The 114,991-nt window shown below is 60.7% G+C and carries 100 protein-coding genes (2 of these 100 only partly in view); 47 read left to right on the forward strand and 53 right to left on the reverse strand.

Annotated elements, in window-relative coordinates; translation table 11 throughout:
* Together EI293_RS12575 and EI293_RS12580 are read left to right on the forward strand one after the other, a co-directional pair.
* Positions 1-206: the final stretch of an MFS transporter gene (locus EI293_RS12575; protein WP_125438251.1), read on the forward strand. The gene continues 1,417 nt to the left of window position 1, outside the view; the window shows 206 of its 1,623 coding nt (coding positions 1,418-1,623); the start codon falls outside the window, past its left edge; the stop codon is at positions 204-206.
* Positions 207-418: 212 nt separating this feature from the next.
* Positions 419-745: a hypothetical protein gene (locus tag EI293_RS12580; protein ID WP_125438254.1), complete on the forward strand. Its 327-nt coding sequence runs from the start codon at positions 419-421 to the stop codon at positions 743-745.
* A gap of 274 nt (positions 746-1,019) precedes the next feature.
* On the opposite strand, the gene EI293_RS12585 is transcribed toward EI293_RS12580, so the two are convergent.
* The gene (locus tag EI293_RS12585) at positions 1,020-1,586 is read right to left on the reverse strand and encodes a glycosyl-4,4'-diaponeurosporenoate acyltransferase CrtO family protein (RefSeq protein ID WP_125438257.1); all 567 of its coding nucleotides are present in this window, start codon (positions 1,584-1,586) and stop codon (positions 1,020-1,022) included.
* A gap of 555 nt (positions 1,587-2,141) precedes the next feature.
* Here EI293_RS12585 and EI293_RS12590 point away from each other — a divergent pair.
* Positions 2,142-2,582 (forward strand): hypothetical protein, encoded by a 441-nt coding sequence (locus tag EI293_RS12590; RefSeq protein WP_125438260.1) that lies wholly within the window; start codon positions 2,142-2,144, stop codon positions 2,580-2,582.
* 213 nt (positions 2,583-2,795) lie between these two features.
* Here the strand turns inward: EI293_RS12590 and EI293_RS12595 are convergent, their stop codons facing one another.
* From EI293_RS12595 to EI293_RS12615, 5 genes are all read right to left on the reverse strand, one after another.
* Positions 2,796-3,080 carry a hypothetical protein gene (locus EI293_RS12595; protein ID WP_125438263.1) on the reverse strand — a complete coding sequence of 95 codons (285 nt, stop codon included), beginning with the start codon at positions 3,078-3,080 and terminating at the stop codon, positions 2,796-2,798.
* Positions 3,081-3,402: 322 nt separating this feature from the next.
* Positions 3,403-3,747, reverse strand: a complete 345-nt coding sequence (locus EI293_RS12600; RefSeq protein ID WP_125438266.1) for a hypothetical protein — start codon at positions 3,745-3,747, stop codon at positions 3,403-3,405.
* Positions 3,748-3,886: 139 nt separating this feature from the next.
* Positions 3,887-4,642, reverse strand: coding sequence for an abortive infection family protein (locus EI293_RS12605; RefSeq protein ID WP_125438269.1), 756 nt, complete (start codon positions 4,640-4,642; stop codon positions 3,887-3,889).
* A 66-nt stretch (positions 4,643-4,708) separates the two neighbouring features.
* Positions 4,709-7,090 (reverse strand): ribonucleoside-diphosphate reductase subunit alpha, encoded by a 2,382-nt coding sequence (locus EI293_RS12610; RefSeq protein ID WP_125438272.1) that lies wholly within the window; start codon positions 7,088-7,090, stop codon positions 4,709-4,711.
* 587 nt (positions 7,091-7,677) lie between these two features.
* Positions 7,678-8,640 (reverse strand): ribonucleoside-diphosphate reductase small subunit, encoded by a 963-nt coding sequence (locus tag EI293_RS12615; RefSeq protein ID WP_125438275.1) that lies wholly within the window; start codon positions 8,638-8,640, stop codon positions 7,678-7,680.
* Positions 8,641-9,095: 455 nt separating this feature from the next.
* Here EI293_RS12615 and rplU point away from each other — a divergent pair, with 455 nt between their 5' ends.
* Both rplU and rpmA read left to right on the forward strand, forming a co-directional pair.
* Positions 9,096-9,401 (forward strand): 50S ribosomal protein L21, encoded by a 306-nt coding sequence (gene rplU, locus EI293_RS12620; protein ID WP_044000590.1) that lies wholly within the window; start codon positions 9,096-9,098, stop codon positions 9,399-9,401.
* Positions 9,402-9,507: 106 nt separating this feature from the next.
* On the forward strand, positions 9,508-9,813 hold the full coding sequence (gene rpmA, locus EI293_RS12625; RefSeq protein ID WP_044000591.1) for a 50S ribosomal protein L27: 306 nt from the start codon (positions 9,508-9,510) through the stop codon (positions 9,811-9,813).
* Between the two features lie 132 nt (positions 9,814-9,945).
* Here the strand turns inward: rpmA and ribD are convergent, their stop codons facing one another.
* Positions 9,946-10,989, reverse strand: coding sequence for a bifunctional diaminohydroxyphosphoribosylaminopyrimidine deaminase/5-amino-6-(5-phosphoribosylamino)uracil reductase RibD (gene ribD / locus EI293_RS12630; protein WP_125438278.1), 1,044 nt, complete (start codon positions 10,987-10,989; stop codon positions 9,946-9,948).
* Positions 10,990-11,085: 96 nt separating this feature from the next.
* Between ribD and prmC the strand changes: the two genes are divergently transcribed.
* From prmC to rfbA, 7 genes are all read left to right on the forward strand, one after another.
* Entirely contained in the window at positions 11,086-11,970 is an 885-nt protein-coding gene (gene prmC, locus EI293_RS12635) for a peptide chain release factor N(5)-glutamine methyltransferase (protein WP_125438281.1), read from the forward strand.
* Between the two features lie 107 nt (positions 11,971-12,077).
* Positions 12,078-12,674: an acyltransferase gene (locus tag EI293_RS12640; protein ID WP_125438284.1), complete on the forward strand. Its 597-nt coding sequence runs from the start codon at positions 12,078-12,080 to the stop codon at positions 12,672-12,674.
* Between the two features lie 68 nt (positions 12,675-12,742).
* Positions 12,743-14,041, forward strand: a complete 1,299-nt coding sequence (locus EI293_RS12645) for a nucleotide sugar dehydrogenase (RefSeq protein ID WP_125438287.1) — start codon at positions 12,743-12,745, stop codon at positions 14,039-14,041.
* Between the two features lie 142 nt (positions 14,042-14,183).
* Positions 14,184-15,209 (forward strand): UDP-glucose 4-epimerase GalE, encoded by a 1,026-nt coding sequence (galE, locus tag EI293_RS12650; RefSeq protein WP_125438290.1) that lies wholly within the window; start codon positions 14,184-14,186, stop codon positions 15,207-15,209.
* A 90-nt stretch (positions 15,210-15,299) separates the two neighbouring features.
* Positions 15,300-16,352: a dTDP-glucose 4,6-dehydratase gene (rfbB, locus tag EI293_RS12655; RefSeq protein WP_125438294.1), complete on the forward strand. Its 1,053-nt coding sequence runs from the start codon at positions 15,300-15,302 to the stop codon at positions 16,350-16,352.
* 125 nt (positions 16,353-16,477) lie between these two features.
* Positions 16,478-17,485, forward strand: coding sequence for an SDR family oxidoreductase (locus EI293_RS12660; RefSeq protein WP_125438297.1), 1,008 nt, complete (start codon positions 16,478-16,480; stop codon positions 17,483-17,485).
* A gap of 147 nt (positions 17,486-17,632) precedes the next feature.
* Positions 17,633-18,505, forward strand: a complete 873-nt coding sequence (gene rfbA / locus EI293_RS12665) for a glucose-1-phosphate thymidylyltransferase RfbA (protein WP_125438300.1) — start codon at positions 17,633-17,635, stop codon at positions 18,503-18,505.
* A 211-nt stretch (positions 18,506-18,716) separates the two neighbouring features.
* On the opposite strand, the gene chrA is transcribed toward rfbA, so the two are convergent.
* Both chrA and EI293_RS12675 read right to left on the reverse strand, forming a co-directional pair.
* The gene (gene chrA, locus EI293_RS12670) at positions 18,717-19,949 is read right to left on the reverse strand and encodes a chromate efflux transporter (protein WP_125438303.1); all 1,233 of its coding nucleotides are present in this window, start codon (positions 19,947-19,949) and stop codon (positions 18,717-18,719) included.
* Between the two features lie 168 nt (positions 19,950-20,117).
* Positions 20,118-21,095 (reverse strand): isopenicillin N synthase family dioxygenase, encoded by a 978-nt coding sequence (locus tag EI293_RS12675; protein ID WP_125438306.1) that lies wholly within the window; start codon positions 21,093-21,095, stop codon positions 20,118-20,120.
* Between the two features lie 418 nt (positions 21,096-21,513).
* On the opposite strand from EI293_RS12675, the gene EI293_RS12680 reads away from it, so the two are divergent.
* Positions 21,514-23,559, forward strand: coding sequence for an OmpA family protein (locus EI293_RS12680; protein WP_125438308.1), 2,046 nt, complete (start codon positions 21,514-21,516; stop codon positions 23,557-23,559).
* 171 nt (positions 23,560-23,730) lie between these two features.
* Here the strand turns inward: EI293_RS12680 and floA are convergent, their stop codons facing one another.
* Both floA and EI293_RS12690 read right to left on the reverse strand, forming a co-directional pair.
* On the reverse strand, positions 23,731-24,732 hold the full coding sequence (floA, locus tag EI293_RS12685) for a flotillin-like protein FloA (RefSeq protein WP_125438310.1): 1,002 nt from the start codon (positions 24,730-24,732) through the stop codon (positions 23,731-23,733).
* A 119-nt stretch (positions 24,733-24,851) separates the two neighbouring features.
* The gene (locus tag EI293_RS12690) at positions 24,852-25,322 is read right to left on the reverse strand and encodes an NfeD family protein (protein WP_125438313.1); all 471 of its coding nucleotides are present in this window, start codon (positions 25,320-25,322) and stop codon (positions 24,852-24,854) included.
* A gap of 97 nt (positions 25,323-25,419) precedes the next feature.
* On the opposite strand from EI293_RS12690, the gene EI293_RS12695 reads away from it, so the two are divergent.
* From EI293_RS12695 to EI293_RS12705, 3 genes are all read left to right on the forward strand, one after another.
* Positions 25,420-26,001, forward strand: coding sequence for a Crp/Fnr family transcriptional regulator (locus EI293_RS12695; RefSeq protein WP_170170362.1), 582 nt, complete (start codon positions 25,420-25,422; stop codon positions 25,999-26,001).
* An 85-nt stretch (positions 26,002-26,086) separates the two neighbouring features.
* Entirely contained in the window at positions 26,087-26,638 is a 552-nt protein-coding gene (locus tag EI293_RS12700) for a DinB family protein (RefSeq protein ID WP_125438318.1), read from the forward strand.
* Between the two features lie 168 nt (positions 26,639-26,806).
* A complete protein-coding gene (locus tag EI293_RS12705) occupies positions 26,807-27,253 on the forward strand; it encodes a GreA/GreB family elongation factor (RefSeq protein WP_246010628.1) in 447 nt (148 codons plus the stop codon).
* A gap of 199 nt (positions 27,254-27,452) precedes the next feature.
* On the opposite strand, the gene proS is transcribed toward EI293_RS12705, so the two are convergent.
* Complete coding sequence (gene proS / locus EI293_RS12710) at positions 27,453-28,928, reverse strand: proline--tRNA ligase (protein WP_125438321.1); 1,476 nt, start codon at positions 28,926-28,928, stop codon at positions 27,453-27,455.
* A 188-nt stretch (positions 28,929-29,116) separates the two neighbouring features.
* Between proS and EI293_RS22255 the strand changes: the two genes are divergently transcribed.
* Positions 29,117-30,469 (forward strand): hypothetical protein, encoded by a 1,353-nt coding sequence (locus tag EI293_RS22255; RefSeq protein WP_211339584.1) that lies wholly within the window; start codon positions 29,117-29,119, stop codon positions 30,467-30,469.
* Between the two features lie 89 nt (positions 30,470-30,558).
* A complete protein-coding gene (locus EI293_RS12720) occupies positions 30,559-32,043 on the forward strand; it encodes an OmpP1/FadL family transporter (RefSeq protein WP_125438324.1) in 1,485 nt (494 codons plus the stop codon).
* Positions 32,044-32,120: 77 nt separating this feature from the next.
* Here EI293_RS12720 and EI293_RS12725 read toward each other — a convergent pair whose 3' ends face one another.
* Positions 32,121-33,062 (reverse strand): hypothetical protein, encoded by a 942-nt coding sequence (locus tag EI293_RS12725; RefSeq protein WP_125438327.1) that lies wholly within the window; start codon positions 33,060-33,062, stop codon positions 32,121-32,123.
* Between the two features lie 154 nt (positions 33,063-33,216).
* Between EI293_RS12725 and EI293_RS12730 the strand changes: the two genes are divergently transcribed.
* Positions 33,217-35,427, forward strand: coding sequence for a S9 family peptidase (locus tag EI293_RS12730; protein WP_125438330.1), 2,211 nt, complete (start codon positions 33,217-33,219; stop codon positions 35,425-35,427).
* Positions 35,428-35,494: 67 nt separating this feature from the next.
* On the opposite strand, the gene EI293_RS12735 is transcribed toward EI293_RS12730, so the two are convergent.
* Both EI293_RS12735 and EI293_RS12740 read right to left on the reverse strand, forming a co-directional pair.
* Positions 35,495-35,737, reverse strand: coding sequence for a hypothetical protein (locus EI293_RS12735; RefSeq protein ID WP_125438333.1), 243 nt, complete (start codon positions 35,735-35,737; stop codon positions 35,495-35,497).
* 121 nt (positions 35,738-35,858) lie between these two features.
* Positions 35,859-36,779 carry a pirin family protein gene (locus EI293_RS12740; RefSeq protein WP_125438336.1) on the reverse strand — a complete coding sequence of 307 codons (921 nt, stop codon included), beginning with the start codon at positions 36,777-36,779 and terminating at the stop codon, positions 35,859-35,861.
* A 127-nt stretch (positions 36,780-36,906) separates the two neighbouring features.
* Here EI293_RS12740 and EI293_RS12745 point away from each other — a divergent pair, with 127 nt between their 5' ends.
* Complete coding sequence (locus EI293_RS12745) at positions 36,907-38,331, forward strand: energy transducer TonB (protein WP_125438339.1); 1,425 nt, start codon at positions 36,907-36,909, stop codon at positions 38,329-38,331.
* 14 nt (positions 38,332-38,345) lie between these two features.
* On the opposite strand, the gene EI293_RS12750 is transcribed toward EI293_RS12745, so the two are convergent.
* The 7 genes from EI293_RS12750 to EI293_RS12780 all read right to left on the reverse strand — a co-directional run bounded on the left by EI293_RS12750 (position 38,346) and on the right by EI293_RS12780 (position 47,265).
* On the reverse strand, positions 38,346-39,818 hold the full coding sequence (locus EI293_RS12750) for an ArnT family glycosyltransferase (RefSeq protein WP_148103280.1): 1,473 nt from the start codon (positions 39,816-39,818) through the stop codon (positions 38,346-38,348).
* A 107-nt stretch (positions 39,819-39,925) separates the two neighbouring features.
* Positions 39,926-41,368 (reverse strand): aldehyde dehydrogenase, encoded by a 1,443-nt coding sequence (locus EI293_RS12755; RefSeq protein ID WP_125438344.1) that lies wholly within the window; start codon positions 41,366-41,368, stop codon positions 39,926-39,928.
* 76 nt (positions 41,369-41,444) lie between these two features.
* Positions 41,445-42,374 (reverse strand): glycosyltransferase family 2 protein, encoded by a 930-nt coding sequence (locus EI293_RS12760; protein WP_125438347.1) that lies wholly within the window; start codon positions 42,372-42,374, stop codon positions 41,445-41,447.
* Positions 42,375-42,393: 19 nt separating this feature from the next.
* A complete protein-coding gene (locus EI293_RS12765; RefSeq protein WP_125438350.1) occupies positions 42,394-43,137 on the reverse strand; it encodes a class I SAM-dependent methyltransferase in 744 nt (247 codons plus the stop codon).
* On the reverse strand, positions 43,134-44,111 hold the full coding sequence (locus EI293_RS12770; RefSeq protein WP_125438353.1) for a glycosyltransferase family 2 protein: 978 nt from the start codon (positions 44,109-44,111) through the stop codon (positions 43,134-43,136). Before EI293_RS12770 ends, EI293_RS12765 begins: the two co-directional genes overlap by 4 nt.
* 152 nt (positions 44,112-44,263) lie before the next feature.
* Positions 44,264-44,986 (reverse strand): glycosyltransferase, encoded by a 723-nt coding sequence (locus EI293_RS12775; protein ID WP_125438356.1) that lies wholly within the window; start codon positions 44,984-44,986, stop codon positions 44,264-44,266.
* A gap of 32 nt (positions 44,987-45,018) precedes the next feature.
* On the reverse strand, positions 45,019-47,265 hold the full coding sequence (locus EI293_RS12780) for a hypothetical protein (protein WP_125438359.1): 2,247 nt from the start codon (positions 47,263-47,265) through the stop codon (positions 45,019-45,021).
* Between the two features lie 282 nt (positions 47,266-47,547).
* Between EI293_RS12780 and EI293_RS12785 the strand changes: the two genes are divergently transcribed.
* The 4 genes from EI293_RS12785 (at position 47,548) to EI293_RS12800 (ending at position 52,975) form a co-directional block, all read left to right on the forward strand.
* Positions 47,548-48,966, forward strand: a complete 1,419-nt coding sequence (locus EI293_RS12785) for a hypothetical protein (protein ID WP_125438362.1) — start codon at positions 47,548-47,550, stop codon at positions 48,964-48,966.
* A 103-nt stretch (positions 48,967-49,069) separates the two neighbouring features.
* Positions 49,070-49,603: a hypothetical protein gene (locus EI293_RS12790; protein WP_125438365.1), complete on the forward strand. Its 534-nt coding sequence runs from the start codon at positions 49,070-49,072 to the stop codon at positions 49,601-49,603.
* A gap of 43 nt (positions 49,604-49,646) precedes the next feature.
* Positions 49,647-50,978, forward strand: coding sequence for a hypothetical protein (locus tag EI293_RS12795; protein ID WP_125438368.1), 1,332 nt, complete (start codon positions 49,647-49,649; stop codon positions 50,976-50,978).
* 86 nt (positions 50,979-51,064) lie between these two features.
* On the forward strand, positions 51,065-52,975 hold the full coding sequence (locus EI293_RS12800; protein WP_125438371.1) for a hypothetical protein: 1,911 nt from the start codon (positions 51,065-51,067) through the stop codon (positions 52,973-52,975).
* A gap of 33 nt (positions 52,976-53,008) precedes the next feature.
* Here the strand turns inward: EI293_RS12800 and EI293_RS12805 are convergent, their stop codons facing one another.
* Positions 53,009-53,794: an SDR family oxidoreductase gene (locus EI293_RS12805; RefSeq protein WP_125438374.1), complete on the reverse strand. Its 786-nt coding sequence runs from the start codon at positions 53,792-53,794 to the stop codon at positions 53,009-53,011.
* Positions 53,795-53,957: 163 nt separating this feature from the next.
* Here EI293_RS12805 and EI293_RS12810 point away from each other — a divergent pair, with 163 nt between their 5' ends.
* From EI293_RS12810 to EI293_RS12835, 6 genes are all read left to right on the forward strand, one after another.
* On the forward strand, positions 53,958-54,494 hold the full coding sequence (locus tag EI293_RS12810) for a 3-hydroxyanthranilate 3,4-dioxygenase (RefSeq protein ID WP_125438377.1): 537 nt from the start codon (positions 53,958-53,960) through the stop codon (positions 54,492-54,494).
* Positions 54,495-54,520: 26 nt separating this feature from the next.
* Positions 54,521-55,849 (forward strand): hypothetical protein, encoded by a 1,329-nt coding sequence (locus EI293_RS22400; protein WP_125438380.1) that lies wholly within the window; start codon positions 54,521-54,523, stop codon positions 55,847-55,849.
* A 20-nt stretch (positions 55,850-55,869) separates the two neighbouring features.
* Entirely contained in the window at positions 55,870-56,898 is a 1,029-nt protein-coding gene (locus tag EI293_RS12820) for an amidohydrolase family protein (protein ID WP_246010629.1), read from the forward strand.
* 34 nt (positions 56,899-56,932) lie between these two features.
* The gene (gene kynU, locus EI293_RS12825) at positions 56,933-58,213 is read left to right on the forward strand and encodes a kynureninase (protein ID WP_125438386.1); all 1,281 of its coding nucleotides are present in this window, start codon (positions 56,933-56,935) and stop codon (positions 58,211-58,213) included.
* A 114-nt stretch (positions 58,214-58,327) separates the two neighbouring features.
* Positions 58,328-59,008: a hypothetical protein gene (locus tag EI293_RS12830; protein ID WP_125438389.1), complete on the forward strand. Its 681-nt coding sequence runs from the start codon at positions 58,328-58,330 to the stop codon at positions 59,006-59,008.
* Positions 59,009-59,023: 15 nt separating this feature from the next.
* Positions 59,024-59,620 (forward strand): alpha-ketoglutarate-dependent dioxygenase AlkB family protein, encoded by a 597-nt coding sequence (locus EI293_RS12835; protein WP_125438392.1) that lies wholly within the window; start codon positions 59,024-59,026, stop codon positions 59,618-59,620.
* Between the two features lie 72 nt (positions 59,621-59,692).
* Here the strand turns inward: EI293_RS12835 and EI293_RS12840 are convergent, their stop codons facing one another.
* Together EI293_RS12840 and EI293_RS12845 are read right to left on the reverse strand one after the other, a co-directional pair.
* Positions 59,693-62,461 (reverse strand): TonB-dependent receptor, encoded by a 2,769-nt coding sequence (locus tag EI293_RS12840; RefSeq protein ID WP_125438394.1) that lies wholly within the window; start codon positions 62,459-62,461, stop codon positions 59,693-59,695.
* A 264-nt stretch (positions 62,462-62,725) separates the two neighbouring features.
* A complete protein-coding gene (locus EI293_RS12845; RefSeq protein ID WP_125438397.1) occupies positions 62,726-65,350 on the reverse strand; it encodes a TonB-dependent receptor in 2,625 nt (874 codons plus the stop codon).
* A gap of 633 nt (positions 65,351-65,983) precedes the next feature.
* Between EI293_RS12845 and EI293_RS12850 the strand changes: the two genes are divergently transcribed.
* Positions 65,984-67,363 carry an FAD-dependent oxidoreductase gene (locus tag EI293_RS12850; RefSeq protein WP_125438400.1) on the forward strand — a complete coding sequence of 460 codons (1,380 nt, stop codon included), beginning with the start codon at positions 65,984-65,986 and terminating at the stop codon, positions 67,361-67,363.
* 315 nt (positions 67,364-67,678) lie between these two features.
* Positions 67,679-68,419 (forward strand): LytR/AlgR family response regulator transcription factor, encoded by a 741-nt coding sequence (locus EI293_RS12855; RefSeq protein WP_125438403.1) that lies wholly within the window; start codon positions 67,679-67,681, stop codon positions 68,417-68,419.
* Between the two features lie 79 nt (positions 68,420-68,498).
* Here the strand turns inward: EI293_RS12855 and EI293_RS12860 are convergent, their stop codons facing one another.
* From EI293_RS12860 to rpoN, 4 genes are all read right to left on the reverse strand, one after another.
* The gene (locus tag EI293_RS12860) at positions 68,499-72,125 is read right to left on the reverse strand and encodes a PAS domain S-box protein (RefSeq protein ID WP_125438406.1); all 3,627 of its coding nucleotides are present in this window, start codon (positions 72,123-72,125) and stop codon (positions 68,499-68,501) included.
* Between the two features lie 109 nt (positions 72,126-72,234).
* Entirely contained in the window at positions 72,235-72,864 is a 630-nt protein-coding gene (locus EI293_RS12865) for a hypothetical protein (RefSeq protein WP_125438409.1), read from the reverse strand.
* Between the two features lie 66 nt (positions 72,865-72,930).
* Positions 72,931-73,140 carry a hypothetical protein gene (locus EI293_RS12870; protein ID WP_125438412.1) on the reverse strand — a complete coding sequence of 70 codons (210 nt, stop codon included), beginning with the start codon at positions 73,138-73,140 and terminating at the stop codon, positions 72,931-72,933.
* Between the two features lie 174 nt (positions 73,141-73,314).
* On the reverse strand, positions 73,315-74,898 hold the full coding sequence (gene rpoN, locus EI293_RS12875) for an RNA polymerase factor sigma-54 (RefSeq protein WP_125438415.1): 1,584 nt from the start codon (positions 74,896-74,898) through the stop codon (positions 73,315-73,317).
* A 287-nt stretch (positions 74,899-75,185) separates the two neighbouring features.
* On the opposite strand from rpoN, the gene asnS reads away from it, so the two are divergent.
* Positions 75,186-76,589 (forward strand): asparagine--tRNA ligase, encoded by a 1,404-nt coding sequence (gene asnS / locus EI293_RS12880; RefSeq protein WP_125438418.1) that lies wholly within the window; start codon positions 75,186-75,188, stop codon positions 76,587-76,589.
* 99 nt (positions 76,590-76,688) lie between these two features.
* On the opposite strand, the gene EI293_RS12885 is transcribed toward asnS, so the two are convergent.
* The 3 genes from EI293_RS12885 to EI293_RS12895 are packed head-to-tail and all read right to left on the reverse strand — an operon-like array spanning position 76,689 to position 77,781.
* Positions 76,689-77,180 (reverse strand): hypothetical protein, encoded by a 492-nt coding sequence (locus tag EI293_RS12885; RefSeq protein WP_125438421.1) that lies wholly within the window; start codon positions 77,178-77,180, stop codon positions 76,689-76,691.
* Positions 77,181-77,236: 56 nt separating this feature from the next.
* Positions 77,237-77,488, reverse strand: a complete 252-nt coding sequence (locus tag EI293_RS12890; protein WP_125438424.1) for a hypothetical protein — start codon at positions 77,486-77,488, stop codon at positions 77,237-77,239.
* Between the two features lie 53 nt (positions 77,489-77,541).
* Positions 77,542-77,781, reverse strand: coding sequence for a hypothetical protein (locus EI293_RS12895; protein WP_125438427.1), 240 nt, complete (start codon positions 77,779-77,781; stop codon positions 77,542-77,544).
* A 125-nt stretch (positions 77,782-77,906) separates the two neighbouring features.
* Here EI293_RS12895 and EI293_RS12900 point away from each other — a divergent pair, with 125 nt between their 5' ends.
* On the forward strand, positions 77,907-79,526 hold the full coding sequence (locus tag EI293_RS12900; RefSeq protein ID WP_125438430.1) for an FAD-dependent oxidoreductase: 1,620 nt from the start codon (positions 77,907-77,909) through the stop codon (positions 79,524-79,526).
* Between the two features lie 216 nt (positions 79,527-79,742).
* Here EI293_RS12900 and EI293_RS12905 read toward each other — a convergent pair whose 3' ends face one another.
* Together EI293_RS12905 and EI293_RS12910 are read right to left on the reverse strand one after the other, a co-directional pair.
* Positions 79,743-80,228: a hypothetical protein gene (locus tag EI293_RS12905; protein WP_125438433.1), complete on the reverse strand. Its 486-nt coding sequence runs from the start codon at positions 80,226-80,228 to the stop codon at positions 79,743-79,745.
* A gap of 199 nt (positions 80,229-80,427) precedes the next feature.
* Complete coding sequence (locus tag EI293_RS12910) at positions 80,428-81,165, reverse strand: hypothetical protein (protein ID WP_125438435.1); 738 nt, start codon at positions 81,163-81,165, stop codon at positions 80,428-80,430.
* A gap of 275 nt (positions 81,166-81,440) precedes the next feature.
* On the opposite strand from EI293_RS12910, the gene uvrA reads away from it, so the two are divergent.
* Complete coding sequence (uvrA, locus tag EI293_RS12915) at positions 81,441-84,590, forward strand: excinuclease ABC subunit UvrA (RefSeq protein WP_125438438.1); 3,150 nt, start codon at positions 81,441-81,443, stop codon at positions 84,588-84,590.
* A 398-nt stretch (positions 84,591-84,988) separates the two neighbouring features.
* Here the strand turns inward: uvrA and EI293_RS12920 are convergent, their stop codons facing one another.
* Positions 84,989-85,228 carry a hypothetical protein gene (locus tag EI293_RS12920; protein WP_125438441.1) on the reverse strand — a complete coding sequence of 80 codons (240 nt, stop codon included), beginning with the start codon at positions 85,226-85,228 and terminating at the stop codon, positions 84,989-84,991.
* A 43-nt stretch (positions 85,229-85,271) separates the two neighbouring features.
* Positions 85,272-85,850 (reverse strand): DUF4142 domain-containing protein, encoded by a 579-nt coding sequence (locus tag EI293_RS12925; protein ID WP_125438444.1) that lies wholly within the window; start codon positions 85,848-85,850, stop codon positions 85,272-85,274.
* 195 nt (positions 85,851-86,045) lie between these two features.
* On the opposite strand from EI293_RS12925, the gene EI293_RS12930 reads away from it, so the two are divergent.
* Together EI293_RS12930 and EI293_RS12935 are read left to right on the forward strand one after the other, a co-directional pair.
* Positions 86,046-86,903, forward strand: a complete 858-nt coding sequence (locus EI293_RS12930; protein WP_125438447.1) for a hypothetical protein — start codon at positions 86,046-86,048, stop codon at positions 86,901-86,903.
* A 183-nt stretch (positions 86,904-87,086) separates the two neighbouring features.
* On the forward strand, positions 87,087-87,506 hold the full coding sequence (locus tag EI293_RS12935) for a hypothetical protein (protein ID WP_125438450.1): 420 nt from the start codon (positions 87,087-87,089) through the stop codon (positions 87,504-87,506).
* A 107-nt stretch (positions 87,507-87,613) separates the two neighbouring features.
* On the opposite strand, the gene EI293_RS12940 is transcribed toward EI293_RS12935, so the two are convergent.
* The gene (locus tag EI293_RS12940) at positions 87,614-88,315 is read right to left on the reverse strand and encodes a 2-C-methyl-D-erythritol 4-phosphate cytidylyltransferase (RefSeq protein WP_246010631.1); all 702 of its coding nucleotides are present in this window, start codon (positions 88,313-88,315) and stop codon (positions 87,614-87,616) included.
* Between the two features lie 118 nt (positions 88,316-88,433).
* Positions 88,434-89,483 carry a tRNA preQ1(34) S-adenosylmethionine ribosyltransferase-isomerase QueA gene (gene queA, locus EI293_RS12945; RefSeq protein WP_044000639.1) on the reverse strand — a complete coding sequence of 350 codons (1,050 nt, stop codon included), beginning with the start codon at positions 89,481-89,483 and terminating at the stop codon, positions 88,434-88,436.
* 142 nt (positions 89,484-89,625) lie between these two features.
* Here queA and EI293_RS12950 point away from each other — a divergent pair, with 142 nt between their 5' ends.
* The 3 genes from EI293_RS12950 to EI293_RS12960 all read left to right on the forward strand — a co-directional run bounded on the left by EI293_RS12950 (position 89,626) and on the right by EI293_RS12960 (position 93,404).
* On the forward strand, positions 89,626-90,888 hold the full coding sequence (locus EI293_RS12950) for an ABC transporter permease (protein WP_125438455.1): 1,263 nt from the start codon (positions 89,626-89,628) through the stop codon (positions 90,886-90,888).
* A gap of 276 nt (positions 90,889-91,164) precedes the next feature.
* Positions 91,165-92,028: an LOG family protein gene (locus tag EI293_RS12955; RefSeq protein ID WP_125438458.1), complete on the forward strand. Its 864-nt coding sequence runs from the start codon at positions 91,165-91,167 to the stop codon at positions 92,026-92,028.
* A gap of 188 nt (positions 92,029-92,216) precedes the next feature.
* Positions 92,217-93,404, forward strand: coding sequence for a lycopene cyclase family protein (locus EI293_RS12960; protein ID WP_125438461.1), 1,188 nt, complete (start codon positions 92,217-92,219; stop codon positions 93,402-93,404).
* 54 nt (positions 93,405-93,458) lie between these two features.
* Here the strand turns inward: EI293_RS12960 and EI293_RS12965 are convergent, their stop codons facing one another.
* From EI293_RS12965 to EI293_RS12975, 3 genes are all read right to left on the reverse strand, one after another.
* Positions 93,459-94,199 carry an ABC transporter ATP-binding protein gene (locus tag EI293_RS12965; protein ID WP_246010633.1) on the reverse strand — a complete coding sequence of 247 codons (741 nt, stop codon included), beginning with the start codon at positions 94,197-94,199 and terminating at the stop codon, positions 93,459-93,461.
* An 81-nt stretch (positions 94,200-94,280) separates the two neighbouring features.
* Positions 94,281-94,502: a DUF2795 domain-containing protein gene (locus EI293_RS12970; protein WP_019948259.1), complete on the reverse strand. Its 222-nt coding sequence runs from the start codon at positions 94,500-94,502 to the stop codon at positions 94,281-94,283.
* Positions 94,503-94,645: 143 nt separating this feature from the next.
* Positions 94,646-95,959 carry a DUF349 domain-containing protein gene (locus tag EI293_RS12975; protein ID WP_125438464.1) on the reverse strand — a complete coding sequence of 438 codons (1,314 nt, stop codon included), beginning with the start codon at positions 95,957-95,959 and terminating at the stop codon, positions 94,646-94,648.
* A 371-nt stretch (positions 95,960-96,330) separates the two neighbouring features.
* Between EI293_RS12975 and ettA the strand changes: the two genes are divergently transcribed.
* On the forward strand, positions 96,331-97,998 hold the full coding sequence (ettA, locus tag EI293_RS12980; protein WP_125438467.1) for an energy-dependent translational throttle protein EttA: 1,668 nt from the start codon (positions 96,331-96,333) through the stop codon (positions 97,996-97,998).
* Between the two features lie 229 nt (positions 97,999-98,227).
* Here the strand turns inward: ettA and EI293_RS12985 are convergent, their stop codons facing one another.
* Positions 98,228-99,850, reverse strand: coding sequence for a Na+/H+ antiporter (locus tag EI293_RS12985; protein ID WP_125438470.1), 1,623 nt, complete (start codon positions 99,848-99,850; stop codon positions 98,228-98,230).
* 108 nt (positions 99,851-99,958) lie between these two features.
* Positions 99,959-100,630 (reverse strand): hypothetical protein, encoded by a 672-nt coding sequence (locus EI293_RS12990; protein WP_125438473.1) that lies wholly within the window; start codon positions 100,628-100,630, stop codon positions 99,959-99,961.
* Between the two features lie 67 nt (positions 100,631-100,697).
* On the opposite strand from EI293_RS12990, the gene EI293_RS12995 reads away from it, so the two are divergent.
* Entirely contained in the window at positions 100,698-101,645 is a 948-nt protein-coding gene (locus EI293_RS12995; RefSeq protein WP_125438476.1) for an HNH endonuclease, read from the forward strand.
* Between the two features lie 48 nt (positions 101,646-101,693).
* A complete protein-coding gene (locus tag EI293_RS13000; RefSeq protein ID WP_125438479.1) occupies positions 101,694-101,933 on the forward strand; it encodes a hypothetical protein in 240 nt (79 codons plus the stop codon).
* Between the two features lie 106 nt (positions 101,934-102,039).
* Here the strand turns inward: EI293_RS13000 and EI293_RS13005 are convergent, their stop codons facing one another.
* On the reverse strand, positions 102,040-102,888 hold the full coding sequence (locus tag EI293_RS13005) for a hypothetical protein (protein ID WP_125438482.1): 849 nt from the start codon (positions 102,886-102,888) through the stop codon (positions 102,040-102,042).
* A gap of 262 nt (positions 102,889-103,150) precedes the next feature.
* Between EI293_RS13005 and EI293_RS13010 the strand changes: the two genes are divergently transcribed.
* Both EI293_RS13010 and EI293_RS13015 read left to right on the forward strand, forming a co-directional pair.
* On the forward strand, positions 103,151-103,801 hold the full coding sequence (locus tag EI293_RS13010) for a helix-turn-helix domain-containing protein (RefSeq protein ID WP_125438485.1): 651 nt from the start codon (positions 103,151-103,153) through the stop codon (positions 103,799-103,801).
* Positions 103,802-103,979: 178 nt separating this feature from the next.
* A complete protein-coding gene (locus EI293_RS13015) occupies positions 103,980-104,396 on the forward strand; it encodes a hypothetical protein (RefSeq protein WP_125438488.1) in 417 nt (138 codons plus the stop codon).
* 102 nt (positions 104,397-104,498) lie between these two features.
* On the opposite strand, the gene EI293_RS13020 is transcribed toward EI293_RS13015, so the two are convergent.
* Both EI293_RS13020 and EI293_RS13025 read right to left on the reverse strand, forming a co-directional pair.
* Positions 104,499-105,125 (reverse strand): helix-turn-helix transcriptional regulator, encoded by a 627-nt coding sequence (locus EI293_RS13020; protein ID WP_125438491.1) that lies wholly within the window; start codon positions 105,123-105,125, stop codon positions 104,499-104,501.
* Positions 105,126-105,422: 297 nt separating this feature from the next.
* Positions 105,423-106,355: an SMP-30/gluconolactonase/LRE family protein gene (locus EI293_RS13025; protein ID WP_125438494.1), complete on the reverse strand. Its 933-nt coding sequence runs from the start codon at positions 106,353-106,355 to the stop codon at positions 105,423-105,425.
* Positions 106,356-106,497: 142 nt separating this feature from the next.
* Here EI293_RS13025 and treF point away from each other — a divergent pair, with 142 nt between their 5' ends.
* Positions 106,498-108,081: an alpha,alpha-trehalase TreF gene (gene treF, locus EI293_RS13030; protein ID WP_170170363.1), complete on the forward strand. Its 1,584-nt coding sequence runs from the start codon at positions 106,498-106,500 to the stop codon at positions 108,079-108,081.
* A gap of 84 nt (positions 108,082-108,165) precedes the next feature.
* Here treF and EI293_RS13035 read toward each other — a convergent pair whose 3' ends face one another.
* The 5 genes from EI293_RS13035 to EI293_RS13055 form a co-directional block, all read right to left on the reverse strand.
* Positions 108,166-108,360, reverse strand: coding sequence for a hypothetical protein (locus EI293_RS13035; RefSeq protein WP_125438500.1), 195 nt, complete (start codon positions 108,358-108,360; stop codon positions 108,166-108,168).
* Between the two features lie 34 nt (positions 108,361-108,394).
* A complete protein-coding gene (locus EI293_RS13040) occupies positions 108,395-108,601 on the reverse strand; it encodes a hypothetical protein (protein WP_125438503.1) in 207 nt (68 codons plus the stop codon).
* Between the two features lie 142 nt (positions 108,602-108,743).
* Positions 108,744-108,998 (reverse strand): hypothetical protein, encoded by a 255-nt coding sequence (locus EI293_RS13045; protein WP_125438506.1) that lies wholly within the window; start codon positions 108,996-108,998, stop codon positions 108,744-108,746.
* Between the two features lie 283 nt (positions 108,999-109,281).
* Entirely contained in the window at positions 109,282-110,472 is a 1,191-nt protein-coding gene (locus tag EI293_RS13050) for a trypsin-like peptidase domain-containing protein (RefSeq protein ID WP_125438509.1), read from the reverse strand.
* 96 nt (positions 110,473-110,568) lie between these two features.
* Positions 110,569-111,150: an RNA polymerase sigma factor gene (locus tag EI293_RS13055; protein ID WP_125438512.1), complete on the reverse strand. Its 582-nt coding sequence runs from the start codon at positions 111,148-111,150 to the stop codon at positions 110,569-110,571.
* Positions 111,151-111,285: 135 nt separating this feature from the next.
* Between EI293_RS13055 and EI293_RS13060 the strand changes: the two genes are divergently transcribed.
* The gene (locus tag EI293_RS13060) at positions 111,286-111,519 is read left to right on the forward strand and encodes a hypothetical protein (protein ID WP_125438514.1); all 234 of its coding nucleotides are present in this window, start codon (positions 111,286-111,288) and stop codon (positions 111,517-111,519) included.
* Positions 111,520-111,646: 127 nt separating this feature from the next.
* On the opposite strand, the gene EI293_RS13065 is transcribed toward EI293_RS13060, so the two are convergent.
* Positions 111,647-113,419 carry a hypothetical protein gene (locus EI293_RS13065; protein WP_125438517.1) on the reverse strand — a complete coding sequence of 591 codons (1,773 nt, stop codon included), beginning with the start codon at positions 113,417-113,419 and terminating at the stop codon, positions 111,647-111,649.
* Positions 113,420-113,552: 133 nt separating this feature from the next.
* On the reverse strand, positions 113,553-114,991 hold the 3' portion of the coding sequence (locus EI293_RS13070) for a DUF4175 family protein (protein ID WP_125438520.1). It continues 844 nt past the right edge of the window; the window shows 1,439 of its 2,283 coding nt (coding positions 845-2,283); its start codon lies beyond the right edge, outside the window; it ends in the stop codon at positions 113,553-113,555.

A 114,991-nucleotide genomic window follows, 5' to 3' on the forward strand; every position in this document is an offset into this window, starting at 1 on the left:
ACCAGCTCACGGAATACTACTCCGTGGCCTCCTACGAGGACTACGAGCGGCAGCACCACCGCTTCACGCGTGAAGACGCGGCCGTGCAGCAGCAGCTGGCCACTTACCACCAAGGACCGGAACCGCCCCGCTGCTTCCTCACCAACACCCCGCCCAGTAACCGCCTGACGCCACCGCTCCCCGAGCCACTGCTGCTGCCGGGCTGAGCGGAGGAAGCAGGTAGCTGCTTCGTGCAGCACGCTGCCTCCCGAAAAACAACGAAACAACCTCAGCACGCAACAACCGGCCCGCCAACTTGCAGCTGCCGGACCGGGCCGCAAGGAACCTTCCCCCCGGCCCGCCGTAGGCCTTAAAGCACCGCCCGTTCTCCACCGTTTGGTAGTTGTCCGGCCGCTTCCGCCCTCTTTTCTTCTGCCCTATGTTCCGCCCACTTGCCTTCGTTTTGCTGCTGACCAGCTTGGCCGGCTCTGCTGCCCACGCCCAGAACCGCCCGCCCGTGCGGGCCACCCGCCACCATCCCACGGAGCGCATCAGCCCGGTGCCGGGCGTGACGCTGCCCAGCGGCGTGGGCCAAGGCAAGGCCGAGCCGCTACCCGTTACCACCGATGTGCAGCCTAACGGCGTTCTGGTGCAACCCAAACTGCCCACCGGCGAAGTAACCGTCGATTCGATTCAAGTGACACCCGCCGAACCGCGCCGGGCGGCCAACCCGGCCCCGGCCCCGGCCCGCCGCAAGCGGCCGTAAAGGCTGTTCCGCGTTCCATGCCGCTTGTAGCGGCCTGGCAGGGCCGCCCGTAAGGGGTGGCCCTTTGTTTTGGACTGAGTTGCTACAAGCGGCCAGTGCAAGGGCTCAGGCATAACCGGCCACCGGGCCTATCGTATCGGAAAACAAGCCCCTGTATCGTTGCAGGGGCTTTCCTGTGCTGCATGCCCGCCACCATTATTCCGGGCTTGCTGAGGAATCCCGCGGGCTGATGGTGTAACGCCAGAGCCGGACAGAAACGCGAAGTATGGCGTACCTAACCGGTGCTGGCGTCGTTTTTCGATGGATTCAGGCGGAGCCGCAGGTACTGTTGCAGCCAGATGGGATACAGGTTGTAACCCACGTTCAGCAGGGTGAGCAGCGCCGCCCAGCCCCAGCGCCCCTGCGCGGCGGCGTAGCCTCCGGCAAACAGAAAAAACAGCAGGGCCGCCACATGAAACTGCTCCATGTGGTAACTGTGTCCGATGAGGGCCGCCACGGCCCGCCGGCCGCTACGCACGTGCCGGTAGTTGGGATAGTGCCGCCGTACCAACCCGTTTACCAGGCTGCCGTGCTGGGTTACGCGGTTGATGAGCGGCACGCCCAGGTGCCGGTAGGTGGCGGGCTTCCGGCTGAGCTGCCACCGCCGGAACCACGCCCGGGGCACGGCATACGCCAGCAAACTCAGCGCCAGCAGCCCCCACAGCCACGGCCGTGCCATGTGCAGGTAGCAAAACACCGCCAGCGGCCCCAGCGCCAGCCCCGACCATAGCACCGATGGTACAGCGTTGTAGAAGGCCAGTCGCGCCGCAGAAGGTGTAGCTGTCGTTTCAGAAGATGCCATAGCCGCAAAAAAAATAGAGCCTGCACGGGTGGTTATTCGCCGGGCAACGTAGCCGGCCGGGCTAGCTGCTGATACATCCACGGCACCGTCACGGATACGAACACGGACACGGACACCAGACGGTGCCTGCTTCAGCCGACTCAGCAGCACCAGCCGAATGGGCCAGGTACAGGAGGGGGCAGAAATCAGGTTGGTTGCGTACGGCGGCAAGGTAGCAGCCCCTATCCAAACGAAACATGCGGCCCGGGTTTCTGCAGGTAGCGGAGCCGCCAGCTGTTGCTGGTGCGCCAGCGGAGGGGTGCGTTTCTTCCAAAGCAGGGCAGAAAACGGCCTGAGCTTCCCCACCCCGCAAAACCGGACGCTACCGCCCGAATCCGGGCACTATATGGTGCCGCGCGTAACAGTGAATGCGAGATAAATATTTGATAATAAGTGGTTTAATTAATTGGCATGGCGCTTGGCAATTCCACTCCGGAACCGGGGCGGCACTGTCCGAAATCCGACAAAAGCCCGCCCCGGCCAACCTCGGCTTTCACTTCTTTTTTCTTCTTCGCTATGCGCTATTTCCCCGCTACCGCTTCGGCCGCCATTGCCCGCTTGTTCGCCCGTTCCCTGGTCCTGGCCGGGGTAGGTCTGGGGCTGGCTGCCGCCCACCCAGCGCAGGCCCAGCAGACGGCCTCCGTCACCATCAGCAGCCCCGACGCTGAAAGTATCCGGGTGCGCATCGACAATGCCACCGGGCAGCCCGGCCGGGTGCAGGTCGTGAGCCTCGGCAGCGGGCAGGTGCTGTTCAACCAGGCCTATGATGCGCCCGCCTACGGGCACCGCTTCAACTTCCGGCCGCTGCCCACCGGCCGCTACCTGCTGCTGCTGCACGCGGCCGGCACCGAATACCGCTATACCCTGCAGGTGCAGCGCGGCCCGGCGGGCCCGGCCGTATCGGTACGCCACCTGAAGGCGCGGGGGCCGATGCTGCTGCTGGCCGATGCTAAGTAGTAACTGCCCGAACAAGCTACTACAGGCAAAAATGCCCGTGCCACTACCGGCGCGGGCATTTCGTCATAGCAATAAGCGGCCTGCGGAGCGAACCGGACCGCGTAAAGGAAATTGAACGTCATGCTGAGCTTGCCGAAGCATCTCTACCGCTTCGTGGCAATGCCATTTGATTAGCCTCGGTAGAGATGCTTCGGCAAGCTCAGCATGACGTTCTTATTTGGACGTCCTTTCCAGCTGCTGGAGGCGCTGGCTTTGCGGGCTGCGCTGGTCGCCGGCGGCATCGGCGGCGTCGCGGCCCTGGGCGTAGGCGGCGGCCAGGGCCGTAAGCTCGGCTTTGGAGAGCCACAGCAGCGGCGGCAGCGCCGAGGTAGTCCAGGCGTCGGCCGCTTTGGTGGCCAGCGCCGACAGCGCCACATCGGAGGCCGGCAGCTGGCTGGTACGCTGGATGGTGGGGGTTTGGGGAGCCGCGTTCGGGCCCTCGGTAGTGGGGGTAAGCATAGAGAATGGGGGTTAAGGAATACTGGCCATAAGGTATTGATTCCGCGCAAGCTGCACCATACCTGCCCGCGCAAAATCAGCTGTTTTCAGGCCGGTAGGTCGCCTCACTCAGCAAATACAATGGTTTCGGAGCCGCGAGGCCGCCTCACTGCCTGAAACCATTCGGTTCGAAGCCCTGAGGCGACCTCACTGCTCAAAACCAATCGGTTGGAAGCCCTGAGGCCGCCTCACTCACCCAAACCATTCGGTTTCGGGCAGTGAGGCGGCCTCAGGGGATGGAAACATTCGTTTCGGTGCTCCGGGGGCTTCTTAGGGTATGCTGCTAGCCGTTTGAAGAGTATGGATAATGGTCGAAGAAATCGTCCCATACTTCTCCTTCCGGGGAAAACTCAACTTCATACCAGAACAGCGGAAGCACAGGCGCGTCCGTGTCTGGTGGCCAGATGTCAAATTTTATCTGGAAGTAATGGGTACGTCTGCCGTACGACTCCAGCACCACCGATAACTGGCTGAACCTAACGACAAGCGTAGCCAGCGGGAAGCCACGCAAACTCGATTCGGTTATTCCCAACGCTTCATTTGGCTTTGCTATGATTTCCAAAGCCAGCGCATAGGCGCTGGCCTTCAGCTCTTCCAGAAATACAGTCGAAGGCCATTCGGATAGCATAGAACAGGAAAGTAAGTAGGGGGAGGCAGTGTAAGTAAAATCGTTTCCAGAAAGCCCTGTTCTGCCGTCCGAAAAACGCCGCCCAGATTTCTCCAAGCGGCGCGGTGGGGACTATTACATAACGTCCTTGATTTGCCTATCAGTGAGAGTTTCCAGGGCCTTTATCCTTCATTGCCAAATGCGTTTGGATCATGAATGAAGCCATTGTGCCTGCTAGATTAACAGCTAGTTCTGCATGCCTCTTAGCAGGCTTAATTTGCTTGCTGCTTTTACCATGTGAATCGCCGAATTGATTTCTCACCCCGGCCAAGCCGTTCACTACAGAGAAACACCCACCTAGTATTTGCTTGAAAATATCTTCATTGTGCTGGCTTGGAGACAAGTTCAAACACACAGCTGTCTGCTTATATAAAGCAGGAAGATCATGAACATGGTTACATGAGATTTCATGCTCTTCGAGTATGTGTTTACATACAGACTCTATCAAGGTACGAGCTATCGTAATGGCACCTTCAACATCTGAGTGTAAGCGCTCAATAGATTTCTGCCACTCCTGGCTGACATATTCCGACCCAAAAGTCTGGATTTGGTTGGTTAGAAGTTGATTCGCTTGGTTAGATAACTGATTCTCACAGAAGGAAACCAAAGGAGAAAAGCTCTGCCATAAGAATCTCTTTCTACCAGCGTAGGTGCCATCTTCGTGCTTTATGAATTGCCAAAATTGATCTAAAGTTCTGCAATCAGTAACGAATGAAGGAACAAGATTTCTTGCGATAGAGTGATTTACAAACTCTCTTCTCAGTTCGGAATACTCTTCTTCCAACTCAACTCCACCAGTGGCATGACGGACCATCAAATTCTGTAAACGTTCGGCCTTTTCTAAAAGCTGTTTCATTGATCAGAATTTTAAATTCAGTAGAGAAAAAAAGAGGAAGCACAGCGGCTTCCTCTTTTTTTCTTCTTACGACCCGCAGGCCTCGCAGGCATCCGGGTTATCCAGGGAGCAGGCCATGTCGGAGGCGTTCTGGGCCGATACGTTCAGCGGCTCCAGGGTCTCGGCGGCTTGCTTCTGCACCGTGAACTTGATGGCGTCGGCGGCGGCTTTGGTGCGCAGGTAGTACATGCCGGTTTTCAGGCCCTTCTTCCACGAGTGGAAGTGCATGCTGGTGAGCTTGCCGAAGTTCACGTTCAGCACGTGCAGGTTCAGGCTCTGGCTCTGGCAGATGTACGCGCCCCGGTCGGCCGACATGTCAATGATGCGGCGCTGCGAAATCTCCCACACCGTTTTGTACAGGTCCTTGATGTTCTGCGGGATGGTGGGGATGTCCTGCACCGAGCCGTTGGCGGCAATGATGGCGTTCTTCATCTGCTCGTTCCACAGGCCCAGCTTCACCAGGTCTTTCAGCAGGTGCTTGTTCACCACCATGAACTCGCCGCTCAGCACGCGGCGCACATAAATGTTAGAGGTGTAGGGCTCAAACGACTCGTTATTACCCAGAATCTGCGCGGTGGAGGCGGTAGGCATCGGGGCTACCAGCAGCGAGTTGCGTACGCCGTGCTCCATTACCTGGGCGCGCAGCGTGTCCCAATCCCAGCGGCCGGAATCGGGCTGCACGTTCCAGAGGTCGAACTGGAATTTGCCTTCGCTCAGCGGCGAGCCGGGGAAGGTTTCGTAGTGACCGTCGCGCATGGCCAAATCCTTGGAGGCCGTCATGGCCGCGAAGTAGATGGTCTCGAAGATGTCCTTGTTCAGGCCGCTGGCTTCGTCGCTCTCGAACGGCATGCGCAGGGCAATGAACGTATCGGCCAAGCCCTGCACGCCCAGCCCGATGGGGCGGTGGCGGCGGTTGCTGCGCTCGGCCTCAATTACGGGGTAGTAATTGATGTCGATAACCTTGTTCAGGTTCAGCGTGGCGTGGTACGTAACGTCGTAGAGCTTCTTATGGTCGAAGAACAGGTTGCCGGCGTCATCGGGGCGCACGTAGCGGGGGAGGGCCAGCGAGGCGAGGTTGCACACGGCAATTTCGTTCTCGTCGGTGTACTCCATAATCTCGGTGCAGAGGTTGGAGCTCTTGATGGTACCGAGGTTTTTCTGGTTGCTCTTGCTGTTGGCGGCGTCCTTGAACAGCATGTAGGGCGTGCCGGTCTCGGTCTGGCTTTCCAGAATGGCGAACCACAGCTCCTGGGCCTTCATGGTGCGGCGGCCTTTGCCTTCGCGCTCATACTTCTGGTAGAGCTTCTCGAACTCCTCGCCGTAGGTGGTATCCAGGCCCGGGCACTCGTGGGGGCACATCAGCGTCCAGTCGCCGTTGGCTTCCACGCGCTTCATGAACAGGTCGGGCGTCCAGAGGGCGAAGAACAGGTCGCGGGCGCGCATCTCCTCCTTGCCGTGGTTTTTCTTGAGGTCCAGGAAGTCGATAATGTCGGCGTGCCAGGGCTCCAGGTAGATGGCGAAAGCGCCTTTGCGCTTGCCGCCGCCCTGGTCCACGTAGCGGGCCGTGTCGTTGAACACCTTCAGCATGGGCACGAGGCCGTTGGAGGTGCCGTTAGTGCCTTTGATGTAGGAGCCCGTAGCGCGCACATTGTGCACGGCCAACCCAATCCCGCCGGCCGACTGCGAAATCAGGGCGCAGTTCTTCAGCGTGTCGTAAATGCCCTCGATGGAGTCGTCCTTCATCGTGAGCAGGAAGCACGAGCTGAGCTGGGGCTTGGGCGTGCCGGCGTTGAACAGCGTCGGCGTGGCGTGCGTGAACCACCGCTCGCTCATCAGATTGTACGTCTCGATGGCGGCGGCAATGTCCTCTTTGTGGATGCCCACGGCCACGCGCATAATCATGTGCTGAGGCCGCTCCACCACCTTGCCGTCGAGGCGAAGCAGGTAGCTGCGCTCCAGCGTCTTGAAGCCAAAGTAGTCGTAGTTGTAGTCCCGGTCGTAGATGATGGCCGAGTCCAGCGTAGCAGCGTGGGCGTGCACGATTTCCCACACGTCCTGGGCCACGAGGGAGGCGTTTTCGCCGGTTTTGGGGTCCTCGTAGGTGTGCAGCCGCTTCATGGTGCTGCTGAACGACTTGCTCGTCACCTTGTGCAGGTTGCTCACGGCAATGCGCGCGGCCAGGATGGCGTAGTCGGGGTGCTTGGTGGTGAGCGAAGCGGCGGTTTCGGCGGCCAGGTTGTCGAGCTCCACGGTGGTCACGCCGTCGTAGATGCCGTCGATAACCTTCTTGGCTACCTCAATCGGGGAAATGAAGTTCTGGTTGAGACCGTAGCAAAGCTTCTCGATGCGGGCCGTAACCTTATCGAACTTCACGGATTCGCGGCGGCCGTCGCGTTTGAGTACCAACATAAGCGTAGCAGGTGATGTGGGGAGTGTTGGAAGTATGGGAAAGACCGGAGCAGGCCGGCCAAAGCTGTCGGGACAAAACCAGGCGTCAGCAAGCGACAACGCAGGGTCAACGGTTCCGAAGATATCCGTCCCGGGAGTTCAGGACAAACCTTCTGTTCAGAAGTTTTCCACATAAGCCTAAAACACTAGTGCTTAGGCCTTTTTTTGTCATTGTGGCGGTTCTATATAGCTCGCTAAAACGGTTGGAAATTGAGTTGCTGATTTCCAGCAGAAGTGGTATTGTCGGTATTAATCGGGGCCTGCGTATTAGCCGCTAGCCTGCGGCTTGGGCCGCCACCAGCCGATTCCCGCCACAACCAGACGACGCCCGCCGCGAGTACAACTCCTGCCGCCAATGCTACCGCCGTAACGCCGGGGCCGTAGCGGAGGCAGGAGCAGGAGGTGAACAGCGGCCGGCCATTCCACCGGAGCCGGCGGCGACAGGCCAGGCAGGGAGACGCAAAAACGGGTTCCATACGCAGGGGCTAAAAAAGAAAAAGTCGGAGCTTAATGCTCCGACTTTGCTTTTGGTAACCGTTGGCGGGGTGTTAAAAATCTTCGTCCAGGGAGAAGGCGTTTTCGGTCCGCTCGCTCATCACGCCTGCCTTCTGGTACTCAGCCACGCGCTTCTCGAAGAAGTTGGTTTTGCCCTGCAGCGAAATCATTTCCATGAAATCGAAGGGGTTGGAAGCGCCGTAGATCTTGCTGTAACCCAGTGACTCCAGCAGGCGGTCGGCCACAAACTCGATGTACTGGCTCATGGTCTTGGCGTTCATGCCAATCAGGTTCACAGGCAGCGCGTCGGTCACGAATTCCTGCTCAATCTGCACGGCGTCCTGGATGATTTCGTGCACGCGGGCTTCGGGCAGCTTGTTCTGCAGGTGGTCTTTGTAGAGCAGGCAGGCGAAGTCGCAGTGCAGGCCCTCGTCGCGCGAAATCAGCTCGTTGGAGAACGTGAGGCCGGGCATCAGGCCACGCTTCTTCAGCCAGAAAATACTGCAGAACGAGCCCGAGAAGAAGATGCCTTCCACGGCTGCGAAGGCAATGAGGCGCTCCGTGAAGTTCTCGGAGTTGATCCACTTGATGGCCCAGTCGCCCTTCTTCTTCACGCACGGCACCGTTTCCAGAGCGTTGAAGAGGTAGTCTTTCTGCTTGGGGTCTTTGATGTAGGTATCAATCAGCAGCGAATAGGTTTCCGAGTGGATGTTTTCCATCATCACCTGGAAGCCGTAGAAGCAGCGGGCCTCCGCCATCTGAACCTCCTGCATGAAGTTCACAGCCAGGTTCTCGTTCACGATGCCATCGGAAGCCGCGAAGAAGGCCAGCACGTGGCTGATGAAGTGCCGCTCGTTGTCATTCAGGTTTTCCCAGTCTTTCTGGTCCTGCGAGAGGTCGATTTCCTCGGCCGTCCAGAAAGAGGCCTCCGCCTTCTTGTAGAACTGCCACACGTCGTCGTGCTGGATGGGGAAAAGAACAAATCGATTGGGGTTCTCGGTGAGCAGAGGTTCCATTGCGGCAGGTAGTAAAAACGAGAAATAGCAAAAAAGTCGGGGCCTTACGGGGCGGTGTGCAAACCCAGGCCAGGGCCGATTGTTTGGCCCGCCATCAGGCAAGGCCGAAACTCAAAGATAAACCGGCCGGCCGGGAAGGCAGGTTCCTATTTCACATTTTTTGCAAGCTAATTTTTCCGTATGCCGTTAAGCGACTGATGGTTGGTGTAAATCCTGAAAATGGATGAAAAGCAGTAGCAGAAATGCCGTTTCGCAAAAGTTATCCACATTTCGCCTGTGGACAATTGCAGTTATCCACAGAAATTCTATTCGCGTACCTGCCAGCGCGTTCCTGACTTAGGAGTTTTTACAGGCCCTGCGGGTAGGAGCAATGAGGTTTAGTGAGTTAGGGTTTGGATTTGTAAAACGGTACTTGTACTTTTGCCTTCCATTTTTCAGAAACCGCGAAGACGCCGATGTACGCAATTGTCAACATAGCCGGGAAGCAGACTAAGGTCGAAGCCAATAAATTTGTATACGCCCACCGTTTGGCTGGCAACGTCGGCGACACCGTGGAGCTGGGCAAAGCCCTGCTGACCGATGATAACGGAACCCTCACCATTGGCTCGCCCGAGCTGGACGTTACCGTAAGCGGTACCATCCTGGCCCACGTAAAAGGCGACAAGGTGTTGGTATTCAAGAAGAAGCGCCGCAAGGGCTACAAGAAGCTGAACGGCCACCGTCAGCAGTTTACCAAAGTTCTAATCAACAGCATCGGCTAGTTTAGTGCATAGTTGTTGGTGCCTGGTGCTCTAGTTGATTCAGCTGAGCGGTTTCGGTCCAACAATCCCCAAGCACTAACAACCAAGCACTAAGCACTCAAATACCATGGCACACAAGAAAGGCGTAGGTAGCTCCAATAACGGCCGCGAATCAGAATCCAAGCGCTTGGGCGTGAAGATCTTCGGTGGTCAGTCTATCATTTCCGGCAACATCATCGTGCGTCAGCGCGGCACCAAGCACCACCCCGGCCAGAACGTGGGTATCGGCAAGGACCACACGCTGTTCGCTATGATCGACGGCACGGTGCAGTTCCGCAAGGGCCGCAAGGACCGCTCGTTCGTATCGGTGCTGCCGGCTGCCGTTGAGGCTGCTGAAGTGCACACGTCGGCTACGGCTTCGGCCGCCGAGTAGTAGAGCGTAACCGCCGGTTTTGAGCCGGTAATAGTAAGCAGAAGGGACTTTCCGCAAGGATTGTCCCTTTCTGCGTTCTATATAGAATGCCGCCGGATCCGGCAACCGAAAGCAGCGTTATCAGCGGTTAAATCAGTAGTTTCGGTGGTAGATGAAGACCTCATCTTCGCCCAGCGAAAACTGCTCGTGCAGGCCGGCCAGGCCCAGGTGCGGGGCTGGTACGCCTCCTCCCAGCCGCTTGGGTGCCCGAATCACGCGGGCTTCGTCCCACAGGCCATCCTTTAATAGGGAACTGAGCACCGTGGGGCCGCCTTCCACCAGCACCGACTGCACGTTGCGCCGGGCCAGACTTTGCAGAATCTGGGGAAACAGGTCCTCGGCTTCGGAGAGCATCACGAAGTCGACGCCTTCCCTGGCGGCCCGCTCCCGGTACGTGTAGACCACCGTAGGCTGGGAGCCGTCGAACAGATGATGGGTGGGCGGTAAGCTCAGGTTCTTGTCAATGACGAGTCGGAGCGGACTCTGGCCGGGCCACTCGCGTACGTTCAGGTGAGGGTTATCGTGCAACGCAGTACGGGTACCGACCAGAATGGCCTGCTCCTCGGCCCGCCATTGATGCACGGCCACCCGGCTCAATTCCCCACTGATAGGCACCGGCTGAAAATACGGGCCGGCCAGGTAGCCATCGGCCGTTTCGGCCCACTTCAGCACTACGTAGGGCCGCTCTTGCTCCTGGAACGTGAAAAAGCGCCTGTTCAGCCAGCGGCCCTCCGCTTCCAGCAAACCGGTTTCCACCCGGATACCGGCGTCGCGGAGCTTCTGCAGGCCCTGGCCGGCTACCAGCGGGTTGGGGTCGAGGTTGCAGACCACTACTTCGGCTACCTGCTTTTCGATGAGCAAATCGGCGCAGGGTGGGGTTTTGCCGAAGTGGGAGCAGGGCTCCAGCGTCACGTACACCCGGCTGCCGGCCAGTAGCTGCGACTCCGTCGTCGACTGCACGGCGTTTACTTCCGCGTGCGGCCCGCCGTATTGCCGGTGCCAGCCTTCTCCAATAATGCGGCCTTCGTGGGTGATAACGCAGCCTACCAAGGGGTTGGGCCGGGCATAACCGGTGCCGAGCCGGGCCAGATCGAGGGCGCGGTGCATCATCAGGTGGTCGAAATCGGAGAAAGCCATACGCTGGTGGGATAGAAGAGCAGTTCGGAAGCGGTGAAGATACAGCACGGCCGCTAACGCCAAAGCTGCCCGCCGGGCGCGGCGTACCTTTGCGCCATGCCCACGCTCCGCCACCTCACCACCGACCTGACCACTGCCCTACAAGCCCTGCATGACCCCCGCGAGGCCGAGGCCATAGCCGGGCAGGTGCTGGAACATCTCCTGCACCTCACCCCGTTGCAGCGGCGCATGCAGGCGCAGGAAGTCGTGGACGAAACCCAGCTCGCAGAGTTACCTGCCATGCAAGCGCGGCTGCTGCGCCACGAGCCGTTGCAGTACGTGCTGGGCGTGGCGCATTTTGCCGGTCTGGAGCTGGAAGTGACGCCTGCCACCCTCATTCCGCGCCCCGAAACCGAGGAACTGGTGGAACTGGTAGTGCGGGAGCAGGTGGGCCGGGCGGGGCTGCGGGTGCTGGACGTGGGCACCGGCTCGGGGTGCATTCCGCTGGCCCTGGCCGGCCGGCTGCCCGGCTGCCACCTCACGGCCGTGGATGTCTCAGCGGCGGCCTTGGCGGTGGCCCGGCGCAATGCTGTAAGATATACAGTGAGTGTTGATTTTCAGCAGATTGATATTCTGGCGGAGGTGCCCGTACTGGCCGGGGCGCTGGATGTGCTGGTGAGCAACCCGCCCTACGTGCTGGAAAACGAGCGGCCCCTGATGCGCCCCAACGTGCTCCGGTACGAGCCCGCTACCGCCCTGTTCGTGCCCGACCACGACCCGTTGCGGTTCTACCGCCGCATTGCGGAGCTGGGCCGCAACCTGCTGACTATAGGTGGCGCGCTCTACTTTGAAATCAATGAGCAGTTTGCCCCCGATACGGTAGCCATGTTGCAGGTGCTGGGATACACGCAAACAACGGCCCATGCGGATATTTTCGGGAAGGCCCGCATGGTACGCGCCACCTGGCCAGGGGTGGCCCAGGCGCGGATAATAGAAAGATAACATGCCAAACCAGCAGCCTTCGGAGCCGGGCGGGGCAAGGAATTCTTAACAGACTACTAAAACCCTTACCTTTGCGGGCTGAAAATCTGTTCATCAACCCTTCCGGCATGTCCGACGCCCCCGGCTATTATGCGCACCCTACCGCCGTCCTTGACGCGGGCTGCCGCATCGGGGCCGGGTGCCGCATCTGGCACTTCTGCCACGTCAGCGGCGGGGCGGTGCTGGGGGAGCAGTGCAGTCTGGGCCAGAACGTGTTTGTGGCCGACGGCGTGACGCTGGGCCGCAACGTGAAGGTGCAGAACAACGTGAGCCTCTACAGCGGCGTACACTGCGCCGATGACGTATTTCTGGGGCCTTCGGTGGTGTTTACCAACGTGTTGAACCCCCGGGCCGCCGTGCCCCGGCGTGGCGACGGTCACTATCTGCCTACCCAGCTGGCGCAGGGCGTGAGCATCGGAGCCAATAGCACCATTGTGTGCGGCACAACGTTGGGCGAATATGCCTTCGTGGGGGCCGGCTCAGTAGTGACGCATGATGTGCCAGCGTATGCGCTGGTATATGGCAACCCGGCCCGGCAGCACGGCTGGATGAGCACGCATGGCCAGAAGTTGCATTTCAATGCGGAAGGTCGTGCCACCTGTTCCGAAAGTAACGAATCCTATCAGCTAACCGACGACCGGGTTTTCCGTATCAGCCCCGGCTAACGCCGGAGCGCCCGCCCGTCAGCTACTAGCTTTTCACTCAGTCACTCCATCACTCAGTCACCTTTATCGTGTACGAGCAACTTCTCCAGAAACAGGCCAAACTGGCCGTTATCGGCCTCGGTTACGTAGGCCTGCCTATTGCCCTCGAATTCGCCCGTAAAATCCAGGTGATTGGTTTCGACATCAACGCCAAGCGCGTAGAGATGATGCGCAACCACATCGACCCTAGCGGCGAGTTGGAAGCCAAGGACTTCGAAGGCTGCGATATTACGTTCACCGATTCGCTGGATGTGCTGCGCGAAGCCACGTTCTACATCGTGGCCGTGCCTACGCCCATTGATGAGCACGCCCAGCCCGATCTGAAGCCGCTGATTGGCGCTTCCTCGTCGGTAGGCAAGGTGCTGAAGAAGGGCGACTACGTGGTATTCGAGAGCACCGTGTACCCTGGCTGCACTGAAGAAGACTGCATTCCGGTGATGGAAAAGCACTCCGGCCTGAGCTTCGCCAACGGCGACTTCAAAGTGGGCTACTCGCCCGAGCGCATCAACCCCGGCGATAAGGAGCACACCCTGGCCAGCATCGTGAAGGTGGTAGCGGGCTGTGACGACGAGTCGTTAGAGGAAATTGCCAAGACCTACGAACTGGTGGTAACGGCCGGCGTGCACCGCGCCAGCAGCATCAAGGTAGCCGAGGCCGCCAAGATCATCGAAAACACTCAGCGCGACGTGAACATTGCGCTGATGAACGAGCTGTCGATGATTTTCGACCGCATGAACATCAACACCTACGAGGTGCTGGAAGCCGCTGGCACCAAGTGGAACTTCCTGAAGTTCTCGCCCGGTCTGGTAGGCGGCCACTGCATCGGCGTGGACCCGTACTACCTGACCTACAAGGCTAAGGAGCTGGGCTACGACGCCAAGGTGATTCTGAGCGGCCGGACCACCAACGACAACATGGGCGCCTACATCGCACGGAAGACTGTGCAGATGATGATCAAGAAAGGCAAGGACGTGGCCAAGAGCCGCGTGCTGGTGATGGGCGCGACCTTCAAGGAAAACGTGGAGGACATCCGCAACTCCAAGGTAGCCGACGTGATTCAGGAGTTGAAGAACTTCTCGGTGAACGTGGACATCGTAGACCCGCACGCTGACAGCGAAGAGTTGCATCATGAGTACGGCTTCCGCCTGACGCCCGCCGCTGACGTCCGCACCGACTACGACGCAGTTATCGTGGCCGTCAGCCACCAGCCCTACACCCAGCACGACGAAGCTTACTTCCAGTCCATCACCAGCGACAACGCGGTGCTGGTGGATCTGAAAGGCCTGTTCCGCGGCAAGGTGCAGGACATGCAGTACTGGAGCCTGTAAGGGTTTGAGTGAAATAAGAACGTCATGCTGAGCGAAGGCGCAGCCGCAGTCGAAGCATCTCTACAGAGGGTAATTAATTACTACCACAACGAAGCGGTAGAGATGCTTCGGCTTCGCTCAGCATGACACACAACGAACTGCTATGGAACGCACGAAAATACTGGTAACGGGAGGCGCGGGCTACATTGGCTCGCACGCGGTGGTGGAGCTGTATGAAGCCGGTTTTCAGCCGGTTATCATTGACAACTTCAGCAACTCGCGGGAGTCGGCCTTACGCGGCATAGAAGAAATTCTGGGCGTGAAAGTGCCGCTGCACCGCATCGACTGCAACGACGCCGAGGCGTTGCGGGCCGTATTTGCCGAGGAAGGCAGCCTGCATGGGGTGATTCACTTCGCGGCCTCTAAAGCCGTGGGCGAGTCGATGCAGAAGCCACTGGAGTACTACCAGAATAACGTGGGCTCGTTGCTGACTTTGCTGCAGGTGATGCGAGAGTTTGGCGTGGAGGCCCTGGTGTTTTCGTCGTCGTGTACCGTGTACGGCGTGCCCGACGCGCTGCCCGTGACTGAGCAGACGCCCACCAAAAAGGCCAACTCGCCCTACGGTGCTACCAAGCAGATGTGCGAAGACATCCTGCGCGACGTGGCCAACGCGCCCGATAACACGCTGCGTACCATCCTGCTGCGCTACTTCAATCCGATTGGGGCCCACGCCTCGGCCAAAATCGGGGAGCTGCCGCTGGGCGTGCCCCAGAACCTGATTCCGTACGTGACCCAGACGGCCGCCGGCATGCGCGAGCAACTGACCATCAACGGCAACACTTACGACACGCCCGACGGCACCAACATCCGCGACTACGTGCACGTGGTGGATTTGGCCAAGGCGCACGTGGTAGCCGTGCAGCGCTTACTCGACCAGAAAGGCGAGACGGTGGAAACCTTCAACGTGGGCACCGGCCGCGGCAACTCGGTGCTGGAAGTAGTGCAGGCCTTTGAGCGCGCCACTGGCCAGCAGCTGAACTACAAAATCGGCCCGGCCCGCCCCGGCGACGTGCCGGCCATCTACGCCGACGTCACCAAATCGGTGGAAACCCTGGGCTTCCGGACTTCGGCTTCCCTGGAAGAAGCCCTGGCCAGTTCCTGGAAGTGGCAGCTGGCCCTGAAAGGCTAAATGGCTGAATTGTTAAATGGTTGGCCTTTCTGCTACAGTCGTTGAACGGCCAGCCATTTGACCATTAAACAATCCAACAATTCAATAAAGATGAAAATCATCATCACCGGCGGGGCCGGCTTCATTGGGTCGCACGTGGTGCGCCTGTTCGTGACCAAGTATCCGGAGTATCAGATTCTGAACCTGGATGCCCTGACCTACGCCGGCAACCTCGAAAACCTGCGCGACATTGAAAACGCGCCCAACTACCGCCTGGTGAAAGGTGACATCACCGACCAGGCTTTCGTGGACCAGTTGTTTGCCACCGAGGAGCCCGACGCCGTGATTCACTTGGCCGCCGAAAGCCACGTGGACCGCAGCATCACCGACCCGCTGGCCTTCGTGAAGACCAACGTGCTGGGCACGGTGCACCTGCTGAACGCCGCCAAAAACCTGTGGAAGCCGCTCAACTACGACGGCAAGGTGTTCTACCACGTGAGCACCGACGAGGTGTACGGCTCTTTGGACTTCGGCCCCGACATGTTCACGGAAGAAACCAGCTACGACCCCCGCTCGCCCTACTCGGCTAGCAAGGCGTCGTCGGACCACTTTGTGCGGGCCTGGCACCACACCTACCACATGCCGGTGAAGCTGAGCAACTGCTCCAACAACTACGGCCCCAACCACTTCCCCGAGAAGCTGATTCCGCTGGCCATCCACCGCATTCAGCACGGCGAGGCCATTCCGGTGTACGGCAAGGGCGAAAACGTGCGCGATTGGCTGTTCGTGAAGGACCACGCCACCGCCATTGATGCCGTGTTCCATAAGGGCATCGTGGGCGAAACCTACAACATCGGCGGCGTAAACGAGTGGGCCAACCTGGAGTTGATTCACCTGCTCTGCGACACGCTGGATGAGAAAACCGGCAAAGAGAAAGGCACCTCGCGCAAGCTCATCAAGTTTGTGACGGACCGCGCCGGCCACGACCTGCGCTATGCCATCGACTCAAGCAAAATCATGAACGAGCTGGGCTGGAAACCCTCCGTTACCTTCGAGCAGGGTCTGAGCCAGACCGTAGATTGGTACCTGGAAAACGAGCAGTGGCTGAACAATGTCACCAGCGGCGCTTACCAGGATTACTACCAGAAGCAGTACAACCGCTAGGCCCAGAAGGAACGTCATGCTGAGCTTGCCGAAGCATCTCTACTGCTGACGTTTGAGCCGTATTCAAGCGAAGCGGTAGAGATGCTTCGACAAGCTCAGCATGACGTGCTGATTATCCCCAAGAAATGTACAACACTCCTTTTCACGACCAGCCGCTCGATAACCTGAGCTTCCTCGTTACCGGCGGGGCCGGCTTCATCGGCTCGAATCTGGTGGAATATCTGCTCAAGTACGGCGCCAAAGAGGTGCGCGTGCTGGACAACTTCTCCAACGGCTTCCGCAAAAATGTGGCGCTGTTCGAAAGCAATCCGGCTTTGCGCGTCATTGAGGGCGACATCCGCGACCGGCATACCTGCATCGACGCTTGCCAGGGCGTGGACGTGGTGCTGCACCAGGCGGCCCTGGGCTCCGTGCCGCGCTCCATCAACGACCCCATCACGAGCAACGACGTGAACGTGGGCGGCTTCGTGAACATGCTGGTGGGGGCCAAGGAAGCGGGCGTGAAGCGCTTCGTGTACGCGGCCTCCAGCTCCACTTATGGCGACCATAAAGCGCTGCCGAAAGTGGAGGACCGCATCGGGAAGCCCCTCTCGCCCTACGCCGTGACCAAGTACGCCAACGAGCTCTACGCCGACGTGTTCGGCAAGACCTACGGCATGGAAATCATCGGCCTGCGGTACTTCAACATCTTCGGCCCGCGCCAGGACCCCAACGGGGCCTACGCGGCCGTGATTCCGCTGTTCATTGATGCCGTGCTCGAAGGCCGTCCGCCCAAAATGAACGGCGACGGCGGCCAGACCCGCGACTTCACCTTCGTGGAAAACTGCGTGCAGGCCAACATCAAGGCGGCATTGGTGCAGAATCCCGAGGCCGTGAACCAGGTGTACAACGTGGCCGTAGCCGACCGCACCTCGCTCAACGACCTGTTCAACATTCTCAAGGAAGAAGCCGGCTCCGACATCACGCCCGAGTACGGCCCCGACCGCGCCGGCGACATCCGCGACTCCTTGGCCGACATCAGCAAGGCCAACAACCTGCTCGGCTACCAGCCCCAGATCCGCATTCAGGAAGGTTTGCAGAAAACGCTGAGCTGGTTCAAGGAAAACCAGGAGTTTATTGCTGAGCGGAATTAGTCCTTATGTCATGCTGAACTTGCCGAAGCATCTCTACTGCTGACGTTTGAGCCGTATTCAAGCGAAGCGGTAGAGATGCTTCGGCAAGCTCAGCATGACGTTCTTTTATCCAAATTCCTAAGTCTCCAAGCCCTCAAGACCATACATATGAAAGGCATCATTCTCGCCGGCGGCTCCGGCACCCGGTTGCATCCCCTTACCCTGGCCGTATCCAAGCAGATGATGCCGGTGTACGACAAGCCGATGGTGTACTACCCACTGTCCATCCTGATGATGGCCGGCATCCGGGAAATCCTCATCATCACCACGCCCCACGACCAGGCTCAGTTCAAGAAGCTGCTCGGCGACGGCGCCAGCCTGGGCTGCCGCTTCGAGTACATCGTGCAGGAAGTGCCCAACGGTCTGGCGCAGGCTTTCGTGCTGGGCGCTGACTTCATCGGCGACGATAAGGTGGCCCTGGTGCTCGGCGACAATATATTCCACGGCGAAGGCATGGAAGAGCTGCTCAAGAGCAACAGCAACCCCGACGGTGGCGTGGTGTATGCCTACCACGTGCATGACCCGGAGCGTTATGGCGTGGTAGAGTTCGATGCCAACAATAAGGCCCTCAGCATTGAGGAGAAGCCGGCCCAGCCCAAGAGCAACTACGCCGTGCCCGGCCTGTACTTCTACGACAACGACGTGGTGCAGATTGCCAAGGACCTGAAGCCCAGCCCCCGTGGCGAGTACGAAATCACGGACGTGAACCAGGAGTACCTGCGCCGCGGGAAGCTGAAAGTAGGCATCCTGGGCCGCGGCACCGCGTGGCTCGATACGGGTACCTTCGAAAGCCTGATGCAGGCCGGCGAATTTGTGCGCGTGCTGGAGCAGCGCCAGGGCCTGAAGGTGGGCTCGATTGAGGAAGTGGCTTACCGCCAAGGCTTCATCGACGCCGACCAGCTGCGCAAAATTGCCGAGCCCCTGCGCAAAAGTGGCTACGGCGACTACCTCATGCGCCTGCCCGAGCAGTTGCTGATGTAACCCTGCGTGTCATTGCGAGCATGTGCCGCATCAAGCCAGTGTCGAAGCACCCGAAGGACAGCGTAGCTAATCCTTCCTGCTCGCAGCACAAAGCCTTGAATTGCAGAAAGCCCCTGACGTCCGTGCTGGCGTCAGGGGCTTTTGCGTAGGTCAGAAATCAGAACCCTGTAAAGGACAGATTGCTTCACTTTGCTCGTAATAGCAGCCAAGTCTAAAATACCAGCCCTGCTACCAACGCCGCGCCCACGATAAGGTAGGATGGCACCTTTTCCCAGAGCAGCAGCAGGAAGGTGGCGGCAATCAACACCAGATTGATGGGCCGGTCGGGCAGCGGATGGTAGAGCAGAAACGTGGCCGCGCACACTAGTCCAGCCGATACGGCATTGATGCCCTCTAATGAGGCCTTTATCACTCGGTACCGCTTCAGCTGATCCCAGAACCGGATCAGGAAGAAAATAAGCAGCGTGCCTGGCATAAAAATACCAACCGCGCCCACCAAAGCCCCCAGCAGCTGCCCGTCGAGGCCGCTGCCCTCCCGGCGCATAGCCAGCGCCCCGATGTAGGAGGCAAACGAGAAGTTCGGACCCGGCAGGGCCTGCACCATCCCCAGGCCCGAAAGGAATTCCTCGGGCGAGAGGTAATGCTTAAACTCCACGAACTCAGTATAGAACAGCGGGGCCAACACCTGCCCGCCCCCGAACACGAGGCTCCCGTTGCGGTAGAAATTCTCGAACAGGCGCACTGGCAGCCACTGCGTGTACTGCCCCAGCACGGCGGCCCCGATAAAGATGCCCAGCCACAGCAGAAAGTTCGGCCACTCGATGCGCAGCGGCAGCTTGGTTTCCTGGGGCATTTTGCGGTAGCGGAACGTGGTGATGAGGCCACCCGCCAGCAGTAGAATGGGCATGAGCCAGGGCACCTGAAACCGGTAGACCAGCATGGCGGCCACCACCATCAGGGCCACAGAGGTTTTGGTATGGATGACCTTCTCGGCAATCTTATAGGCAGAATACGCCACGAAGCCTACCGCCACCGGCTGCACGTACTGCACCAGTCGGGCTACCTGCTCCTTATCCAAGTAGCTGATGGTGAGGCCGGCGCAGGTCATGATGCACACGGCCGGCATCATCCAGACCAGCAGGGTGAGGTAGGCCAAGTTGGGCCCGCCCAGCCGGAAGCCGATGGCCGTAATGGTCTGAGTGGAAGTGGGGCCGGGTAGAATTTGGCATAGCGCCGTCAGTTCCAGTAGCTCGGCGGCCGTGAGGTAGCGGCGCTTATCTACCAGCAGCCGCAGCATCATGGCCAAGTGCGCCTGCGGGCCCCCAAAGGCGCTCAGGCCCAGGGCCGCCACATCCTTCAGGAAAATGAGGTTGCGGCCCCGCTTCACCTGTTTGGCGGGGCGGGGCGGGGGAGCCAGCTGAATATCGTCTTGCGGCGAAACCACGGGTGCAACTAGAGAAAAGGCAGGAGAGAGTGCCGGACAAGATAACGAGTTGCTCGCTTATCAACTCGGGTTATGCCGTGGTCGGTGGCTTTCCTGCAGCAAAAAGCGCACAAAAAAGCGTCCGTCTTCCCGGGAAGACGGACGCTTTTTAAAAGCACTGAAGTCAGGCTACTTCTTCTTGAGACCTAGTTCAATCAGGCGCTCATTCAGGAATTCACCGGCCGTAATGTCGGCTTCCTTCTTGGGGTTTTCGGGGGTTACGCAGCTGTCCAGGGCGGCCAGGCTCATTTCGGAGCGCGGGTGCATGAAAAACGGCACCGAGAAGCGCGAAGAGTTCATCTTCTCGCGGGCGGGGTTCACCACGCGGTGAATGGTGCTCTTGAGCACGCCGTTGGTCAGGCGCTGGAGCATGTCGCCCACGTTCACCACAATCTGGTCGGGCAGAGCCGTAATCGGAATCCACTGGTCGTCGCGGCGCTTCACCTGCAGGCCGTCGGCCGAGGCGCCCATCAGCAGCGTGATGAGGTTGATGTCGCCGTGCTCGGCGGCCCGAACGGCGTCGGCTGGTACCGCATCCGGGTCTTCGATGGGGAAGTAGTGGATGGGGCGCAAAATGCTATTGCCGTTGCGCACCTTGTCATCGAAGTAGGTTTCCGGCAGTTTCAGGTACAGGGCAATGGCGCGCAATACGTCCTTGCCGGCTGCTTCCAGCGTGCGGTAGGTCGTGAAGGTGCTTTTATGGAAGCCTTCCACTTCGCTGGGCCAGATGTTGTCGGGATACTCCTTGCCGATGGGGTCAGTGGCGTCTTCTACTTCCTGGCCTACGTGGTAGAACTCCTTCAGGTCGCCGGTGTTGCGGCCCTTGGCGTGTTCCTTCCCTTTGCTTACATAGCCGCGCTGACCGGCTAATTCGGGCTTCTCGTACTGCTGCTTCACGTCGTCGGGCAGCGAGAAGAACGACTTCACATCAGCGTACAGGGCCTGAGTCTGCTCATCGGTGAGGCCGTGATTTTTGAGGGCCACGAAACCGATATTCTGGTAGGCTTCGCCGAGTTGTTGAACAAAGCGGGCTTTGCGCTCCGGGTCGCCGGAACGGAAATCAGCCAAATCGAGGGACGGAATTTCGTCCAGCAGCTTTTCTTCCATGATGAAAAAATGAGGTACTTAAGGGGGGACTCTGGGTACTCCGCAAGGTACGACAAAAGGCCGTATTGCCGGATATCCTGCCCGTATACGCAGCTGGCCCGGAAAGTGCGGAGTGCAACTTTCTCCGGTCAAGCTGCGTCTGTGACCCTTGCACCTGAAATAGGATTGTTTCCCGTCGATAGGATTCCCTTACTGGGCGAATTGCTCCCAGTAATTGGTCGGCCGGGCACTGTCATATAGTGTACCTTGTTTCTTTTTACGCCACAAAATTCCGTAGTACGGGCCTGCCGGGCGTGCCTGGGGGCTGTCTTTCGGGGAACAGCGAAACTTACAACCACGTTAGGACGTCTTCAGAGTTCTGACCGTGTGGTTTAGCTTCTACTGTTCTCCCAAAGGCGTCCGACTTGACTTTGATTGTATGAATGTTACAAAAATACTGTTGTCGCTGGGGTTGATTGTGGGGGGGAGCAGGCTGGCGCAGGCGCAGCATGCCGTGTGGGCGAGTAAAGTGGTGGCGGTATCCTCACAGAAGGCCGAGGGCAAGGAGCCGTTCTCGCCCGAAAAGGTACTGGGCGAGCCCAACGCTACTCCGCTGGGCCAGGCTAATAACGAAGCCTGGATTCCGAAGAAGGAAGGCAACAACGAGTTTATTGAAATCCGGTTTGGCAAGTCGGTAGTGGCACGGCAGGTTACCGTCGTGGAAAATTTCAACCCGGGTTCCGTCATCAAAATAGAACTGGTAGATACTCGGGGCACCAAGCACGAAGTATACACCAATGACAGCCCCGGCCCTATTCCGGAGCAGTTTCGGACGCTGCAGATTACGTTTTCGCCGGGCACTTACCGCACCATTGGGGTAGTCGTCACGATGAACACCAAGGCTGTCAACGGGGTCAACCAGATTGACGCCATCGGGGTGGCCGACGTAGCTGAGGCCATGGTAAAGAAGGAATTCAAGAACGAGCAGAGCGGGGTGAGCTTCGATTCCGCCATGGTGAACCTGGGGCCCAACGTCAACTCCAAGTACGTGGATACGCACCCGGTTATTTCGCCCGATGGCCGTACGCTGTTCTTTGCCCGCCAGGAAAGTCCCCAGAACGTGGGGGGTGCCAAGGACGCGCAGGACGTCTGGCTCAGCTCGTTGGGCAACGCGGAAAAGAAAGTCTGGAACCAAGCCAAGAATATCGGTAGCCCCATCAATACGCCCCGCGACCCGAATGGGGTAGCTTCCGTGTCGGCCAATGGCCAGCAGCTGCTGGTGATTGGGGTGTACGAGCCGGATGGCTCCATCGTACCGAAGGGCCCGAGCCTCACGCGCCGCACGGCTACCGGCTGGACCAAGCCGGAGAAGGTGGAAATTGAGGATTACTACAACGACGACGCCGAAAACGTTGACTTCTTCCTGGCTACCTCGGGGAAGGTGATGCTGATGGCCGTAGACCGCAAAGACGGGCAGGGGGAGCAGGATCTGTACGTGAGCTTCATGAAGGCCGACGGCAAAACCTGGAGCAAGCCCCGCAACCTAGGCACCACCATTAACACCAAAAAACCCGAGTTTGCCCCCTTCCTGGCCTCCGATGGCAAGACGCTGTACTTCGCCTCCGAAGGGCACGGCGGTTACGGCAAAAGCGACCTGTTTTACAGCAAGCGGCTCGATGACAGCTGGGTGAACTGGAGCAAGCCGCGCAACCTGGGACCCAGCGTCAACTCACCCGACTTTGATGCCTACTACACTGTTTCGGCGGCGGGGGAGGATGCCTACCTGGTTTCGGACCGTAATGGCACGGGTGGCTCGAAAGATATTTTCCGTATCAGCCTGAAGCCCACGTTCCGGCCCGAAATTGTGACGCTGGTACGCGGCAAAGTGCTGGATGCCTCCAGCAAGAAGCCCGTGGCCGCCACTATCCGCTACGAAAACCTGCTGACCGGTGAAGAAATAGGCGTGGCCGAAACCAGCCCGATTGATGGCTCCTATACCATCGTGCTGCCTTCCGGCGCGCATTACGGCTACCGCGCTGAGGCCAAGGACTACCTGGCTGAATCGGACAACCTGGACGTGACGGACCGCCAGAAGTACTCGGAAATCAACCAGGATTTGTATCTGGTGCCGTTTGCGGTGGGCCAGAGTATCAAGCTCAACAACATCTTCTTCGCCCAGAGTAAGTACTACCTGCGCGAAAACTCCTACCCGGAGCTGCTGCGCTTAGTGCGCATCCTGAAGGATTATCCGCAGGTGGAAATCAAGCTGGAAGGCCACACCGATAACCAGGGCGACCCGGCCCTGAACGTGAAGCTGAGCCTGGACCGGGTGAATGAGGTGAAAAAGTATCTGGTGCAGAAGGGTATTGCCGGTACCCGCATTACCACGGAGGGGTACGGCGGCAGCAAGCCCATTGCCAGCAACGAACAGGAAGAAACCCGCAAGCTTAACCGCCGCGTAGAGTTCCGCATCACGAAGAAGTAGCGCCCTGTCATTACGAGGACGAAGCAATCCTTCCTTTTTCGAGCACAAAGTCCTGAAAACCAGAAAAGCCCCTGACGTCCGTACTGGCGTCAGGGGCTTTTGAATAGGTCTGAGTTTTGCGCTCAGGAAAGGAAGGATTGCTTCGTCTTTCGTCCTCGCAATGACGGCGGGTTAACTCATCCGGCCTTCGTCGCGGCCGGGCTTGACGCTGCTGTTCTGGCCGCCAGGGTTGGCGATGGAGTCGCGCATGTCGGTGTCGGCCTGCACGTTGCGCATTTTGTAGTAGTCCATCACGCCGAGGTTGCCGGAGCGGAAAGCATCGGCAATGGCTTTGGGAATTTCGGCTTCGGCCTGTACTACTTGGGCTTTGGCTTCCTGAGTTTTGGCGCGGTTTTCCTGCTCCACGGCCACGGCCATGGCGCGGCGCTCCTCGGCTTTGGCTTCGGCCACCTTGAGGTCGGCAGTGGCCTGGTCGATTTGCAGCTTGGCCCCGATGTTTTCTCCAATGTCGATATCGGCAATATCAATGGAGAGGATTTCGAAGGCAGTACCGGCGTCGAGGCCCTTGCTGAGGACCAGCTTGGAAATCTTATCGGGGTTTTCGAGGACTTCCTTATGCGAGCGGGACGAACCGATGCTGGTCACGATACCCTCGCCCACGCGGGCCAGAATGGTTTCCTCGCCGGCTCCGCCCACCAGCTGCGTGATGTTGGCGCGCACCGTAATGCGGGCCTTGGCAATGAGCTGAATGCCATCCTGCGCCACGGCGGCCACATTGGGCGTGTTAATCACCTTGGGGTTTACGCTGGTCGTCACGGCTTCGAACACGTCGCGTCCGGCCAGGTCGATGGCGGTGGCCTGCTTGAACGTGAGCGGAATGTTGGCCTTATCGGCCGAAATCAGGGCTTTGATGACGCTGGGAATGTTGCCGCCCGCCAGGTAATGGGTTTCCAGGTCGTTGGCGGTCAGCTCCAGCCCGGCCTTGGTGCTGGTGATGAGCGAGTTCACAATCAGGGAAGGCGGCACCTTGCGCACCCGCATGAACGCCAGCTGGAACAGGCTCACCTTCACCCCCGAAAACAGCGCCGTAATCCAGAGGCTGATGGGGAAGAAGTAGAGAAAGACCAGCAACACAATGCCGCCCACAATGAGCGGAAACAAGGGGAAATCCATAAGTGAATGGGTGAAAGGTTGGACTGATGGAGTGCTGAAGGGTTAGAATGCTGGACTGTTGAATTTGGGAGCGTTGGATGGGAAGAAGTTACAACTGCCTTCTGCAGCCATCCATCCATTCACCCAGGTATCTGTTCCACTACAATGCGGTTCTGCTCGATGCTGAGCACGCGTACCTCGGCCCCGGCCGAGACGAATTCGCCGCGGGTCGTGACTTCGCGCCGGTCGTCCTGGAATAGCACGGTGCCGGCCGGGCGCAGGGCCGAGAGGGCGCGGCCGGTGGTGCCGGGCGGTACGTCGGGGTGGCGCACATCGTGCACGCGGGCGTGGTTGACCTGCGTGAGGGCTACGCGGTTGAGGTTTTTGGGCCGCAGCCCCAGATACACCAGCAGCCCGGTGACTGCCAGGGAACTTACCAGCAGCACGTGCCCGGTGGAGCTGCCCAGGTCGCGGTAGCCAAACCAGATGCCGGCCGCCAGCAGCCCAAAGCCCACCAAGCCCACTACCGTGGTGCCAGGAATGAAGATGACTTCGGCCGCCAGAAAGGCCAGCCCGAAGAACAGTAGCAAGGCAATCGTAAGCCAGTCCATAGGAGTAAGAAAGGTTGGTGGCGGAAAAGATACGCAAACCCGGCACCTTGCCAGTGTTTTTTACCTTGCTACCGGTATTCGTTTCTCCTTTCAGTCCGTGGCCGATTTCATTTCACCAGCCTACGCGCAGCTGACCGCATTCGTCAGTAGCATTCCGGGGTTGTTACCGGCTGAAGCGTCGGCATTTACAGCTTGCTGGAAACCCGTGCCTGCTTTGCGGCGCACTGATTTCCTGATGCAGGCGGGACAAGTAGAGTACACCTTATATTTCGTGCACAAAGGGTTGCTGCGGGTGTATTATCCTACCGAAAGCGAGGAGATATGCGTGGGCTTTGCCTATGACCAGACGCTGATCTGCTCATTCCCCTCATTCATCAATCAGCAGCCATCCGCGTACGCCATTCAGGCCTTGCGCCGTACCGAGTTGCTTGGAATTCACCGTACAGATTTCATGCGTTTCGTGGATGAAAACGCAGCCTTTACCAGGTTCTGGCGTACCGAGCTGGAGCGGAATCTGCTGGGTCGTATTGAGCGGGAAATTGATTTGCTACTGCCCGATCCGGCGCAACGGTATCAGCGTCTGAGGACTCGAAGCCCGCATATTCTGCAGTATGTGCCGCGGAAGTACATAGCCTCTTACCTGCGCATGACGCCCGAAACGTTGAGCCGGCTTCGCTAAGCAACCGGAATTCTTGCGTTGAATCAAGGTAGCGTGATGCCCGGGACCGGAATTTTGCGGGCATGTATCTCTCCGTTTAGTTGCTATGACCCCGACCGTCTTTCTTCGTCAGCTGCAAGTGCAAACCCAGGAGGTGTTGCGCCTCGTGAAGCAGGAGTATCTGCCTTGTTCTCCGGCGGCGTTAAACCAGCAGCCTGCCCCCGGTAGCTGGAGCGCCTTGGAGTGTTTGGAGCATTTGAACCGCTACAGCCGCTACTACCTGCCTGAGCTGGCAGCCGCCGTCCGGCACCCGGCCCGACTACCGCACGTGGCCGTAGGCTTTAGTTGGCTAGGGCGGAAGTCGTGCGAACTGGTAAACCCGGATAATCAGCGCCGACACACCACGTTAGCCCGGATGAACCCAGCCAGCAGCCAGCTGTGTAAAGACACCGTGCTGTCGGAGTTTATCGGGCAAACCGAGCAGTTGCTTCGGTTGCTGGATGCGGCCTATGCTACTGACCTGAACCGAAAAACCGTATCGGTGGAGTTTTTTAGGCTATTGAGGCTGCGCACGGGAGAGGCTTTACTGTTCCTGGTGGCACATGTTCGGCGCCATGTGGCTCAGGGGCAGCGCGCCTTGGCTGGTGCTGGAAAATGATTTCACCGAGTAGCAAATAAAACTGGTAGTTCCTGCACCAATGCATCAACTGGCTGCAGTCCGGCTGCTGCACTAATCGGTGTGGGTAGTGAAGCTAAAACGACGTACTGGCTGCAACGCGGCTTAACTGATAACCCGGCACAGCTGGGGCTCGTTAGCTGGTACTTTATGAGCCGTGCATTTACCAAGGAAGACGATTCCCTCGAAGCCCCCATCATCCCACCCCGGGCCGCGCTGCTACCGGGTACGCCCAACTACGTCACGCCTGTAGGCCTAGAGCAGCTCCGGCAGGAACTCACCGAGCTGGAAGCGTCCCGTTCTGCTGCCGAAGCCAACCGTGAAAACGAAGCTGACCGTACCCGCCTGCTCACGCTGCTCAGCGGCCAGTTGGGGCAGTTGCAGGCCCGCCTCAACACGGCCCGGCTGGTTGATCCGCGCAGCCAACCTGCGCGGGAGGTGCGCTTGGGTGCCACGGTAGCGCTGCAGCCCGTTGGCGGCAAAGGCCCGACGCGGCAGTTCACTATCGTGGGGGTAGATGAAGCCTCGGTTGCCGATGGTAAAGTAGCCTTTGTAGCGCCTATTGCCCGCGTCGTGCAAGGTGCCAAGCTGGGCTAGCGCCTCACGCTGTACCTGGGCCCCAAACCCGAGGAAGTGGATGTTGTCAGCATCACCTACGAGCCCAGCTCCAGCGTAGCCCCCAACTAAAAAACGGGAGCCGCCCACTGGCAGCTCCCGTTTTTACTTATTTCGGATTTCGGCCTGAATGCAGGCAAAGAAATCTGTGCAATCCGGAAAATCCGGCTGAATTCTTCAGTTAGTAGGCCCGGGCGAAGTGGGCGCGGCGCGTGCTGGGCCGGCCGGTGACGATGCAGATGCCCTCCTCCTCCTGTTCGGCCAGGGCTAGGCAGCGGATGGTGGCTTTGGTTTCGTCCTTGATGCGCTCCTCCGTTTCGGAGGTGCCATCGTAGTGGGCCACCACGAAGCCGCCTTTGCCGTCGAGGACCTGCTTGAACTCCTCGTAGGTTTCTACGCGGGTGGTGCGCTCCTCGCGGAAGTGCAGGGCCCGCTGATAGATGTTCTTCTGGATGTCCTGCAGCAGTTGGTCTATGCTGTTCACGATGTCGGCCAGCGGCAAAGTGAGCTTCTCCTTGGTGTCGCGGCGGGCTACTTCCAGAGTGCCGGCGTCCAGGTCGCGCATGCCCACGGCAATGCGCACGGGCACACCCTTCAGTTCCCACTCAGCAAACTTGAAGCCGGGCCGCTCGGTGTCCCGGTCGTCAATCTTCACCGAAATACCCCGCTCAATCAGGCCCATCTGCATCGGCCGGATGCGTTCCAGCAGCTCGTCGAGCTGGCCGGTTTTGTAAATCGGGATGATGACCACCTGGATAGGGGCCAGTTTGGGCGGCAATACCAGGCCCTCATCGTCGGAGTGCGCCATTACGAGGGCACCCATCAGGCGGGTGCTCACGCCCCAGCTGGTGCCCCACACGTACTCCAGGCCACCGGCCTTATTGGCAAACTGCACATCGAAGGCCTTGGCGAAGTTCTGGCCCAAAAAGTGGGAGGTACCGGCCTGCAACGCCTTGCCGTCCTGCATCAAACCCTCAATACAATAGGTTTCCACGGCCCCGGCAAACCGCTCGTTTTCGGTTTTTACGCCTTTCACCACGGGCAGCGCCAGCCATTCTTCAGCAAACTGGGCGTATACGTCCAGCATCTGGCGGGTTTCGGCCAGGGCTTCTTCGGCGGTGGCGTGGGCCGTGTGGCCTTCCTGCCACAGGAACTCGGCGGTGCGCAGAAACAGGCGGGTGCGCATTTCCCAGCGCACCACGTTGGCCCACTGGTTGATGAGCAGTGGCAGGTCGCGGTAGCTCTGAATCCAGCCTTTGTAGGTGCTCCAGATGATGGCTTCCGAAGTGGGGCGCACAATCAGCTCCTCTTCCAGCTTGGCGTTGGGGTCCACGCGCAACTTGCCGGGCTTGTCGGGGTCGTTCTGGAGGCGGTAGTGGGTAACCACGGCGCATTCCTTGGCGAAACCCTCAGCGTTTTTTTCCTCGGCCTCGAACAGGCTTTTGGGGACAAATAGCGGGAAGTAGGCGTTCTGGTGGCCCGTGCGCTTGAACATATCATCCAGGGTGCGCTGCATTTTCTCCCAGATGGCGTAGCCGTAGGGCTTAATCACCATGCAGCCCCGCACCGAGGAGTTTTCGGCCAGGCCGGCGCGCTTCACCAACTCATTGTACCACAATGAATAATCTTCGGTGCGTTTGGGCAAACTTTTGCTCATGTCTTGGAGTAGTGTAGAAGAAGTGAAAAAGTTCCTGTTTCTGGTACAAGATTTGACGTAGAAAAAAGGCACCGTTTCGGTGCCAAATTACGTTATTAAATCCGGAGGAACTGAGGCCCAACGGCCTGCGCCGCTCCGGTTCACCTTCGTTCTCCGTCTTCCTGATCCAACTTTACGCGTAAGCAGCCATGAAAAAGATCCTTCCCCCCTTATTGCCCGCTCTGGCCCTGCTTACGCTGGGAGGCTGTGCAACAACATCCACCTTATCCACCACCGAAAACGACGGGATGTATTACTCGTCGGCGGCGGACCGCGTGACGGCTCCCGCCCCGGTAGCTGCCACGCAGTACCAGGAAGATGCCCCGGCCGCCAGCTCCGGCGACGTGGCCAACCCCGACTACGTAGCCGGGGCCACCGCCACCGAGGAGGCAGAATATTACGATGATGACTATTACTATGCCTCCCGTTTGCGGCGCTTCCACAGCCCGTACCGGGGTATTGGCATGGGCTACTACGATTTCGCCTATACTGACCCCTTCTGGTACGGTGGGTCGGCGTTCGGCTACTCGCCTTACTCGGCCTGGGGTGGTTATGGCGGTTACGGTGCTTACGACCCGTTCTTCAGCCCCTGGGGCTATGGTGGCGTGAACATCAGCATCGGGTTTGGCCGGCCCTGGGGCTGGGGACGGCCCTGGGGCGGCTATGGCTACGGCTACAACCCCTACGACCGGTTCGGCTGGGGTGGCTACGGCGGCTATCCGGGCTATTATGGTGGTGGCTATGGCCTCGGCTATTATGGTGGTGGTGGCGGCTACTACGGCGGCAACAGCGGCTGGGGCACGGTATACGACCGGCCCGGCCGCACAACTACCTACGGCCCACGCCGGGGCCGCACCAACGATAGTCCGGGAGTGGCTGCCCCAAACGGCACGGGGGGCGTGACCAATGGTCGTCGGCGCATCCAGGAAGGAGGCTTTGCTGACCCGAACACGGGTGGCGTAGGCACCAACGGTGCCGTAGCGCAGCCTAACATGGGCAGCCGCCGCCGCGGACAGGAAACATCCACGGCTGCCGGAGCCGCGGAAGTGGCCCCTTCCGTTTCGCTGGACCGCTCCCGCCTGAGCCGGAACCCAGCTGACCCTACCGGCACGACGTCTCCGGAAGGTGGCCGACGCTGGCGGGTGCTCGACAACACCACCAACGGTGGCGTTGCTTCGCCCAACGGGCAGCCTGCCGGTACCGTGGCCGAACCCATCCGGCGCCGCCGGACTGATTACACCGGGGGGACTCCTGCCACTGGCGGCGACCAGCAGACTTCCCAGCCGCGGGTGGCGGAGCAGCCACGTCGGCAACGGGTATATACGCCCGCTCCTGCTGCTGAACCTACCCGCACCTACGAGCAGCCGACGCGTACCTATGAGCGGCCTACCCGTTCATATGAGCCCTCGCGTTCCTATTCCGAGCCTTCCCGCAGCAATTCCAACTCCGGCGGTGGCAACTCTGGTGGCGGCAACTCGGGCGGCGGCCGGCGGCGTGACTAGCGTTTCGCTTTCTGTCAGGTACCCTGCCTTTTGCTATCAGTTCTATTCCCGGCCACCGAATGAGGGGCCGGGACCCTTCCCTTCCTTCCATGAAAACGCTGAAATATGGCTTTGCCGTGGCCCTGCTGGGCTCGGCCAGCCACGCCTTTGCCCAATACAACGCAGATGCCCTGCGCAATTCCCAACTGCAACCAGTCGGCACGGCCCGCACCCTCGGTATTGGGGGGGCCACGGCGGCAGTGGGCGGCGACTATGGCTCGGTGGCGGTGAACCCGGCCGGTTTGGGTATGTTCCAACGCTCGGAGTTTACCTTCTCGCCGGGGCTGTCGTCGATTAATTCCGATGGCCGGGCCTTCAACACCACTTCCAGTGACTCGCGCAGCAACCTCAACGTAGCCAGCATGGGCCTCGTGTTTGCCAATCGCCGCACCGACGACGATACCAACCCCTGGCGCTCCAGTGCCTTGGCGTTTGGCCTCACCCGCACGGCCAGCTTCAACCAGAACTTCCGCTACAACGGTACGCCGTCGCAAAACCAGGATATTTTCCGGCGATTCAATGATGATCAGAAGGCGGCCCTGGATGATCTGGCCTACAACACGTACCTCACCGATACGGATGCTCAGGGCACGTATATTCCCATTGATTTCGACCGGACCGGGCCGCTGAACCAAGGCGAAACCGTGCGGCAGACGGGGGCCAACACCCAGTTCGACCTCGCCTACGGGGCCAACTATCAGGATAAGGTGTATATCGGGGCCGGTATCGGGCTGATTTCGAGTCGGTACACCTCTGAAAACGTGCTGACAGCCACCGATCCGCAGGCTCCTACCTCGGTCCGGGATGATGGGAAGTCTTTCGCCTCCCTGACGCTGCGCGACAATCTGCGGACCACGGGCGGCGGGGTGAATGCCCGGCTAGGCGTGATTTACAAGCCCGTGGAGGCGGTGCGCCTCGGCGCTTCCGTACAGACGCCCACTTACTTCCGGTTCACGGAAACCTACGATACGTCGCTGGATGCCCGCTTCGATAAAGCCGTGACGGTGGACGGGCAGACCTATATGTCAGCCAGCTCGGCACTGGACCCGAATGTGTTCGACTACGCCGTGACCACGCCGTTCCGGGCAACGGGCGGGGTGGCCGTGGTGCTTGGTAAGTTCGGTTTCCTGAGCGGCGACGCCGAGTACGTGAACTATGCGCAGGCCCGCGTGAGCCGCTACAACAACAATGCGGATTTCGGCTCCGATAATGACGCCATCAACAACCTCTACGGCAGCACCGTGAACCTGCGGGCCGGAGCCGAGGCCCGGCTGGATATGTTCCGCATTCGGGCGGGGTACGCCCACTACGGCGACCCATACAAAGTGCAGGATGTGGACCGGAGCCGCTCTTATTACAGCGGTGGCTTGGGCCTTCGGCAGAACAACTTCTTCCTGGACGGCGCGGGCGTGTACAGCACCGGCACCCGCCTGTACAGCCCGTATTCCATTAGCCCGACAGTTGGCGAAACTCCAACCGTTACGGTGGATAGCAACCAGTTTACCGTGACGCTCACGGCGGGCTTTATGTTCTAGCTAACTCCGTCACTTAACGCAGAATGGCCGGCCCTGATAGTATCGGGGCCGGCCATTTTGCTTTGAGAAATGGTATGCTACTTAGCCACGCGCACCTGCAGCACCAGCGTACGGATGCCAGTGGTGATGATGTCACTGACCAGGATGAGGCCATCCTTGTTCTCAGGGGTCCTGAAAGCCAGAATCTGGCCTTTGGTCAGGGGGCCGGTGCGGGTAGCCGTGGTAAACGCTGTGCTCTGGTTGAACAGGGTGGTGAACTGGGCCGCAGTAGTCGCGTTGGTGAAGTCGTTGGCGGTTAAGGTGGTGCTCCGAATCTGGGTGGCGCGGCCGGCCCAGGGCAACTTGAGGGCCGCATCGGTGGTGGTGGCCAGGCCGGGCGCGGCGGTAGTCGTGCCGGGCACGTAGACCAGATCTGTCATCCGCTGGTTTTCGGGAATGCGTCGCAGCGAAAAGCTGGGCAGCGTAAGGCCTTCCCGCAAAGCCAGAAATGTGCGCCGGCTGATGCCCGCCGCGCCGGTAAGCGGGGCCTGCAACGGAACCGTGTAGGAATGAAAGGCCGCCGCCGAGTCGGTGCGGCCCAGGCGCAGAAAAAAGCTGCGCACACCCCGGTTGCCTTTTGTATCCGTGAATTCGTACTGCCACGTTTCCTTTCCGGCCGTAGTGCGGGCCGGCTGTACGCTCTGAAAAGCAAACTGACCGGTTTCGGCCAGCAGCGTATCCAGGTACACCAGTTCGAAGGCCAGCGAATCGTCCTCCTTGTAAAGGGCGGGGTAGATGATAGGGCGGGCCCGGGGCGTATACCGGACCCGGATAACCAGGTGGTTTAGCGGAGCCTCGTCGTTTTCCGCTTCGGCATATACTTTCACCGCAATAGTGTCGCCGGCCGTGGTCAGGCGGCGGTCGGAGGGGTTGAAGCGGGAGCTGCCCACGAACTCCACGCGCGGCCCCGACTGCAACGACGGTTCGCAGGCGGTCAGGAAAAGGGAAAACAGCAGGAGGGAAGCAGGACGAAAACGCATAGCAGGGTAAAGATACGGATGGATTAAGACGGGCAACAGCCCCATGCCCGGACTGGCTGCCCGGACTGGCATACGGCCGGCCTTGGTGCAACCTTGCGGGGGGCATTCCCTACCTTAACGCCGGATTCCCGCCGACATTTCATTTTCTCCCCGCATGCGTTTACGTTCTTTGGGCTTGGCCCTGTTTCTGACCACCGCCAGCCCCGCCCTGTTGCCCGGTTCTGCCCCGGCTGCCTTCGCCCAGCAAAAGCAGAATATCACCCTCGAAGACATCTGGCAGAAAGGCACGTTCTCGGCCCGCTCGGTGCCCGGCTTTAACTGGATGAAGGATGGCCGCTTCTACTCCTCCTTGAGCAAGGGTGACTTGGTGCAGAACGACGTGACCACCGGCCAGCCCGTGCAAACCCTGGTGGCGGCCCAGGACCTGACGCTGCCCGGCCAGACGCAGCCGCTTCAGGTAGATGGCTACAGCTTCAACGCCGACGAAACCAACATCCTGTTCAGCACCGATACCGAGGCCATTTACCGCCGCAGCAGCAAGTCATTCTTCTTCGTGTACGACCGGGCCAGCAAGAAGCTCACGCCCCTGAGTGCCGGCGGCAAGCAGCTTTACGCCACCTTCTCGCCCGACGGCAAGCGCGTGGCCTTCGTGCGCGACAACAACCTGTACGTAACCGACCTGGCCACCATGCGGGAAACCGCCGTGACAACGGACGGGGCCATCAATAAGATCATCAACGGCGGCACCGACTGGGTGTACGAGGAGGAGTTCTCCTTCGCCCAGGGCTTCCAATGGTCGCCTGACTCGCGCTACGTGGCCTACTACACCTTCGATGAAAGCCAGGTGCCCGAGTATAACATGCAGGAGTGGGGTCCGCTCTACCCCAAAGACTACCGCTACAAATACCCCAAGGCCGGCGAGAAAAACTCCGTCGTCAGCATCTCAGCCTACGACGTGGCCGCCGGCAAAACGGCCAAAATGGACGTGGGCACTGAAACCGACCAGTACCTCCCGCGCATCCTCTGGACCCAGACGGCCGACCTGCTCAGCATCCAGCGTCTGAACCGCCTCCAGAACAAGCTGGAAATCCTGCACGCCAACGCCAAAACCGGCCAAAGCCGCGTGGTGCTCACCGACACTGATAAAGCCTACGTAGACATCACCGATGATGTGCGCTACCTGGCCGGCGGCAAGGAGTTTCTGTTCAGCAGCGAGAAGGACGGCTACCGCCATCTCTACCTGTATGATATGAAGGGCAAACAGGTACGTCAGGTGACGAAGGGCAACTGGGAAATCACCGAAATCAACGGCTTCGATGAGAAGAAAGGTCTGGTGTACTTCACCAGCACCGAAGGCTCGGCCCTTGAGCGCCACCTCTACCGCATCGACCTGAAGGGCAAGGGCAAAACCCGCCTGAGCGAAGCCGGCCGCGGCACCGACGCCGTAAACCTCAGCCCCGACACCCGCTATTACCTCAACTACCACTCCGAAGCCGGCGTGCCGGCCGTGGTCAGCCTGCGCAGCGGGCAGGATGGCAAGCTGGTGAAAGTGCTGGAAGACAACGCCAAACTGCGCGAGAAGCTCGGGCAGTATAACCTGGCCACGCCCGAGTTCTTCACCTTCAAAACCAGTGAAGGCGTGGAGCTGAACGGCCAGATGCTGAAGCCCGTGGGCTTCGATGCCACCAAAAAACACCCCGTGCTGATGCATGTGTACGGCGGCCCCGGCTCCCAGACCAACGCCGACTCCTGGGGCGGCACTAACTACCTCTGGCACCAGATGCTGGCGGAAAACGGCTACCTCGTGGTGATTGTGGACGGGCGCGGCACCGGGGCCCGGGGCGCGGCCTTCAAGAAGGTCACCTACGCCAACCTGGGCAAGCTGGAAACCATCGACCAGGGCGAAGGCGCCAAGTACCTGGCCACGCTGCCTTACGTGGATAAAAGCCGCATCGGCATCTGGGGCTGGAGCTTCGGCGGCTACATGACCACCCTGGCCCTCACCAAAAACGCCGACCTGTTCAAGATGGGCATTGCCGTGGCCCCCGTCACTAACTGGCGCTACTACGACACCGTGTACACCGAGCGGTTCCTGAAAACGCCCCAGGAAAACCCCCAGGGCTACGACGACAACTCCCCCGTGCAGCATGCCGATAAGCTCAAGGGCAAACTTCTGCTGGTCCACGGCACCGGCGACGACAACGTGCATTTCCAGAACTCCGTCTCCTTCGTGGATGCCATGATTAAGGCCAATAAGGACTACCAGACGCTGTATTACCCCAACCGTAACCATGGCATCTACGGCGGCAACACCCGCCTGCACCTCTACCGCCAGATGACGGATTTCGTGCTCAAGAATCTGTAACCTGAGGCGAAGTACACACCATAAAAAAAGCCCCTCTGATGAGGGGCTTTTTTGTTTCTGCGGCGAACTATTGCAGTAGTTCCGCGTGGCCGGCAAACTCGGGAGCCGGCTGGGGGCTGATGGAGGTGATTTGCAGGCCGAGCAACTGCGGGCTGCGGAATTGCTCGTAGAGGTCGGCAAACAACTCACTTAGCTCGGCCGTGGTGCTGCGTACCTGCTGCTTATGCTGCGAAGTGCCAACCACCTGCCCACATTCCAGCTGCGCCAGCGTGAGGCGGCAGCACACCATATACTCCAGCGTGTTTTTCATAGCGGCAAAGCAGAAATGAGGGAGCGAGAACAGGGTGTAAAGCTAAATAAATTGGCTTATATATCTAATTATTTTAGTATTATATTTCTTTGTTGAGCAGTCTTGGATGATGTGTCGTGTATCAGGACAGCGCTTGGGGCGGCGGCGAACCGCTGCCCGCCGGGCGGGTTTTATCCTGCGGCAGCGGCACGAATTCCAGGTTATCATTGGGCGGGAGCAGGATGCGGCCGGCCAGCCAGTCGGCCTTGGCCTGCTCAATACGGTCTTTCCTCGACGACACGAAGTTCCACCAGATAAACCGCTCCCCCAGCGGCTCGCCGCCCAGCAGCATGAGCGTGGTAGCCTCCCGGGCCACCAGCACCGGGTCGAGGCCGGGTGTGAACACCAGCAGTTGTCCGGGGCCATATGCGCGGCCATTCACTTCCAGCAGGCCTTTGGCCACATAGGCACCCCGCTCAGGGTAGCCGCGCGGCAGCCCGAACCGGGCCCCTGGCTGCAACACTACGTGCAGGTAAAACAGCGGCGAATGGGCCTTGACGCTGTTTTTTAGCCCGAAGGCGTCGCCGGCAATCAGGCGCAGCCACACGCCGGGCTCCGTGAAGATGGGCAGCTCGTGGGGGGCGTAGTTATCGAAGGCGGGTGCCGTTTCCTCGTCGGCTTCGGGCAGGGCCACCCAGGTCTGCAGCATTTCCAGCTGGCCGCCGGCCAGCGTAGCCGGGTCCTCGAACCGCTCGGAGTGCGCAATGCCACTGCCGGCCGTCATCCAGTTCACCTCGCCCGGCCGGATAATCTGCTCCACGCCCAGACTATCCCGGTGCGTGACCTGGCCGCCAAACAGGTAGCTGACGGTGCTCAGGCCGATGTGGGGATGGGGCAGCACATCCAGCGTGGGCAGCAGCTCCGGGGCCAGCTGTACCGGGCCGGCGTGGTCCATGAAGATGAACGGGCCCAACATCCGGCGCAGCCGGTAGGGTAGAATGCGCTTCACCTCAAACCCCGGGCTGAGGGCCGCGGGCCGGGCGTCGATAACCTGATCAAGCATAGGAAAGCAAAGGGGGGAGATACAGAAAAGATTCAGCTGAAAAGTAAACCACTTTTCGCTGAGGTATTTACCAGAAAAATCCGACTTTCGGCCAATAATTCCGGGGTTTCCCGCGTAGAGTCCTGTTATGCCGAAATCTACCCCCGTTCGTTTGCTGTGTATGGGCCTGACGGGCGGGCTGCTACTGGCCTGTCAGCCAGACCGCCCGGCCCAACAGGCCGCGCCCGCCGCCACCGTGCCTGCCCTGGCCGATACGTTGGGCTACGACTCGCTGGCCCAGCCGGTCGGGGTTGTGCGGCGCGACTGGCACCGGCTGGAGCGGCCTACCAACCGGCGGGCTCCGCTGATTGTGTACCGCAGCAGTGCCCGCCCGGCCGCGTACGGTGCAACTGCGCCGCCCACCGAGGCGCGGCTGCAGGACCTGACCCTCAAAGCCAGCGAGTATTTCCAGATTGACCCCACCCAGGCCGCCGAAGTACGCGGCCGGGAAGGTACGGTAGTTCGGATTCCGGCCAACGCCTTGGTAGACAACAAGCAGCGGCCCGCCGTTGGGGCCGTGTGGGTGGAACTGAAGGAGTGCTACGCCGCCTCGGACCTGCTACTGTCCAACCTGCTCACCGAAACCCTGGCCGGTGCGCCGCTGGAGCTGACCGGGGCCGTGCTGGTGCGGGCCACGGCCGGCGGGCAGCAACTGGCGCTGGCCGCCGGCCGCGCGTTGCAGCTGGAGCTGGCGGGTAGCCATCCTGGCCAGCCGCTGTTCTACGGAGAAGCGGCGGAAGGCACCGTGCGCTGGGGCGAAAGCAAGCAGCCTGCTCCCGAATCCATCCGCACCACGGCCCAGCAGATGCCTAGCTACGGCCAGGGCCCCGCCGACTTCAACCGCTTGGTGCGCTACCCGCAGAGTGCCCAGGAAGCCCGGGCCGAAGGGTTGGTTTTTGCCTCGTTCGTGGTGGATGAGGCCGGCCGTGTGGTGCAGCCGCGCATCGTGCGCGGCGTGGGTTACGGCTGCGACGAGGAGGTGCTGCGGGTGTTGCGCCAGACCTCAGGCCGCTGGCAGCCGGGCCGCCACGATGGGCAGCCGGTGAAGGTACAGATGACCTTGCCCATCCGGTTTCACTTCGAGCCCGGCCTCGCCACTGCCCCCGAAACGGCCGCCGTGGCTACTGTAGGACTCCCCGCCACCGAAGATACCGCGCCGCTGGAACTGGCCGCCGACCCCAATGCTTCCGCGGTGACGCAGCTGGGCTGGGTGGCCGCCGGGCAGCCCTGGCGCGGACGCACCGCGCCGTTGTTCGTGCCCGTTGCCGGCCCTGAGGAGCATACCACCGTGCGGCTGGTGCTGCCCGGCCACCGCGTAGTGCTGGCCGGCGTGCCGTGGGCCGGGGGCTACAAGTTCATGGAGGCTCCCGTGGGGGCCACCATCGTTGGGCTGCGCTACGAAAACGGCATGCCCTTCCTCGCCCGCCCCGATAAAAGCGCGGCCCCGGATACGCTCCGCTTTCAGGAAACCACCCTTGCCGACCTGGAAACCACGCTGGAACGCCTGAACTAAAGCGCCTGCAACGCCTACCGCCGGGCTCCCAGCCGCAACGTCCGGCAGGAGTCAGATTGCACCAGGGTTTCGGTCTGGAAGGCAGTTTGCCAGGCGCGGGTAGCTTTCTGCCCGCATACCACTACCACGTCGCCGGGGGCAGATTCGGCGGCCTGCCAGGCGGCGCGGCGCGCTACGGTGTGGCTTTGCTGGTATTGGGCGGCCATCTGATAAAACAGCGGGGCGTCGTTGAAAGAGCCATCGGTACCCAGGGTATACTGCCAGAGGCCGGGCTGCTGCTGCCACTGCTGCCGTAAATGGTGCCCGTACACCAGCTGGTGGTTATCGAAGCGGTATTTAGAAAGCTGACGCAGATACTGTACCTGGTTCAGGTAAGGAAACGCCGCTATGCCCAGCACCCCTGCCAGCAGACCCAGAAAAGAAAGCCGCAACCCGGCGGCCTGGCGGATTAGCCGGAAGCCTACCGTGAGGCCGGCTGCCGCCAGCACAGCCATGAGCGGAAACGCCGGCGCATCGTACCAAAAAAGCTTGGTTTGGGCCAGGGAAAGAACCAGTAGGAAGCTGCCCACTACGGCCGTCAGCACCCGGCCCAGCCACCAGGCCGTACTACCTTTGGGTTGCCACCAGCCCAGGCTCATGCCCAGTAAAGCGGGCAGTAGCCACAGCGCAAACTTCGTGTGAGCCAGCAGGCTTAGATACCACTCGAAAGGAGCATTGTTGCCTTCCAGCTCGTGGGCCGCCGGGCCGCCTACCTCGTATTGCCACACCGCTTGCAGATAGCCAGGGGCCGCCGCCTCCCGCACCAGGTACCAACTGGCGGTAACCAGTAATACCAGGCCGGCCGCCAGCCAGGGCGTGGGGTTGCGCAGGCGGGCCCAGCTACCCGTCAGGGCCACGGCCAGCACCAGCCCGGGCCCGAACATAGCCCCGGCAATGCCTTTGGTGAGGATAGCCAGCATGAAACCCACGCCCGTGCCCCAGGCCCAGCGGGCCCGGCCGGTGCGCAGATAAGCCAGCCAGCTCAACGTGCCGCCGGTAGTCCAGAGCGTCAGAAATGCATCGAAATCAGCGGTGCGGGCAACGTGGAAGCAGACGTAGCCGGGGCTGGTAAGCAGCACCAGGCCGGCCAGCAAGCCGGCCACCGGGCTACGCAGCCACCGGGCCGCCGCGTAATACGTCAGGCCTACAGTAGCCAGGGCAGCCAGGGCGGCGGGCAGGCGCAGGCCCAGCTCCGTCGGTCCGAACAGGTGGATGCTGCCGGCCAGCGTCCAGAGCCAGAGAGGTGGTTTACAGTTCCAAAAGTCCGGCTCGCCCAGGTAGCGGGCCACCAGCCAGTCGTGGTGGACCAGCATCCCCAGCGCATCCAGGGCCGTGCGGGACTCATCCCACTGCTGCACCGGAAACGAGGAGAGCTGCCAGAACAACGGAAAATACGCCAGTATCAGCAGGAGTAGTAGAGGCAGGTAGCGGTGCCAAAAAGGTGACACGGCTGGTTGGATGGAGCGGGAATGGGAAAGCACCCTCCAAGCTACGCGCCGGACGGAGCTTCCGCAAGCATCCTGCCCGAAGTAATGGCTTGGCTACCCGGCCTTGCTTACAGCTTCACGCACACGTTTTGGGGCTCGGTGAAGAAGCGTAGAGCTTCCAGGCCTCCTTCCCGCCCCACGCCGGAGTTTTTCATCCCCCCGAAAGGCGTCCGCAGGTCGCGGTGCAGCCAGGTGTTCACCCACACCACGCCGGCGTGCAGCTGGTGGGCCACGCGGTGCGCCCGCGTAAGGTCCCGCGTCCAGATGGTGGCCGACAGGCCGTAGTCAGTGCCGTTGGCCCAGCGCAACGCCTCTTCTTCGGTATCAAAAGGCGTAAGCGTCACGACCGGCCCAAAGATTTCCTCCTGGTTTACCCGGCAGTCGGGAGCAAGGCCCTCAAAAACCGTGGGCTCTAGAAAGTACCCGTCGGCGCAGCGGCCAGGCACCCGCACCCGCTCCCCGCCCGCCAGTAGCCGCCCGCCTTCCTGCTTGGCTAATTCGATGTAGGAAAGCACTTTTTGCAGGTGGGCCTCGCTGACCAGGGCGCCCTGCCGGGTACTTTCATCCAGCGGGTCACCCACGGTCAGCGTCTGTACCTGGGCCAGAAACTCCGCTTTGAACTGCTCGTAGATGGGCCGCTCCACGAAGATGCGGGAGCCGCACAGGCAAATCTGACCCTGGTTGGCAAAGCTGCTCCGGATGCTGGTGCGCACGGCTTTCGTCAGGTCGCAGTCGGCAAAGATGAGGTTGGGGTTCTTACCGCCCAGTTCCAGAGAGAGTTTTTTGAACTGTGGCGCGGCCGTGCGGGCAATATGCTGGCCGGTTTTGGTGCCGCCCGTGAAGCTGATGGCCCGGATGCCCGGATGTTCAATAAGGGCCTGACCCGCTCCCGGCCCGGTGCCGTGCACAATGTTGAGCACACCCGCCGGCAGGCCTGCTTCTTGGGCCAGCTTGCTCAGCAGAAAAGCCGTGTAGGGCGTGACTTCCGAGGGCTTGGCTACCACGCAACAGCCAGCAGCCAGAGCCGGCGCAATTTTCCAGGTGAACAGGTACAGCGGCAGGTTCCAGGGCGAAATACAGGCCACCACGCCCAGCGGATGCCGCACCGTGTAGTTCACGGCCACGCCTTCCTGCACATGGGCTTCGGTGGCAAAGTGCTGGGCTGCAGTACCAAAAAAGGCGAAGTTGCTGGCGGCTCGCGGGATATCCAGCGTGCGGGCCAGGCTCAGGGGCTTACCGTTGTCCTGGCTTTCGGCGCGGGCCAGGCGGTCCAGGTTCCGCTCAATCAGCTCGGCCAGGCGCACCAGCAGGCGGCCCCGTTCCTCGGCCGCAAGGGCGCGCCAGGCCGTCAGCGCTGCCTCAGCGGTCTGCACGGCCGCGTCAACATCGGCGGCATCGGAGTCGGGTACCTGGGCGAATACCTGGCCGGTAGCCGGTTCAACCAGCGGAAGATACCGGCCGGCGGCCGGGGCTACCAGTTGCCCGCCGATGAAGTTCTGGAGCTGCATCATGACCATGAAAGAAATATCCGGGGAAGAATCACTCAACCAAGCAACGCTACTCCGCTGGCTTCAGGAAGCGGCCGGGCTACTCCCGCCGCAAATCGGTTTCCTCAATAATATAGAGTGGCCGCTGCCGGGCATTTGCTCCCAGCCGCGCCATATATTCCCCAATGATACCCACGGCCATCAGCTGAACGCCGCCCAGAAACAGCACGCTCACCATAATGGATGGCCAGCCGGTGCCGTAGTTGTTCATGAAGAAGCGGGCGTACATAGCGTACAGCATCACCAGAAAGGCAATGCCCGACACCACAAAGCCGCCCACGGTAGCTACGCGTAAGGGGAGGTCTGAGAAGGACGTGATGCCATCCAGCGCCAGCCGAATCAGCTTGCTGTAGGTGTAGCCCGGCTCCCCGCCGGCCCGCTCCGAGCGGTCAAACTCCAGGAACGTCTGGCGGTAGCCAATCCAGGCAATCTGGCCCCGGATGAACTTGTTCTGCTCCGGCATCTGCTTGAGGGCATTCACCACCTTGCGCGACACAATGCGGAAGTCACCGGTATCAAGCGGAATATTGACGGAGGTGATGCTGGCCAGAATCCGGTAGAACATCTTGGCCGTGAAGAGCTTAATCATGCTTTCGCCCTGGCGGGTCCGGCGTTTGGCGTATACCACCTCGTAGCCTTCCTGGAGCTTGGCGTACAGCTCCGGCAACAGCTCGGGCGGGTCCTGCAAATCGCCATCCATCACGACCACCGCCGCCCCCGACGATAAATCCAGCCCGGCTGTGATGGCAATCTGGTGGCCAAAGTTGCGGCTGAACGTGATGTAGTGCAGGCGCGGGTCACGGGCGGCCAGCTCCCGCATGATGGTCAGGGAACGGTCGTGGGAGCCATCATTCACCAGAATGACTTCGGCCTGCCACGGTTGAGCGTCCAGCATAGCAGCCAGGCGGGCGTACAGGGCCGGCAGGTTGGTTTCCTCGTTGTAGATGGGGATGATGATGGAGAGGTCCACGGGGATAGGGCAGAAAAAGTTAAGCCGCTTTGCGGGCCAGGGCAAATACACTGACGCCTACCGGGGCATTGAGGGCCCGAAGCAGGCGGTTTTCGGCGGTGATAACGCCGCGCAGCACCGTATTGAGCAGCGGCGGCGTGGCAAAAAAGTCGTCTTTCAGGGGTTGGTCTTCGGCGGGCAACAGGCGCTTGAGCAGGCGCACGGCTGCCGTGGGGAAAAACAGACCCACATTCCAGTACGACTTACGGCGCACCTGCAAACCGGCCTGGCGCAGGCTCTGGGCCAGCTGGGCCGCCGTGTAGCGCCGGAAGTGCTGATTCACCTCATCGTGCTTGCCCCACAAGAACTGGAAGGCTGGTACAAATACCACCAGCTGGCCGCCGGGCCGCAGCACCCGCGTCCATTCGCGCAGGGCTTGGGCCTCGTCCTGAATGTGTTCCAGCACGTCGGAGGCAATAACCAGATCGAAGGAAGCATCCGGAAAATCCAGGTGGGCGCCATCCATGCACGACACGTTGGGAATGCCCCGGGCCTGAGCCACGGCAATGCCCGCCTCGCTCACATCAATGCCCGTGAGGTGCTGGTAGCCCTGGGCGGAAAGCCGCTGCAGCAGCGGCCCGCCGGAGCAGCCAATTTCCAGAATGGGGGCCGTGACGGGCAGGCGCAGGTCTTGCACCAGGTGAAACACCATGTCGCGCCGGGCCTGAAACCACCAGTAGTTTTCTTCAATCTGGTGGTACTTCAGTTCGTATTCAATATTCATGAAGCCATAGGGGTAGACCACACGGCTCCGGGCGCGGCGGCGGCTGGTGGCAGGTTAGTATCGGACACGATGTAGAGGGGACGCTGGCGCACGTTGGCGTTCAGGCGGGCAATATATTCCCCAATGATGCCCACGGCAATGAGTTGCACGCCACCCAGAAACAGAATGCTGATCATGAGCGACGCCCAGCCCGGCTCATAGTCGCGCGTAACGAAGCGGGAGTACAGCGTGTAAAGCATCACGGTGAAAGCAACTCCCGACACCAGAAACCCGCTGATGGTGGCTACTTTCAGCGGAAAATCGGAGAAAGCCGTGATGCCATCCAAGGCCAGCTTCATCATCTTCCGATAGGTGTAGCCGGTTTCCCCGCCGGCCCGCTCCGCCCGGTCATACTCCAGGTAGGTCTGGCGGTAGCCAATCCAGGAAATCTGGCCCCGGATGAACTTGCTCTGCTCCGGCATGCGCCGTAATGCGTCCACTACTTTGCGCGAAATCACCCGGAAGTCGCCGGTGTCCACAGGAATGGAAATGTGGGTGATGTTGGCCAGCAGGCGGTAAAACAGCTTGGCCGTCAGCTTCTTGGCGGCGCTTTCGCCCTGGCGGGAGCGGCGCTTAGCGTACACTACCTCGTAGCCTTCCCGGAGCTTGGCGTACAGCTGCGGAATCAGCTCGGGCGGGTCCTGCAAATCGGCATCGATAATGGCCACGGCCTCGCCCCGGGTACAGTCGAGGCCGGCCGTAACGGCAATCTGGTGGCCGAAATTGCGGCTGAAATTAATGTAGCGCACTCGTTCGTCGCGGGTAGCCAGGGTCTGAATCAGGGCCAGAGACTGGTCGCGGGAACCATCATTGATGAAGATGAACTCGTAGCCGCCCGGCAGCCGCATCGGGTCGAGTACACCGCGCAGCCGCTCGTACAGCGCCGGAATGTTCTCCTCTTCGTTATAAATGGGAATAATGACGGAAAGGTCCACGGAAGTTGGGCAGGAATGGAGCAGGCGGAGGGCCAGAAGGCCGGGCGAAATGCCGAAAGTACGGAATTCGTAAAGTTATTCCGACGAAGCCGGCTGGCCCGGGCCCGGCCAGGCAGGAAAGAGCCCAGGCGCAAAATAGCGGCTTCAGCTGCTTACCCGGCGGGCGTAGCGCGGCGGATAATGCGCAGCAGGTTATAGCCTTCGGTAAGGAGCAACCGAAAATTCATGCGGCTGAAAATGATGCCCGGCTTTAGCTGCACCTGCACCGGCAACACCCGCAGATTGGGGATGCGGGCTGCCCAGTACAAAAACTCCAGATCAAACAGGTAACGGTTGACCTGCGTCTGCAGAAACAGGGCTTTGCCCGCCTGGTTGAAGCCCTTGATACCGCACTGCGTATCGGACACCGGCAGCCGCAACAAGTGCTGGGTGCAGAAGCGCAGGGAGCGGGAAATAGCAGTGCGGGCAGCCGGCACGTGCTGGTAGTAGGCCTCGTTGCGGGAGCCCACCGCCACGTCGCACTGCTGGCTCAGCAGGGTCTGCAGTACGGCTGCTACGCCCTGCTCCTCGTACGGAAAGTCGATGTCTGTAAACAGGCAAATGGCGTGCTGCGTGGCCTGAACCCCGTGGCGCAGGGCATAGCCTTTACCCTGGTTCTGCTCGTAGGAGTCGTAATGGAAATCGGGGAGCTGACTGCGTAACAGGTCAATATCGGCCGGGGTAGGGGGCTGGCTTGAGCCGTCGTTTACGACCCGCACCGTAAAGGCAACCTCCGGCAGATAGGTGTTTACCTTCCGGACGCTGGCAATGAGGTTGGCCGCCCAGCCGGCCGGCGGATTATAACAGGGCAACACCAAATCAACCGGAATAGGCATGAAGCGCGAGGTAGAAGGCAGAGCGCGGGGCGCTAATCCTGTAACGGAAAGTTGTTTTTGAATACCCGGCCGGCCGTTGGCTGGTCGAATACATCGGTATAGGCGGGTCGGATGAGCAGATGCGCGGCCTCAAACGGGTCGCCCTCCAGCTCCACGGCAATGTGGCTGCCGGGGTGGCGGGGCTGGAAGACACAGGCGGGGCGCATCCAGCCCCGGTAAATATCGGTGCCAACGCGGGCCGGTACCTCGTAGCTTTCCAGCGGATTGCCGGTTTGCGCGTCCAGCTCCCGCACCCGAAAGATGGGCAGATTCTTCATGCCAACCACCCGTACCCACACCGAGGCTTCGTAGTGGGCGGTGTCCTGCCGTTGCGGAATAGGGCCGCTAAAAAGCACGGCTTTCTGCTCGTGGCGCAGGGAGCCGCCGCCGAGGGGCGTGGCCGTTCCGGTGGCCGGCCAGGTCAGGCGTACCCTGTCGGGCCGGGCCGGGGTAGTGGTGGCTGCCGCCAGGGCCGCCTGGCGGTAGGGAGCCGCTTCCAGGGCGGCTATTGGTAGCTCATAGAGGCTGACATGCGCATCCTTCAGCACCAGCCGGCCCAAGGCAACCAGCCGCTTTTCGGCGGCCGAGAGGCCTTCATCGGATACCAGTAGCAGCAGGGGTTTGCGGGAAGGAAAGTGGTTGAGCAGTTCTTTGGGCAGCTCCGGCGCGGCCAGCAGCTGCGCCACGGCCAGCCCCTGGGCCTGGGAGGTGCGCGACATAGACGAGGCCACGATGGGCAGGCCGGTTTGCAGAGAGGCGCGCATGGCTTCGTAAGCTGAGGCCGGCATGTTGTTGGTGCCGAACTGCTCGGGGCCCAGCAGGAAGTAGGGCAGCGGCACAATGGCCTGGTAGGTGCTGTTGCCCTGCCATTGCAGGTAGTCGAAATAGGTGTCAGTAGGATGCAGCAGCGCCTGAGGAGTATATCGGGCGTCGGCGTTGGTATCGGTAATGCGCTTGTTCCAGGCAGCCAGGGTAGTATGCCCTTCCCAGGCCCACACCAGTATCACCAACGGCACCAGCGTGTAGGCAAACCCGGCCGCCCGGCGGTGGCGCAGGTAGCGGCTCAGCTGGTAGAAGTAGAACACGGCATACACCGTGAAGAAGTAGTAGAAAATCCAGGCAAACCGGCCGATGGAGCGGAACTGCTTCAACGGTTTCACCCATTCCAGCAGCCCCTCCAGGCCCCAGCTGAACGGCACGCCGCAGGCAAACAGGAAAGTGAGCAGCCCCGCGTAGAGACCCACGCGCAAGGGAGTTGGCAATACCGGCCGGAACAGTAGCCGCCACTGCCGGCGCACCATGTACCGGACGGCTTTTATCGTCGTTAGCACCAGTACCAGTAGGCTCATCAGACCGGTGTAGGCCCAGCCTTCCCCCATCGTTTCGGTGGTGTTGAACGCACTGCGCCAGAAGGATGCCAACGGGTCGAGAATAGGATAGAACACGCTGGCAAACGTGGAGCGGTACACAAGGAAGCCGTACGGGCTAGCCGGCCGGTCGGAAACGGTATCGGTCAGGGCCATCCACCCCTGAAACAGGATAATGGGCAGAACCGCCGTCAGGGCCAACCGCGCGATAAGGCCCGTGGAGTAGGCTGAGCGGGTATGGCGCTTTCGTTGCAGCAGCAGCACCAGGGCATAGGCCAGCCCCAGCAGCGCCGCCAGCAGCAAAAAGTAGGGGTGCAACAAGCCCGCAAACAGCCCGGTGACGGTATAACCCATCAGCGGCCACCAGGAGCGTGGCGCACTCACGGCCCGTACCAGCAGATACCAGAGCAGCGGCACCACGAAGGCATATGACAGGGCATAATGGCCGAGCCACCGCTCCAGCTGCGGGGCCATAAAGCTAATCAGCAGGGCCCCCACCACGGCCGGCCCGGCCGGCAGCAGCACACGGCGCAGCAGCAGGTACACGATAACTGCCGTGAGCGGCAGGGAAAGCAGCATCAGGATATTAAGCAGCGCGAGGCCGGAATCGGCGACGGGCAGACCCGCCTGCTGCAGGTACGCCAGCGGAATGCCCAACAGCGGCTGACCATCAGCGTACACCAGATGGTCGCCGAAGGGATAGAGCATGCCGGTGAAATGCGTGCCCTGGCCGTAGCGCAGGTGGTAGAGCAGGGAGTAGTAGTTCTTGGTGCCGTCGCCGCCTGCCGCAAAGGCGTACTGCCCCGGATGCAGCACGATGGGGCCAAGAACGGCATACATCAACCCGGCCGTGAGCAGCAGGAGCGTAAGCAATGGAAGCCCATGCCGACGAAAAAAGGCAGCGGCGGAAGACGGAAGACGCACGAACAGGGATTTGAACGGGGAGAAACTCGGACAAAGATAATAGCCCAGCCATGCCCTGCTTACTTGTTTAGAGCGGCCCAACCAGATGAGAATTATTTGGCCCGGTGCTGTGCGCCGGGGCGGTTGCATTCCTGCCCGCCGCCAGGCCGGGGATGGAGGCTGGTGCCCCGTGCTTCTCTATATTTGCTGCCCCCTACTCGCTGGCGACTGTCTCGCCCTATCCCGTATTCTATGACTCTTCTTTCCCGAGCGGGGCGCACCCTGTTTTGGCTCCTGCTGGGAGCTTTGGTGTTGATTAGTGCCGGCCTCTACAATGGCTTTCCGCTCGTTACCTCCGATTCGGGGACGTACCTGAACAGTGCTGTGAACCTGACAGTACCCGATGACCGGCCCGTGACCTACGGCCTGTGGGTGCTGCTCACCGGCCTGCGCGGTACGCTCTGGCTGGTGATTTTTGCTCAGGGGCTGCTGCTGGCCGGGCTGCTGTGGCGGTGTATCACGGTATTTGCGCCCCGGCTGCAGCATCCGGCGGCCCGGCTGGCGCTGCTGGCCGGCGTCACCTGGCTAACGGGGGTTTCCTGGTATTGCAGCCAGTTGATGCCCGATATCTTTACCGCCGTGGGCGTGCTGGCCCTGGCCCTGCTGCTGCTGAAACGCTCGGCCCTGCCGGAGCAGGTGCTGCTGCTGGCGGTGCTGCTGCTGGCCGCCCTGATGCACTCTTCCAATCTGCTCACCTTTCTGCTCACGGTGCTTGGTGTGGGCGCGGTGGGCTGGCAGCAGGGACTGTTCCGGCGGCAGGTGCTGCATCGTTCCACCTGGCTCCTGACGCTGCTGGTTACGCTGGCAGGCTGGGGTATTCTGCCGCTGCTGCATGCCAGGATGGGCGGCGGCTTTGAGCTGTCCAAAGCGTCATCGGCATTCCTGATGGCCCGGCTCTCGGAAAGCGGGGTGCTGGAGAAGTTTCTGCAGGCCAACTGCGGCCCCCAGAACCAGTATCGGCTGTGTGAATTCCGGGACAAGCTGCCCAACGATGCCATTACCTTCATGTGGGACGCCAACAGCCCTCTGAACCAGACGGGGGGCTGGAACGCCAACCGGCCCGAATATCAGCAGATCATCGGGCAGGTGCTTCGCTCCCCGCGCTATTACCCGTTGCTGGTGTCGGAGAGTGTCCAGGCAACGCTGCGGCAGCTCACCCACATTGGCCACGGCGACGGGCTGACGGCCTTTCGCGAGAACACCAACCCCTACTGGAAGGTAGGCGAGTACGCGCCGTACGAACTGAAAGAGTACATGTCATCGATGCAGAACCGCAGCCAGCTGGACTTCAAGGACCTCAACGAGCGGGTGTACGGGGCGCATCTGCTGGCGCTGCTGGTGCTTGGGGCGTTGCTGTTGGGCCCCTGGCGGGCCCGGATAGCCCCGGCAGCAGTGGGGCTGGTACTGGTTTGTGGGGCCGCCGTGGTAAGCAACGCGCTGGTAACCGGGAGCCTGGCCAACGTACTCGACCGGCTGCAGGGCCGGGTTGCGTGGCTGCTGCCCTGGGCGTGTCTGCTGCTGCTGGCGCAGTATCTGCCGCGCTGGACGCCCTGGGGGGCGCAGCTGCTGGCGCGCGACGAACAGCCGCAACAGACACGCATGCAGGAATAAGCTGCCGTTCACCGTCGGTGGCTGCAAACTAATGGCGCACGGCCGGTAGCAACTACTGATATTCTGTCTAATTTCGCCGCTAAAATAACCTGCTGATTCCTGCATGAAATCATTGTTTTACGCTCTGACGGCCTTGAGCCTGGTTGCCTGTTCCTCTGATGCCGAGAAAGGCGACGCCGGCGACTACATCACCCGCAACGATTTTGAATCGATGGTCGGCTGGCTGCCCGATGCCGGTACGCTCACCAAAGCCCACGCGCACTCCGGGGCCTATGCCGTGGTAGTAGACCCCGAGCACGAGTTCAGCCTCACCTACAACGCGCAGCTAGGTAAAGTAAGCCCCCACAAGCTGAAAGGTATTACGCTGGAAGCCTGGGTTTTCCTGCCCGATAACAAAGCCACGGGCGTGCTGGGCGTACAGATAACCGACCCGGACCAGGGCAACAAGGAGGTGTTCGGCGACGGCATCAAACTGCAGGAATCGGTGAAGGAATACAACAAGTGGGTGAAAGTGAGCAAGGAAATTACCCTGCCCGCCAACATTGCCTACACCCAGAACCTGAAGGTATTCCTGTGGCGCTCCGGAGCCGCTTCGCCGGTGTACATGGACGATATCAGCATTAAGGGCATAGAATAAGCCGCCGGCTGCGGACAACCCAAGCCGCTTTCTTTTGGTGTATATGCAGCCAGATTCTTCGCCTATTTCAGCTTCTTTCGCCCGCCTCCGGCAGCAGCCCTGGGCGTGGCAGCTGGGTGCCACGCTGGCTTTCTGGGGGCAGGTGCGCCTGTTCACCGATCTGCGTGGCCATTACGGTCCGCTCTGGAGCCCGCTCTGGTTCTACCTGGTATCCTTACTGCTGTGCGGGTGCGCCCTCATGGCCCAGTTGCGGGCGGTACCGGCTGCGGTGCCGCCCGCCCTGGAAAGCCGGCGGGTGCTGGGGTCCTGGGCTACCGTGCTACTGGGCGGGCTGGCCGTATTGTACGTACAGGCCCCCATTATTGCCGGGCATCCCATCGACGTGCTGCAGTCCGACATCATTCCGATTCTGCAGAATTACGTAACGCGCTTTCAGAGCGGGGAGGTGGTGTACCGCTACATCACTAATCTGCCGTATCCGCTGTTTCCCAACCACCTGCCGCTGCAATGGCTGCCCTACGTGGTGGCGGACCAGCTAGGCGTTGACTACCGCTGGTGGGCACTGGGCATTCTGTTGTTAATAGGACTGGGCGCTTACTTGGCCTTCCTGAATGCGCAGCGGCTGCCGCTGCTGCTGTTTGCCGGGTTGGCCGTGCTGCCTTGGCTGTTACTGCGGCATCTTATCAAGGTGGATAGTGGCCTGTATGCGCAAACTGTGGAGCTGACCATCATTGCGTATTACTGCCTGCTGGCCGCCTCTATCTTCTCCCGCTCGGCACTGGTGCAGGCCACGGCGCTGGTTTTGTGCCTGTTGTCGCGCTACTCGGTGGTGTTCTGGGTGCCGTTTTTCCTGTGGCTGCTGTGGCGGGAGCGGGGGCGGTGGCACGCAGCAACGGTGGCCGGGCTCACGGGGCTGGGTATCGTGCTCATCTACGTGGTGCCTTTTCTGTCAAAGGACTGGACGATTTTTACGCACGCGCTGAGCGAGTATAAAATTGCTACCCTCGGTGAGTGGAGCCGCAATACCGGCCCCGGTGGCAAGCCCTATCATCTGTTTTCGGGTCTGGGCTTTGCTTCCTACTTCTACACCTTTGGCGGGGGCGATATTCCGGCGCGCATCAGCCTGTTGCAGAAAGCCCACATTCTGGCCTCGGCAGGAGCGGTGGCGCTGAGCGCGGGCGTGTACTGGAAGCTGCGGCACCGGCTCGATTACCGGGCCCTGGCGCTGATTTCGCTGGGCTTTTACCTGAGCACGTTCTACGCCTTCATTCAGATTCCTTACGCCTACCTCACCTCGCTCACGCTGTTTGTGGCCGTGTTTGTGCTGGCCCTGGCTTGGCGGCAACCGGTTAGTAAGCTGCCGGCCCAGGTCTAGCCCAGCGTCGCCGGGTGCGCGCGGAGCGGATGTGAGCCGCGGTGGTCAGGTCTGTCCGCTACTGCTTCTTTTATTCTTACCCCCGTATGCTCTCCACTCAGATACCCCTGACTTCTTCCTCCAGGTCGACGGGGCTGGCTACCCGCCCGCTCTATTCCTTGGTTACGCTGCTGCTGCTGCTGGGCCTGATGGTGCAGGCCAGGTTGCTGGCCCCATACTGGGATACGCGCAACGTACAGGCCATCCTGACCTGGGATGCCATGGGGTATTATTTGTACCTGCCGGCTAAGTTCATTTACCACGACCTGCGCTACCTGCGCTTCATTCCCGATATCATGCGGGAGTATGGGCCATCAGGTAGTTTCTACCAGGCCTTTCCCGCGCCCGGCCTTACCGATGGGACGATGGTAATGAAATACCCGATTGGCGTGGCGCTGCTGGAGTTTCCGTTTTTCTGGCTGGGGCACTGGGCCGCCGCATTGCTGGGCTACCCCCAGGATGGCTTTTCGGCTCCTTACCAGGTTGCCATTGCGTTTGGTGGCATTGCGTACGGGTTTCTGGGGCTGGCCGTACTGCGGCAGGTGCTGCGCTCCTTCTTTTCCGATGCCGTAACGGCCCTTACGCTGGTACTGGTGGTGCTGGGTACCAACTATTTCCAGTACGCCGTATTTGATGCCGCTATGTCGCATACCTACGGTTTTACGCTGTATGCCATTCTGTTATGGTACACGGTGCAGTGGCATCGGCAGCCGACGCGCTGGCGGGCGGCGGGAATTGGGCTGGCTACTGGCCTGTTGGTACTCACTCGTCCCTCCGAGGCCGTGGCCGTGCTGCTGCCGGTACTCTGGGGAATTGATTCCAAGGCCGGACTTATCAGCAAGCTGCAGGTGGTGCGCCATCGGTGGCCGGATGTGCTGGTGCTGCTGTGCTGCGGAGTGGTAGCCGTGCTGCCGCAGCTGCTGTATTGGAAATGGGCTACCGGCTCCTTTATCGTGTATAGTTATCAGGAGCAGGGGTTTTCTTTTCTGCATCCGCACCTGCGCGAAGTGCTGATAAGTTTTAAAAAAGGGTGGCTCGTCTACACTCCTCTGATGCTGCTGGTGCCGCTGGGACTGGCGGTGCTGTTCCGGCAAAACCGCCAAATAGCCGTGCCGGTGCTGGCCTATGGCCTGGCTACGTTGTGGGTAGTGGCGGCCTGGGACATCTGGTGGTACGGCGGCAGCTTTGGGCAGCGCGCACTGGTGTCGGCCTATGCGGCTCTGAGCCTGCCGCTGGCAGCACTGCTGGCTTGGTGCTGGACGGCCGGCTGGCGGCGGCTGCTTGGGCTGGGCATTCTGTTGCCCGTGCTGGTCGGGCTCATTGATTTGAATCTGTTTCAGCACTGGCAGTACATGTATGGTATTATTCATACCGAAGACATGACGCGTCCCTACTACCAGGCGGTGTTCAGCAAAGCCCGCGTAACCCAGGATGATTTCTCGCTGCTTGATGTGCCTACCCGCATCGGGCAGGTAACCACGCATTTCAGCCGCCGCTCGGTAGGCGAGCTGAATTTTGAGGGCCAGCCTGCAACCGAGGAAACCGGGATCACCAACGAGCGGGGCAGCAGCAGCGGCCAGTCGGCCCGGCTGGGCAATGGCCACCAGTATACTCCGGCGTTGGTGCTGAAGGCAGCCGATACCGGCCTGCGCCCCGGGCAGTGGGTACGCGTGTCGGCGCAGGTATATTCCGATTGGGGCGCCTGGAACGACCAGTTGGTGCTGGCCATCGGAGCCGACGACAAATCAGCCCGCTACTATCACGTCCGGTTGCACAATAATGGCTGCGTCAATAAGGTATGGAACGATATCTGGTTCGATATTCCCCTGCCAGCCGAAATGCAGCCCACGGATGTGCTGAAGGTGTTTGGGGTATGCAATAACGGTTCCCCGGCGCTACTCGATAACCTGCGCCTGGAACTGCTGACGCCCCAGACTATGGTTGCCGCCAGCCGGTAGGCCCAGGCACAACCCGGCCGGCCGGCCACATCCTCACAAATTTCCAGTCCGGCCCCCGTCTACCGGCACGTTAATGCCCGTAATGTAGCCGGCTGCCCCGGAGGCCAGGAATACCACGGCGGCCGCCACTTCCGGGGCCTGTCCGAAGCGGCGGGCCGGAATCAGGCCAAGCATGGCTGCCTCCACTTCTTCGGTGGTTTGGCCGGTCTGCTCGGTTTTCTTCTCAATAAGGGACGTGTGCCGTTGCGTGACGGTAGCCCCTGGCAGTACGTTATTCACGGTAATGCCATCGGCGGCCAGCTCAGTGGCCAGCGTTTTGGCCCAGTTGCCCACGGCCGCCCGAATGGTGTTGCTCACCCCCAGCCCTGGCAGCGGCTGCTTCACGGAAGTACTAATAATATTGATAATGCGCCCCCGGCCCCGGCTGCGCATGCCCGGCACCACTGCCTGGGCCAGCAAGTGGTTGCACACTAAGTGCTGCTCAAACGCCAGCCGGAAAGCCTCAACCGGGGCATCCAGAATAGGGCCGCCGGCGGGGCCACCTGTGTTGTTTACCAGGATGTCGAAGCCGGCCGGGTGCGCCGCCAGATATGCCTGCACCTGCTGCTGCACCTGGTCCGGCTGGCTGAAGTCGGCTACAATAAAGTCGTGTTGCTGGCCGGCCGGGGTGGGCAGGGCCGCCACGGCCTCCCGCAGGCGGGCTTCGTTGCGGGCCAGCAGCGTGAGAGTTGCGCCGCGTTGGGCCAGTTCTTCGGCCACGGCCCGGCCAATACCCTGCGTGCTGCCCCCTACCAGGGCACGTTGAGAAACAAAATCCATGGGAGTTTTAGTGGGTTGACTACGGAGGAAATAGCGGGTGAGGTGGCCGTAAAGTACGCGGGAACCGGCAAATGAACCGATGTCGGGCGTTAGAACGTCACGCAAACGCCTACATTCGCACTGTCACGTATTCACTAAGCCACTACATTAACCCTTCGTCGCTATGCCCGTCGCTCGTCCGTTCAACTTTCAGCAGTGGATTGATGACCACCGCCATTTGCTCAAGCCACCGGTAGGCAACCAGCAGGTTTTCAAGGATAACAAAGATTTTATCGTGATGGTAGTAGGCGGCCCCAACGCCCGCAAAGACTATCATGTGGATGAAGGCGAAGAACTGTTCCTGCAGCTGGAGGGCGATATGGTGGTGAAGATCATCGAAGACGGCAAACCAGTGGATATTGAAATAAAGGCGGGGAGCATGTTCCTGCTGCCGGGCGGCGTCCCGCACTCGCCGCGCCGGCCGGCTGGCACCGTGGGCCTGGTGCTGGAGCGCTACCGCACGCCCGGCGAGCTGGACGGCTTCCAGTGGTACTGCGAAAACTGCGGCCACAAGCTGCACGAGGAATTCGCCGAAATAACCGACATCGTGGCCCAGCTGCCGCCCATCATGGACCGTTTCTGGGCCTCCGATGAGCTGCGGACCTGTACGGTGTGCGGCACGTACATGGCGGCCCCCACCCCGGTTGTTCCTGTTCCCTAAGTCGGTAGCTTATTCTGGTGTCCTGCGTGAAATCCCTTAGTATCTTTTTCATCACCGCTGCGCTGCTGATCCTCGCTACTTTCAACGATAAGCGGTGGAAGCCGCTGGAAGTATTCGATAACGACCCGGGCGGCTACTACGTCTACCTGCCGTCGGTGCTGCTCTACCAAGATGCCGGCCGCGCCGACTCTCTGCAGGGCGTTCGAGCCACTTACCGCCCGGGCCCCCGGCCCTACATGGGGCTGGTACAGCTGCCCAACGGCAAGACCATCTCCAAGTACCCTTTGGGCGTGGCCCTGGCCGAGCTGCCCTGGTTTGCCGGGGCGCACACCTGGGCCCGCCTGCGCGGCCAGCCCACCGATGGCTTTTCGCGGCCTTACCAGCAGGCCATCATGCTGGCCGGACTGTTTCATGGGTTGCTGGGGCTGTGGCTGCTGCGTAAGTTGTTGCGGCGCTACTTCCCGCAGGATGACAAAACGGTAGCCTGGGCTTTGGCCGGCATCGGGCTGGGAACCAATTGGTTTATGTACGCCAGCTACGAAAGCCCGATGGCACACAGCCTGCTTTTCCTGTGGCACGTAGGCATTGTGTGGGCTACCGGGGCTTGGTACGAAACCCGGCAGACCCGCTGGGCCGCCGGGTTAGGCCTGCTGCTGGGCCTGGCCATGCTGGCGCGGCCCACCGAGGCCCTGTACGCGCTGGTACCGGTTGGCTGGGGAATTGCCACGCAGGGAGGCCTGGCTGGCTGGGGGCGTTGGCTCCTGGGCCGGCCCAAACAGGTAGCGTTGGCGGTGGTCTGCGCGCTGGTCGTGGTGCTGTGGCAACCGGTATTCTGGCACGCCGTGAGCGGCCAGTGGTGGCTGGATACGTACCGGGGCGAGGGGTTCGATTTTACCCGGCCCCATCTGCTGGATGGGCTGTTCAGCTTTAAGAAGGGCTGGCTGCTGTACACTCCCCTGGCTGGCGTAGCCTTGCTGGGCCTGCTGGCGCTGCCGCCCCGTCTGCGTGGGGTAGGAGGGGCGTTGCTGCTGACGTTGCCCGTTGTCTTGTACGTTACCTTCAGCTGGCGCGAATGGTGGTATGGGGGGAGCTTCGGGGCGCGGCCGCTTATCAGTGCGTATCCGTTGCTGGCCCTGGCCCTGGCGGCGCTGGTAGCCGCGTCGGCCACCTGGAAAGCACCCCGCCGGGTTGCGGTGCGGGCGGTGCTGGTGCTGGGCATCAGTCTGAATCTGTGGCAGACCTATCAATACGCCGCCGGCGTTATTCACTGGGACAGCATGACGGCGGAACGCTACCGGCGCGTATTCTTCCTGTCTTCGCTCCGGCAGATGCCCGAGGATTTGCGCACTCCCTGATTTTAGCTCTTCTTCGCGCCGTGCTTACTATCGACATCCACACGCACATCCTGCCCGAGCGGTGGCCCGACCTGCGGGAACGGTACGGGTACGGCGGCTTCATCCGCCTGGAGCATCACCGGCCTTGCTGCGCGCGCATGATGCAGGACGATAAGTTCTTCCGGGAAGTGCAGGATAACTGCTGGGACCCGGCCGTGCGCATGCGCGAGTACGACCAGTTTGGGGCGCAGGTGCAGGTGCTCAGTACTGTGCCCGTTATGTTCAGCTATTGGGCCAAGCCGCTGGATACGCTGGACCTGAGCCAGTTACTCAACGACCACATTGCCGGTGTAGTGCAACGGTATCCCGGCCGCTTTGTGGGGCTGGGCACGCTGCCCCTGCAGGCCCCCGACCTGGCCATCCGCGAGCTGGAGCGGTGCATGAAAATCGGGCTGGCGGGCGTCCAGATTGGCTCCCACGTCAACGACTGGAACCTGGATGCGCCGGAGCTTTTTCCGGTTTTTCAGGCCGCTGAGGAGATGGGTGCCTGCATATTTGTGCATCCCTGGGACATGATGGGCCAGCAGCAAATGCCCAAATACTGGCTGCCCTGGCTGGTAGGCATGCCCGCCGAAAGCAGCCGGGCCCTGTGCAGCCTTATTTTCGGCGGCGTACTGGAGCGGCTGCCCCGGCTGCGGGTAGCCATTGCCCACGGCGGCGGCTCCTTTGCCAGCACCATTGGCCGCATTGAGCACGGCTGGCAGGTGCGCCCCGACTTATGCGCGGTGGATAACCCCGTGAATCCGCGCGAATACCTGGGCCGCTTCTGGGTTGATTCGCTGGTGCACGACCCGCTGATGCTCGACTTTCTGGTGAAAACCCTGGGGACTGATAAAATCACGCTGGGTACCGATTACCCGTTTCCACTGGGCGAGCTGGAGCCCGGCCAGCTCATCCGCTCCATGGCGTATTCCGACGAGGTAAAGGCGCGTATGCTGGGGCAAAATGCGCTGGACTGGCTGGGCGTGAGGCCGGAACATCTGGCCAAAATCATGGCGAATCGAGAATAGGTGGCGGCCCGGGGGCGTGGTATCTTTGCCCTCCATGACATTCGAACCCACCCTCGACTTTGCCCGCCAGCTAGATGCGCAGGACCCGTTGCGCGACTTCCGTCAGCACTTCCTCATTCCGCCCGCGCCCGATGGTCAGGACTGCCTCTATTTCTGCGGTAATTCCCTGGGGCTGCAGCCGCGCACGGCCCGCGCCGCCACCGAGCGGCAGTTTGAGAACTGGCAGAATCTGGCCGTGGAAGGACATTTCAAGGGCGAAACTCCCTGGATGCACTTTCACCAGCGCCTGCAGGATGCCACCGCCCGCATTGTAGGGGCCCGGCCTGTGGAAGTGGTGGTAATGAACAACCTCACCACTAACCTGCACTTGCTGCTGGTGTCCTTCTACCAGCCGACGGCTACCCGCTATAAAGTGCTCATGGAAGCCGGCGCGTTTCCTTCCGACCAGTACGCCCTGGAAACGCAGGTGCGCATGCGCGGCCTGAACCCCGACGAGGCCATTGTGGAGCTGACTCCCCGCCCCGGCGAGTACACGCTGCGCACGGAGGATATCCTGGCCAGAATTGAGGAGCTGGGTGATTCGCTGTGCACCGTCATTATGGGCGGCATCAATTACTACACCGGCCAGGTGTATGATATAGCGGCCATTACCCGTGCCGGCCACGCGGCAGGAGCTATGGTGGGTTTCGATCTGGCTCACGCGGCCGGCAACATTCCGCTGCACCTGCACGACTGGGACGTGGATTTTGCCTGCTGGTGCTCCTATAAATATCTGAACTCCGGCCCCGGTGGCGTATCGGGCGTGTTTGTGCACGAGCGGTTTGCCGACCAGCCCGAACTACTGCGCTTGGCCGGCTGGTGGGGCTACGATGATAAGGAGCGGTTCAAGATGAAGAAGGGCTTTCGGCCCATGCGCGGAGCTGCCGGCTGGCAGCTCTCCAACGGTGCCGTCCTTACCATGGCCGTGCACGAAGCCGCCCTGGCCGAGCACGAAGCAGCCGGCGGAATGCCCGCCCTGCGCCGGAAAAGCGAGCTGCTCACGGGCTACCTGGAGTTTCTCATCAACCGCCTGGGCCTTACTAAACAGCAGCTGGAAATCATTACGCCGGCTGATCCGGCGCAGCGCGGCTGCCAGCTTTCGTTGCTGGTACACCATAACGGCCGCGACCTGTTTGAACATCTGATGGCCGTGGGCGTAATTGGCGACTGGCGTGAGCCCAATGTGATTCGGCTGGCTCCGGTGCCGCTTTACAACACGTTCGAGGATGTGTATCGGGTGGGCGAGGTGCTGGGTGAGTGGGCGGCCCGTCAATAAGCCGCTGGTAAATACCATCGGCAGCGGGGCGTTTTCCACCGCCGATGGGTGTATTTGCGTAAACAGTCCGGCTCCGGCCGTTTTCCTTTCCGACTCCTCCTTTCCCCAACGATAATGGCCGAAGACTACGCGGCAAAAATGAGCCGCAAAACCGATGCCGAGCTGCGTGACTACGTGACCAACCGGTATCAGTATCGGGAGGAGGCGGTATTGGCCGCCCTCACCGAACTGGCGCAGCGCGGCACCCCCGAGCCGACGGCAGCCGGCCTTATTGCCGAGTTGGAGGTCAGCAAGCAGGAAACCGACCGGCGCGAGCTGGCCGTACGGGAGCAGGAGGCCGAAAAGGAGCAGGCCCGGCGCATAGCCCGCGGCGAGGCCGACCCCGAAACCGCGACGGAAACGGGGCCGGCGCTGTATTCGCCCGGGACCATTACAGTGTTTTCGGTGCTGTTCAGCATGGTGGCCGGAGGAATTATGCTGGCCCTGAACCTGCGCACGCTGCGCCGCACCGGCCCCGCGCTGCTGGTGGTGGCGTTTATGCTGGTGTACCTGGTGGGTGGCGGTTATCTGCTGTTCTGGTTGAAGCAGCTGTATGGCAACCAGTACAACTGGCTGGGCTCCTTCTTCAACCTGCCGGCTGTGCTCATTTACAACCTGTTTTTCTGGCCGCGCTACATCGGGCCGCAACCGTACCAAAGTCGGCCCTGGCTGGCCCCTTTGCTGATATGTGGGCTGATTATGCTGGCCTTCTACTATTTCGCCCTGCGTTTTCAGGGAGCAATGCCTACGGTATAGTATCCTCCTCCGATTATGGCGCTGGTTCCCGTTCAGTTGCCCGCCGCTGAGCTGCTGTTCGACCCTGGTTTTCTCGGGCCGCAGGAAGCGGATGCCTTGCTGGCAGAACTAACTGCCACCATACCGTGGCGGCACGAACCCATCCGGTTATTCGGCAAGGAAGTGCTGCAGCCCCGCCTCACCGCCTGGTACGGCGACGCCGGTGCTACCTACCGCTACTCCGGGCTTACGCTGCAGCCGCTGCCCTGGCTGCTTGCGCTGCATGCGCTGCGCCAACGACTGGAAGCGGCCACTGGCAGCCGCTTCAATAGTGTGCTGCTCAACCTGTACCGCACCGGCCAGGACAGTATGGGCTACCACGCCGATGATGAGCCGGAACTGGGCCCTACGCCCGTTATTGCCTCCGTTACCCTGGGGGCCACGCGCACGTTCCGCCTGAAGCCCCGGTCTCACTTGCTGCCGCCGCCATCGGCCCTCAGCCTGTCGCTTACTTCCGGAAGTCTGCTGGTCATGCGCGGCCTTACCCAGCAAAACTGGCTGCATGCATTGCCCAAAACGGCCCGCCCCGTCGGCCCGCGCCTCAACCTCACCTTTCGGTACATAAGAGGATAGATTACTTACACTTCCTCTAAAAAGGCGCTGCAACAACTGTTGCAGCGCCTTTTTAGGGGAAGTGTAAGTACGTTATTGCAAATCGAAGCGCAGGCCCAGGTAGGCGAGGCGGCCCACTTGCGGCCCCCCAAACACCTGCGTGTTGTTGGTATTGAACGCATTGGAAACCCCCGCCTGGAAAGTGGTGCCGACCTTAGGCAGCGTGTATCCCAGGTAAGCATCGGTGGTGCTGTAGTCCCGAATGGTGCCGGTAGCGAAGGGTATTTCCTGCAGGTGGCCCTGCACCCAGCGGTAGTTCACGGTGTAGCTCAGGTTGCCCACCTGGCCGTTGGCTCCCACGTTGTACTTGTGCTTGGGCGTGTTAAAGAACGTCTGGAAGCCCTCGGGCAGGTTGCTGCTGTCCAGCACGTTCAGCGAGTAGTTGCCAGTAATATTCAGCGCCTTGCGGAAGTAGTAGGTCAGGCCCGCCGTAACGCCCTGGGTACGCACTTCCTGGTCGTTGTTGTAGTAGGCGTACAGCACGCGGGTGGGCTGGCTCTGGTTGGTGTAGGCCGTAGAGTAGCCGGCCGCCAGCTGCTGCGGCGTAGGACGCGAGCCGTCGGTGTTGCCCACAAACGTCTGGGCCCCGATGAAATCCTGGTACTGGCTGCGGTAGTAGCTCACGTCGGCGTACACGTTGGGCAGCACGGCACCTTTGTAGCCAATTTCGGCGGTATTCACCTTTTCCAGCTGCAGCGGCGCAATAGTGTACTCGTAGGGTTGCAGGACGGACGGGTTGCTCTGGGCCGCTGCCAGCAACTGCGGCGAGTTGAACAGGCTCAGGTTATAGCCCTGGAAGCCGTTGCCAACATTCCCAATTAGCAGCCCGGTCCGGATGTCGTTATAGAAATACTGCTCCGTTTGGGAAGGTGAGCGGAACGCCCGGCCGTAGCTGGCCCGGAAGTTATGCTGCTTGTTCTTGCCCACCGAGTATACCGCCGACGCCCGGGGCGAAAATGCCGCCTTGAAGTTCTTGAACTCGTCCACGCGGCCGGCGAAGGCCAGCTTCAGGCGTTCCTCCAGCAGCGTCTGGGTGAGCTGGCCATAGGCGCCATACTCGTGGTTTTTGATGCGCTGGCCTTCCCGGTCCGAAAAGAGCAGACCATTGGAACCCAGCCGGTACTGGCGGTAGGCCGCGCCCACGGTTAGGTCAGTGCCACTTTCTGTGAGACGGAAGCTGCGCTGCCCGCTGATGTCGTGCAGGAAGGAGTTGAAGTACTGCTGCGCCCCTCGGCCAGGTTGCTTGTCGGCAATAATCTGCTCGCGCAGGGTGGCAAAGCGTGGGTCGGAAGTAGCCAGCTGGGTACGGTTGGCTGCCGTCTGGGCGGTAGCCAGGGCGGCGTCCACCGTCTGGCCGGCGCGCCGGGCCTGGCTGTACGCGGCGTTGTAGGTGCCGTAGAACTGCTGCGCGTAGCTCACGGTGCTGCCGTCGGAGATTGGGGAGCCCTGAATAAGGGTGCCCAACTGATTCAACTCATAGGAGCTGCCGGTAAAGTCTTCCGTGGTATAGGCCCGCAAAAAGCCCTTGCTGCTTTTCAGCTCGGCGCGGTACTGGTTCGAGCCGAGTCCTTTCACCCGGAAACGGCTGATGTTCTGGTACGTAGCGGTGCCTTCAGCATGCTTGGCCTCCACCGTCAGCTTCAGGTCGTCGCGCAGCAGATACGATACCGCACCCTGCACCCGGTACGAGGAGGTGCGGTTATCGTCATCAACCAGGTCCCGCTCCGAGAAGCCGGGCAGATAAGCGGTTTTGCCGTACAGCTCGGGGCTGGTACCGCCGGGTAGTTGTTGCTGCGGGTTGAACGTGTAGCTATTGTCGCCGTAGCGGTTCACGGCATTGTAGCCCAGAGCCGAGCCGGCTGGGTTGGTCGAGCTGCGGGTTGCCTCCATATTGTCCGCAATCCAGTCGTTGGCCCGGAAGGCGCTGGCGTTGATCTTGATGGCCAGTTTTTCCGTCAGCTTTTTGGCGTAGCGTACCTGTCCGTCCAGCAGGTTCCGCTCCCCGCCGCGCAGGCGTACGCTCAGACCTTCGTACACGAACGGGTCTTTGGAATTGAACAGAATCACGCCGCTCAACGCGTTGGAACCATACAGGGCCGAAGCCGGCCCGTGAATGATTTCGATGCTCTCCATATCCAGCTCCGGAATTCCCACCAGGTTGCCGGGGCTCAGGTTCAGGGAAGGCAAGGCCGTATCCATGTAATCCACCAGCTGAATTACCCGTTCCGATTTGGCCGTGTTGAAGCCGCGCGTGCTCACGCTGGTAAACAGCATGGAGGCCGAGCTCACGTCCAGGCCTTTCAGCTGGCCCAGGCCGCTGAGGATTTCGGGGGTTGAGATGCGCTCAATCTGGCGCGTCGAGAGTTTCTCGATGGTAACCGGCGCGCGCAGGATGTTTTCCTCTACCCGCGAGGCCGATACCACCGTTTCATTCAGCAGCGTGGCGCTCGGGCTCAGGCCCACAGCAATGGTCAGCTCCGGCGTTTCCAGCTTGATTTCGCGGCTGTCGTAGCCCACGTAAGAAAACACCAGCGTTACCGGGCCGTTTTCAAAGTTGGCATCCAGCCGAAAATTGCCCTGCTGGTCGGTGCTGGTGCCCACAAAGGTACCTTTGATAAATACCGTAGCGCCGGGCAGGGCTTCGCCCTTGTCCGTGAGAACCTGACCGGCCAATGACCGTTCGACCGGATCCGGAGCAGTGGCGCGCATGTGCGCCGAGGCGGTGGTGGGTAGGGTAGTAGCGGAGGCGAGCTGCGGAAGAAGCAAAGCTGCCACTGCGGCCGACGAATAAAGATGGTGCATGAATGAGAACTACCAGGTGTGTGCTAAAAGGGCTGCAAACCTACCCCGCACGCTAATATGTGTATAGCACTTTTCGCTGAGTGTTGTAGAAACATAGCTGAACAGGTTCTTTAAATGGGTCAAAAAGATATCTTGTTTTCCCAATATTAGATAGTTTTCTATTATTGGGAAGTAAGGTTGTACGGCATGCGGTGATAACGCAAAAAGGCCCTTTCCGGTGAGGAAAGGGCCTTTGCAGAAGTAATGCAGTTTGGTGAAATCAGCCTATTTTACGTCCAGCTGCAAGCCCACGTAAACCAGACGCCCGATCTGCGGACCACCATACACCTGAATGTTGGTGGCGTTGAACAGGTTGGATGCACCCGCCTGCAGAATAGCACCCAGCTTCGTGAAGTTGTAGCCCAGGTAGGCGTCCGTAGAGCTGTAGTCAGCGAGCTGACCTACTGCGAAGGGCAGGCCATACTCATGGCCCTGCGCCCAGCGGTAGTTCACGGCGTAGCTCACATGGGTGAGTACCGTACCATTGGCCCCGATGTTGTACTTGTGCTTAGGCGTGTTGAAGTACGTCTGGAACTCGGCATCCTGCACGTCGCTGCGGTCCTGAATGTTCAGGGTATAGTTGGCAGCCAGGTTCAGGAACGGGGCAAAGGCGTAGTTCAGGCCCAGGGCCGCGCCCTGGGTGCGTACTTCCTGGTCGGCGTTGGTCCACACCTGCAACAGGCGGCCACTGGTAACACTGGCGGGCCGGCTGCCATCGGCGTTGCCCACGAAGCGCTGGGCTCCAATGAAGTCGTTGTAATAGTTGCGGTAGTAGTTCACGTCCACGGCCACTTTCTCGCCCAGGGCGCCCTTATAGCCGATTTCGTACGTGCTCAGGCGTTCCAGCTTCAAGGCGGCCACGTCAATAGCCTGGCCGGTGATGATGCTGTAGCCCTGGTAGCCATTATCCACATTGCCTTTTAGCAGTACCTGGCCCAGGTCGAGGTTGATGTACTGATCAAGCTGCGTAGGCGAGCGGAAGGCGCGGCCGTAGCTGGCCCGGAAGTTATGCTGGCGCTTGTCGCCGGCCGAGTATACAGCCGAAGCCCGGGGCGAAAACGACGGGTTGAAGTTCTTGAAGTCGTCAATCCGGCCGGCTAGGGCTAGGCGAAGCCGCTCCTCGAATAGCTTCTTGGTCAGCTGCGCGTAGCCGCCTACCTCATGGTTCTGAATCCGGCCGTCGTTGTCGGAGTACAGGTTGCCATTCGAGCCCAGCCGGAACTTACGATACGCCCCGCCCACAATCAGGTCGGAGGTTTCGCTCAGCTTGAAGTTATACTGCGCGTTGCCTTCGTTCAGCAGGGAGCTGGGGTTGAGGCGGGCACCGCGGCCCGGAGTAGCATCGTTAATGATAGTGCTCCGCAGGTTGCGGAACGTACCGCTGTTCGGGTCAAGCTGGAACTGGCTGGCGGCATTCTGGGCCGTTACCTGGGCCTGCGCATCGGTCTGGCCCAGCTGCCGGGCGCCGCCGTATGTGGTCAGGTAGGTGTTGAAATACTGCTGTGCGTACGTTGTGCCGCCGCCGGTAGCAATGGGCGAGGTCTGGATGAAGGCACCCAGGAAGTTCAGGTCATAGGATTTGTTGCCATAGTCCTGAATCGACTGGCCGCGCACGAACCACCGCTCCCCTTTAATTTCACCATGATACTGGTTGGTGCCGAAATCTTTGAAGCGGTAGCGACTGGAGCTTTGGTAGCTGGCCGTGCCCCGGTTGTAGTTGACCCCTACCGTCATCTTGATGGAGCTGGTCAGCAGGTACGAGAGCGAAGGATGGATCTTCAGCGACTTGGCTTTGTTGTCGTCACCGATCAGCGTTTTCTCGTCGAAACCTGGCATGAACAGCGTTTTGCCCCGTAGGTCGGCAATTGGGTAGTTAGCGGGCACCGTAAAGGGTACGTCGCCGTAGCGGTTCACGGCCTCGTAGCCCAGGGTAGAGCCCTCGGCATTGTTGCGGCGCTCTACCTGCGTGCTGGTAGCCGAATAGTTCTGGGCCAGCCAGTCGTCGGCCGTGAGGTAAGCTCCCGTGATTTTGAACGCGAACTTGTCCCCGATTTTCTGGGCGTAGCGCAGCTGGCCGTCGAAGAAGCTCCGCTCGCCGCCGCGTACCCGCAACGTCAGGCCTTCGTTGATGAAGGCATCCTTGGAGTTTTGCAGTAATACCCCGTTAAAGGCGTTGGCACCGTACAGAGCCGAGGCTGGTCCGTGAATGATTTCGATGCTTTCAATATCCAGCTCGGGCAGTCCGGTCAGGTTGCCGGCATTCACGTTCAGGCTCGGCGACTGAGTATCGAAGTAATCGGTCAGCTGAATCAGTCGCTCCGATTTGGCCGAGTTGAAGCCGCGCGTGCTCAGCGAGTTCAACAACATGCTGGAACTGTTCACGTCAATACCTTTGAACTGATTCAGGCCCACCTGCACGTCGGGCGGGGGCAGGCGCAACACCTGCTGCGAGGTCACCTTCTCTACCGTTACCGGGGCTTGCAGAATGCCTTCCTCTACCCGGGACGCCGAGGCAATTACCTCAGTGGTCAGCGTCGGGTTGATTTTGAGCTGCACTTTCACCACGTTGTCGGGCTGGCTCAGCGTCACGTCGCGGCTCTCATAGCCCACAAAGGACACCGACAGCACTACCGGACCCTCGCTGAAGTCGGCCCGCAGGCTAAACTTGCCGTCACGGTCGGTGCTGGTACCAATGAACGTACCCCGGATAAAAATTGTGGCCCCGGGCATTGGCTCGCCACTTTCGGCCTGCACAATACCGGCTACCGCGCTCAGGTCCTGCGCCTGGCCGGAAATTGCCTGGCAAAACAGCAGCAGGAAAAAGAGCAGAAAACTGTAATGTTTTCTCATACTGGAAAAATTGCAAAAAATGAAAAAGGTCCCTATTTGTCAGAAAGGGCTACAAATATATAGTAGGTATGCCGAATAACCTACTTTTAAGGTCTTGGTAATCATTCGTTTGGATGGGTTGCTTAATTGTATTTACCGGGGATTATAGAGGCCTGTTAAGAAGATTGAGCTGTCAGCGTGCAGTCTTTTCAGTAGCGTATATCCATGGGCCCATAGAGTAAAGGGCAGTTTTCGTCACCCAGGACATAGCCACCGAACCGGAATAGAGTGGACGGAACGCCGGTTTCAGTATTATCGGGTCGGTATCCCTGCAACGGCCGTTGATTGCACGGAAGCGGGAGATTCAGTAGCCGGATGCACCGCCCTTGCCGCTGGCGGTAACGGCTGCGCCTGTGCGCGAAAGCAGTGGTAGTAGAAGGTGTAAAGAGGTACATGAGGAATAATTATTGAGTTAACACAATCATTTAATAATCCAAAGTAAGCCAGGGTAGTTATACTAAACAGGGCCGTCCCGACTAACCGGGGGAATTGTGCCGTTCAACAGATGTTTTTACTCGGTTAACTGAACCCGTCAGAATCATTTACATTCGCCGTTTCTACCCGCGCTTTCTTTCCACCTCAGCCGCTGTGCTCATGGCCGACGTTCGTACCCGCCCCTCCACTCCTGAAACGCTCACTATTATGGGCGGCGGCCTGGTCGGCTCTCTGCTCTCCCTGTATCTGGCGCGGCACGGGCACGCAGTGGAAGTGTTTGAGCGCCGGCCTGATATCCGGGGAACCGACCCGGTTGAAGCCCGGTCCATTAACCTGGCATTGTCGGACCGGGGCTGGCGGGCGCTGGAGGGCGTAGGTATTGCGGAGGCGGTGCGGGAAGTGGCCATTGCCATGCACGGCCGCGTGATGCACGATGTGCAGGGCAATCTTACGGTGCAGCCCTACGGACAGGCCGGACAATCTATCTACTCGGTTTCCCGGGCTGGTCTCAACCGCCGGATGCTGGATCTGGTGGAGCAGGAGCCGGCCATTAAGCTGTTTTTCAATCAGCAGTGCCGCCGCGTCGACCTCAGGAAGCAGGAGCTGGAAATGCTGGATACGGCCACCCAGCAAAGCCGGGTGGTGTCGTACCAGCGGCTGTTTGGGGTGGATGGGGCGTACTCGGCGGTGCGCGGGGCCATGCAGCGCACTGACCGGTTCAACTACTCCCAGCAGTACCTGGACTACGGTTACAAGGAACTAACCATTGCGGCTGCCCCGGGCGGCGAGTGGCCTATTGAGAAACACGCACTGCACATCTGGCCGCGCGGCCAGTACATGATGATTGCGCTGCCCAACCTCGACGGCTCGTTCAACTGCACCCTGTTTTTTCCCTACGAAGGCCCGGCCTCCTTTGCGGCCCTGCAAACCCCGGACCAGGTGCGGGAGTTCTTCACGGCAGTATTTCCGGATGCCGTACCGCTGATGCCAGAGCTGGAAACGGAGTTTTTTGAGAATCCGACCAGCTCTTTGGTAACAGTACGCTGCTTTCCGTGGGCCCACCAGGACGAGGTGCTGCTGCTGGGCGACGCCGCCCACGCCATTGTGCCGTTTTATGGGCAGGGCATGAATGCGGGCTTCGAGGACTGCACGGTGCTGAATGAGCTACTGGCCCGGCACGGTCACGACTGGGCCGCCATCTTCCAGGAATTCGAGGATTCCCGCAAGCCCAATGCCGATGCCATGGCTGACCTGGCGGTGTACAATTTCGAGGAGATGCGCGACCGGGTGGCCGACCCCCGCTTTCTGCTGCAGAAGAAGATTGAGAGTCAGATTTCTGCCCAATACCCGCACAAATGGCTGCCGTTGTACTCGCAGGTTACGTTTTCCAGCCTGCCTTACGCGGAAGCCTGGGCCAATGGGCAGGCCCAGGAACGTATTATGCAGCGCCTCATGCCGCACATTCAGACGGAGGCCGACTACCAACGGCCGGAAGTGCAGCAGCTGGTGGCCGAAGAAATGGCCCGCCGGCCCGGCTGATTTGTTGAACAGTAGCCGAAAGGCGGGGCTACAAAATAGTTTTTGCCTCCCCAAATCTGGAAAAGAGCGGGAAGCGTACACCCCTAGAGCGCAGACAATCCATGTAACAGGCCAAACGGAATCATTCTATTTTTCCAGAAATGAGAAGTCCTGATTAGCCGCCTAGAATTAACTTGATTGCCACATCAACGCAGAGTAGCTTAGCTACCCCATGACCTGTTGATATTGCTGCCTGAATCCTGTTTTTCTGTTGATAAACCGGTGTTTTGCTAAAATGTCAGTACGTTGCCTCACCGCTTCCTTTCTCGTTCTGCTATGTCCGTACCCGCTCCTGCCCCTGTTTTGACCTGTGCCATTATTGATGACGAAGAAATCAACCGGCTGACGCTGGAGCACTATATTTCCCTGACCGATTCGTTGCAGCTGGTTGTTTCGCTGGATGATGCCCTGCAGGGGCTGAACTACTTCCGGGCCGGTAATAAGGTGGATGTGCTGTTTCTGGATATTCAGATGCCCCAGCTCAACGGCCTCGACCTGCTACGGGTGCTGTCCGATCCGCCCATTGTGATTCTGACCACGGCCCACGAGGATTTCGCCGTGGATGCCTTCGATCTGCGGGTGACCGATTACCTGGTAAAGCCATTCGACTATGCCCGCTTCAGCCGGGCTGTGCAACGCGCCCTGCAACAGCACACTACGCCGGTAGCAGCTGCCCCGCCCGCCGCCCCCTCCGGCCCCCCCGACCACGACCTGTTCGTGAAGGTGAACAACAAGATGGTGCGCATCAACTTTGATGATGTACTCTACATCGAGGCCCTGTCTGATTACGTTATCATTGTGACGGACCGGCAGAAGTACATTGTGTACACCACCATGAAGGCTCTGGATGCGCGCCTGCCCTTCGACCATTTCGTGCGGGTGCATCGGTCCTACATCCTGAACATGCGCCGCATTGAAGCCATTGAAGATGGCGCGGCCGTAGTACCGGGCGGCCAGCACGTACCCATCGGCAAATCGTATCAGGAAGCCTTTTTTCGTAAGCTGAACCGGATTTAGAGAGTAATTGAGCAGCGGGGTACGGGTAACTGTCTGGCAGGCAAGGCTGTCAGATAGTTACCCGTACCCCGCTGCTCAACTACTCTATGTGCGCATTGCCTAGCTGCTCCACCGCAGTGGTGAGGGTATCCGTGAGCTGTTGGGAAAGGGCCAGTAGCTCTTCGTCAGATGGAATAGGGAAGGGGCTTTCCGGGCGGGAGAAAGGTTCCAGCTGAGCTATCGGCGCGTAGGCTGCCTCAATGCCCAGCAAGTGCAGCGAAGGCCGGAGCTTGTGCGCGAGGCTTCCCACGGTTATCCAGTCGCCGGCGGTAGCGGCCTCCTGCAGCTGCGCTACCATCACTGGGGTATGGGTGCGGAAGGAGCCGATAACCTTCTGCATAAAGATGGTGCTGCCGTGGGCGGTATCGCGCAGGCGGCTAAGGTTGAAAACAAGCGTTTCCGCCTCTGAAGCGTTGGGTAGTAATTCTGCCGAGGGCACAACGACGGCCTGCTGTGGCTGGATGGTGGCCGCCGGGCTGTCTTCCAGTTCCGCCACCGGGGTGGGCCGCAGGTTGGCTTCCAGCTTGCGGAACAGATCATCTTCCTCAAAGGGCTTCGACAGGTAGTCCAGGCCGGCGGCGCGGTAGGCCTCGTTGTCGGAGCGCATCACGTTGGCCGTGAGGGCAATAACGGGGGTGCCGGCGCGCAGGGGGTCGGGATGCAGGCGCAACCGGTGCGTCACGTCGAGGCCACTCATTCCCGGCATCTGAATGTCCATCAGCACCACATCGTAGAGGCGTGCCTCCAATTGGTCGAGGGCTTCGTTGCCATCGGACGCAACGTGGGTTTCTACCTCCCAGTTTTCCAGAATCATGAGTGCCAGCTGCTGGTTCACGGGGTGGTCTTCTACCAACAGTACCCGTTTGCCGCGCAATACCGCGTAATTGAGCGGGGCCAGTGGGGTGCCTTCGGGGAAAGTGAGCCGGCCTTTGGGCAGCGTGAGCGTGAAGAAAAAGGTAGAGCCCTGCCCCTCCGTGCTTTCCACCCACATCCGCCCGCCCAACTGCTGCACCAGGCTGCGGCTGATGGTAAGTCCCAGGCCGGTACCCCCAAAGCGGCGGGAAATATCGGCGTAGGCCTGCGAAAAGCTCTCGAAAATGGCCTCCTGTTTATCGAGCGAGATGCCAATGCCGGTGTCCCGGACCTGAAACTCCAGGGCCAGCGTATCGGGGGTTTCTTCCAGCAGGCGGCCGCCCAGTTCCACCACTCCTTGGGCAGTAAATTTAATGGCGTTGCTGAGCAGGTTCAGCAGAATCTGGTTGAGCCGGCCCGCGTCGCCGATAACTACGGGGTGGGCCAGCAGCAGCGGAACCACCCGGAACTCAATGCCTTTCTCTTGCGCCCGGTACGCCAGGCTCTGTACCGCTTCCTTAATAGACTGGCATATGTCGAAGGGAATCTGTTCGATTTCCAGCTTGCCGGATTCTATTTTGGCCACGTCCAGCACATCGTTGATGACGGTGAGCAGGTGGCGGCCCGAGTTGCGCAGAATTCGCAGGTATTCCTGCTGCGAAGTATCCAGGGAGGTTTTTGCCAGCAGCCCGGCCATGCCCAGCACCCCGTTAATGGGCGTGCGGATTTCGTGGCTCATGTTGGCCAGAAAGTTCTCTTTGGCGCGGGCAATTGTTTCGGCTTCTTCCTTGGCCCGTACCAGCTCCTGCTCCGCCTGAATGCGCTCCGTAATTTCCTGGCCGTACGCAATTACATAGGGCAGTTCACCGGGCTCCTCCACGCGGTAGTTGTTGTACATCAGGTGGTGCGGCCGGCCGTCGGGGCCGCGCAGGGTCATCAGTCCGGTTAGCTCCTGCTGCTCCAGGGCCTGGGCCAGGTATTGGTTCAGCTTGGGGTGCAGATCGGGGGTGAGCACCTGGTGCAGCGTCCGGCCCACCAGCATTTCGGGCACTACGCCCACAATCTGGGCCGCTGCCGGGTTCACAGAGAGAATTACGCCTTGCAGGTCGTGGGTGCAGATGAGGGCCTGCGAATAATGCATCAGGTCGCGGTACTGCTTGGCGTTGCGCTCCAGCGTCTGTCGGGCCTGCTTCATTTCCGTGATATCATTGCTGACGCCCAGAATGTTGAGAATGCCATCGGCACGGGGCAGGGGCCGTACCACTGTCTGGAACCAGCGGACGGTACCGGTCAGCTGGGTGAAGGAGCTCTCATAGGTGAGTTCCCGGCCCGTTTTAATGACATGCTGAATGGTGGCGAAGTGGTCACGGTTTTCGGTAGCTACCGGGTCGTCGGGGGTAATCGTATCGGGTGGAGCGGAGCGGTGCCGACCAGTGCCCATAAGGTCAGCAAAGGCTCGGTTATGGAAGATGACGTTGCCCTCTGTATTCGCCACCCAGATGATGCTGGACGTAGTATCCACTACCTGCTGTACGAAATCCTGCTGCTCCTGCAGGCGGGCTTCACTAGTGCGCAAGCGCTGCTCGGCGGCGTGGCGCTCCGTAATATCCACCCCGTACCCGATAACCATCCGCAGCTCATTGTGGGTGCCAAATACTGCCTGCATGTGGCGCAGCGCCAAGCGGGGTGAGCCATCCGGCATCGGAATCCGCTCTTCCCAAGCCAGCACGTTGCGCTGTTGTACGGCCTGCTCGAAAAGGGCGCGGCGGCGATGCGCTTGATCGTCGGAGCGGCCCCGGTAAGCGGCGTACTCAAAATCATCGTGCCCGATAATCCACTGGCGCATCTCATGATTGCGGATGGCAGCGGGGTTCACAAACCGGTAGCGGTGTTCGGCATCGAAAACGGCCACATCGGCGGGTAAGTGGTTGAGTACCGTTTCGTAAAACGCCTGCTGCTCAACCAGCTTCGTTTCCGCATCCTTCAGCGAGGTGATATCCGTGAAATACAGGTTCACATACTGGTCATCCACGAAGGGAGCAATGGCCAGCTGGAAGCAGCGGCCCTTAAAGCCGATTTCGCGCTGCACCAGCTGGGCGTCAGCTGCCAGGGCCTCAATGGCTGCCTGGTACAATTGCCGGGCCAGCTCGGGCTCGTCGTGCGGGTCCTGGTACTCCCGGCGCAGCTCCTCGGCGGCCGGGTTACTGTACAGCAGGCGGCCGTCGGCGTGGAGGCGTAAAACCGGATTGGGGTTCTGCCCCGGAATGCGCGAAAGGGAATGCAGGTACTGCTCGGCGCGCCGGGCCTGAGTCACGTCGCGGAAGGACAGCAGGTAGCCGGAAGCTACTAGTTCGTCCTGCCCGCTCAGCGGAATAAAGTCCAGCTCCAGCACTGTGCTATCGGCCAGTTCCAGGTCTTCGCCCAGCACACGCTGATCCACCAGCCGCATCGTTTCCAGCCGCTGGCGGGTAGCCTCCGGCCGGGCCGACTGGGCAATGAGGGCGTCGAGAATGGGCTGCACGGGTTGCTCCGGGCCGCCTAGTGTAGGCAGTTCCTCCAGCCCCAGCAAGTCGCAGAACTCCTGGTTGAGCAGGGCAATCATCCCGTTCTGGTGCGCCACCAGCACGCCCACCCGTAGGTTCTGGGTAAGGCGCGTGATGCTGTCTGTGAGGCGGCTGACGGTGCGCTGGGTAGACGACAAGTGGCGGCGGAGCGTCTGGATCTGCTGCTCGGCGGCCAGTCGGCTCTGGCGTTCCTGGGCCAGTTGCGCGGTCAGGGCTTCCAGCGTGGCGGGGGAATTGGGAGATAGGGACATAGCAAACGGCGGAATCAGCAAACGGTAGCAACAGCCTGGCTGGCCGGCAGTAGGGCTACCGGCGCAGTGCGGGGAAGATACCAGAAGAAAGATACGCAACCGAATCGGGCTAGCCCAACGCTAAGCCGGCCCCGAAGCCCAGCACTAGGCCGGTCCCCAGCCCCAACCCGGCCCAGACCTGCGCGGGGGTGTGGGCATTGAGGGCCAGTCGGGCACTGCCCACGGCTCCGGCCAGCAGCGTGATACCCACCAGCCACCCCAGCGCGGGCAGTCCGGCCTCTCCACCAAGGTACAGCAGGGCCAGCAGCCCGAAGGCCCCGCCCATGCCCACGCCGTGGGCCGAAATCTTCCAGCGCAGCGTTATCAGAAACGTGAGCAACACGGCCAGGCTCATGCCGCTCATCATCTGAAACAGCAGCGCATCGAACAGGCTGGGCCGGTGCAGCAGCCAGGCAGCCACCCCAAAACTGGCCGCCGCCAGCAGCAGCGGCCATGCCCGCTGCCGTCTTTCCCGCAGCTCCAGAGAACTCACCAAGCCCAGCCCCAGCATAATTGCCGTGCCGATGGACGGCAGCCCGAACGTGAAGCCCCACGCTACTGCCAGTACCAGCCACCGGTCGGGCATAGCAGGTTGCTGCACCACGCCGGGTAGCTGGTAGCAGACGATGTAAAACAAGTAAGACGGCACCAACAGCGGATGAAATACCGCTGAGAGTACCGTCGCCAGAATTCGGGACACGGAGCCGGGTGAAAGGGGGCGAAACCTAACGAAGGTAAGCACCAGCGCTGGTTTCCGGTCAGTTGATCAGGCTGCCCGTCGCCCGGTCACGGCCAGCTGGTGGCTGCTCACGTCCTGGTTTCGTACGGTTGCGCTGGCTCCGCTGACCCGCCGGGCGCTGCTTTCCAGCAGCTGGCGGGTGGGCCGGGTAGCGGCACCTACCACCGTGGGACCCAGCAGAACAGCCAAGAGCAACGTGGGCAGCAAAACAGCGAGAAACGTACGAACCAGGGACATGAGCGGCGGCAATAGAGGCGTGTGAAAGAGGCGTTGTGCGGTCATCTACGCCGGTTTCCGCCGGCCCGGATCAGGCCCGGGGCACGTTATTGGACGAACGAAGCCCCTCACCCGGCCAACAGCAGCGGCGGCGGGGCGAGGGGCTTCGGGGGCAAGGGCGGCGGCCGGAGCGGCTTACAGCTCCTTGCGCAGGCGGGCTACCGGAATATTCAGCTGCTCGCGGTACTTGGCTACGGTGCGGCGGGCAATGTTGTAGCCCCGGGCGTTCAGCATTTTTTCCAGCTTGTCGTCGCTGAGCGGGCGGTTTTTCTGCTCGCCTTCGATGATTTCCTTCAAAATGTGCTTCACCTCCCGGGAGCTGGCATCTTCGCCCGAGTCGGTGGCAATGCCTTCGGAGAAGAAGTACTTGAGCGGGTAGATGCCGAATTCCGTCTGGACGGCCTTGGAGTTGGCTACCCGGCTCACGGTGCTGATGTCCATCCCGATTTCCTGAGCAATGTCCTTCAGAATCATGGGCCGCAGCTTGCTCTCGTCGCCCTCGGCGAAGAACTCGCGCTGGTAGCGCACAATGGAGTCCATGGTGCGCAGCAGCGTGTTCTGGCGCTGCCGGATGGCATCAATAAACCACTTGGCCGAGTCAAGCTTCTGCTTCACGAAGGTCACGGCCTCCTTCATCTTTTTGTCCTTCTTCGACGCCTTGTCGTAGGCCTGGAACATCTCGGTGTAGGCCGGCGACACGCGCAGATCGGGGGCGTTGCGCGTGTTGAGCGTGAGGTTGAACTGGCCGTTGTCGTGGGTCAGCAGGAAGTCGGGAATGATGTACTGCACCTTACCCATACCCACCGGGCCGGTGCCGCCGGGCTTGGGATTGAGCTTGAGGATAAGGGCAATGGCGTCCTTGAGCTCATCGTCTTCCAAGTCCAGCTTCTGCTGAATGCGGGGGTAGTGCTTCTTGGTAAACTCGTCGAAGGTATCGTTGAGAATCTGCTCGGCGTGCTCGGTGGCCTCGTCCTGGGGGCGGCGCTCCAGCTGTAGCAACAGGCATTCCTGCAGGTCGCGGGCGCCAATCCCGGCTGGGTCGAAGGTCTGGATAACGTGCAGCACGCTTTCGATTTCGGGTACCGTTACTTCCAGATTCTGGGCAAATGCCAGGTCGTTGGCAATGGCCGACAGGTCGCGGCGGATGTAGCCGTCGCCATCGATGGAGCCGATGAGCTGGCGGCCAATGGCTTCCTGCTTCTCATCGAGGTTGGCAAAGCCCAGCTGGTCGAGCAGGTTGTCCATGAGCGAGCCGCTGGTATCGGCAAGGGGCATTTCCCGGTCGTCCTCGTCCTCGCCGGGGCCGTCGCCCTGCATTTTGTAGCCCGCTATTTCGTCGTCGTGCAGGTAGTCGCTCAGGTCCAGGTCGTCGGCCGATTCCGACTCGGGCGCTTCCGTGGGCTCGTCCTTGATGGGAATTTCCAGCTCCGGCTGCTCCTCGGCCTGACCGCTGTCGAAATCCTCCTCCAGCGTGTTATCGGGGTTATCGAATTCGGAATCCGGGTCGTCGAAATCATCCGTTTCGGCTTCTTCCTCGCGGTCCTGGTCCTCAAACTCGTCCTCCTGGTCCTCGCCTTCCTCCAGGGCCGGGTTCACCTCCAGCTCTTCCTTGATGCGGGCTTCCAGCTCTGCGGTAGGAATCTGCAGCAGCTTAATAAATTGAATCTGTTGGGGGCTCAGCTTCTGCGAGAGAAGCTGCTTCATGTCCAGTCGTTGCATACTCTGAAAACGCGTACGCCCCGCCGGTGGTAAAACGGGGTGGTTAGGCCAAATATAGCCCTTTCTGTACTTGAGTTTGGGGGAAAATGTTGGGGTTTCCCGGTCATTCTAGGTGAAGTGCAGGACCTTCTCTCATCAGCACGGCTACCGTAACAGTGACTTGCGCTGACGTGAGAAGGTCCTTCGCTTCGCGTACGATGGATGCAGGATGATAAGCGGTACAGAATCCGCCTGTCAAAACTTCTACCTTTGCAGCTCTTACATTCCTTTAGCAGAACCGATTTCCCATGTCCGACCTCCGAAGAACCAGCGTGCAGGATTTGCTCCGCAGCACCGAGCTGGACCGCGAAGTGCTGGTAAAAGGCTGGGTACGCACCCGCCGCGGCAACAAGTACGTGCAGTTTATTGCCGTGAACGACGGCTCCGGCTTTAATTCCATTCAGGTAGTAGCCAACGCCGAGCAGTTTCCGGAGGAGAAGCTGAAGGCCGACGGCGTGGACAACGGCGCCGCCGTAGCCGTGCGCGGCAAGCTGGTTGCTTCGCAGGGCAAGGGCCAGTCGGTAGAAATCCAGGCCACGGAAATCACCGTGTACGGCACCGCCGACCAGGACGCGTACCCGCTCCAGAAGAAGGGCCACACGCTGGAATTCCTGCGCGGCATTGCCCATTTGCGCCCCCGCACCAACACGTTTGGGGCGGTGCTGCGCATCCGGCACGCCATGTCGTTTGCGGTGCATAAGTACTTCAACGACCACGGTTACTTCTACATCCACACGCCCATCATCACCGGCTCCGATGCCGAGGGTGCCGGCCAGATGTTCCGCGTCACCACGCTTTCCGACACCAAGCCGCCCCTGGACGAGGCCGGCGCGGTAGATTACAGCCAGGATTTCTTCGGCAAAGCCACCAACCTCACCGTATCGGGTCAGCTCGAGGGCGAGGTGGCGGCCATGGCGCTGGGCAAGGTGTACACCTTCGGCCCCACCTTCCGGGCCGAGAACAGCAACACGGCCCGCCATTTGGCCGAGTTCTGGATGATTGAGCCCGAAGTGGCGTTCCACGACTTACAGGACAACATGGACCTGGCCGAGGATTTCCTCCGCAGCCTAGTGCGCTACGCCCTGGAGCACTGCCCCGACGACCTGCAGTTCCTCAACGACCAGTACGATAAGGAGCTGCTGAGCCGCTTGCAGTTTGTAGTGGACAATGATTTCCAGCGCCTCACCTACACCGAGGCCGTGGAAATCCTGAAAACCGCCAAGCAGAAGTTCGAATTCCCCGTGGATTGGGGTACCGACCTGCAGTCGGAGCACGAGCGGTATTTGGTGGAGAAGCACTTCAAGAAGCCGGTTATCCTCACCAACTACCCTAAGGATATCAAGGCCTTCTACATGAAGCTGGACGAGGATGGCCGCACCGTGCGTGCCATGGACGTGCTGTTCCCCGGCATCGGCGAAATCATTGGCGGCTCCCAGCGCGAGGACGATTTGCAGAAGCTCACGCAGCGCATGCAGGAAATGCACGTCCCCGAGGAAGACCTCTGGTGGTACCTCGATACCCGCCGCTTCGGCTCGGCCCCGCACGCCGGCTTCGGCCTGGGCTTCGAGCGTCTCATCCTGTTTATCACCGGCATGGCCAACATCCGCGACGTGATTCCCTTCCCCCGCTTCCCGAAGTCGGCGGAGTTTTAGGCTCACGGCTTTCCGTGGATTAATTTCGGATTCGTCGGATTTCGTGGACGTTTCAACGGCCGCCTCACGCAAGTGGGGCGGCCGTTTCGTTGTACTGTATTATCTATTTGCCTTTCGGGAGTGTCTGAGTAAGAAAAGTATACTATTGGTGTGGTGGTTGCTATTGCCGTTTGTTATAGAGGCTTTTGTCCGTCCATCGAAAGTGCTCATTTCTGTTTTGCTGGCACCCCAATCAGAGAGTTGAGGCATGGCAAGAGACTCATCCGAATAAGCGGGAAGGTTGATAAAAGCTTGTTTGACTAAGTAATACAGACTGTCAGATAACTGGGCCGATAGAGTACCAGAAGACTTCTGGATGTATGAGCTAAATCTTTTTTTGCCTTGCGCTGACCATTTATAGTTGTTTGCTACTCCACGTTTTGCTTGTACGGTAACAAGCGTAGCAAAAGAGTCGGGAATGGGTGTCAGACGGTCCCCAAACCATCTGACTTGCTCTGATAATTGTAGGTCGTACAGATACTTTCGGTTTTGTTGTGGTTCGGTGCAGGCCACAAGCAAAACGGCTGTTATCAGGATCAACAGGTGCTTCATGCGTAGCAAGATAGCCGGCTGGTGAGGTTGAGCATTCTGTTGAGGAATACATTTTCTCAGCAGTAATTCCGTAGCTCCCTATCATCCACGGCCAGCAGATTATCCAGGCGCAGCTCGAAGCCGTCGGCGAGGCGCAGGTACTCCACTTTGTCCTGGATGAAAAGGTCCTGGATGATGCCGTGATAGGTGCTGGGCGGGGTGTCGGGCTCGGTGCGGTAGGTGAGGGTGCAGGGCTGGCCGGTGGTGGCGCGGGCCTCCAGCTCGTCGTAAAACGAGCAGCTGATGGGTTGGTAGGGTGCGGTTGCCATGAGTGGGGAAGGAAAACGTACCCTCCGGCATACGGCAAAGTCCGGCCCCGGGGTTAGGCTGCCAGCCGGTGCCCGTTCACGGCCACCAGCCAGTCGAGGCGCAGCTCGCAGCCGCCCGCCAGCCGCAGATAATCGACCTGCCCGCGCCGCAGTACGTCCAGCAGAATCCCGCGTACCGCAAACTCGGCCGAGGTGCCCGGCGCACGGTACACCAGCAGGCACGCCCGTTGCTCCCGCAGCAGCGCGTGCAGCAGAATCGGGAGGCTGGTGCCAGCCGGAGAGGGGGAAGGCATGGGATGGGAAATGTTTTGAACAGTAAGCCGATACGGGCCGGTAGCCGGAATTACGGCAGGACAACACAACCCGGTTTTCCTCCGGCTCGTTGGCAGGGCAGGCCCTTACTAGTATTCCGCTGCCCATGCCCGAATTTGACTTTGCCCCCGCCGATGCGCTTCAGGAAGGCGAAATGCGCACGTTCACGGCCACCTCGGGGGCGGCCGTGTTGCTGCTGCGCCGCCAGGGCCAGTACCTGGCGCTGGCACCCAACTGTCCGCACTACGGCGCCCCGCTGGAAAAGGGCCGGATTGTGGGCGACCAGCTGATCTGTCCCTGGCACCACGCCTGCTTCCGCGTTACGGATGGTCACCTCTGCCAGCCGCCGGCCCTCGATAATCTGCCCAGCTACCCCGTGCGCGTGGCCGATGGCCGCGTATGGGTGCAGCTGCCCGCCCGCCCTGCCGCTGCCACCGACTCGCCCGATACCACGCCCACCGCTTTGGTGCAAGGCGCGGAACCCGCCCCCAACGCCGCCGCCCCCGATGCCCGCACCTTCGCCATAGTAGGCGGCGGGGCCGCCGGCCAGTTTGCGGCCCAGACGCTGCGCACCGAGGGTTTCGGCGGCCGCATTGTGCTGGTAACGGCCGAGGCCGCCGCGCCCTACGACCGTACCAAACTCAGCAAAGCCTACCTCGCCGGCAAAGCCGATAATAAGGCCCTGCCGCTGCGCAAAGAGGATTTCTACGAACAGCACCGCATTGAAGTGCTGGCCGATACCCGCGCTACCGGCCTGAGCCTGCGCACCCGCCAGCTCAAGCTCAGTGGCCGCGGCCCGCTCCACTACGATGCGCTGCTGCTGGCTCCCGGCTGCACCCCCAACACCCTGCCCAAGCTCCCCGGCCACGACCTGGCCGGTGTGCTGCCCCTGCGCTCCGCCCAGGATGCCGAACAGCTCCGGCAGGCCGTTGCCAAAGCTCAGCGAGTGGTCATCATCGGGAGTAGTTTTATCGGGATGGAGGCGGCGGCCAGTCTGGTAGGAGAGGAGCGGCAGGTGACGGTAGTAGCCCAGGAGGCCGAGCCGTTTGCCCGTATTCTGGGGCCGAAGATTGGGCGAATGTTCCGCAATCTGCACCGCCGCCACGGCGTGCGGTTCCGGGCCGAGGCCGAAGTGGTGAGCCTGGAAGGCGAAAACGGCCACGTAACTGCCGTGCGCCTGGCCTCGGGCCAGCGCCTGCCCGCCGATGTGGTGCTACTGGCCGTGGGGGTGCGCCCCGCCACCGAGTTTCTGGCCGAAACCTTCGACCTGGAGAAGGACGGCGGCCTGCGCGTGGATGCCCACCTCTGCGCCGCCGAGCACGTATACGCCGCCGGTGACGTGGCCCTGTTTCCGCTGCCCGGTGGTTTGGGACAACACCGGATTGAGCACTGGCGGGTGGCCCAGCAGCACGGCGCCGTTGCGGCCCGCAATATGCTGGGTCAGCAAGTGGCCTTCCGGGAAATACCGTTCTTCTGGACCCAGCAATTCGGAAAAAGCCTGCGCTACGCCGGCCACGCCACCGTCTGGGATGAAATCATCTTCCACGGCGACGTGCGCCGCCACAAGTTCCTGGCCCTCTACGCCTACCAGAACAAGCTGGTAGCCGCCGCCGCCATGCAGCACGACGACGACATGATCTGCATTGAGGAGCTGCTGCGCACCGGCCGCATGCCCACGCCCACCGCCGCCCGCCGCAAGCTCAACTGGAGCAAACTGCTGGCCTGATTAGAGAAGTACAAAGAAACCAACTAATGTAGAACCTCACTCCGAATAGAACGTCATTCCGAGCTTGCCGAGGAATCTCGCGTGCTGACGTTGTAGTGGTAATCTAATCAAGGCGGGAGAAGTTTTTTGGTTCGCTCAGATGATGTTCTGGCGGTGCCCCCAAACGCAAACGCCCATCCAACCTGGATGGGCGTTTGCGTTCAGAAAGAAACCTGGCTAGTGCTTGCCCTTGCCGTGGCCTTTGCCCGGACCGTGGCCTTTGTCTTTCCCTTTTCCTTCTACTACGTACACCGGCTGGCCGGCCGGTACGGCGTACACCACCCGGGCCTTTTTGGCCTGGCCGGGAGGCATGCCGTGGGGGTGGCCTGCTTTCGGATACTTTACCTTATGCTCCCGAATCAGTACCCAGGGCTGAGCGCCCACATAGGTGATAGGCACGGGGTGAAAACTGGTAGGGTTATAACCGCTCAACGAGACTACCCGGGTCCAGCGGCCGTCGCGCTGCACGATGTACTGCTGGTCGCGCAGGTCGTAGTAGCCGCCGTACTCGGGCACGTAGTAGTACTGTGTGCCGGCCGGTGCGGCGGGCCCCCAGGAAGGCGGGTTAACGTTGATGGTCACTTGGGCCTTGGCCGACTGAACGACTCCGGCCAGCGACAACGTCAGTAGGCCGGACAGGGCTATTTTAGGCAGAAGATCCATGAAGACGAAGCGTAAAGTGAACGGGTGAGAGAAAATGTAGCTGTATGAATGATTTGCAAGAACGGGGCCAGTTCAGTCACGCTATTGAACAACCGCTGAGGGTAAGGCCCTTAACGCAACAGCAGAGGTTTGGTTAAGCGCACTACTGAAGCCACAAAAACGCTTTCAACCAGCGGCCAAAAGCGTTTTTAGGTGGTGTTTACAGTACGCGGCCGCGTCTGCCACCACCGTAGCCGCCGGGGGCCTGGGGTGGGTTGGTAGGAGCCGGCTGATCGGGTCGGGGCGAGTAGCCGCCCCGCTCGTCGCGCCCGCTTTGGTTGTTGCCCTGGTTGTTGTCGGTGCGGCCGTAGCGATTATCACCCCGGTCGTTTCTGTCGTCCCGATCATAGCGCCCGTCGCGGCCGTCCCGGTCGTTGCGTTCATTCCGGTCGTTGTAGTCGTTGCGGTTGTCTCGGTAGCCGTTCTGAGCGTAGCCGCTCTGGCCGTAGGGGCGGTTGCCGTAGTAAGCGGGGCCATAGCCGCCGCGCGGGGCCACCACATAGCCGCGGCCGGGCCAGCTGCTACCGTAGTAGCGGCCGGGGCGCACGCCCCACCGGTCGCAGTACTGGCGGTGGTCGCGCAGGTAGCCCCAGGGCTGCCGGCCCACGTACTGGATAGGTACCGGATGGAAGAAGCGCGGGTCGTAGGTGGCGTACACCCGGGGCAAAACCGGCGAGCTGACCCATGCCCCGTAGGCCGGATCAAAGAACAGGTACGACCGGCTATACAGATCATAGTATCCGTCGATTTCCGGCACGTAGTAATACTGCACGTTCGGCGGCACGGCCGGGCCCCAGTAAGGCGCGTTGATATTCACCCGGACCTGCGCCTGGGCACTGCCGCCGGAGAGCAGCAATCCGAGAGCCAGCACAAAACCCGATTTCAGGAGAGTTTTCATGGATGCAAAAAGCAAGGAAGCGTTCCGGCACCCCTAGGCAAAAGCCGCACCATATTTTACGGAACAGTATGCGCCGTCAGTTCCGTAGCACACGAAGCCTTTTTCGTGCTGCCGGGACATTTCGGGCGGCTGCGTTGTTACAGACCGTCTGCCCCCGCTGTACCGGGTGGCGCCCCCGAGCCGGCCGCGCTAAAACTGCTGGCAAATAAACTATTGGGGGTAGCCTACCGGGCGCGTTTTGCGTACTTTTGCAGACTTATCCGCTTCGCTGCTGCATGGCCAAAAAATCAACCGCCGCTTCTGTTTCTTCTTCCGCTGCCGCCAAACCGGCGGTAGCCAAAGCTCCCCGTTCGGCCAAAGCAACGAAGTCCGTTGCGGCTACGGTGGCTGATCCGGAAGTTAAGCCAGTTTCCAAGCCCGCCAAGGCCCCCAAAGAAGCTAAAGCGCCTAAGTCGGTGGCGGCGGCCGTGGCCGATGGCACCAACCACCACAGCACCGCCGCCGTGCAGGCCGTGCCGCGTCAGGAGCAGGTGAGCGAGGCCGTGCTGGAAAACCAGGCCCGCATTGTGGGCCAGCTGCTGGGCCCGGCCGATTTGGAAGCGCCCTACATTGAAGTGTACGGGGCCCGGGAGCACAACCTCAAAAACGTATCGGTCAAAATTCCGCGCGGGCGGCTGGTGGTGTTCACCGGCATTTCGGGCTCGGGCAAGTCGTCGTTGGCTTTTGATACCATCTACGCCGAGGGCCAGCGCCGCTACATGGAAACGTTTTCGGCCTACGCCCGCAGCTTTATGGGCGGGCTGGAGCGGCCCGATGTGGATAAGATTGAGGGCCTGTCGCCGGTTATCAGCATCGAGCAGAAAACCACCTCGCGCAACCCCCGCTCCACGGTGGGCACCATCACCGAGATTTACGACTTCCTGCGCCTGCTCTACGCCCGCACCGCCGAGGCGTTCAGCTACGCCACGGGCCAGAAGATGATCCGGCAGAGCGACGACCAGATCATCAACTACATCCTGAAAGAGTACGACGGCCGCAAAATGGTGGTGCTGGCGCCGGTGGTGAAGGGCCGCAAAGGCCACTACCGGGAGCTGTTTCAGCAGGTGGCCAAGCTGGGCTTCACGAAGGTGCGCGTGGATGGCGAGCTGCTCGACATCACGCCCAAGATGCAGGTGGACCGCTACAAAATCCACGACATCGAAATCGTCATCGACCGGCTGGTGGTGAAGGAAGAAGACCGGTTCCGCCTCTCCGGCTCGGTGCAGAATGCACTGACCCAGGGCAAAGGCACCATGCTGGTGCTCGACGCCGACAAGAAGAAGGACAACACCCAGTTCTTCTCCCGCTTCCTCATGGACCCGGCCACCGGCATTGCCTACGACGACCCAGCGCCCAACACGTTCAGCTTCAACTCGCCCTATGGCGCCTGCCCCACCTGCAATGGCCTGGGCGAGGTGCAGGAAATCACCGAGGAAACGGTGATGCCCGACAAGAAGCTCAGCATCAGCCGCGGCGGCATTGCGCCGTTGGGCGAGTACCGCGACATCTGGATTTTCCAGCAGCTGGGCCTGATTCTCAAGAAAAACAAAGCCAGCCTCAGCACCCCCATCGAGAAGCTGCCCGCCGAGCTGGTGGAGCGGCTGCTCTACGGCGTGCCCGAGGACGAGGACGCCGACCCCAAAAAAGCCAACTACACCGAGCCCTTCGAGGGCATCATCCCGTTTCTGCGCCGCCAGATGGAGTCGGAGTCCGACAACATCCGGGAGTGGATTCAGCAGTACACCCAGGCCAAGGAATGCCCCGAGTGCCACGGTTTCCGCCTCAAAAAGGAGTCGTTGCACTTCAAGATTGCCGACCACCACATCGGGCAGCTGTCGGTGATGGACCTGAACGACCTGGCCGTGTGGTTTGAGGGCCTGGAAGACCGCCTCTCGGAGCGTCAGAACCTGATTGCGCGCGAGCTGCTCAAGGAAATCCGCAAGCGCATCGGCTTCCTGCTGGAAGTGGGCCTCGATTACCTGAACCTGCACCGCTCAGTGCGCACGCTCTCGGGCGGCGAGTCGCAGCGCATCCGCCTGGCTACCCAGATCGGGACCCAGCTGGTGGGCGTGCTCTACATCATGGACGAGCCCAGCATCGGCCTGCACCAGCGCGACAACGAGCGGCTCATCAAAGCTCTGCAGCACCTGCGCGACCTGGGCAACTCGGTAATTGTGGTGGAGCACGACAAGGACATGATCCTGCATGCCGACCACGTGCTCGACATCGGCCCTGGCGCGGGCATCCACGGCGGCCAGATTGTGGCCCAGGGCACGCCCTCCGAAATCTTCACCTCGGGCTCGCTCACCTCGCAGTACCTCAGCGGGCAGAAGCACATTGAGCTGCGCAAGAAAAAGCGGGCCGGCGAAGGCAACGAGCTGGTGCTGCGCGGTGCCAAAGGCCACAACCTCAAAAACGTGACGGCCAAGTTCCCACTGGGCAAGCTCATTGCCGTTACGGGCGTGTCGGGCTCCGGCAAGTCCTCGCTCATCCACGATACGCTCTACCCCATCCTCAACCAGCACTTCTTCAACGCCAAGCGTGAGCCGCTGGCCTACGATAAGATTGAGGGTCTGGAGTTTATCGACAAGGTGATTGAGGTGGACCAGTCGCCGATCGGGCGCACGCCGCGCTCCAACCCGGCCACCTATACTGGCGTGTTCACTGAAATTCGCCAGCTGTTCGCCAACCTGCCCGAGGCCAAAATCCGCGGGTACGGGCCAGGCCGCTTCTCCTTCAACGTGAAGGGCGGGCGCTGCGAAACCTGCGAGGGCGCCGGCATGCGCACCATCGAAATGAACTTCCTGCCCGACGTCCACGTGCCCTGCGAAACCTGCAAAGGCCGCCGCTACAACCGCGAAACGCTGGAAGTGCGCTTCAAAGGCAAGAGCATCACCGATGTGCTGGACATGACCGTGGAAAAGGCCGTAGAGTTCTTCGAGTTTCAGCCCCGCATCCTGCGCAAAATTCAGACCCTGAACGAGGTAGGCCTGGGCTACCTCACCCTGGGCCAGCAAGCCACCACGCTGTCGGGCGGCGAGGCCCAGCGCGTAAAGCTGGCCACCGAGCTCAGCAAGAAGGATACCGGCAAGACGTTCTACATCCTCGACGAGCCCACCACCGGCCTGCACTTCGAGGACATCAACCACCTCTCCGTCGTTCTGCACAAGCTCGCTGATAAGGGCAACACCGTCCTCATCATTGAGCACAACCTGGACCTGATCAAAGTAGCCGACCACCTCATCGACATCGGGCCGGAAGGTGGCGGGGCGGGCGGCACCATCGTGGCCCAGGGCACGCCCGAGCAGGTAGCCAAGTCCGACAAAGGCCACACCAGCCGTTTCCTAGCCGAGGAGCTGAAGCTGAGCCGCTACGCGGAAGTGTAAATAAGCGTATTGCAGTTTTATGCGTAAAAAAATGCTTTGATTTCAGTAAATACTTGTCTGGAGTCAAGGTATTGTATAGTTTGAGCCTTTCTTTTCCAATTCCCACGGTTATGAAAGTCCTCGTTTTTCCCGCCCTGCTGGCTGTTGCCATAATCACTACGCCACCCAAACCCTTTGCTGCCGAATCAGGCAAAGCTGTAACTGCCCGCACTACCGCGCAGCTTGCCCAGCCAGCTGCACTCACAAACCAGCCGCCTCAGGATACTAAGCTGTTGGATAGCACGCCCACTTCGGAGTCTGACTACACGGCCCGCCGATAAGCACGCCTAACGCAGTATACGCACAACGCCCCGCCGGATGCAGTATCCGGCGGGGCGTTGTGCGTCTGGCAAAGGGCCTTATTTGCCCATGCTGGTCGAATCTGCGGCCATAGCCGAATCCGCGTCGGCCGTGATGGTAGGGCCGGCGTTGTTATCGATAACCACGGCATCGGCCTGCACGCCTCCGTCGGCGGCGGCGGCATCCATGTCACTTACGGCTTCACCGGCAGTACCGTCGGTACGTTTTTCGGCGCCATTGCAACCAGCCAGCAACAAGCCGGCACTCAGGGTCAGGAAAGGAAGAAAGCGGAATTTCATGCGTGAAAAAAAGTAGGATGAAAGAATAGAGGGGAGGCGGGCGTTATGGATTGAGCTTATCATGGAGGGCATCAGTGGCCTGGTTAAGGGCCTTGAGCGTGGTCAGTTGGCGGGTTGCCAGTGCGCGGATATCAGCGTCGTAGGCATCGTCCATCATGTCGTCGGTAGTATCCTCGTCAGTATCCAGCACCTTGGCGGTCAGCTCGGCGTATTTCTGGTCGAAGGCTGCTCCGTTGAGAGCCGTCAGCTCGCCCACCTGTTGGGCCTGCGTTTCGCCGAGGCCAGTAGGTAGCGTCAGGGTTTTCTGCTGGGCCAGGGTTTTGAGGTCGGCCAGCAGCGGGGTGGTTTGGGCAATAACGCTCTGGGCCAGGTAGCGGGCATCGGCCGAGGCGGCCTTGCGCTGAGCAATCTGACTGATTTCCAGCAGCTCCATCTTCCGACTCACGGTTTCCACCACAAAATCCGCGTCCTGAATCTGCCGCTTCGTAACGGCCGCTTCGCCGATGCGCTTCTCATTTTGAAATTTGGCCTCGAAAAGCGGGTCTTTGCTGCTCTCAGCCCCTGAGCAGGCGGCCAGCCACGGCAGAAATAAAAGGGCATACAGGCGGCAGGAAACCAGCATTAGGTCAGAGGATTGGGTGAAGGCAGAGGCTGCACCGGCTATACGCTTCTGGGTAGCCGGGGTTCGGAACGAATTTTTTAAAAAAAGTTCCGAACCCCATTAAACTCCACGGTATACGGGGCCTCCAACCCACCGAAAGCGCGCTTCACAACCTGTATAACTTCTTCTGGTCTTCACTTCTCTACTCTCTTCTTCATGAAACGCTCCGCATTTCGTACCCTGAGCCTTGCCGCGCTGGCTTCCTCCACTTTACTGCTGGCGGCCTGTGACAAAACCAACGACCCCCAGGCCACTGCCGATGCTGCCACCTCGGCGGAAGATCAGAGTCTGGCCGAAGATGAAAACGCCACGGTAGCTGACCTGGTAGAGGCCGCTTCCCCCGCTGATGCGGCCGTAGCCGGCAGCCCCGCTGCCGAGCCTGCCGACCTGGGCCGGGTGGCCGGCAACTGCCTTACCCGTACCTATGATGCCTCCACCCGCACTCTTACCCTCGATTTCGGAACTACCAACTGCGTGGGGCCGAACGGCGTAGCCCGGCGCGGTAAAATCGTGGCTGTATTCAGCGGTTCGTACCGCCAGGCCGGCGCTACGGTGGTCGTTACGCTGCAGAACTATTACCGCAACGACAACCTGCATACCGGTATCCGCACCATTACCAACCTTGGCCAGGGCTCCTGGAGCCTCGATGTGCAGAATGCCAGCGTGACCACCACGGCCGGTACCCACACCTGGGCCTCCCAGCGCACGTACACCCGCACCGCCGGCTTCGGTACCCGCACCATTGCCGACGATGAGTACACGGTGAACGGCCAGACCACCGGCACCAACCGCAAAGGCGTGAGCTACACGGCCACCGTGCAGCAGCCACTTATCAAACGGTTTCAGCTTGGCTGTGCCCGTACGTTCGTGGCCGGTACGGTTAAGATTTTGACTTCTAGGGAGAAAGAGCTACTGCTCAACTACGACCCCACCGGTACCCAAGCCTGCGACAATATTGCCAGCATCACCGTGAATGGCGTGACGCGTACTATTCGGGTCGGCGGCCGGTTGTAGAAGCGGGGTTATTTTCTCACAAAAAAGGCGTACCGGAAAATCAGTCAACTGATCTTCCGGTACGCCTTTTTTGTGTCTGTCTGGGAATAATGTCACAAATAAGACCGAACCGGCCTTGTCAACGGCTCCAAATACTCCGCTATTGCTGCTATCCTTTCCATCCTAGCAGTTCAAGTTTATTTCATGAAAAGTACTGGTTTCGCCCGATTTGCGTTGGTTCTGGGCTCCGTTGCGCTGGGCAGCTGCTCCATAGTGCCGGAAGCCGCCACGCCCTCTTCCTCCACTCAGTCAGCCAATAACGTTGCTCCTATCTGTCCCGATGGCGACTGTCCTCCCGGGGGCGGTGGTGGCACCGGAGGTGGTTACACTCCTACCTGCGTGGCTCCCACCAGCACTATCCGGGCGCGTATCGTCCGGGAAGCTCGGCTGTACGCCTACGGCCGGAGCTGGGAACCACTCAATGTCATTGTAGGTACGCAGGGCTGCGACGGTATCTATCCATTCAGCGTAGAATTCAGAACGCAAAACGGCGTCGAAAGCTGGGTAGGTGGCCGCTATAACGTAAACACCGGAGAAATCGACGTGGATTACATTGATCTGTAGCACGACAGCACTCTACTCAAAATGGCCCCGGATGCGCAGTATCCGGGGCCATTTTGAGTAGAGTGCTGTCGTGCTCGTGAGCCAGCATTCCTATTGTTACTCAGATGCTACAGGTTGGAATATCGGAGCAACAGGGTTTCGGCCAGAAGCATATCTTCGGGAGTTGTTATTTTGAGGTTACGGTAGTCGCCTTCTACCAGATGGATCGGGTGCAGATCCTCTACCACGCTGGCATCATCGGTAAATGTGGTCAGTTCCGGTAACTGATAAGCCCGGCGCAGCAGACTTATATCAAAGCATTGGGGCGTTTGTACCAGCCGTAGGCGGTTGCGGTTCAAGGCATAGGAGCCCTGCTGGTTAAGGCCCCGCACGGAGTCTTTGGGAACTACGGCGGCTACGGCCGCGCCGTGGTTATAGGCTGCCTGATACGTGGCTTCAATGACAGCCTGTGGCGTAAGCGGCCGGACGCCGTCGTGCACTGCTACTACGCCGTTGGTTTGCGCCGCTAAGTGCGCCAGCCCGTTCCGCACCGAGGCCCAGCGTGTGGCTCCGCCCTCCACCACGGTATGCGGTACCACAATGCCATACTGCTCGCACAGGCGCTGCCAAGTAGTCAGTTGATCAAAAGGAAGCACCAGCACCAGTTCTTGCACGTTGAGACCCGGTTCGGCAAAACGCCGCAGTGTATGCGCCAGCACCGGCTCCCCAGCCAGCTCCAGAAACTGCTTGGGCCGGTCGGCGCCCATGCGGGTGCCGGTGCCGCCGGCTACGATGATGGCAAAGCGGGGACAAGTAGTGGAAGATGACACGCGGTAAGGGTGAGAGGGTGAAAAGTCGTACGGATCAGCAAACATAAAAGCCCGGCCGTTTATCGAACGGCCGGGCTTTCAACAAGCAACAGTCAACACAATGGCTGGCCGTTCTACCTTACAGAATCAGCATGGCGTCGCCGTAGCTGAAGAACTTGTACTTCTCTTTAATAGCGGTCTGGTAGGCCTCAATCAGCAGCTCGTGCCCGGCAAAAGCAGAGGCCATCATCATCAGCGTGCTTTCCGGCGTGTGGAAGTTAGTGAGCAGCGCGTTGGCGATTTTAAATTCGTAGGGCGGAAAAATGAACCGGTCAGTCCAGCCTTCATTCGCCTTCAGGCGGGCATGGGCCGATACCGATGATTCCATTGCCCGCATCGAGGTAGTACCGATAGCGCACACGCGCTTCTTCGTATCCAGTGCTTTATTCACGATGGTGGCCGTAGCGGCCGGCACCACGAAATTCTCCGAGTCCATCTTGTGCTTGGTCAGGTCTTCCACGTCTACCGTCCGGAAAGTGCCCAGGCCAACGTGCAGGGTTACGGGAGTAACCTCAATGCCCTTGATTTCCAGGCGCTTCATTACCTCGCGGGTGAAGTGCAGGCCCGCCGAAGGCGCGGCCACGGCACCCGTATTCTTGGCATAGATCGTCTGGTAACGCTCTTTGTCGGCAGCTTCCGTTTCGCGGGTAATGAATTCCTTCGGAATCGGGGTTTCGCCCAGGTCGTGCAGAGCCTTATAGAATTCCTCATCCGAGCCGTCGAACAGGAACTTGATGGTGCGGCCGCGTGAAGTGGTGTTATCAATTACTTCCGCCACCATATCCGACTCGCCGAAATACAGTTTGTTACCCACCCGGATTTTACGGGCCGGATCTACCAGCACGTCCCAAAGGTGAATTTCCTTGTTCAGCTCACGTAGCAGGAATACTTCAATCTGGGCACCGGTTTTCTCCTTGTTGCCATACAGGCGCGCCGGAAATACCTTGGTATCGTTCACCACGAATACGTCGCCGTCGGCGAAGTACTCCAGAATATCCTTGAAAACCCGGTGCTCGATTTTGCCACTGTCGCGGTGCAACACCATCAGGCGCGATTCGTCGCGGTTTTTGGCGGGATGCTGTGCCAACAGGTTTTCAGGCAGGTCAAATTTGAACTCAGAAAGCTTCATGGGCCAGACAGGGCAATAGGTGGGGAACCTAAGGGAAAAAATTGAGCCGCGAAATTACACAGAATAGTCGGAAGAATGGTTACTTTTCGCCCGAAATCTGCTTATTGCCCTTCCCACGTCTTTTGCTGAACCCAACTTCCGCATGAAAGCCCTGCGCCTCACCCTGGAAAGTTTCCGCTTCGCGTGGCAGGCCCTCAAGGCCAACCTACTGCGCACCATCCTGTCGTTGCTGGGTGTTACGGTAGGCATTTTTGCCATCATTGCCGTCTTCACAGTCGTTGATTCGCTGGAAAAGAACATCCGTGACAGCATGAACTTCGTGGGAGACAAGGTGATTTACGTGCAGAAATGGCCCTGGGCTTTCGGCGGCGACTACCCCTGGTGGAAGTATTTCAACCGGCCGGTGCCCACAGTCCGTGAGTTCCGGGAAATGCAGCGTACCCTGAACCCCGCCAGCCACAATGGAATAGCCATTTTCGCGGCTACCGGCGGTAATACGCTCAAGGCGGGCTCCAACTCCCTGAGCGACTGCGCCATTCAGGGCGTAAGCTATGACTACCGGCGCGTATCGGAAGTACCCATTGCGGAGGGGCGCTACTTCACGGAGCAGGAAATGAAGTCGGCCCGCAACGTGGCTATCATCGGGGCTACCATTGCGCAGAACCTGTACCCGGGCCGTTCGGCGCTGGGGCAGGAATTCAAGGCCAAGGGCCAGCGTTATACCGTTATCGGGGTGATGACGCGCGAGGGTAAAAAGCTGTTGGATACGCCCAGCAACGACACCAACTGCTACTTGCCATTTACTGCCTTCGCCAAGATCTTCCAGCTCAGTACCAACGGCATGGGCGGGGCCACGCCAACCATTGCCGTGAAGGGCCGCGACGATGACCCCGGCCTGCTCAATCTGGAGGCGGAAATTCAGGGGACGGTGCGTGTTATTCGGGGCCTGAAGCCGCGGGAGGAAGATAATTTTGCCCTGAACCGCCCGGAGTTGCTAGCCAATGCCATTACCCAGCTGTTTTCCATCATCGGTATAGCTGGGGCTGTTATTGGCTCGTTTGCCATGCTGGTGGGCGGCTTCGGCATTGCCAACATCATGTTCGTGTCGGTGAAGGAACGTACCAACATCATCGGCATTCAAAAATCTCTGGGGGCGAAAAACTACTTCATCTTGTTCCAGTTCCTGTTCGAGGCCGTGTTTCTGTGTCTGTTGGGCGGGGCCTCGGGCATTCTGCTGGTGTATTTGATTACCCTGATTCCGCAGGACGGGCTGGCCCTGTTCATGAGCGGAGCGCGCATTTCACTGGGCCTGGTGGTGTCGGTGGTGATTGGGGTGCTAGCCGGTATCATTCCGGCCATCCTGGCCGCCAACCTCGACCCGGTTATTGCCATCCGGGCGAAGTAAGTCGGAAATCATAGATTAGTTATGCTTCGACTGCGCCTCCGGCTTTGCTCAGCATGACGAGCATGCAACTTATGGCTTGCAGTTCCTCAAAAAAGTAGCGTAATGTTAACAAATTGTTAACTTGCCGGTCGCTACCTTGGGTCGCCCTTCTTCCGTGGGGCGGCTTTCTTTTTGCCTTTTCTTATTTGTGTACCCCGGGTGCGAACCATTCCCACCGTGGCCGCCGGCCTATGCGCCGGCTGGCCCGCTCGTGCCCGATTTTCCCTTGTAGCTCCTATGACGAAGCTCAAAAAAACCAGTAAAACCAAACTCTCTGACGAAGCGCTCAACGCGGGTAGCGGCCAGACGATTGTACAGCCCGATATCAACGATAACAAGGTTAAGACCATCAGTGATATCCGCGAGCAGACCCACGGCGAACGGACCGTGCAGGTAGACGACGAGCAGCGCATCCGCAAGGCCTTCGTGGACAAGGACTGGAACGAAATCAAGATTGCCGACAGCTGGCAGATCTTTAAGGTGATGGCCGAGTTCGTGGAGGGCTTCGAGAAGATGTCCAAAATCGGCCCCTGCGTATCGATTTTCGGCTCGGCCCGCACCAAGCCCGACAACCCGTACTACCAGATGGCCGAGGAAATTGCGGCTAAGCTGGTGCGCCACGGCTACGGCGTTATCACGGGCGGCGGCCCCGGCATCATGGAGGCCGGCAACAAGGGCGCGCACTCGGAAGGCGGCAAATCGGTGGGCCTGAACATTGAGCTGCCCTTCGAGCAGTTCAACAACATCTACATCGACCCCGACAAAATCATCAACTTCGACTACTTCTTCGTGCGGAAGGTGATGTTCGTGAAGTACGCGCAGGGCTTCATCGGCATGCCCGGCGGCTTTGGCACGCTGGACGAGCTGTTCGAGGCCATTACTTTGATTCAGACCAAGAAAATCGGCCGTTTCCCCATCGTGTTGGTAGGCACCAAGTACTGGCAGGGCATGTTCGACTGGATTCAGCAGGTGATGCTGGAGGACGAGCACAACATCTCGCCCGAGGATATGGACCTGGTGCAGCTGGTAGACGACGCCGAGTCGGCCGTAAAAATTATTGACGATTTCTACAACAAGTACCTATTGTCGCCAAACTTCTAAGACCACTGATTTTACGGATTTTTCGACGGATTTCGCGGCTGGCTCCGGAGGCCGTGCGGAATTTGAGCGAGTCGGTTGATCCGTCTTCCGACCTGGAATTTGAGACACGAAAAGAGGCTGCTTCTGCGGAGGCAGCCTTTTTTCGTGTTCTTTTGTTTTCTGCTTGTCCCGTCCACTAATCTGCCGCCGTGAGTTCTGCCCCTGTTACCATTCCGGAGTACGATTACCTGATTGTGGGCGGCGGAGCGGCGGGCCTGAGTCTGGCCTACCACATTAGCCAGGAACCCCGGCTGGCCGACAAGCGCGTGCTGCTGTTGGAGCCCGAGGCCAAAGACCAGAACGACCGGACCTGGTCGTTCTGGGCCGATGAGCCGCTGCTGTTCGACGGCATTGTGGCGCACGAGTGGACGCAGCTGGCCTTTCGCAGCCTCGGTTTCGAGCGAGTGATACCCCTGACGCGGCACCGCTACAAGATGATTCGGGGGCTGGATTTCTACCGGTTCGTGCGCGCCGCCCTGGCCGATAATCCGCAGTTTACCTGGGTTCAGGCGAAGGTGAAGACGCTGGACAATGTTTATCATAAAGCCCGGGCGCGCACCACTGCGGGCGAGTTTCGTGCTCAATACGCCTTCGACAGCCGGCCGCCCGACTTGGTGAAGCTAAAGCAGCCGCAACACTACCGCTACCTGCTGCAACACTTCGTGGGTTGGGAAATCGAAACCAGCCACGATGTCTTCGATCCGGCCACGGTGGAGTTTATGGACTTCCGGGGCGAGCAGCACCAGGAGGCGCGGTTCATCTATGTGCTGCCCTTCAGCAAGCGCCGGGCGCTGGTGGAGTACACGCTGTTTTCGGCCGATACGCTGCCCCAGGCCGAGTACGAAGCCGCTATGCGTACCTACCTGGAGGAGCTGGGCGTCACAGATTTTCGGATTGAGGCGGTGGAAATCGGGGCCATTCCGATGACGGATCATCCGCTGCCGACCACGGCCGGGCAGCACGTTTTCAACCTGGGCACCCGGGCCGGGCGGGCCAAGCCCAGCACCGGCTACGCCTTTAAGCGGATTCAGGCGCACTCGGCGCGGCTGGTGGCCGGCCTAGCCGCCACCGGCCACCCGCCCCGCCCCGCCACCGCCGACCAATGGCAGTTCCGCCTGTTCGATACGCTCCTGCTCGACATTATGCAGCGCCAAGGGGAGCAGACCAGCCGCATCTTCACCGAGCTGTTCCGGCGTAACCCCGTGGAGCGTATTTTCGACTTCCTCGACGAGCGTACGTCCTGGGTCGGGAACTTCCAGATCATGAATTCCGTGACGCCCTGGCCCTTCCTGCGTTCCATCTGGCACGTCCTGCGCCGCCGACCGGGGAAAAGGTGAAATGGTGAGTTGACGTTCAATCCGCGCAAATGGCGCAAGTAGAACGTCAACTCATCATTTCACCGCCAAGCTTTCCTCGCTTTCCAGAAAGGCACGCTCGGCCTGCACGGTGGCGGGGGAGAGGGGGAGTAAGGTGGGCATGGGGCGAGAGAGGTTGAGCAGGTAGCCGGGCAACTCCGCAAGGTTGTCAAGGTCGTGGGTAATGCAGAGGATGGTTTTGCGCTGCTCCTGCACCCAGCTGTGCAGCAGACTGAACACGCGGCGGCGGTAGTACACATCCAGCTGTTGGGTGGGCTCGTCGAGGAGGTAAAGAGTGGCGTCCTGAAGGCTGAGCTGGGCCAGCCACACCAACTGCTGCTCGCCGCCGGAAAGCAGGGTGAAATCCTGGTGAGCCAGGTGGGCAGCGCCCACGCGCGCCAGGGCCGCATCGGCCAGGGCGTAATCGGCGGCAGAATAGGCCCCCAGGAAGCGGTGGTGCCGGAAGCGGCCCATCACCACCAGTTCCCGCACCGGTAGGGAAAATTCCACGCTGGCGCGCTGGGGTAAGTGCGCCAAAAGGCCGTCAGCGGCCGGCCGCCGGATGGTGCGCAGATCCTGGCCCTGCATCGTGATGTGGCCCTGATACGGGAGTTGGCCGGTAAAAGCCCGGAATAAGGTGGTTTTGCCGCAGCCATTGTGCCCCACAATGGCCACCAATGCCGGCTCCGGCACCTTAAAACACAAATTGCGGAGCAGGACGCGCTGTCCATACCCCGCAATCAGGTTGTCTATTTTAAGAACTGAGACCGTAGACATGAGAACTGAGATGAAGTGCCAGAGGCAGGCTGCCAGAACATAGTCTCACTTCTTGCTTCTCATAATCTCACTTCTAAGCTGCTAGTACTCGTCTTCGTTGAACATGAAGTCTTCTTTGGTCGGGTAGTCCGGCCAAACTTCTTCGATATTCTCGTACGGCTGACCGTCGTCTTCCAGAGCCTGCAGGTTTTCTACTACTTCCATCGGGGCCCCCGAGCGGATAGAGTAATCAATGAGTTCATCCTTGGTGGCAGGCCAGGGAGCATCTTCCAGGTACGAAGCAAGTTCCAGAGTCCAGTACATAGTCGTGTGTGCTGCTAAAAAAGGTGGTCAAAAGGTAAAACGCCGTTAGCAAAAACCCGGCCGTTGGTAAAGGCATGACACGATTACCGACTGGCGGTTGCGTGACTCGCTGACGCCAACGTAAAATACAACGCAGGGTTGAGCTAGCCAACCGCCTGCTGCTGGAACATGGCAATCAGGTCGTTTTTAGTGCGTATTTTCCGGTCGAAGGCCCGGATTTTCCCCTGGAGCATGGTTCGGAAGGCCTCATTGCCGGGCGAGTCGTTGAGCTTGTCCAGGTTTTCGTTGAGTACTTCCTGCTCCTGCTGGTCGTATTTGATGAATTCGCGCAGGGCCTGAATACGCAGGGTGGCCTGTTCCTGAGGCGTATTCTGCTCAGGTCCGGGCTGCCGTTTGCGCATGTAGTGCTCCAGGGCACTCATCTCAAATACTTTGTCGCAGGCCAGAATAAACTGCTCCCATACTCTGTCTGACTCCTCGCCGCGCACGGGACCCACCTTTTTCCAGGCGGCCTGTAGCTCCTTGGCCCGTGCTACGGCCGACGACATAGGCTGCTTCAGCAACGCCTGGGCCTCGGCCACCAGCGCGCGTTTGCGGGTCAGGTTGTCCTCGCCCGGATTGCCGCTGCTGGCTGCGGGCAGCTCTTGCCGCTTGCTCTCGATGTGGACTTTCAACCGCTCGAAGAAGTGATTGTGGGCTGCCCGGAAGCGCGTCCAGAGGTCGTTGGCCTGCTTGCGCGGTAGGGAGCCGTCGATTTCCTTCCAGGCCTGCTGGAGCTGCTTGAGCTTGCGGGTAGTTTCCTCGAACTCGTTGGAATTCTGCAGGGCTTCCGATTTGTGAATGAGGTCCTTGTACTGGTCGTACACCCGGTTGGTCATGGCCTTCTTCTCGGCCAGAAACTCTTTTTTACGGGCAAAAAAGGCATCTACAGCAACCTGGAAGCGGTTCTCCAGCTCATCGACAAGGTGCTTCTCCACGGGGCCGGTCTTGATCCAGCCCTGGCGCAGATCCTTCAGCTTCTCGGTGCCGCCCTGCCAGTCGATGGTATCGTGCAGGTCTTCGGCCTCCTGAATCAGGCCGATTTTGGTGGCCAGGTTTTTCTCCCGGTTGCGGTTGATGGTGACTTTGATGGACTCCTCGGCTTCTGTCAGGCGGCGGTACAGGTCCTCGAAGTCGCCGAGGGCATCGTAGCTGCCCACCTGCTCCTTGAGGTGCAGGGCCTTCATCAGGAAGGAACCCTTGTTTTCCGATTCCTCAATCTTCTGGAGCAGCTCTTCCACCTTGGTGCGGAAGAGGGTGAAGCGCTGGGCAAAGTACACCAGCGAAGCATCGGCGGATTCTTTGACCTGGCCCACCTGACGGGCGGGCAGGTCGAGGAGCGGGCGAAGCCACACCTGGTCGCCCTCGATGTAGCCATAACGGCGGGCTTCGGCCAGCAAGTGGTCTTGTGAGTCCATAATCAGATAGCGGGGGGAGCGAATAGGTGGAACAGGTCGGAGGTTCAGGCCGGAAAGATGTACAAGTTTACGCGTTGTCGGGTAATTCTTCGGCCCGGTTGGGGCGTCGGAATGTTTGAGCGGGCTGCCTACCTTTGGCCCGACGGCCGGAGGCGGCCGGTTCAGGAGAAACCCAGCCTCGTTTGACGGGGCCGTTTTCTGCTACGAACCGGTTGCCTGGGCGGTTATCAAAGAGGAGCCTGAAACGCCTTCCTTGGTTGCCTGACCCGCTTGGCTCGGTCCTGTACTCCAGAACATTCCGCAAAATAGAAACCTGCGGGCAACCGGCAAGCTTCTCTCTTCCGCATCCGAACCCTGACTAACTCTTTCCGATGAGCGACCAACCCACCATTATTTTCTCGATGGCGGGGGTAACCAAGGTGTACCCCCCGCAGAAACAGGTGCTTAAAAACATCTACCTCTCGTTTTTTTACGGCGCCAAAATCGGCGTGCTCGGCCTCAACGGCTCGGGTAAATCGTCGTTGCTGAAGGTTATTGCCGGCGTCGATAAGCAGATTCAGGGCGACGTAGTCTGGTCGCCGGGCTACTCGGTGGGCTACCTGGAGCAGGAGCCGCAGCTCGACCCCACCAAAACGGTGCTGGAAGTGGTGCAGGAAGGTGTGGCTGAAACCGTAGCCTTGCTCAAGGAATTCGAGGAAATCAACGAAGCCTTCGGCGGCGAAGACCCCGACTTCGACAAGCTGCTGGAGCGCCAGGGTACCGTGCAGGAGCGCCTTGACCAGCTCGACGCCTGGAACCTCGACAGCAAGCTGGAGCGCGCCATGGACGCCCTACGCACCCCCGACGCTGACGCCATCATCGGCAACCTCTCGGGCGGGGAGAAGCGCCGCGTGGCCCTGTGCCGTCTGCTGCTTCAGGAGCCCGACGTGTTGCTGCTCGACGAACCCACCAACCACCTGGACGCGGAGTCGGTACTCTGGCTGGAGCAGCATTTGCAGCAGTACAAAGGCACCGTCATTGCTGTAACCCACGACCGGTACTTCCTCGACAACGTGGCCGGCTGGATTCTGGAACTGGACCGCGGCGAGGGCATTCCGTGGAAGGGCAACTACAGTTCGTGGCTGGAGCAGAAGTCCAACCGCCTGGCGCAGGAAGAGAAAACCGAGAGCAAGCGCCAGAAAACCCTGGCCCGCGAACTGGAGTGGGTACGCATGTCACCGAAGGCCCGCCAGGCCAAGAGCAAGGCCCGCGTGGCCGGCTACGACAAGCTGGTGAGCGAAGAAGCCAAGGAAAAAGAGCAGCGCCTGGAGCTGTTCATCCCCGACGGCCCACGCCTGGGCGGCCAAGTGATTGAAGCCAACGGCATCACTAAAGCCTTCGGCGACAAGCTGCTGTTTCAGGATCTGAGCTTTGCGCTGCCGCAGGGCGGCATTGTGGGCATCATCGGGCCGAACGGCGCCGGCAAGTCCACGCTGTTCCGGCTGATTACCGAGCAGCTGCAGCCCGACGCCGGCAGCTTCGCGGTGGGGCCCACGGTGCAGTACGCCTACGTCGATCAGCAGCACGACACGCTGGACGGCACCAAGTCGGTGTTCGAAACCATTTCGGGCGGCACCGAAACCATGCTGCTGGCCGGTCGGCCCATCAACTCCCGCGCCTACGTGAGCAACTTCAACTTCCGCGGCGGCGACCAGGAGAAGAAGGTCGGCAGCCTCTCGGGCGGCGAGCGGAACCGGGTACACCTAGCCACCACGCTCAAGCAGGGGGCCAACCTGCTGCTGCTCGATGAGCCCACCAACGACCTGGACATCAACGCCATCCGGGCGCTGGAAGACGCTTTGGAGAACTTCGCCGGCTGCGCCGTTATCATCAGCCACGACCGGTGGTTCCTGGACCGCCTCGCCACACACATTCTGGCCTTCGAGGGCGACTCGCAGGTGGTGTGGTTCGAGGGCAACTTCTCCGACTATGAGGAAGCCAAGCGCAAGCGCCTCGGCGACGTGGAGCCCAAGCGGGTGCGCTACCGTAAGCTGGGCTAGGCGGCCTTTTCCTGCTCCATAGCAACGTCCTCTTCTGGTTTCGGCCGGGAGAGGACGTTTGGGTTTTGGGGAAGGGGGTGTTCAGGGGAAATATGAGACCGTTATGCTGAGCGAAGCGGAGCGTAGTCGAAGCATCTCTACCGCAGTGCTAATCAAAGAAGTTAGCTAGAGGTAGAGGTGATTCGACTGCGGCTACGCCCTCAGCATGACGGTCACTACTACACGCCACTTAGTGCGGCATGTGGCTGATTTTGGCCTCGTCGAGGTCGAGCTGGGCTTCTTGGTGGCGGAGCATTTCTTCCTCGAATACGTCCTCGCGGCGCAGCACGAACAGCTCCTCGCGCTGCACCTGCAACACCTCCAGCAGCACCTGGTGGTAGCGTTGCAGCGCCTGCCGCTTGGAGTCGTCGTAGTCGAGAGCTTCCAGCAGATTGCCAGTGCGTTGGGCCTCGGCCTGCATGCGGTGCTGGAGGGCGTTAATCATTTCGTTGTTCCGGATGTCCTCGGGGTAGTGGCGGGCCAGGTGGGCCAAGGCCACGTGGCGCAGGCGCAGCCGGATGCCCGCTTCCTGGGCGTCGGTGGGCATGCGCTCCTCCAGCTGGGCCACGCCCGTGAAGCGGATAACGGCCGGCAGCGTGAGGCCCTGGAATACCAGCGTCACCAGAATCACCACGAAGGTGATGAACAGAATGAGGTTGCGTTGCGGGAAGGCGTCGCCGTTGGTGAGCAGCAGCGGCACCGACAAAGCCGAGGCCAGCGACACCACCCCGCGCATCCCGGCCCAGCCGATAATCACCGGCCCCTGCCACCCGGGGCTGGTTTCCCGGGTGCGGATGCTGCGGAACAGCCAGCGCGGCACAAACGCCGCCGGAAACATCCACAGCAGCCGGATCAGGATAACCAGCACGCTAATGACGAGGCCATAGGTAATGGCCTGCTGCAAAGAGTAGTTGCCCAGGCCCTGCACCGCCACCGGCAGCTCCAGCCCAATCAGAATAAACACCAGCCCGTTGAGAGCGAAGCCCACGCTGTTCCATACACCGGTGGCCTGCAGGCGGGTATCGGCATCGAATACCCGGTGGGAGTGGTAGGAGAGCATCAGGCCCCCGCTCACCACCGCCAGCACCCCCGAAAAATGGAACTCCTCGGCCAGCAGGTACATCACGTAGGGAGCCAGAAAGGTGAGTACCGTGTTGATGCTGGGCGTGGTGGGCAGGTACTTATGAATCAGGTAGAAACCGTAGCCCACCGCCAGCCCGATGCCCAGGCCCATACCACTGACCAGCAGAAAGCTGGTCGTGGCCTCGTGCCAGGAAAACGTGCCCGATACCACCGCCGCCAGCGCAAACCGGAACACAATCAGGCTACTGGCATCGTTGATCAGGCTTTCGCCCTCCAGAATGCTGGTTACGCGGCGCGGCACCTGTACGCCCTTGAGCACGGAAGTAGCCGCCACGGCATCGGGCGGGGAGATGATGCCGCCCAGCAGAAACCCCAGCGGCAGGGTGAAACCCGGAATCATGGCCCGGCTCACGTAGGCCACCAGCGTAGCCGTGAAAAACACCAGCCCGAAGGCCAGCAGCGTAATGGGCCGCTTCCAGCGCCAGAAGTCCTGCCAGGAGGTGTCCCAGGCCGCCTGGTAGAGCAAAGGCGGCAGGAAAATCAGGAAGATGAGGTTCGGGTCGATGACGATGGGCGGCAGCCCCGGCACCAGGCTGAGCGCCAGCCCGGCCAGCACCAGAAAAATAGGGTAGGAGATGCGCAGCTTCTGGCTCAGCATCACCAGTAGCAGCATGGCAAACAGCAGCCCCAGCACCAGTAGAATCGTTCCGTGTAAATCAGTGTGGGGCATGGGCAGAAGCGGTTAGGTTGGCGGCAGGCCAAGAAGGGCCCGGGGCCGGAAGGTAGCCGCTGCCGGGCAGAAACGCTACCGGCGGCGCGGTGCGCGGCAGCGGGCCGATTACGGCTCGGGGGCGTAGTCAGTCAGGCGGCGCAGGGCCACGGGCGTTCGGCGTCCCTTGCGGTGCAGCAGCACTTGGCAGGTTTCGGAAATTTTGCGGATTTCGTACTCGCCCGTCACGAAGTTAGTATCCTGGTAGTCGCCGCCCGGTGAGCCGTCAAGACTCTCACAGTCGCCGCTGGTACGGGTCAGAAACATCGATTCGCCAATCAGAAAGAAGTCGCCTTGCTGGTAGCGGAACCTGCTCACAACGCTCCAACGCCAGCTGCTGCCGCCGTAGTGGTTCACGGTCAGTACGCCTCTACGAATGCTCAGGCCAGCGAACGGGTCACCGTACTGGCCGCCGCCGTTTTTGGGAATCATAGCCCGGTTGGCCTGCGCAGCCAGTTGGTAGCCCTGCGCTGTGCCAAACAGTATCAGCAGCACCCGGCCAGGCATAGTTTCGTCGTCGTAGTTGTCTATATTTTCGGCCTTTGGACTGAGCACCAGTGCCACATCGAGCTGGCCGTCGTGGTTCAGGTCGCCGGTAGCGCGGCCACCCGGCAGCGTGTCGTAGCGTGCCGGCACGAAGGCAGCCAGAGTGCGGCCCACAGCAGATATTTTAGGAGCCGGGTGGGTTTGGGCTACGGCGACAAATGGCAATAGCAACAGGGCGAGGATAACAGCTTTCATCCAGGGTGAAAGTACGGCTTACAACTGCCCGGCACTACTGCAAGCGGTTATCTACCTTGTGCCCCACATGACTATCCTACTGGCGCACTATCTAGCCCGTTTCCGCAAGCTTCGCACCAGCCGCCTGGCCGGGGAGGAGGCCCCGTACAAGCCGGCCCTGCTGCTGGCTGTGCTCGAAGGCATTGAAGATGGGCTGATCCTCGACAACCAAATCAGCATCACTCCCGAGCTTTTGGCGGCCTTCCAGAGCAACTGCCGCGACCTGAGTACATCGGGGCGGTTTCGGGCCAATAACTTTGTCTTGCCCTACTACCATCTCACAGGCGAAGGTTTCTGGCACCTGCACACCTATTCCGGCCAGCCATTGCTGCTCACCACCTCCGGCTCGCCGCGCAGCCTGGGCCACCTGCGAGCCGCCGTGGCCTGTGCCGCCCTTGATGCGCCGCTGTGGGAGTTGCTACAGGAGGCCGCCACGCGCCAGCTGTTCCGGGAGGCGCTGCTGGACCGGTACTTTCCGCAGATGCGCTTCCGCTACCGCCCGCATGCTGGCCCTGAAACGCTGCAGACCTTGGGCCGGCAAATGTTGGAGGAGCCCGCCGCTATTTACCAAACTCATCTCAACCTTGCCGATGAGGTGGAAACGGCCGTGCGCAGCGCTATTTTCAAGCGCGAAGTGCTGCGGGCCTACAACTACACCTGCGCCATTTCGGGTCTGCAGCTTATCAGCACCGGTACCAGCGCCGTGGCCCCGCTGCTCGACGCCTGCCACATTGTGCCCTGGGCCCTCTCCCACGACGATACCATCGGCAACGGCCTAGCCCTCACGCCCACCCTGCACCGTGCCTTTGACCGCCATCTGCTCCGCATCGACCAAGACTACCGTGTGCGGGTAGCCAGTTCCTTCCGCGAGCTGCGCGGCCCCGAGCACGGCTTGCTGCAGTTTGAAGGCGAGAAGCTGCGGCTGCCCGAGCAGCCGGCGTGGTGGCCCCGACGGGAGGCGTTGGCGGGGATATGAGAGTAAACCTATTGGTTACTGAGGTTTCTGGCCGAGCAGCAGCGCATCGTGGCGCAGCTACTGGGGCAGTGCGACGCCCTGGAGCAGCGCATCCAGGAAAGCCGCCGCCTGGCCGGGCAGCTGCTGCAAACCGCCCTGCGCGAGGCCTTGGCCGGACCGGGTGGGGCGGCAGTGGCTTCGGCCGCGCCGGAGCCCGCCGCCGAGGTGGCTCCGCGCGGGGGCCGCCCCCCCAAGCCCGTGTTCCAGCGCGGCCAGCAAATCAGCTTCGACGGCCTGCTGTTCGAGTAAGCTCCTGCTACTACTTTTCCATAACAGAACAGCCCCGCCCGCACTGCTGCGGACGGGGCCGTTTTTCTGCGGGGAGCATCCCGGTCACACGGAGAGTTTAGGGTATCTATTGCTTAGTAACGGGTGGGGTGGCGGCAGTGGTGCGCGAAAAGATAGTGAAGCCCAAGCCCATCGATAGCCAGGGTTTGCCCTGATACGCCCACTCGTTCCGGTCGCGCCGCCCCAGCCAGTCCCAGCCGGTAAACAGGCCCACCTGCGCCCCGTTGAAATCAAATACCCCCCCCAGGCCCAGGCCCAGCGCCCCCTTATCGGTGGCCTGCCGGATGCGCCCGTTTGTGTTGGCGCTATCCAGGTTCACGATGTTCACGTTGAAGGAACCCAGCAGATGCACGAAATGGTCGCGCCGCCGGCTGATGCGCCAGCGCGGCCCCATCGAAAACCCCAGCGAAAAGTCCCGGCTGAAATCAAATTCATTGAAGCGCATCTTCACCGGAATAATCACGGTGCCGGTACTTACCTCAGGGGGCCCCCAGCGGGCATACACCCGGTATACTTTCTTCTCCAGGTCGTCTTTGGATACGGTGAAGAACAAGGGCTCCGTCACGGGCGGTACCGTCACCTGCCCCTTCGCATTCTTAACGGCCGGGGTAATCTCCTTCTCTGCAAATTCCGTGGTCAGGACGGGGTTGTTACTCCAGATGGGAAACGTGATGATGTAGGCCGTAGCGGTGGCATCGACAATCGTGAACTCATAGTGTGCGCGGGCTGTTTTTGCGGGAGTACCCGTGGGAGTGCCGTCCAGGTTACATGGCGTGACTGTGGTGGGTACAGTGAAGGCATAAGTGTTGCCAATGGCCACGCTGACGGACGTGGTGGTTTGCGCCCGCCCCGCCTGCGGCAGTAGCGAGGCCATGCCCATGCAAACGGACAGCAGCAAAAGGTACGCGTGTTTCATGGGGTATGGGAGTTAGGTGGTAGTAGAAAAAAGAGCCCCGGGCCGCGCAACGCCGGGCAATAGCCGGGCTGGGTTTGCTGGCTCAAGATTCCACTGTGCCCGCGCATATCCCTCCGTGTCAGCACTGAATCTTTGGTCCCGGTAACGCCTAAGGCACGCGGCGCGCAGCTTTCGTAGCGAATTGAAAATTTTTCCGGCAGTCCGCTACACGATTTGTAGCGAACCGACTATTTTCACCGCAATCCGATACAAGCTTACCCGTATGGCCCGCCCACTTACCCACTCCCTGCCCTCCGATACGCTGGAAGCCGCCGTGCGCGCTCACTTCGGGTTAAGCCAGGAGGAGCTGGCCCGCTACCTCGGCGTTACGCGGGGGCTGGTGGCCCACCTGGAAGCCGCCCGCCGCCCCCCTACGGCGGCTCTTACGCGGCGGCTCGGGTACCTGGCGGCGCTGCTGCCGCCGCCCACCGGCCACGGCTCGGCCGCGCCCCGCTTTGGGGTGCCGGAGCCTTTGCCGCCCCTGGCCCTGCCCGCGCTGCCCGACCTGGGCAGCGCGCTGGCCGCCGCGCCGCTGCGCCGCCGGCTGTTGCAGGTGCGGGCCCAGGCCGCCCGCCTGCGGCTGGAGCTGCACCAGGCCGGCAAGGGCAGCGTGCTCCAGCAACGGCGGGAATGGGGGCTGGCCCTGCTCCGGGCCGCCTTGCCGCCGGCCGGGGTAACTGCCGCCGCCGAGCAGGCCCACCTCAGCCGCTGGCTCACGGTGCTGGCCGCCGATATTGGCGGCCGCGCCGCCACCCCCGCCCAGCTTGCCGTGCAGGCGTTGGCCCGGTTGCGCGTGGCAGCGCTCGAAGCCGAAGCCGCGGCTCTCGCGCCGCTGCTGGCCCGCCAGGTGCCGCCCGCGCCGGCCGGGGAGTAGCCGTGCCGGCGACGAACGGCGGGGATTGTCAAAATAGGACATTGGCGGTGCTTGTTTGCTCAAAATGGTTCAGCAGGCGTGAAGAAGAAGGTTGATTTAGTGCCGCTTTATAATAATACTTGCATAAGCTCCACGGTTGGAGCCCTTCTTTTATCATCTTTTCCCCCTTCTTATTCTTATGGCATTTCCCGTAGAGCTGCTCACCACCCAGGCCCAGTGCAACGACGTACTAAGCGACCTGCAAACGGAGCTGAAAGATTTCACCGTTCGGCAAACCAACTATGACTACCGCGACGAAAAAGCCACCGACCGGGCCGCCGACCTCAACCAGGAAGCCCTGACCCTGGACCGCGACATTGCCGACCTCAACCGCGAGCTGGCCGCCATGGCCGCCGACAGCAAGCGCCGTCCGCGCGCCGAAGCCGACCTGCGCGCCTACGTGAAGCGTCGCGGCGACCTGGGCGCCCGCACCAGCCAGAACCCCGTCACGGCTTTCCGCCTCGCCGTGGATGCCCGCCAGGTGGCCGTGCAGGTACCCGAGCTGCAACAGGCCATGGCCGAAGTCACGGCCCACCGCGTCACCCTGGCAGCCTAAGCGGGCGTCTCTACCCCATTTACCAGTTACTTTAAACCGCCCGCTCCGGTACTGCCGGGGCGGGCGGTTGCGTGTAGGTGTCCTGGCAAAGAATATAGGGTTTTACACGCCCACCCAGCCTTCCCGCACGGCCTGCACTACCAGCCCCACCAGCGTGCGGGCGCCGGTTTTCTGGAGTAGGGCGCGGCGGTGGCTTTCCACGGTGCGCACGCTCAGGCACAGTTGGTCAGCTATTTCCTGGTTGCAATAATCCTGGACCACCAGGCGCAGCACTTCCAGCTCGCGGCGGCTGAAAGCCGTGGCCGGGCCACCCGTTGCCGGCCGGCCGGCTGCCTCCGGGCGGGTGGCCCCCGCCAGATAGGGGCGGAGCACTGCCGCCACTGCCGCCGGCACTACGTGGCGGGGCAGCCAGGCCAGCCACGGCCCCGCCTGGGCCAGGTACCGCCGCAAAGCCGGGGTCGGGCGCGGCCCCGTGAACAGCAGCAGCGGCTGGCTGCTCCGGATGGCCCGAAGCTGGCTCAGGTACAAATCGGGCAGGCCATCCAGCAGTTCCGCATCCAGAATAACCACGGCGAAAGGCTTCCGGTACAGCAACTGCGGCACGCAGCGACTGTCCGTGGCCAGCGTAATGCCGATGCCCGGCCACGCCCCGCGCAGCATCCCTTCCAACCCTTGCCGATATAACGTGGGCGGTGCTACCAGCAGCACCTCATGCGACGGGACATACATAGCCTCCTGACGTAAAATGAATACGACACACTGCACTGATCAGAACGAGCAATAGGAGGAGGGACGGGAGCCGTATCAATTGGCCCCGGGGTAGCACTAGCACGGAGAGAAAGTAAATATGGTGAATTATTTATATATGTAATATAAACTTTTTGATTTACTGTGGAGATACGGTAGCGTCAATGGCAGCGGTACGTCGGGGCGGCCTTTTCAGCCGTTGACAAGGCCGAAAAAGCCCGGCCGTGGTTTCGGAGAGAAACTACAGCCGGGCTTTTTTGGGGTCTGGTGAGGAGCCGGCTACCGCCCGCCGCGCACCCGCATGGGCAGCACGTACACGGCCTCGGAGGCGGTAATGAACAGCACGTCGCGCTTTTTGCCCCCGAAGCACACGTTGGCGGTCCACTTTTCGGGAATGGCAATCTGCTCGATTTTCCGGCCGGCGGGGTTGTACACAGTCACGCCGTTGCCGGTGAGGTACACGTTGCCTTGGCTGTCGATGGTCATGCCGTCGGAGCCCTGCTCCACGAACAGCTGCCGGTTCAGCAGTCGGCCGTCGAGGGCAATGTCGTAGCGGTAGGTTTTGTTGGCCCCGATGTCGGCCACGTACAGCCGCTTGCCGTCGGGCGTACCGATGATGCCGTTGGGCTGCTGCAGCTTATCGTCGGCCACCACGGGCTGGGCCGCGCCGGCGGGCAGGTGGTACACGTGCTGCCCGCCCAGGGCCGCATCGGGCTGCTGGCGCGTCCAGTAGGGCCGCTGGTAGTAAGGGTCGGTGAAGTAGAGGCCGCCGGGTTTGGGCTGCACCCACAGGTCGTTGGGGCCGTTGAAGGTGCGGCCCTGCACGTCTTTCAGCAGCACGGTGACTTTACCATCGGGCGCAATGGACCAGAGCTGGTTGTGCTCGTCGGCGCAAGCCAGCAGGTTGCCTTTCCGGTCAAAGTACAGGCCATTGGAGCGGCCGGCCGGCTCTAGAAAAACCGACAGCTGCCCATCGGTGCTGTACTTCCAGATCTTGTTATTGGGCTGGTCGGTGAAGAACACGTTGCCGGCCTTGTCCACGGCGGGGCCTTCGGTAAAGCTGAACTGGCGCGATACCAGCCGGGGCGTGGCGCCGGGGGCAATGATAGTACTCGCGGCCGGAGCCTGGGCCGCTACGGGCAAGGAAGAAAAGCAGGAAAGTAGGGTAAGGCTCAGGGCCCCGGCCCGCAGCAAAGAACTGGATATCGTCATTGGAAAGCAGAAAAAAGTACGGCCACCGTGGCCCGCGAATATACCCAGGACGGAACGGCGCCGTAGTAGCTGCACGTTCCTTCCCCGCATTTCTCTAAATTCCGACGCAGCTCGTGCGGTTGCGTTTTCTCTGTTGGCCCATATGCTGAAAAACCTGCTTCCGCTGTGCCTGTGTCTGAGCGTGGCCAATGGGCTGGCGGCGCAAACCGCGTCTCCGGCTTCGCCCCGCCAGCTGTTTCCCGGCCTGTTTGAGGCGGTGCAGCTCCAGCGCGTATTTCCCGACAACAAGACGTTCGTGGATGCCGAGCCGCGCGACCAACCGGCCGTGATTCTGGCCGCCTACGAGCAGATGCACCGGCAGCCGGGCTTTAATCTGAAGCAGTTTGTGGAGGCCTATTTCCGCCTGCCGGCTGCCAATGGCCCTACCTACCGCACCCACGTGCAGGCCGGCCTGCGCCACCACCTCGATACCCTCTGGACGGTATTGCAGCGGCCGGGCCAGGATTCGGTGGGCAAGTACGCTTCGTTGCTGCCCCTGCCCCACGCCTACGTGGTGCCCGGCGGCCGTTTCCGGGAGGTGTACTACTGGGATTCGTACTTCACGATGCTGGGGCTGCGGGCCAGCAACCGCCCCGAGCTGATTCGGGGGATGGTAGACAACTTTGCATACCTGATCAGCCGCTACGGCTTCGTTCCCAACGGTAACCGCACGTATTACCTCACCCGCTCCCAGCCGCCGTTTTTCGGTCGTATGGTGGAGCTGCTGGCCCAAACCCAAGGTGGCGACGCAGTGCGGCTGCGCTACCACGCGGCCGTGCTGCGCGAGTACCAGTTCTGGATGGCCGCCGCCGACTCCGTAGCCCCTGGCCTGGCCCGCCGCAGCGTGGTGCGTATGCCCGATGGTACCGCGCTGAACCGCTACTGGGACCAGAGCACCGAGCCCCGCGAAGAATCATACCAGGAGGACGTGGCCGCCGCCGGCCGCACCCAACGCGCCGCCCCGGAGTTTTACCGCGACGTACGGGCCGCCGCCGCGTCGGGCTGGGACTTTAGTAGCCGTTGGTTTCTGCCGGGCCAGGGGCTGGAGTCCATCCGTACTACCCAGCTGGTTCCTGTCGATCTGAACTGCCTGCTGTATGAGGTAGAAATGCAACTGGCCTATACCAGTCGCCTGCGCGGCGAAAAAACTGCCGCCGCCACGTTTGAAAAGCAAGCCGCCGCTCGTCGCAAAGCCCTGTTGCAGTACTGCTGGGACAGCAAAGCCAACTGGTTTGTAGACTACGACTGGACGCGCCGGGAGCCCGCCCCGGTGCGTACCCTGGCCGGTGTGTACCCGCTAACGGTGGGTATTGCCAGTGCCACCCAGGCCCGGCAGGTAGCCGAGGGGCTGCAGCGGGAGTTTTTGCGGCCGGGAGGCCTGGTAACTACGCTGGCCACCACCGGGCAGCAGTGGGACGCGCCCAACGCCTGGGCCCCGCTGCAGTGGATGGCCGTGGAAGGCCTCAAAAAATACGGTCAGCAGGAACTGGCGCAAACCATCGTCACCCGTTGGGTAACCCTGAATGAGCAGGTGTTCCAGCAAACGGGCAAGCTGATGGAAAAATATAACGTGCAGAACCCCAGCGCGCTGGGCGGCGGTGGGGAATACCCGCTCCAGGATGGCTTCGGCTGGACTAACGGCGTGCTGCTCGACTTCCTGAACTCAGCCGCCAAACCGAAGCCGTGAGAATATGCTGGGCGGTACAATAAAATGGCGCATAGCTTCCGGAATACCTTCAGGAGAAGATAAGCCGGAAGCCATATGCCGTTGCTAACGGAATAGCTCGTTACGACGAATGGCTTTGGCGTAGGAGGTTTCTGTGGGACGCTTCCCGAAGAGCTTCGGCCCTTTCTTCTTTTTGGCCGCGCTGATTGTTTTGGCGGGGTCGGGGCTGGCTATGGCCATATCGGGGGCTAGTAAACCAGCTGTACCCGCCAGTAGCAGAAAAGTAGCTAAAGATTTCATGGGTAGGAATACATGAAGTGGTGGAACAAAGCGGTTACCGCCGATGCGCACGCAGCCGACGGTAGGCCGGCCGGCGCTTTTTGCGCTTGAGCCAGTTGGTGGAGACCCCTTCGGTAGCAGAGGATACCGTGGTAATGCCAGTAGCTGCGGTCTGCGCAACATCGGGGCTGCTGATTTCAGCCGCAACATCGGTTACGACGAATAAGGACACGAACAGGAGGGAGAGGAAAGATGCTCTCATAGAAACAGAGATGGTTTTGGCTGCGAGTATGCAAGTATAAGTTAAAATTATTATTGTTAAAATTATAAAGATAAATAATGCACAAAAAAACCTCTCCTTAATACAGGAGAGGTTCTTGGAAACGACGTCTAAGTAAGGCCGCTTATTGCTCGTCGGTGGCGGCTTCGGCGGCTTTGGCAGCGGCAAACACCGCAATACCGGCTACCACAGCAATACCCACGATAAGCTGAGTAGTAGTGAAACGCCGCGAGGCTTTGCGCAGCAGTGCGCTGCCGTTTTTCAACAGATCATCCAACTGATCCTGCTCGCCCTTAAAAACTTTGTAGGCACTTTGCAGGGTGTTGATAATGTCTTCAGGAACGATTTTTTCGACTTCTTGGGAGAGTTGGCTGCTCATAACGGAAAGGCAGGGGGAGTGAGAAAACTGGATAACCGGCCGCCGGTTGCGGTACCGCAGGAACTGTACGGAAGCTGTCCGATTTTTGATACAGACTAAATGCCTGGTCGGCAAAAGAGCTGGTAAATCTTGCGGTGTTAAGAGGTAATAGCCGCCAGCGGCAGCGGAGCCAGAGCGCCCTTTGACACTATGTGCGGCGGCTATACCAGTAGGACGCAATGCACGAAAAAAAAGCCCCGCCGAAATCCGGCGGGGCTTTTTAGTTCTGGCAGGTACAAAACAGCTATTCGTATACCTTCACTACGAACACGTAATCCTGGAGCTTGCGGATCTGCTGGGGGCGGGAGGTCCCGGCCAACTGATTGGTGCGCGACATATTGTAAGGTTTGCCCGCGCCCGCCGTGCCCAGCGAATCCACCAGCCGCATGAGGTACGACGACTTTGTAGCAAACGCGGCGCTCTGCACATCCATCTGCCGGCCGCTGATGATGCCGATAAGGTTACCCCGGTCGTCCAGCAGCGGGCCGCCGGAGTTGCCGGGGTTCACCGGAATGCTGATCTGGTAGAAGCCCGTGTCGCCCTCAAAACCCGAGCGGGCGCTCAAAGAGCCATCGTTGAACACCAGGTCCTCGCGCGGGTAGCCCAGCGTGTACACCCGCTCGCCCAGCTCCGACTGGCCCCGTTTAAACGAGTAGGGCAGCTTGCCGAAGCCTTTGAACGATTTATCCTTGATCTGCAGAATGGCCAGGTCGTGGGCTACGTCGGTGAACACCGGCTCGGCCCGGAACCGTTGCCGGTCACGGCTCTCAATCAGCAGCGAATCGGCTCCCTGAATGACGTGGTAGCTCGTTACCAGGTAGCCGTCGGCGGTGAGGGCGAAACCGGTGCCGCTGAACTTGCCGGGGTTGATTTTTTCCGTCGGCGGGGTGTCCATCTGGTTGAGGGCGCGGTTCATGTTGCGCTGGGTCCGTTTGATGCGCTCTACCTCCCGGCGCAGCACCGTGTAGCCGTACAACGAAGGCTTCTGGGCGGTGCGGTACATTTCCAGGCCCAACAGCGTGGTGAATACGGCCAGCACCGCCACGGAAGCGGCTACCATCATGGTGGCGCGGTGGCCGTGCCAAAAGGCACGTAGCTTCTCCTCGGTGCGCGAAATGCGCAGCAGCGGCCGGGGGGCGCGGCCGTTGGCAAACTGCTCGTGGCGCTCATCTTCCTCCGCTACTTTGGCCAGCGGGGTAAGGCGCACGGCTTGTTCGGCATCCATATCGGCGTGGATGGCGTGGAGCTTGCGGCGCAGGGCCAGCCGGCGGCCGTAAGCCGTAAGCGTGCCCGTCACCTCCTCAAACTCCTGTAGTCGGCGCGCCAGCTCCGGGTCGGCGGCGAGGCGATGCTCCAGCGTGGTGCGCTCCTCCCCGGCCAGCCCGCCGGAGCGGTAAGCGTCGAATAAGGCGTAATAGTCGGCTTCGGTTTTCATTTCTTATCTAGAAGTGAGAACTGAGGCATGAGAACCGAAACTTCGGGCTGACAGCAGCACGCAACGTCTCAGTTCACATTTCTCCTCATCTCATGTCTATATCTGTTCCTGATACTGGTTGAAAAAGAGCTTCTTCAACCGTACCAGACACTTGTATTTTTGGTTCTTGGCGTTGTCGGCGTTGGTGTAGCCAAACTCGGCGGTAAGCTGCTGCATGGATTTATCGAGCAGATAAAATCCCTCTAAAAGCGAGCGGCAGGGCTCCCCGATGCGGTCCAGGGCCTGGGCCATGGTGCCCAGCTGCCGGTCCCGCTCCTCGGCCAACTCCAAATCGGCTTCGGCGCCGGTTTCGAGGTAGGGCTCGTGGTCATCGAGGTGGCCGCCGAAGCGGGTTTTCTCGGTGAGCCGTTTGAGCCACAGGCGGCGGCACACGGCGTAGAGGTAGGTTTTGATTTGGCAGCTGAGTTCCAGGGAACCGTCGCGGACCTTTTCATAAAATACCATCACGCCCTCCTGGTACACGTCCTTGGCTTCGTCCTCCGTCCCGCTGTTCTGCAGGATGTAGTGCGAAATCATGGGGAAGTGCAGCCGGTAGAGCTGCGCCAGCGCCCGGTCGTCGTCGCGGCGGATGGCCGCCACAAACTCCTCGTCGGTGTAGGAAGGTTGTCCCTTACCCATTCGCTTTGTGGGTTAATACGTGGTGCCCGATGCGGTAACCCAATGAAAAAATATTTTTCCCAAGCGGGTTACCAATTCCCTTTGCCGGTATTAAGGGCGTTTTTCGAACAAAATTTTTCAAACCTACCAATCAAAATGAAGAACCTCATCAAGGTATCCGCTCTGGCCGTTGTTTTCGCTGCTACTCTCGTTTCTTGCGGCGAGAAGAAAGTAGAAGAAACCACCACTTCTACCGAAGCCACTTCGACGGAAGCTGCTGCTCCTGCTATGGATACCACCGCTGTTGTAGCTGACACCACGGCTGCTGTAGCTCCGGCTGCTACCACCACGGAAGCTACCACCACGACCACCACCACGGAGGTTAAGTAATTACGGGCCGGCTCGGCCGGTACGTTATTGCCATACCCCGGGTTCCGCTGCGCGGCGCCCGGGGTATTTTTTTGCCTCAACAAGCAGGCCGGGCCGGGAGTTCAGGAATTGCCTGGTCTGGGCCGGGCTACAGCTTTTCCTCCAGCCACAGCAGGCCCGCGCAAACCAGAAACAGCAGATAACCCCACCACCGGGGCCAAGCGGTATGCTGCGTCTGCGTGGCCGTTTCCGCCGTCGGGGCCACCTGGGATGTCAGTTGGCTGAGACTTTGCTGCCACTCTTGGTACGCTGGTCCGCGCCATTGGTCCGGCGCGTACACGTACAGCCACTGCCTGCCGGTACCCAGGCGCGCTTCGTGCCAACCGGGCTGGGCGGGCCAGTAGGTGCCGGCCGCCCACTCAGGAACGTGCGCATCCTGCCGCAAAGCCACCGGAACGGAGGCGGCAGAACCGGCCTGTAGGCTCAACAAATCGGTAGAGCCGGTAGTCCGGAGCAGAAGCGGGGCATTGGGATAAGGCCAGCGGGTGAGGGCTTGGATGGCGGCGGCCCCCGGGCGGGGCGGGGCCGCCGCCGTCAGCAACCGACTCCAGTACGCGTCGTATACCGCCGCCTGGTTTTGCAGCAGCCACGGGAATGTTTCCGGTACGGTAGTCACCACTACCTGGCCCAGCCCCAGCCGCCGCGCGGCCGCCACGGGTTGTTGTTGGGGGCCGAAGATGAGCGGCTGCAATGTGGCGCGCGCCTGCAAGACAACAGGTAGCAGCGCGGTAGCCTGGGCCGGGCCATCGGGCCATTGCACGGGTTGGGCCAGGGAAGCTGCCGCGGACGGCCGCGCCAGGAGGCGGAAGGCGTCTCCGCCCGGCAGCTGCCGGGGCACGGTGCTTCCGTCGGCCAGCAGCACTAGGCCGTTGGTGCCGTTGCGGGTGGCGCGGGCCAGGGCCTGCTGCTCCGACGCCGATAAGGCCGCCAGCGCGGGAGCATCCGTCAGCACCACGTCGAAGCGGGCCAGCATAGCGGGCGTCAGGCGGTCGAGGCTGGGCGGGTTGGGCAGGTTCAGAAACTCGGTCTGGGTAAGGCCCCGGCTGACGCCCGTGCGCAGAGCCACGGCGTGCTGGCGGGCGGCCAGCTCGGTTTTCAGAAAGCGAAATTCAAACGAAGGCGCGGCGGCCAGCAGCAGCAGACGCAGCGGCCGGGTGGGCTGCACCAGCACCGGCACCGGCTCTTGGGCAATGCGGCGGCCCTGACGGCGGGCTTCAAGGGTATACACGGCCCGGCCTTCAGCTTTTGGCGCGAAGCGCAACCGGAACGTGCCCCGGCCGGCCGGCAGCTGCACCGAGTCGCGGGCGGCCCCGGCCGCGTGCAGACTTACCCATACCGGCCCGGCCCCGGCCGCTTCAAACCGGCCCGAAACCGCCCATGTCTGGCCCAGCTGCGGCTCGGTAGGCCAGGCGGCCTGCTGAAAGCCCGCCGGTCGGCCATCGGCGTGCGGCCGGATTTGCACACCCGCCAGGGCCGCTACATCGGCGGCGGGCAGGCCCTGGCCCAGCACGTGCAGCTGCCGCAGGCCCGGCAGAAGCGGCCGGATGGCGGCGGCGTGGCGCACCGTGGGCGTATCAACTATGGTAGCCGCTGCGTAGCGCCACACGGGCACCGCCGCGCCCAGACGCTGCTGCAGCTGCCGCAGGGTATCGGGCGAGTAGGCGTCGGTGAGCAGAATGGCGGTATCGGTGGCGGGCAGTACGCGGGTGCTGGTGGGCGGAAACGCCGCCAGCCCCAGCCCTGCCGCCGCGCCCACACCGGCCGCTACGCGCAGCAGCCGGCGCCGCCCATCGGGCCGGCGCAAGGCCAGCACCGTGAGCAGTACCGCCAGTAGCAGACAGAAAGCAAAAGCGTAGAGCATGGGGCGGGTTGATATTTGGTTGTTTGCTACTGGTTTTTGGCGTTGGTCAGAAATTCAAAAGCCGATGCTTCCGGTTGCCTTTTGGATGCTATTTCCAGACTCCAAAAACCACCAACCAAACCCCACTATCACCTCATCGGCTGAGCTCCTGGAAGTAGCGGCGGGCGAGGCCGGCCGCCGGGCTGGTCGGGCTGACGGGGGCGGGCTGGGCGGGTGGCAGCAGGTTGGTGAGGGCGCGTTCCAGCAGCGAGAAATTCACGGCGGGGGCGGGCTGCCCGGCCCGCAGGGCGGCGGTGAGGCGGCGCAGGTCGCGCAGGGCGGTGAGGTAGGAGCCGGGCCGCTGCAAGGCCGCCCGGGCCAGTTCCTGGCCGACCTGCTCCAGCGCGGCCGTGCTGCCGGCGGCCGGTTTGGTGCCGGTTTGCATCTGGGTAAGTGTCCGGAGGGCGGTGCGGACGGCCGGCTGCCGGGCGGGGGCGGCTACCTGCTGCTGACGGCGCGGGGCGGCGGCCCCGGTCAGGTCGCCGGTGAGGCGGGTGGTGGCTTCGGGCATAGGCGGGGGCGTGAAGCCGGCTTTCTTGACGTAGGCGCGGGTTTGCTGCTGCACTTCCTTTAGCAGCCGCAGGGCGCGGTACTCGTAGGGCAGAGCCTCGCGGGGGCGACCGGTGCGCAGGCGCAGCTCCGATTCCCACATTTCGCTGAGTACGGCCCGCAGTTTGGCCTTCACGGTGGGCTCCAGGAAATCGGCCGTTTCGGAGTCATCGTGGCGGTGCATGTAGGGTTCCATCAGCTCGGCAGTGCGGGCCTCGTGGGTAGTGGCGGAGGAAGAGGGCAGGTCGTGGCCGTGGTCGTGGCCATCATCGGCGGAATGCTTTTCGGCGGCGGCGGCCGGCTCGGGTTCGGCGTGGTCCTCGGCCACTACCGAGCCCAGGCCGGGCTCCTCGGCCGGCGCGTCAGCCTCAGATGGTCGGGTAGCCCCTCCGATGGTTTCGTCGGCTTCCTCGCCCAGAAACTTGCCGTAGCGCATCCGCAGGATTTTCTGGTCGAAGCCAATGCCGTTGCTGCGCTCCAATAGCGTGGCCGCCGGCAGCCCGCGCTGCTCGGCCAGCAGCTTTTCTGTATCAATGATAATCTGGCGCTGACTGCGGAAGTACGCCGGCGCGGTATTCACCCCGAACGATACATCCAGCGCGCTTTCCTGCACGGTGGTGTCTTCCCACTGCACGAGGTAGGTATCGGAGCGGGTGAGGTGCTGCTGATTGTCCCAGGTCTGGAGGTAGAAGTATACCTCGTCGCCGTAGGTGAGGCCCAGGGCCGGCAGCCGTAGCACGGGCCGCAGGGTGGCCGTGGTGGGCTGGCCGCGCAGCTGGCTGCTCAGATCGGTTACTACTTCCTTGAACTTCACGGCTTCGCCCTGGCCCTGGGCCACGGTAGCCACCAGCCGCGCCCGGGTCAGGCCGTAGTCATCCCGCAGCTGAGCGTTGATGACGACCTGGGGCGGCCGGCCGAACTCCACCAGCGTGTAGGCTTTGGGCGAGATGATGCGGATAGTAGGTGCCTGATCGGGCTGCACTT

It is taken from the genome of Hymenobacter perfusus, from assembly GCF_003944765.1.
Lineage (GTDB): Bacteria > Bacteroidota > Bacteroidia > Cytophagales > Hymenobacteraceae > Hymenobacter > Hymenobacter perfusus.

Excerpts from the sequence above, each read along its gene's own strand:
- EI293_RS12580 (WP_125438254.1), top strand. The coding sequence starts at position 419 with ATGTTCCGCCCACTTGCCTTCGTTTTGCTGCTGACCAGCTTGGCCGGC.
- EI293_RS12585 (WP_125438257.1), bottom strand. The coding sequence starts at position 1,586 with ATGGCATCTTCTGAAACGACAGCTACACCTTCTGCGGCGCGACTGGCC.
- EI293_RS12590 (WP_125438260.1), top strand. The coding sequence starts at position 2,142 with ATGCGCTATTTCCCCGCTACCGCTTCGGCCGCCATTGCCCGCTTGTTC.
- EI293_RS12595 (WP_125438263.1), bottom strand. The coding sequence starts at position 3,080 with ATGCTTACCCCCACTACCGAGGGCCCGAACGCGGCTCCCCAAACCCCC.
- EI293_RS12600 (WP_125438266.1), bottom strand. The coding sequence starts at position 3,747 with ATGCTATCCGAATGGCCTTCGACTGTATTTCTGGAAGAGCTGAAGGCC.
- EI293_RS12605 (WP_125438269.1), bottom strand. The coding sequence starts at position 4,642 with ATGAAACAGCTTTTAGAAAAGGCCGAACGTTTACAGAATTTGATGGTC.
- EI293_RS12610 (WP_125438272.1), bottom strand. The coding sequence starts at position 7,090 with ATGTTGGTACTCAAACGCGACGGCCGCCGCGAATCCGTGAAGTTCGAT.
- EI293_RS12615 (WP_125438275.1), bottom strand. The coding sequence starts at position 8,640 with ATGGAACCTCTGCTCACCGAGAACCCCAATCGATTTGTTCTTTTCCCC.
- rplU (WP_044000590.1), top strand. The coding sequence starts at position 9,096 with ATGTACGCAATTGTCAACATAGCCGGGAAGCAGACTAAGGTCGAAGCC.
- rpmA (WP_044000591.1), top strand. The coding sequence starts at position 9,508 with ATGGCACACAAGAAAGGCGTAGGTAGCTCCAATAACGGCCGCGAATCA.
- ribD (WP_125438278.1), bottom strand. The coding sequence starts at position 10,989 with ATGGCTTTCTCCGATTTCGACCACCTGATGATGCACCGCGCCCTCGAT.
- prmC (WP_125438281.1), top strand. The coding sequence starts at position 11,086 with ATGCCCACGCTCCGCCACCTCACCACCGACCTGACCACTGCCCTACAA.
- EI293_RS12640 (WP_125438284.1), top strand. The coding sequence starts at position 12,078 with ATGTCCGACGCCCCCGGCTATTATGCGCACCCTACCGCCGTCCTTGAC.
- galE (WP_125438290.1), top strand. The coding sequence starts at position 14,184 with ATGGAACGCACGAAAATACTGGTAACGGGAGGCGCGGGCTACATTGGC.
- rfbB (WP_125438294.1), top strand. The coding sequence starts at position 15,300 with ATGAAAATCATCATCACCGGCGGGGCCGGCTTCATTGGGTCGCACGTG.
- EI293_RS12660 (WP_125438297.1), top strand. The coding sequence starts at position 16,478 with ATGTACAACACTCCTTTTCACGACCAGCCGCTCGATAACCTGAGCTTC.
- rfbA (WP_125438300.1), top strand. The coding sequence starts at position 17,633 with ATGAAAGGCATCATTCTCGCCGGCGGCTCCGGCACCCGGTTGCATCCC.
- EI293_RS12675 (WP_125438306.1), bottom strand. The coding sequence starts at position 21,095 with ATGGAAGAAAAGCTGCTGGACGAAATTCCGTCCCTCGATTTGGCTGAT.
- EI293_RS12680 (WP_125438308.1), top strand. The coding sequence starts at position 21,514 with ATGAATGTTACAAAAATACTGTTGTCGCTGGGGTTGATTGTGGGGGGG.
- floA (WP_125438310.1), bottom strand. The coding sequence starts at position 24,732 with ATGGATTTCCCCTTGTTTCCGCTCATTGTGGGCGGCATTGTGTTGCTG.
- EI293_RS12690 (WP_125438313.1), bottom strand. The coding sequence starts at position 25,322 with ATGGACTGGCTTACGATTGCCTTGCTACTGTTCTTCGGGCTGGCCTTT.
- EI293_RS12700 (WP_125438318.1), top strand. The coding sequence starts at position 26,087 with ATGACCCCGACCGTCTTTCTTCGTCAGCTGCAAGTGCAAACCCAGGAG.
- EI293_RS12705 (WP_246010628.1), top strand. The coding sequence starts at position 26,807 with ATGAGCCGTGCATTTACCAAGGAAGACGATTCCCTCGAAGCCCCCATC.
- proS (WP_125438321.1), bottom strand. The coding sequence starts at position 28,928 with ATGAGCAAAAGTTTGCCCAAACGCACCGAAGATTATTCATTGTGGTAC.
- EI293_RS22255 (WP_211339584.1), top strand. The coding sequence starts at position 29,117 with ATGAAAAAGATCCTTCCCCCCTTATTGCCCGCTCTGGCCCTGCTTACG.
- EI293_RS12720 (WP_125438324.1), top strand. The coding sequence starts at position 30,559 with ATGAAAACGCTGAAATATGGCTTTGCCGTGGCCCTGCTGGGCTCGGCC.
- EI293_RS12725 (WP_125438327.1), bottom strand. The coding sequence starts at position 33,062 with ATGCGTTTTCGTCCTGCTTCCCTCCTGCTGTTTTCCCTTTTCCTGACC.
- EI293_RS12730 (WP_125438330.1), top strand. The coding sequence starts at position 33,217 with ATGCGTTTACGTTCTTTGGGCTTGGCCCTGTTTCTGACCACCGCCAGC.
- EI293_RS12735 (WP_125438333.1), bottom strand. The coding sequence starts at position 35,737 with ATGAAAAACACGCTGGAGTATATGGTGTGCTGCCGCCTCACGCTGGCG.
- EI293_RS12740 (WP_125438336.1), bottom strand. The coding sequence starts at position 36,779 with ATGCTTGATCAGGTTATCGACGCCCGGCCCGCGGCCCTCAGCCCGGGG.
- EI293_RS12745 (WP_125438339.1), top strand. The coding sequence starts at position 36,907 with ATGCCGAAATCTACCCCCGTTCGTTTGCTGTGTATGGGCCTGACGGGC.
- EI293_RS12755 (WP_125438344.1), bottom strand. The coding sequence starts at position 41,368 with ATGATGCAGCTCCAGAACTTCATCGGCGGGCAACTGGTAGCCCCGGCC.
- EI293_RS12765 (WP_125438350.1), bottom strand. The coding sequence starts at position 43,137 with ATGAATATTGAATACGAACTGAAGTACCACCAGATTGAAGAAAACTAC.
- EI293_RS12775 (WP_125438356.1), bottom strand. The coding sequence starts at position 44,986 with ATGCCTATTCCGGTTGATTTGGTGTTGCCCTGTTATAATCCGCCGGCC.
- EI293_RS12785 (WP_125438362.1), top strand. The coding sequence starts at position 47,548 with ATGACTCTTCTTTCCCGAGCGGGGCGCACCCTGTTTTGGCTCCTGCTG.
- EI293_RS12790 (WP_125438365.1), top strand. The coding sequence starts at position 49,070 with ATGAAATCATTGTTTTACGCTCTGACGGCCTTGAGCCTGGTTGCCTGT.
- EI293_RS12795 (WP_125438368.1), top strand. The coding sequence starts at position 49,647 with ATGCAGCCAGATTCTTCGCCTATTTCAGCTTCTTTCGCCCGCCTCCGG.
- EI293_RS12800 (WP_125438371.1), top strand. The coding sequence starts at position 51,065 with ATGCTCTCCACTCAGATACCCCTGACTTCTTCCTCCAGGTCGACGGGG.
- EI293_RS12805 (WP_125438374.1), bottom strand. The coding sequence starts at position 53,794 with ATGGATTTTGTTTCTCAACGTGCCCTGGTAGGGGGCAGCACGCAGGGT.
- EI293_RS12810 (WP_125438377.1), top strand. The coding sequence starts at position 53,958 with ATGCCCGTCGCTCGTCCGTTCAACTTTCAGCAGTGGATTGATGACCAC.
- kynU (WP_125438386.1), top strand. The coding sequence starts at position 56,933 with ATGACATTCGAACCCACCCTCGACTTTGCCCGCCAGCTAGATGCGCAG.
- EI293_RS12830 (WP_125438389.1), top strand. The coding sequence starts at position 58,328 with ATGGCCGAAGACTACGCGGCAAAAATGAGCCGCAAAACCGATGCCGAG.
- EI293_RS12835 (WP_125438392.1), top strand. The coding sequence starts at position 59,024 with ATGGCGCTGGTTCCCGTTCAGTTGCCCGCCGCTGAGCTGCTGTTCGAC.
- EI293_RS12840 (WP_125438394.1), bottom strand. The coding sequence starts at position 62,461 with ATGCACCATCTTTATTCGTCGGCCGCAGTGGCAGCTTTGCTTCTTCCG.
- EI293_RS12845 (WP_125438397.1), bottom strand. The coding sequence starts at position 65,350 with ATGAGAAAACATTACAGTTTTCTGCTCTTTTTCCTGCTGCTGTTTTGC.
- EI293_RS12850 (WP_125438400.1), top strand. The coding sequence starts at position 65,984 with ATGGCCGACGTTCGTACCCGCCCCTCCACTCCTGAAACGCTCACTATT.
- EI293_RS12855 (WP_125438403.1), top strand. The coding sequence starts at position 67,679 with ATGTCCGTACCCGCTCCTGCCCCTGTTTTGACCTGTGCCATTATTGAT.
- EI293_RS12860 (WP_125438406.1), bottom strand. The coding sequence starts at position 72,125 with ATGTCCCTATCTCCCAATTCCCCCGCCACGCTGGAAGCCCTGACCGCG.
- EI293_RS12870 (WP_125438412.1), bottom strand. The coding sequence starts at position 73,140 with ATGTCCCTGGTTCGTACGTTTCTCGCTGTTTTGCTGCCCACGTTGCTC.
- rpoN (WP_125438415.1), bottom strand. The coding sequence starts at position 74,898 with ATGCAACGACTGGACATGAAGCAGCTTCTCTCGCAGAAGCTGAGCCCC.
- asnS (WP_125438418.1), top strand. The coding sequence starts at position 75,186 with ATGTCCGACCTCCGAAGAACCAGCGTGCAGGATTTGCTCCGCAGCACC.
- EI293_RS12885 (WP_125438421.1), bottom strand. The coding sequence starts at position 77,180 with ATGAAGCACCTGTTGATCCTGATAACAGCCGTTTTGCTTGTGGCCTGC.
- EI293_RS12890 (WP_125438424.1), bottom strand. The coding sequence starts at position 77,488 with ATGGCAACCGCACCCTACCAACCCATCAGCTGCTCGTTTTACGACGAG.
- EI293_RS12895 (WP_125438427.1), bottom strand. The coding sequence starts at position 77,781 with ATGCCTTCCCCCTCTCCGGCTGGCACCAGCCTCCCGATTCTGCTGCAC.
- EI293_RS12900 (WP_125438430.1), top strand. The coding sequence starts at position 77,907 with ATGCCCGAATTTGACTTTGCCCCCGCCGATGCGCTTCAGGAAGGCGAA.
- EI293_RS12905 (WP_125438433.1), bottom strand. The coding sequence starts at position 80,228 with ATGGATCTTCTGCCTAAAATAGCCCTGTCCGGCCTACTGACGTTGTCG.
- EI293_RS12910 (WP_125438435.1), bottom strand. The coding sequence starts at position 81,165 with ATGAAAACTCTCCTGAAATCGGGTTTTGTGCTGGCTCTCGGATTGCTG.
- uvrA (WP_125438438.1), top strand. The coding sequence starts at position 81,441 with ATGGCCAAAAAATCAACCGCCGCTTCTGTTTCTTCTTCCGCTGCCGCC.
- EI293_RS12920 (WP_125438441.1), bottom strand. The coding sequence starts at position 85,228 with ATGAAATTCCGCTTTCTTCCTTTCCTGACCCTGAGTGCCGGCTTGTTG.
- EI293_RS12925 (WP_125438444.1), bottom strand. The coding sequence starts at position 85,850 with ATGCTGGTTTCCTGCCGCCTGTATGCCCTTTTATTTCTGCCGTGGCTG.
- EI293_RS12930 (WP_125438447.1), top strand. The coding sequence starts at position 86,046 with ATGAAACGCTCCGCATTTCGTACCCTGAGCCTTGCCGCGCTGGCTTCC.
- EI293_RS12935 (WP_125438450.1), top strand. The coding sequence starts at position 87,087 with ATGAAAAGTACTGGTTTCGCCCGATTTGCGTTGGTTCTGGGCTCCGTT.
- queA (WP_044000639.1), bottom strand. The coding sequence starts at position 89,483 with ATGAAGCTTTCTGAGTTCAAATTTGACCTGCCTGAAAACCTGTTGGCA.
- EI293_RS12950 (WP_125438455.1), top strand. The coding sequence starts at position 89,626 with ATGAAAGCCCTGCGCCTCACCCTGGAAAGTTTCCGCTTCGCGTGGCAG.
- EI293_RS12955 (WP_125438458.1), top strand. The coding sequence starts at position 91,165 with ATGACGAAGCTCAAAAAAACCAGTAAAACCAAACTCTCTGACGAAGCG.
- EI293_RS12965 (WP_246010633.1), bottom strand. The coding sequence starts at position 94,199 with ATGTCTACGGTCTCAGTTCTTAAAATAGACAACCTGATTGCGGGGTAT.
- EI293_RS12970 (WP_019948259.1), bottom strand. The coding sequence starts at position 94,502 with ATGTACTGGACTCTGGAACTTGCTTCGTACCTGGAAGATGCTCCCTGG.
- EI293_RS12975 (WP_125438464.1), bottom strand. The coding sequence starts at position 95,959 with ATGGACTCACAAGACCACTTGCTGGCCGAAGCCCGCCGTTATGGCTAC.
- ettA (WP_125438467.1), top strand. The coding sequence starts at position 96,331 with ATGAGCGACCAACCCACCATTATTTTCTCGATGGCGGGGGTAACCAAG.
- EI293_RS12985 (WP_125438470.1), bottom strand. The coding sequence starts at position 99,850 with ATGCCCCACACTGATTTACACGGAACGATTCTACTGGTGCTGGGGCTG.
- EI293_RS12990 (WP_125438473.1), bottom strand. The coding sequence starts at position 100,630 with ATGAAAGCTGTTATCCTCGCCCTGTTGCTATTGCCATTTGTCGCCGTA.
- EI293_RS12995 (WP_125438476.1), top strand. The coding sequence starts at position 100,698 with ATGACTATCCTACTGGCGCACTATCTAGCCCGTTTCCGCAAGCTTCGC.
- EI293_RS13005 (WP_125438482.1), bottom strand. The coding sequence starts at position 102,888 with ATGAAACACGCGTACCTTTTGCTGCTGTCCGTTTGCATGGGCATGGCC.
- EI293_RS13010 (WP_125438485.1), top strand. The coding sequence starts at position 103,151 with ATGGCCCGCCCACTTACCCACTCCCTGCCCTCCGATACGCTGGAAGCC.
- EI293_RS13015 (WP_125438488.1), top strand. The coding sequence starts at position 103,980 with ATGGCATTTCCCGTAGAGCTGCTCACCACCCAGGCCCAGTGCAACGAC.
- EI293_RS13020 (WP_125438491.1), bottom strand. The coding sequence starts at position 105,125 with ATGTATGTCCCGTCGCATGAGGTGCTGCTGGTAGCACCGCCCACGTTA.
- EI293_RS13025 (WP_125438494.1), bottom strand. The coding sequence starts at position 106,355 with ATGACGATATCCAGTTCTTTGCTGCGGGCCGGGGCCCTGAGCCTTACC.
- treF (WP_170170363.1), top strand. The coding sequence starts at position 106,498 with ATGCTGAAAAACCTGCTTCCGCTGTGCCTGTGTCTGAGCGTGGCCAAT.
- EI293_RS13035 (WP_125438500.1), bottom strand. The coding sequence starts at position 108,360 with ATGAAATCTTTAGCTACTTTTCTGCTACTGGCGGGTACAGCTGGTTTA.
- EI293_RS13040 (WP_125438503.1), bottom strand. The coding sequence starts at position 108,601 with ATGAGAGCATCTTTCCTCTCCCTCCTGTTCGTGTCCTTATTCGTCGTA.
- EI293_RS13045 (WP_125438506.1), bottom strand. The coding sequence starts at position 108,998 with ATGAGCAGCCAACTCTCCCAAGAAGTCGAAAAAATCGTTCCTGAAGAC.
- EI293_RS13050 (WP_125438509.1), bottom strand. The coding sequence starts at position 110,472 with ATGAAAACCGAAGCCGACTATTACGCCTTATTCGACGCTTACCGCTCC.
- EI293_RS13055 (WP_125438512.1), bottom strand. The coding sequence starts at position 111,150 with ATGGGTAAGGGACAACCTTCCTACACCGACGAGGAGTTTGTGGCGGCC.
- EI293_RS13060 (WP_125438514.1), top strand. The coding sequence starts at position 111,286 with ATGAAGAACCTCATCAAGGTATCCGCTCTGGCCGTTGTTTTCGCTGCT.
- EI293_RS13065 (WP_125438517.1), bottom strand. The coding sequence starts at position 113,419 with ATGCTCTACGCTTTTGCTTTCTGTCTGCTACTGGCGGTACTGCTCACG.